The sequence below is a fragment of the Pseudomonas oligotrophica genome, from assembly GCF_021726475.1.
Classification (GTDB): Bacteria; Pseudomonadota; Gammaproteobacteria; order Pseudomonadales; family Pseudomonadaceae; genus Stutzerimonas; species Stutzerimonas oligotrophica.
The window spans coordinates 280,328-391,336 of the sequence record NZ_JAKJRU010000001.1; the positions used below are offsets into that span (position 1 = coordinate 280,328).

Genomic DNA, 111,009 nt, shown 5'->3' on the forward strand with positions numbered 1-111,009 from the left:
CGTACGCGGCGAGGTCAGCGTCGGCCGCGACGTCAGCATCGACATCAACGTGGTGCTCGAGGGCCGTGTGCTGATCGAGGATGGCGTACGCATCGGCCCGAACTGCGTGATCAAGGACAGCACCCTGCGCCGCGGCGCCGAGGTCAAGGCCAATTCGCACCTGGAAGGCGCCGAACTGGGCGAGGGCGCCGATTGCGGGCCGTTCGCCCGTCTGCGTCCGGGCAGCCGGCTGGGGGCCAAGGCGCACGTCGGCAACTTCGTCGAATTGAAGAACGCGACGCTGGGCGACGGCGCCAAGGCCGGGCACCTGAGCTACCTGGGCGACGCCGAGATCGGTGCGCGGAGCAACATCGGCGCCGGCACCATCACCTGCAACTACGATGGCGCGAACAAGCACCGCACGTCGATGGGCGAGGACGTGTTCATCGGCTCCAACAGCTCGCTGGTCGCCCCGCTGAGCCTCGGGGATGGCGCCACCACCGGCGCCGGTTCGACCATCACCGAGGATGTGCCAGCGCACAACCTGGCGCTCGGCCGCGGTCGCCAGCGCAACATCGAGGGCTGGCAGCGGCCGCTGAAGGACAAGCGCTGAGCAGGCGTTGCCCCGGTTGGGCAGGCACGCGGCCGCTTGCCTAGCCGGGACCGCTTATGTTTTGATTCGCGCCATTAAATTTCGAATCGAAACTTATACATGTCGAAGCGCAACACCCCACAGCGCCGCCACGCCATCCTCGCCTTGCTCGCCGAGCGGGGCGAGGTGGGTGTCGACCAGCTGGCCCGGCGCTTCGAGACTTCCGAAGTCACCATCCGCAAGGACCTCGCCGCGCTCGAGAAGAACGGCCTGTTGCTGCGCCGCTACGGTGGCGCCGTCCCCTTGCCGCAGGAGCTGATCGGCGACGGCAGCCAGCCCGTCTCGCCGTGGAAGCAGGCGATCGCCCGCGCGGCGGTCGGCTGCATCCGCGAGCATGCGCGCATCATCATCGATTCGGGCACCACCACCGCGGCGATGATCCCCGAGCTCGGCCACAAGCACGGGCTGGTGGTCATGACCAACTCGCTGAACGTGGCCAACGCCCTGCGCGAGCTGGAACACGAACCGGTGCTGTTGATGACCGGCGGGACCTGGGACCCGCATTCCGAGTCGTTCCAGGGCCAGGTCGCCGAGCAGGTGCTGCGCTCCTACGACTTCGACCAGCTGTTCATCGGCGCCGACGGCATCGATCTCGAGCGTGGCACCACCACCTTCAACGAGCTGCTCGGGCTGTCGCGGGTCATGGCCGACGTGGCGCGCGAGGTCATCGTGCTCGCCGAGTCGGACAAGATAGGCCGGCGCATTCCGAACCTGGAGCTGCCCTGGAGCAGCCTCCACACCCTCATCACCGACGAGCGCCTCAGCGACGAGGCGCGCGCAAGCATCCAGGCCCGTGGCGTCAGACTGATCTGCGCGGCCCCAGAGCATCAGCAGGAGAACTGACCATGTGTGGCATCGTGGGCGCCGTCGCCGAACGCAACATCACCGCCATCCTTCTCGAGGGCCTCAAGCGCCTGGAATACCGCGGCTACGACAGCGCCGGCATCGCCGTGCTGGACGCCGCCGGCCAGCTGCAGCGCCTGCGCCGCTCGGGCAAGGTCGCCGAGCTCGAGCAGGCCCAGCAGCAGGCGCTGCTGGTCGGCCGCCTGGGCATCGCCCACACCCGCTGGGCCACCCACGGGGCGCCGTGCGAGCGCAATGCGCACCCGCATGTCTCCGGCAGCGAGCTGGCGGTGGTGCACAACGGCATCATCGAGAACCACGAGGCGCTGCGCAGCCAGCTCAAGGCGCTCGGCTACCAGTTCGTCTCCGACACCGACACCGAGGTCATCGTCCACCTGCTCAACCACAAGCTGCAGGCCTGCGGCGACCTGGCCGCGGCGCTGAAGGACGCGGTCAAGGAACTGCATGGCGCCTACGGCCTGGCGGTGATCAACGCCGGCCAGCCCGACCGCCTGCTGGCCGCGCGCAGCGGCAGCCCGCTGGTGATCGGCCTGGGCCTGGGCGAGAACTTCCTCGCCTCCGACCAGCTGGCGCTGCGCCAGGTCACCGACCGCTTCATGTACCTGGAGGAGGGCGACATCGCCGAGATCCGCCGCGACAGCGTGCAGATCTGGGACGTCGACGGCCAGCCGGTGCAGCGCGAGGTGGTGCAGTACCACGAGGGTGCCGAAGCGGCCGACAAGGGCGAGTACCGCCACTTCATGCTCAAGGAGATCCACGAGCAGCCGAAGGTCGTGCAGCGCACCCTGGAAGGCCGCCTCGGCGATCGCCAGGTGCTGGTGCAGGCGTTCGGCCCGCAGGCCGCCGAGCTGTTCGCCAAGGTGCGCAACGTGCAGATCGTCGCCTGCGGCACCAGCTACCACGCCGGCATGGTGGCGCGTTACTGGCTGGAGGAGTTCGCCGGGATCCCCTGCCAGGTCGAGGTCGCCAGCGAGTTCCGCTACCGCAAGGTGGTGGTGCAACCGGACAGCCTGTTCGTCACCATCTCGCAGTCCGGCGAGACCGCCGACACCCTGGCCGCCCTGCGCAATGCCAAGGCGGCCGGCTACCTGGCCAGCCTGGCGATCTGCAACGTCGGCATCAGCTCGCTGGTGCGCGAGTCGGACCTGACCCTGTTGACCCAGGCCGGCCCGGAAATCGGCGTGGCCTCGACCAAGGCCTTCACCACCCAGCTGGTCGGGCTGCTGCTGCTGACCCTGGCGCTCGGCCAGGTGCAGGGCCGCCTGGCCGCCGATGTCGAGGCGCAGCTGGTCGAGGAACTGCGTCGCCTGCCGACCCGCCTGGGCGAGGCACTGGCGATGGACGCGGCGGTGGAGAAGATCGCCGAGCACTTCGTCGAGAAGCACCACACCCTGTTCCTCGGCCGTGGCACCCAGTACCCGGTGGCGATGGAAGGCGCGCTCAAGCTCAAGGAGATCTCCTACATCCACGCCGAGGCCTATCCGGCCGGCGAGCTCAAGCACGGCCCGCTGGCGCTGGTCGACGCCGACATGCCGGTGGTCACCGTGGCGCCGAGCAACGAGCTGCTGGAGAAGCTCAAGTCCAACCTGCAGGAAGTGCGCGCCCGCGGTGGCGAGCTGATCGTGTTCGCCGACGGCGGGGCCGGCTTCGACAACGGCGAGGGCACCTTCCTGGTGAAGATGCCGCATATCCACGACGCCCTGGCGCCGATCCTCTACACCGTGCCGCTGCAGCTGCTGTCGTACTACGTCGCGGTGCTGCGCGGCACCGACGTCGACCAGCCGCGCAACCTGGCCAAGTCGGTGACCGTGGAATAAGCGGGGCGGCCGACCACGCGGCAGCAGCAGCAGCGCCGCATCGGGCATCACCGGCCCGGCCGGCGCGTTGCGCTGGTCTATGCTGAGGAGGCTCCCGCGTCGGCCGGGCCTTGGCGCAGCGGAGCATCCACGCCTGCCGGCCGGATGGCTGGCGGGCCGAGTCCGATCGTGAGGGCTGCCCCATGCGCTACGCACTGTTCGAGAACCAGAAGAGCGGCATCATCCTGCTGGCGCGGGTGCTGCTGATGCTGCTGTTCGTCGTCTCCGGCTGGAGCAAGCTGGTCGGTTTCTCCGGGACCAGCGCCTACCTGGCCTCGCTGGGCGTGCCGGCGCCGATGCTGGCTGCGGCGGTGGCGGTGATCATGGAGTTCTTCGTCGCCATCCTGCTGCTGCTGGGCTTCTACACCCGGCCGCTGGCGTTTCTCTTCGCCCTGTTCACCCTCGGCACCGCGCTGATCGGCCATGACTTCTGGAACATGGTCGACGCCGAGCGCGCGGCCAACATGACCCAGTTCATGAAGAACCTCAGCATCGTCGGCGGCCTGCTGCTGCTCGGCGTGACCGGCCCGGGGCGCTTCTCGCTGGACGGCCGCTGAGCGCGCTTCAGCGCAGGCTGCGTTCCAGCCGGGCGGCGGCGGCGAAGCGGCTGAAGACGGCGCCGGCAGCGGCCTGCAGCGCGGCCTCGTCGCAGTACGACGCGCGCGCCTCCAGGCGCTGCAGGAAGCGCGGCCACAGCGTCTCGCCAGCCGCATGGCCGAGGTAGCGCTGCGGCCGCTCGGCCGCACCCTGGCGGACCCGCTGCAGCAGTAATTGCGCACCCAGCCGCGAACCTTCGAGCACGTAGGCGGCGCCCCAGAACGCCCCCTCGTCGTCGCCCAGCGCAACGAAGGGGGCGGGCGGCGGCGCTTCGTCCAGTTCGGCGAGGTCGGCGAGCAGGGCATTGCTGCGGCAACGCTGTGGCCAGTCCGGCAGGTGCGCGGTGGCGGCACTGGCGCCCAACGCCTGCTCCAGGGCCGGAATCACCCGGGCATGGGCGCGCAGGAAGCGGCGGTAGTCGTCGGCCTGCTCCAGGCGGAACGCGCTGAAGGCCGCGTCGACCTGCCGATGCAGCGCGGCGGTGGCGTTGCGCAAGCGCGTGCGGCAGTTCATCGACGCGGATTGCCGTCGTTCAGCGCGTGCAGCAGCTTGCTGGCCAGCTGTTCCTCGCGGAACGGCTTCTGCACGATGACGGCGCCGTCCAGGCCCAGCTCGCCGAGTTCGGCGTAACCGGAGATGTACACCACCGGCAGCCCGGCGTGGCGCGCCCGTACGGTGCGCGCCAGCTCGCCGCCGTTCATCCCGGGCATGGCGAAATCGGCCAGCAGCAGGTCGACGCGGGTGCCGTTGGCGAGAATCTCCAGGGCGCGCACGCCGCGGTCGGCCTCGATCACCCGGAAGCCCAGGCGGTCGAGCATCTGCGCCGTCACCTCGCGCACGCTGTGGTCATCGTCCACCAGCAGGATGGTGTGGCACGCACGCGGTGCCGGCGGCGAGGCTTCGCCGCTGGCGGCGCGCGCTGCAACCGGTGCCGTCGCGGCGCGTGGGAGAAACACCCGTACCGTGGTACCGGCGCCCGGTGCGCTCTCGATGCTGGCGCCGCCGCCGGACTGCTTGGCGAAGCCGAACACCTGGGCCAGGCCGAGCCCTGAGCCCTTGCCCACCTCCTTGGTGGTGAAGAACGGCTCGAATGCCTTGCGCATCACGTCCTCGCTCATGCCCGTGCCGTTGTCGCTGACGGCCAGCACCACGTAGTCGCCCGGCGGCGGGTCTTCCGGCCGTGCCGGCGGCTCCACGAGGCTGCGGTTGCCGGTGCCGAGGACCAACTGGCCGCCGCTGCCCATGGCGTCGCGGGCGTTGATCGCCAGGTTGAGGATGATCATCTCGATCTGCGTCGGGTCGACCATCGCCGGCCAGAGCTCGGGTTCGGTGTCGGTGATGATGCTGACGCTGCCGCCCAGCGAGCTCTGCAGCAGGTTGAGCATGCCGACGATGGTGTCGTTGAGGTTGACCGCCTTCGGTGCCAGCTGCTGGCGCCGGGAGAAGGCCAGCAGCTGACTGGTCAGGGTCGCGCCGCGCTCGCCGGCCTCGCGGATGTAGTCCAGCCGTGCCAGCAGCTTGGTCGTCGGCGCCCCGCCCTGCAGGTCGTGGCGCAGGAAGCTGGCGCTGGTGAGGATCACCGTCAGCAGGTTGTTGAAATCGTGGGCCACGCCGGCGGTGAGCTGGCCGACGGCCTCCAGGCGCTGCATCTGCTGCAGGGTGGCCTCGACGCGCTCGCGCTCGCCGATCTGCTCGAGCAGCTGGCGGTTGGATTCGGCGAGCTTGTCGATGGTGGAGATCTCGCGGGTGATGTCGCGCGCCGCCGAGTAGATGCGCCCGGCATCCGGCACCGCGTTCCACGACAGCCAGTGGTAGCTGCCATCGGCGTGGCGCATGCGATTGACGAAGCGGTTGCTGACCTGGCCGGCGGCGATGCGCGCGGTTTCCTCCAGCGTCGCGTCGAGGTCGTCCGGGTGCACCAGGTCGATGGTCCGCCCCTGCATCAGCTGCTCGCGCGGCCAGCCCAGGGTGCTTTCCCAGGCCGGGTTCAATGCCACTGGCGTGCTGTCGAAGCGGCTGACCACCAGCAGGTCGCGGGACAGCTCCCAGGTGCGGTCGCGCTCGCGGGTACGCTGCTCGACGCGCTCGCCGAGCGCTTCGTTCATCTGCTGCAACGCCTCGGTGGCGAGCTTCTGCTCGGTGATGTCCATCACCACGCCGATGAAGCGCACGCAGCGGCCCTGCTCGAAGAACGCCTGGCCGCGGGTCTCCAGCCAGCGCAGGCTGCCGTCCGGATGCAGCACCCGGTAGGTCTCGGCAAAATCGCCGTCCTTTTCCCCGGCGATCGCCGCCTGCACGCTGCGGTGCAGGCGTGGCGCATCATCCGGGTGACACAGACGCTCGAAGGCCGGCATGCTGATCGGCGCGTCCGGTGCGAGGCGGAACATCGCCCGGCAGCGCTGATCCCAGAGCAGCGTGTCGCTCTGCGGCTCGTAGTCCCACATGCCCATGCGCGCGGCATCGATGGCCAGGCGCGCGCGGACCTCCACCTCGCGCAGGGCCTGCTCGGCGAGCAGCCGGCGGCGTCGCTCGTTGATCTCGCCCAGGGCCCGCTCGACTGCCTTGGGCAGGAAGCCGAGGTTCTGCTTGAGCACGTAGTCGACGGCGCCCGAGCGCATCATCTCCACCGCATGCTCCTCGCCGTAGACACCGGAGAGGAAGATGAACGGCGTCTGCGGCGCCAGGCGGCGGGCCAGCTCGAGCGCCTGGGCGCCGGAGAAGCCCGGCAGGATGTAGTCGGCCAGCACCAGGTCGAATTCGCGGGTCTGCAGCGCGCGGAGCACGCTGTCGTGGTCATAGGCCAGTTCGGCGTCGAGGACGAAGCCGCTGCGCTCGAGGGTGATCTGCGCCAGTTCGGCGTCGTGCGCGCTGTCCTCGATGAACAGGATCCGGATGTTTTTGGTTGCAGGCATTCGCCGTCCTGTATGCGGAGCTTGCACGCTGTTGGTTGGGTTGGGCTCAGTCGAAATCCGGGCCGTTGCGCTTGTAGCGCGTGGAGCCGGGCGGCGGCTCGTTGAGTACAGCCCAGAAAATCCCCAGTTCGGAGATGGCGGCGACGAAATCCTTGAATTCGACCGGTTTGACCACGTAGGCGTTCACGCCCAGTTCGTAGGCACGGGCCAGGTCCGGCTCTTCGCGCGAGGAGGTCAGCATCACCACCGGGATGCTGCGCAGCGAGTCCGAGGCGCGCACGGTCTGCAGCACCTCCAGGCCATCGACCTTGGGCAGCTTCAGGTCCAGCAGCAGCACCGCCGGATTGCCCTCGGTGCGCCCGGCATGCTTGCCAGTGCGCTGCAGGTAGTCCAGGGCCTCGGCGCCGTCGCGCATGACGACCACCTCGTTGGCCAGCTGGCTGCGCTCCAGGGCGATCAGGGTCAGCTCGAGATCGTGGGGATTGTCTTCGATCAGCAGAATGGGTTTGAGCATGGCGTCTATTCGTCAGGCGTTGGGGGAGTAGTCGAGCTTGGGTAGGGCGAAATAGAAGGTCGCGCCGCGATCGGGTTCGCCCTCGGCCCAGACGCGGCCGTCGTGGCGTTCGACGATGCGCCGCACGCTGGCCAGGCCGATGCCGGTGCCTTCGAACTCTTCCATGCGGTGCAGGCGCTGGAACACGCCGAACAGCTTGTTGGCGTACTGCATGTTGAAGCCCACGCCGTTGTCGCGTACGTGGACCACCACCTCGCCGGCGCGTTCCTCGGCGCCGACTTCGATCAGCGCACGCGCGCGGGTGCGGCTGTACTTCACAGCGTTGGCGATCAGGTTGCGCAGCGCCATGTGGATGAAGGCCGCGTCGGCGACCACCACCGGCATCGGCGCGATCTGCCAGTCGATCTCGCGTTGCTGGATGTCCGGGGCCATTTCGCGGCGGATGGCTTCCACCAGCGCGCCGAGGTTGACGTCCGACAGGCGCAGCGCCGAGCGGCCCATCTGCGAGAAGCTCAGCAGGTCGTCCACCAGGGTGCCGGCGAAGCGCGCCGATTCGGCGATGTTGTCGAGGAAGCGCACGCCGCGCTCGCTGAGCTTGCCGCCTTCCAGCTCGCCGAGCAGCTCGGCGTAGCCGGCGATGTGCCGCAGCGGTGCGCGCAGGTCATGGGACACGCTGTAGGAGAAGGCTTCCAGCTCCTTGTTGCTCTTGCGCAGCTCGCCGGCCAGCTGGGCCAGCTCCTCGGCCTTGCGCAGCACGATGCCGAGCACCGCGTTGCGCAGCTCCAGCGCGCCCTCGAGCTCCACCGCATCCCAGGGCTCGGCGAAGCCGCGCAGGATTTCCTGCCAGCGGGCGAAGCTGTGTCGCGGCGACAGCGCGCCGGTGGCGGCGTCGATGCGCTTCTCCGGCTGCCCGGCCCAGTCGATGGCCATCACCTGCTCGCGGCGGAACCACACCAGGTAGTGCGCGTGCAGGCGGGAGATGGCGATGGCCAGCAGGCCGGCGCTGTGCTCGGCCAGCGCCGGCAGCTGCGGCAGGTCGCGGCCGAGGTTGTCGCTGTGGAACATCACCTGCTCGCTGTTTTCCGCCAGCCATTGCGCCAGTTCCTGCAGTTGCTCGGTCGGCGGCGCCTCGCCGAAGGCTTCGCAGCTCGTCCCGGCGATCACCGCGGCGCCATGCGCGCGGGTGAACTCGAGCACCACGTCGGGCACGCTGCGCAGACCGTCGATCACGCTGTCGCAGTCGGCCATGGCCGCCAGCAGCTGGACCACCTGGCGGCGCAGCTCGAGCTTGCGCTGCGCCAGGCTGGCGGTTTCCTTGGCCTCGATCTGCAGGGCGAGGATGCGGCCGAGCAGCTCGCAGGCGGTGCGCGTCTGGTAGCTGACCTGGCGCGGTTGGGTGTTGTGGCAGGAAATCAGCCCCCACAGCTGCCCGCCGATGATGATGGAGATCGACATCGAGGCCAGCGTGCCCATGTTGCGCATGTACTGCAGGTGCACCGGCGAGACGCTGCGCAGTGCGGCGAAGCTCAGGTCCAGCGGGGCGCCGGTCTCCGGGTTCAGCGCCGGCACCAGGCGCGCCGGCTGGTAGTTGGCGTCCTGGATCACGCGGATCAGGTTGCTGCAGTACAGCCGGCGCGCCTGCGGCGGGATGTCCGCGGCGGGGAAGCGCAGGCCCAGGTAGCTGGGATAGCCGGCATCGGCCTGCTCGGCCAGCACCAGGCCGTTGCCCTCGGCATCGAAGCGGTAGATCTTCACCCGGCCGAAACCGCAGATGCGCTTGACCTCGCGCACCGCCAGCGCACAGATGTCGTCCAGCTCGCGGGTGCTCTCCAGCTCGGCGACGAAGGTGCGCATCAGCGGGTAGAGGTTGTCGTAGGCGTCGCTGGCGCTGCTGGCGCAGACGAACTCGACGATCAGCCGCCCGGCGTAGCGGTGCGCCATCAGGGCGAAGCGCTGCAGGCCCGCGCCGGGGACTTCGAAATCGAAATCGCGCAGATGGAAGGGGTTGTTGTCGCCGGCGCTCAGTGCCTGCAGCCGCGTTGCCAGTTGCAGCTCCGGCAGCAACTCGTCGAGGCGCCGGCCCAGCAGATGCTCGGCCGGGCGGCCGAGCCAGCGTTCGACGTTCTCGCTGGCCTGCAGGATGCAGAGCTGCGGCTCGCCGAGCACCAGCAGGAAGCCGTGGGACTGGATGCTGCCGGGAATCTCGATCGGCTCGTCGGCGCACTGGGCGATGGCCTGGGCGAGGTCCGGGGCTGGGCTGGTGGCCATGGGGTCTCCTGTCGGCCGGCGGGCGCCTCGCCGCCTCGGCGTTCCGGCCGCGGGTGCCGCGGCCGGGCTGAAAAGACGGTCACTTTAACCCGATGAGACTGGCTGGCCAATCGAAGGCGGCGTATAAACGGGCGCCTGGACAGGCGGTCGCCACGGCGCGGCCTGCCGGCGTGTATGGACGAACTATCGAATCACCCGAGGCGAGCGAGGCGCACGTGGAAGAAGTCATCGAACAGCTGCGAGAACTGAACGAGCCGGTGCCGGTACCGCTGGAGCTGCCCGACGACGACCTGCTGGTGGAGATCGAGGAACAGCTGCTGATCAACCTGCCGTTCGGCCTGCGCGAGTTCCTGCTGCAGGTCAGCGATGTGGTCTATGGCCGGCTGGAGCCGGTCACCGCCTGCGATCCGCAGTCGCACACCTTCCTCCCGGAGGTCGCCGCCAACGCCTGGGACGCCGGCGTGCCGCGCGACCTGGTGCCGCTGTGCCAGGACGGCCTGGACTACTACGTGGTCGACCTGGACGGCGAGGTGACGCTGTGGAGCGGCGCCACTGGCGAGCTCACCGAGCAGACCTGGGAAAGCGTCTGGCACTGGGCGCGCGACGTCTGGCTGCAGAGCTGAACGGGGCAACGGCATGCTGAGCCTGGGCAATCTCGCGCTGTTCCTGCTGCTGGCGGCGGGCGGCGCCTGGCTGTGGCATTCCCACGGTATCCGCGAGCGGGCGCTGGCGGCGGTGCGCCGGCATTGCGAGCGCGAGGATGTCGAGCTGCTCGACGGCAACGTCGCCTTCCGCCGCCTGGCCATCGTCCGCGACGCCCGCGGTCAGCGCCGGCTGGCGCGGCTGTACGGCTTCGAATTCACCGTCACCGGCGAACAGCGCCACCAGGGCTCGGTGACCATGTACGGTGCCAAGGTCGGGCGTATCGAGCTGCAGGCCCATCCGGTGCGCCAGCCGGAGGCCCGCCAGCCGGGCCGGGTGATCCAGCTCGACGAATGGCGCCGGCGTAACGACTAGCGCGCGTCGTCCAGCCGGCAGGCCGCCAGCTCTTCGCGCAGACGGGTTTCGTCCTGCGCCGCGGCGAAGATCAGTTCCAGCCGCGAATCCTTGCGCCATTCGCTGGCGCGCCAGTCCAGGGCCGCGCCCGGCAGCGCGTTGGCCGACACCCAGCCCTGCGCGCCATGCACCACCAGCTTGGCGCGCCGCCAGGGCCAGCCTTGCAGCCAGTGCTGCAGGCGCGCCAGGTCGAAGCGCTGCGACGGGTGCCAGCGCCAGCCGATGCTCCAGCCCTGCGCGTCGGCATGGCTGGCGCACAGTGGCTGCGCCGGATCGAGCCAGAGCTGGCCGGGCGCGGGTGCCGCCGCCGGTGGCAGCGCCGCCTCGGCCAGCGAGCCCTGCTGGTTGGCGCCCGGCAGCAGCGCCAGCGGCAGGTGCCCCTGGCAGGTCCAGTACAGCGGGCGGCCGGCGAATACCGTCGCCAGCGCGGCGCGGGCCGGGGCACCGAGGCTTTCGCTCTTGTTCAGCACCAGCAGCCCGGCTTCGGCCAGGGCGGCCTGCTGGCTGTCCGGCAGCGGCGAACCGGCGGCCAGCGCCGCCGCATCGAGCACCATCACCGGTGGCTGCACGCTGAGCACCGCCTGCCAGGGCGGCTCGCGCAGCTGGCGCAGCAGCGTGCCGGGATGGCCCAGGCCGGACGGTTCGATGAACAGGCGCTGCGGCCGCGCGCGGCGCAACAGGCGGCCGAGGCCGACCTGGAAGGGCAGGCCGTTGACGCAGCACAGGCAGCCGCCGGCGACCTCGTGCAGGGTCGCACCATCGCCGCCGCTGCCTTCGAGCAGCGCGGCGTCGAGGCCGATCTGGCCGAACTCGTTGATCAGCACGGCCCAGCGCTCGTGCGCCGGGCGTTGCGCCAGCAGGTCGCGCAGCAGGCTGGTCTTGCCGGCGCCCAGCGGGCCGGCGATCAGGTGGGTGGGGATCTGTTCGAGCATCGCGCCATGGTGCCCGCTCGGCCGCTGCGGCGAAAGGCTTTGTGCGCCCGCCGCCAGCTCGCGGCAACGCGGCTCGACAAGCGCCGACGCAGGACCTAGAGTCGCGCCGTCCTGCGGGGAGTCGATGATGCGTGCGCTGCTGCTGTCCTTGTTGTTCATGAGCGGTATGGCCCTGGCCGATGCCTGCGTCGTCACCAGCCGTGCCGGCGAGGTGGCGGTGCAGGTCTGCCAGCAGAACCGCAGCATTCCCCGCGAGCTGTTTCGCAGCGGCTTCTGCAAGCCGGAGCTGGCCGGCCAGGACGTCGAGGTGGAGTATCTCGCCAGCTGCCCGCAGGGGGCCTTCGGCATCTGCCGCAACGCCCAGGCCTCGAACCTCGATTACCGCCAGGACGTGCACTACTACGGCGTCGCCGGCGATGCGCGCTTCCTCCAGCCGGCCTGCGAGGCGCAAGACGGCGCGCACTGGGAAAAGCCCTAGGTTTCACGTGGAACCCCGCCGGCAGCCGGGCTAGCGTGCCGGCCGCAGGCTGCCGCAGTCCTCGCCGAGCCAGCGCGCGCGGGATTCGAGCTGCGTGTTGCGCGGCATGCCCTCGGCGCGCTGCTCGGTCTCCAGGCGGGTGACGAACTCGCGTTCGCTGACGAAGCGCGTCTCGCCCTGGCCGCGGGCGTCGGGGCATTCGAAGCTGAAGGTCCAGCGCGTGTCGCTGCGTTCGGTGATCCGCTGGGTGCAGGCCGGGTCGTCGCTGAACGGCAGCTTCTCGGCGGCCACCTGCGCCTGGCTCAGGCAGATACGCATGCCCTGGCCACCCAGCTGCATGCCCTGCTGGGCGAGCATGCCCTCCATCATCTGCCGCTGCTCCGGCGGCAGGTTCTGTAGCTGCTCGAGCATCGCCTGCATGCCGGGCATCTGCTGGCCATCGACCTGCAGGTCCTGGCTGGTGAATTCCCACAACCCGGGCAGGATCGGTGCCGCCTGGGCGGCGGCGGTGAACAGCAGGGCACTGGCCAGGCAGAGTGAAGCACGCATCGTCGGCTCTCCATGGAAGGGATCCGTGCAGCCTAGCCGAGCGCCACCCGGCGCGCCGAGGATCCGACCCATGGCTTTCCATTGTTGAGAAGCGTTAGCATTCGCGCCACAGCATTCGGGGAAGGCACATGGCAAGCGAAGGTATCCTCCGCCAGCAGGCGCTGCATCGGCTCTATGCCGAGAACAGCGGCTGGCTGAACGGCTGGCTGCGGCGCCAGCTCGGTTGCAGCCAGCGAGCGGCCGACCTGGCGCAGGACACCTTCGTCCGGGTCCTGGCCAAGGAGTCGGACCCGAACGGCATCCGCGAGCCGCGCGCCTACCTGCACACCATCGCCAAGGGCCTGCTGCTCAACCACTGGCGGCGCCGACAGCTGGAGCAGGCCTACCTCGAGGCCCTGGCGCTGCAACCCGAGCCGCTGGCACCGTCGCCCGAGACCCAGGCGCTGGTGGTCGAAACCCTGCTGCAGGTCGAGGCCATGCTCGCGCGGCTGCCGGAGCGGGTGCGCCGGGCCTTCCTGCTGTCGCAGCTGCAGGGCCTGACCTACGCGGCGATCGCCGCCGAGCTGGGGGTCTCCGAGCGCATGGTGAAGAAGTACATGGCCCAGGCGATGCTGCATTGCCTCCAGCTGGCGGATGACGCATGAGCGGCGAGCGCCAGGTCCTCGAGCAGGCCGCGCACTGGTTCGCCGTGCTGCAGGACGAAGCCGCGGGCGAGGCCGAACGGCGCGCCTGGCAACGCTGGGTCAGCGAGCCGGCCCATGCGCAGGCCTGGGCGCGGGTCGAAGCCATCAGCGGACGGGTGCTGGCGCTGGCCGTCGACCCGGCCAGCCGCCGTGCCGGACGGTTGTTGCAGCAGCCCGATCGCGGCCGCCGCCAGGCGCTCAAGCTGCTCTCGCTGGCCGCCTGCGGTGGCCTGCTGGGCCTTGCCGGCACGCGCGCGCCCTGGCCGCAGTGGCTCGCCGGGCAGAGCACGGCGGTCGGCGAGGTGCGCGAACTGGCGCTGGCCGATGGCTCGCGGCTGTGGCTCAACACCCGCAGTGCAGCGGATATCGCGTTCGATGCGCGCGTGCGCATGGTGCGCCTGCACCAGGGCGAGGCGCTGCTGGAGACCGCCGGCGACCCGCGGCCCTTTGTCTTGCGCAGCCCGGCCGGCCTGGTCAGTGCCGGCCAGCCGGCCCGGTTCGCGCTGACCCTGGCCGGCGCACGCAGCCAGCTCAATGTCTATGCCGGCGAGGTGCGCCTGCAGGCCGGGCGCGGGATGCAGCAGCGCCTGGCCGCCGGCCAGGGCCTTGCCTTCGACGCCACCGGCATCGGCGCGCTACGCGCCGCGGACAGCGGCCGCCAGGCCTGGAGCCGCGGCGTACTGCTGGCCGACGACCTGCCGCTGGCGCGCTTCGTCGCCGAACTGGCCCGCTATCGCCGCGGCCACCTGGGCTGCGACCCGCGAGTCGCCGGGCTGCGCGTGGTCGGCGCCTTCCCGCTGGACGATCCCGAGCGCGTCCTCGATGCGCTGGCGGCCACCCTGCCGGTCCGCATCGAGCGCCGGTTGCCGTGGTGGGTGGAGATCCGGCCGGCCTGAGACTGGATGAAAAATATTCGCAAACGCGGTTCCCTTTTATCGGCGCGACGGGGCAACAGCTGCACACACCCAGTCACCTACCCGCCGAGGGTCCGTCGCATGCAGTCATCCACACCGTCCCGTCGTTATCCGCAACCGCTGGCCCGTGCCATCCGTGCCGCGTTGTTGTGCCTGCCGCTGGCCGGCAGTCCGCTCGTCGTCCTGGCCGCGCAAACGCCGCAGCACTATGCGATTCCCGCCGGCAGCCTGTCGGCAGCGCTGAGTCGCTTTGCCGGCGAGGCGGGCGTGCTGCTGTCGGTGGACGGCAGCCTGTTGCAGGGCCGCCAGTCGGCCGGGCTCGAGGGGCGCTACGGGGTCGACGAAGGCTTCGCCCGGTTGCTGGCCGGCAGCGGCCTGCAGGCAGTGCGCGACAGCCAGGGCAGCTATTCGCTGGTCCGCCGCGCCAGCGAAACCGGCGCGGTCGAGCTGCAATCGATGACGGTGCAGGGCTTCGCCCTGGGCAACGCGCTGGGCGAGATGGACGGCTACAGCGCCACCCACAGCAGCGTGGCGACCAAGACCAGCATGCCGCTGGTGGAAACCTCGCAAACCGTCTCGGTGGTCACCCGCCAGCAGATCGAGGACCAGGGTTCGCGCTCCATCGCCCAGGCGGTGCGCTACACGCCGGGCCTGATGAGCACGCCCTATGGCGCCACCACCCGCTACGACTATGTCGCCATGCGCGGCATCACCGATGGATCGGTGGACAACCTCTACCTCGACGGGCAGAAGCTGCTCGGTGACAGCGGCACCTACAGCAGCCTGCAGGTCGATCCGTACTTCATCGAGCGCATCGACATCCTCAAGGGCCCATCCTCGGTGCTCTATGGCCGCAGCCTGCCGGGTGGCCTGGTGGCGATGACCAGCAAGAAGCCGCAGAAGGAAGCCAGCCGCCAGCTGCAGTTCGCCTACGGCAGCCACGACTACAAGCAGGCTGCGTTCGACTTCACCGGCCCGCTGGACGACGAGCGCATCGCCTATCGCCTCGCGGGCGTGGCCAAGGATGCCGACAACCAGGTCGATGGCATCGAGGAGCAGCGCTATGCGGTGATGCCCTCGGTGAGCATCGACTTCACCGAGGACACCCGCCTGACCCTGCTGGCGATGCTGCAGCGCGATCCGGAAAGTGGCTACCACGGCGGCCTGCCGGCCGATGGCACGGTGACCTCGCACAATGGCCAGCGCATCTCGCGCAGCTTCTTCGAGGGCGACGAGGACTACGAGAAGTTCGAGCGCGACCAGCAGATGATCGGCTATCAGCTGGAGCATCGCTTCAACGACGTGGTTTCGGCGCGGCAGAATTTCCAGTACCTCGACTCGACCGTGGACTCCGGCCAGGTCTACCAGTACGGCTACGCGACGGCCGACGAGCTGGTGCGCTACTACACCGGGGCCGACGAGGCGCTGCACGCCTGGACCATCGACAACCAGCTGCAGTTTCTCTTCGATACCGGCGCGCTCAGCCACACCCTGGTGACCGGCCTCGACTATCAGCGGCGCAAGGCCAAGGTCGCCTACGACGCCGGCTACGGCCTGGCGCCGATCAACCCCTACAGCGGCGCAGTCGGCGTCGGCAGCCCGCTGTTCTACCACCAGTACGACGAGACCCGCGAGCTGGAGCAGACCGGCTTCTATGTGCAGGACCTGATCAGCCTCGACAACTGGCGCTTCTCGCTGGGCATGCGTCAGGACTGGGTGGATGTGTCGTTCGACCATACCGAGGACGCGAGCTACGGCGAGCAGGCCGATAACGCCAAGCTCGAGCAGTTCACCGGTCGCGTCGGCGTGCTCTATGCCTTCGACAACGGCCTGTCGCCCTACGCCAGCTACTCCGAGTCGTTCAACCCCAACGCCACCGCGGCGTACAACGCCAACGGCAGCGGCGGCTTCGACATCACGCTGCTCGATCCCACCGAAGGCGAGCAGGTCGAGGTGGGCCTGAAGTACCAGCCGCTGGGCACCGATGATCTGTACACCCTCTCCTGGTTCGACCTGAAGCAGTCCAACCTGGCGAACAAGGATTCCAACGAGAACTTCTACCGCGCAGTGGGTGAGCTCACCTCGAAGGGCGTGGAAGTCGAAGCGCGCCTGCGGCCCATCGAGCAGGTCAACCTGATCGCCAGCTACACCTACATGGATGTCGAGTATTCCAAGGACTTCACCGGCGCCGCCGGGGTCAACAACCGCGGCAACACCCCGAATGCGGTGGCGCGCAACATGGCTTCGCTGTGGACCGACTACACCTTCGATCAGGGGCCGCTGGCCGGTCTTCAGGTGGGCGGTGGGGCGCGCTACTTCGGCAAGAGCTGGGCGGACGCGGAGAACACCCTGCGCATCCCGTCCTACACCTTGTATGACGCGATGCTCGGCTACGACCTGTCGCGCGTGGGGCTGCAGGGGGTTGGCGTGCGCCTGAACCTGAACAACCTCACCGACGAAAAATACGTCGCTGCGTGCAACAGCCTGAGCCAGTGCTATTACGGCGAGTCGCGCAATGTCATGGCTACCGTGACCTACGACTTCTGATAACGCTGAGCCGCCGCCGGTCCCCAAAGGCCGGCGGCTTTGTGCTTTCTGAAAGGCGGACAACCGACGATGCGTTCGATTCTTGTGCTCCTGCACCGCTATATCGGCCTGGCCACGGCGATCTTCCTGTTTCTCGCCGGCATTACCGGCAGCATCCTGGCCTTCCATCACGAGCTGGATGAATGGCTCAACCCGGAGTTCTACCACACCACCAGTGAGGGCCCGGTGCTGGCGCCGGGGACGCTGGTGGAGCGCGTCGAGCAGGCCAACCCGCGCATGCAGGTCTGGTACATGGAGTTTCCCAGCGAACCCGGCCACGCCGCGCTGATGGCGCTGGTGCCGCGCGACGATCCGGCGACCGGCAAGCCCTATGACGAACGACCCGTGGTGCATTACCTCGATGCGGTGACTGGCGAGCCGGTGGGTACGCGCTATTGGGGCGAGTGCTGCTTCTCGCGCAAGAACTTCGTGCCCTTCATTCTCGAGTTCCATTACAACCTGTCGCTGCCGGGCAACTGGGGGCTGTGGTTGATGGGCATCGTGGCAATCGCCTGGGTAATCGATTGCCTGGTCTCGCTGCTGCTGACCTTTCCCCGTGGCCGGCCGTTCTTCGGCAAGTGGTGGACGTCCTGGAAGATCAAGCGCCAGCGCATGAATCACGACGTACACCGCGCAGGCGGCCTGTGGCTGTGGCTGCTGCTCACGCCAGTGGCGGTCAGCAGCGTGGCGATGAACCTGCCGGAGCAGGTGTTCAAGCCGGTGGTTTCACTGTTCTCGCCCGTGGAGCCGAGCGTCTACGAGGCCCGCGGGCGGATGCCGGCCGAGCAGTTGGGCACTACCGCCTACGACTTCCACCAGGCGTACGACTACGCCATGCAGCACGCCGCCGAGCTCGGCCTGAGCGAAGCGATCACCGAGCTGTACTACAGCTTCGAGTACAACTTCTATGGCGCCGGTTTCGGCGAGCACGACAGCAATCAGGGCAATGCCTGGCTGTTCTTCCACGGCACCGACGGGCGTCTGCTCGGCCAGGAGATTCCTGGCCAGGGCACGCTGGGGCAGCAGTTCCACCTGCTGCAACCGGCGATCCACGGCGGGCGCATTCTCGGCTTGCCGGGTCGCATCCTGATCGCCGTGCTGGGCGTGGCGATCGCGGTGCTGTCGGTGACCGGCGGGGTGATCTGGTGGCGCAAGCGGTCGGCGCGGCGGCAGATGGCGCTGCGCCGTGGGGCCGAAGGGGAGGCGGCGGCCAGCTAGCCTGGCGCACGGCCCGGGATGCAAGTGCCTGCCGATCCGGCGGGCGAGGATGCCCGCCGGTGGATCAGGACGCTCCGGGCGCGGCGAGTTCGCAGCCCCAGAGTTCCAGCGCGGGCCGGTCCGCTTGTGGCGGGCCGAGCCATTCGCTCATCGCGTGGCAACGCTGGTCGAAACACAGTTGGTAGTCGCCTGCCTCGGGGGTTCGCCCCAGGCGCAGGCGTGGCAACGGCGGCAGCTGGCGCTGGTAGTGCCAGGCGCCGTCGCGCAGTTCGGCGCCGTCGGGGATTTCCATCCCGGCGCCCGAACCCCTGACCCGCGCCTCGCCGAGCAGCAGCCCGTCCGGCGTGACGCGGTAGTCCTCTTCCCAGCGGATCTTCTCGATGGTGTGGTTCCACGCCAGGGTGAAGTCCGGCGTGGGCACTTGCGCCCACACCGCACCTGCCAGGCCGAGGCAGAGACCGATCATGCCAGTACCGGGCCGGCGCGGCGGGCGCGCACCACATGTTGCGCCAGCAGCAGGATGCCGATGCCGAAGCCGATCTCGTCGGTGATCGGCAGCGCCATGATCAGCGTGGCTCCGGCGGCGAAGCCGAGCAGCCGCTCCCACCAGGCCAGCGGCCGTTGCAGGTAGCCGATCGAGGCGATGCCCCAGAGGCCGATGGCGAAGGTGGCCTTGACGATCATGTACAGCGTCATCCCCAGGCTGTCGCCCTGCAGCATCAGCGAGGGGTTATAGACCGCCATGAAGGGCACGACGAAGCCGGCAATGGCGATGCGCACCGCCCAGAAGCTGATCTTCAGCCCGCGCTCCTTGGCGATCGGCGCCGCGGCGAAGCAGGCCAGCGCGACCGGCGGGGTGAGGTCGGCGAGGATGCCGAAGTAGAAGACGAACATGTGCGAGACGATCAGCGGCACGCCGAGGTCCAGCAGCGCCGGTGCGGCGATCGAGCTGGTGATGATGTAGTTGGGAATGGTCGGGATGCCCATGCCCAGCACCAGGCAGGTCAGCATGGTCAGGATCAGCGAGAGGAACAGGTTGTTCTCGCCGACCGCCAGGATGTAGCCGGCGAAGGTCGAGGCGACGCCGGTCAGCGACACCACGCCGATGATCACGCCGACCAGGGTACAGGCGATACCCACCGGCACCGCGTGGCGCGCGCCTTCGACCAGTGCATGCAGGCAGATCACCAGGGTGTCGCGGCCGCCCTTGATGAACCAGCAGGCCACCACCAGCGCCGCGATGACGGCGAAGATCACCCCGATGCCGAGCTGGAAGAAGCCGGCGCAGAGTACGCCCAGGGCGATCCAGAACGCCATGCGCAGGGCGAACGAGGACACCTTGAGGATGATCGCCGAGCCGAGGATGACGATGGCCGTCAGCGACAGGCCGATCATCCCCGAGAACAGCGGCGTGCGGCCGGAGAACAGCAGGTAGACCAGCACTAGCAGCGGGATCAGCAGGAACCAGCGCTCCTTCACCGCCGCCCAGGCGCTCGGGCACTCGCTCTTGGGCAGGCCCTTGAGGTCGGCGCGCTTGGCTTCCAGGTGGACCATCCAGAACACCGAGCCGAAATACAGCAGGGCGGGGATCAGCGCCGCCTTGGCGACTTCGAAGAACGGCACGTTGATGGTCTCGGCCATGATGAAGGCCACCGCGCCCATCACCGGCGGCATCATCTGGCTGCCCATCGAGGAGGTCGCCTCGACGCCGCCGGCGAAGGCCGGGCGGTAGCCGAAGCGCTTCATCAGCGGGATGGTGAACTGCCCGGTGGTCACCACGTTGGCCACGCCGGAACCGGTGATGGTGCCCATCAGCGCCGAGGACACCACCGACACCTTCGCCGGGCCGCCGAGCTTGTGGCCGAACAGGCCCATGGCGAAGTCGGTGAACAGCTTGATCATGCCGGCCTGCTCGAGGAAGGCACCGAACAGGATGAACAGGAAGATGTAGGTGGCCGAGACGTAGGTCGGCGTGCCGTAGAGACCCTCGGTGCCGTAGGCCAGCTGGTTGACCAGCTGGTCGATGTCATAGCCGCGGTGCGCCAGGTCGCCGGGCAGGTACTGGCCGAACAGGCCATAGGCCAGGAACAGTGCGCAGATGATCGGCAGTGCGATACCCATGACCCGGCGCGCGGCCTCGAACACCAGCACGATCAGGGCGATGCCGACGTAGAAATCCAGCGTCGTCAGGTCGCCGGAACGCTGGATCAGCTCGCCCTCGAAATACCACTGGTACAACGCGGTGCCCATGCCGGCCAACGCCAGGACCCAGGCCAGCGGCTGCCAGGGCTTGCCGTTGCCGCGCGCCGGGAAGCTGAGGAATACCAGCATCAGCAGGAAGCCGACGTGGCCCGCACGCAACACCTGGCTGGATACCGGATGGAACGCGGCCATGACGATCTGGTAGATGGAGAACAGCAGCGCGACATAGAACAGCGTCTTCGGCCAATCGGCCGTGCTGCCCGCCAAACCTTGTTCTTGTTGTAACTCGCTCATGAAGTGCCTCGAGCTGTAAAGCGTGGTGGCCTAGAGCCGCTAACAAAACCTGCCGTGCAGGCACGCTGGTTTTACTAGCGCCTCTTCAAGTCGGATCGATCGAGTCGCGGGCGCCCGTCCGGGCACCCGCGCAAGGGGCGGCGATAGCGCCGCCCGGGCCGGGATCAAAGTGCCCCGGCTTCCTTGTAGAAACGCTCGGCGCCCGGATGCAGCGGGATCGGCAGATCCTTGGCCGCGGCTTCCAGCTTGATGTCCTTGGCCGCCGAATGCGCCTTGCCCAGCTGCTCGAGGTTGTCGAACAGCAGCTTGGTCATCTGGTAGGCGACGTCGTCGGAGACACCCTCGTGGGTCACCAGGATGTTGGTAATGGCCACGGTCGGTACGTCCGCCTGCTGGCCGTCATAGGTGCCCGCCGGGATCTTCGCGGCCTGGTAGGCCGGGTTGTTGATCTTGGCGACCACATCCTCGGGGATTTCCACGTAGTTCAGCGGCATGGTCGAGGCCAGGTCGCGGATCGCGGCCATGCCCAGGCCCGCGGACTGCAGGGTGGCATCCAGCTGGCGGTTCTTGATCAGCTCGACCGACTCGGCGAACGGCAGGTACTCGACCTTGCCCATGTCCTCGTAGCTCAGGCCGGCGGCCTTGAGGATGGCGCGGGCGTTGAGCTCGGTGCCGGATTTCGGCGCGCCGACGGAGATCGACTTGCCCTTCAGATCCGCCAGGGTCTTGATGCCCGATTCCTGGCTGGCGACGATCTGGATGTAGTTCGGGTAGGCCCCGCCGATGGCGCGCAGCTTCTTCAGCGGTGCCTTGAAGCCGGCGTCCTCCACGCCGTTCCAGCCGTCGGCGACCGAGTCACCGAGGGCGAAGCCCAGCTCGCCACGGCCGGCCTGCAGGAGGTTGAGGTTCTCGACGGATGCCTTGGTCGCCTGGACGGAGGTCTTCGAGCCGTCGATGCCCTTGCTGTACAGCTGGGAGATCGCCACCCCGATCGGGTAATACACGCCGCTGGTGCCGCCGGTGAGGATGTTGATGAAGGTCGGCGCAGCCACCGCTGCGGTGCTGGCGGTGAAGGCCGCTGCAGCAGCGAGCAGGCCGAGTTTCTTGGTCAGTCTCATGGTGTTTCTCCGTTTCGTTGTTATTGGTTTTCGCAGAACTGACGATAGCCGATCAGTCACAGCCGATAGCTGTGGCGGACAAGAACAGGCGGAGACACACGGAGGGCTTTCGCAGGCGAAAGCAGGAGGTGCGCTGTGCGGCTTTTCTTGTCGTTGATCGCATCGGGCAAGGAAAGAGGGGCAGGAACTGTGCCATTCGCACGCAAAGGCTCTAGAAAGCCACTTTTGTTGGGCCACTGGCTGGATTTCGGCAGAAATCCGCTTACAGGGAAGACCCGGTAAGCGGTTTCTTGCCTATGTGGTGCGGCGTAGCCGTAGCGTGTGCTTGGCGCAGCATAAGGGTGGTGGCCGGTGCGCTGTACGCACCCCGCGCAGCCGATGCGCATGGTGCAGCCAATACCGTAGGGTGCGTCCTGCGCACCCTTGCGTAGGTTCCGATGCGCACGGCGCACCTTAGGCAGTTGATGCGGGCGCGGTGGCCGCCGGGCGGTGCTTGCGCCGGCGGGCTGTCCCGCTAAAGTGGGCCCGTCCTGTGCCTCGAGGCCCGTCATGCGCATCCTGCCGCTGTTCGTTCTGCTCTGCTGCATGCAGCCGGCGCTCGCCGGCCCGGCGCCGTATTACCAGTGGCAGAGCAAGCTCGATGGCACCGTGATCTGCCGCCAGACTTCGCCGGGCGATGGCTGGCAGCGCCTCGACGAGCGCGCCTATCGCGACCTCCATTGCACCCTGCCGGCAGCGCGCATCGAGCGGCCGGGCAGCGTGCCGGGATTCCGTCCGCAGCCGGGGCGCTAGCCGACGCCAGCCCGGAATCCGCTCCATGCTTCATGGCCGTAGGGTGGAAAACCGCGAAGCGTTTTCCACGCGTCGGAGGCCCTGCCCGACGTTTCGCCATGCAACGGACCCATGGTGGATAAGCTTCGCGTTATCCACCCTACGCTCCCATCGCCATCGCCATCGCCATCGCCATCGCCATCGGGTCTCGGCATCGTAGGGTGGAAAGCCGCGCAGCGTTTTCCACGCGTTGCGAGCAGGCGGCTCGGTGTTTATCCCGCCTCTGGACGATGGAAACGCCTATCGCGAAGCGCTACAGCTTCATCCCGTCCTGCGCCAGGCGCACGTTGCCCGGCAAGTCCCGGATCGCCTGCATGAACCAGGCATCCAGCTCATGGCCGATATGGGTCAGCACGGCTTGCGCCGGTTGCAGCGCCTCGACGGTTTGCAGCGCGCGGCTCAGGTCGTTGTGGTTGCGCGGTGGCATGTCGCGCGGCGGTGTCGAGCAGTCCAGCACCAGCACGTCCAGCGCGATGTCCTGCAGAAACTCCCGCGTACGGTCCGGCAGGCCGAGGGTATCGGTGAGATAGGCGATGCGCCGGCCGTCGCCTTCGAGCAGGTAGCCGAAGGTGGGTTTCGAATGCACCAGCGGCAGCGCGGTGACCGTCAGCGCGCCGAGCGGGCGGCGTTCGAAGGCGGCGAAGGGTTCGCTGAAATCGAGGATGCCGGGGTGCTTGTAGAGATCGGCGAAACCCTCGGGATCGTCCGGGCCGTGCACCGGGATGCGCAGCCCCAGGCCCCAGCGCAGGTGCAGCAGGCCCTGGCAGTGATCGGCGTGGTAGTGCGTCTGCAGGATGCCGGCGAGGCTGCCCGGGGTGAAGCGTTCGGCCAGGTCGGTCAGGCCGCTGTCCAGCAGCCAGCGCTGGCCATCGCATTCCACCAGCGCCGAGCAGGGGCCGCGGCGATAGGCCGGTTCGCGCCGCGCGCGCGTGCAGGCCGGGCAGGCGCAGTTGTACACGGGCACCTGTGAGGCGCCACCGGTGCCGAGCAGGGTCAGCTGCATCGCACGTGCTCGTCGAGCAGCGCCAGCAGCCGCGCGACGCTCTCGTCCAGCGGCGTCGAGTTGTCCAGGCGGATGTAGTCGTCCAGCTCGCCGGCGAACAGTGCATTGCGCGCCAGCCGCGCCTCGATCTGCTCGGGGCTTTCCCGTCCGCGCGCCAGCAGGCGCTCGCGCAGCACGTCCTGCTCGACGCTCAGCAGCACCGCCAGCAGGTCCGGGTAGCGCCGGCGCGCCTCGGGCAGATAGCCGCGCGAACCGTTGACCAGCACGTGCTCGCCGGCCGCCAGCCAGGCGTCGATCTCGGCAGGAATGCCGTAGGCCAGTTCGTTGGCGCGCCAGGCGAGGGCGAAGGCCTGCCCGGCCTCCAGGCGTTCGAACTCCTCGGCGCTCACCGAGTGCGCGGCTTCGCCGACCGCCTCGGCCGAACGGGTGATGACCCGCCGGGCGATGCGCACGCCGCGCTCGGCGAGGGCTGCGCGAGCGGCCTCGAGCAGGCTGTCCTTGCCGGCGCCGGAAGGGCCGGTCAGGTAGATCAGGCGGCCTTGCATCAGATCACCTCCATCAGCGGAAAAACGCGAACGTGCCGGCATCGTAGCGGCAACCGGCCCGGCATGGGCCAGCATTGCGCGACGCGACAGCATCAGAACACCCTCCGGCCCTGGCGCCAGACCTGGCCGATCACCGGCTGGCCCTTGTGCACCTGCGCCTGGACCAGGTCGGCGCGCAGGCCGACGGCGATCTCGCCGCGATCATCCAGCCCGGCCGCGCGGGCCGGCGCCAGGCTGATGGTGGCGATGGCACGCGGCAGGTCGTAGCCGTTGTCCTGCTCGGCCAGGCCCAGCGCGGCCTGCAGCAGGCTGGCCGGGTAGTAGTCGCTGGAGAGGATGTCCAGCACGCCGCGCCGGGCCAGGTCGGCAGCGGCGATATTGCCCGAGTGCGAGCCGCCACGGACGATGTTCGGCGCGCCCATCAGTACCTTCAGCCCACGTGCGTGGCTGGCCTCGGCGGCCTCGAAGGTGGTCGGGAATTCGGCGATGGCCATGCCGTAGTCCGCCGACTCGGTTACGTGTTCCAGGGTCGCGTCGTCGTGGCTGGCCAGCGCCAGGTCGCGGCCCTGGCAGATATCGACGATGGCGGCGCGCTGCTGGTCGCTGTGCCGCGCCGAGTTGGCCAGCTGCTCGCTGACGAAGGCATCCATCTCCGCCGGGCTCAGGTGGTACTTGCCCATGTAGTACTCGCGGTACTTCTCCATGCGCGCGAACTGGCGCTGGCCGGGCGCGTGGTCCATCACCGAGACCAGCTGCACCAGCGGCTGCTCGACCAGCTCGCGGAACAGCTCCAGGCATAGCGGGTGGCTGACTTCGCAGCGCAGGTGCAGGCGGTGTTCGGCGCGGGTCTGCCCGGCCGCTTCGGCCTCGGCGATGGCCTCGAGCATCACGCCGAGCTGCTGCATGCGCTTGCCCTTGGGGTTGATGTCGCCGATCGACAGCGCATCGAACACCGTGGTGATGCCGGCGGCGACGATCTGCGCGTCATGGGTCAGTACTGCCGAGGCGGACGGCCAGTCCACGCCGGGGCGCGGGCTCATGTGCTTTTCCAGGTTGTCGGTGTGCAGTTCCACCAGCCCCGGCAGCAGCAGGTCGCCGCCCAGGTCCTGGGCCTGCGGCAGGCTGCTGGCGCCCTCGCTGATATCGGCGATCAGGCCGTCGCGGATCAGCAGGCTGCCGTGGATCACCTGATCGGCCAGCACCAGGCGGGCGTTGCTGAGTATCTGTTCAGCTGGCATGGGCCAGGTCCTCCTGCGTCATGTCCAGGTAACGGTCGGCGACGGCCTCGCGGATCGCGCGGTCATGGAAAATGCCGATCAGCGCGCTGCCGGCGGCCTTGGCCTCGTCGATCAGTTCCAGCACCACGCCGGCGTTGGCTTCGTCCAGCGAGGCGGTGGGCTCGTCGAGCAGCATCACCGGCCAGCTGACCATGAAGCCGCGCGCCAGGTTGACGCGCTGCTGCTCGCCGCCGGAAAAGGTGCCGGGGGCGAGCTGCCAGAGCCGCTCGGGAATGTTCAGCCGGGTCAGCAGCGCCTCCGCCCGCACCTCGGCATCGACACGGCTCCAGCCGCGCGCCAGCGCCGGTTCCATCACCACCTCGAGCGCCGGCACTCGCGGGATCACCCGCAGGAACTGGCTGACATAGCCCAGCGTCTGCCGGCGCACGGCGAGGACCTGGCGCGGCTCGGCACCGACCAGCTCCAGCCAGTCACCGGCATGGCGGATACGGATGCTGCCGCCGGCCGGCAGGTAGTTGCCGTACAGCGTGCGCAGCAGGGTCGACTTGCCGGCGCCGGACTGGCCGTGCAGCACCAGGCACTCGCCGGCGGCGACGGTGAAGTTCAGCCCGCGCAGCACCTGCAGGCTGACGCCGTGCTGCTGGTGCAGGGTGAAGGTCTTGGCGAGGTCGCGGACCTCGATCAGGTTCGTCATGACGGATTCCTTCATGGCTGCAGCACCGAGGACACCAGGAGCTGCGTATAGGGGTGCTGCGGGTCGTCGAGGATCTGGTCGGTCAGGCCCGACTCCACCACCCGCGAGCGACGCATCACCATCAGCCGGTCGGCCAGCAGTCGTGCCACGGCGAGGTCGTGGGTGACGATCACCACCGCGAGATCCAGCTCGCGCACCAGCCCGCGCAAGAGGTCGAGCAGACGTGCCTGCACCGACACGTCGAGGCCGCCGGTGGGTTCGTCCATGAACACCAGCTTCGGGCTGGAGACCAGGTTGCGGGCGATCTGCAGGCGCTGCTGCATGCCGCCGGAGAAGGTCCGCGGCAGGTCGTCGATGCGCGCCGGGTCGATCTCCACCTGTCTGAGCCAGTCCAGCCCGGCGGCGCGCAGCTGGCCGTAATGCCTGACGCCCTGGGCCATCAGCCGCTCGCCGATGTTGGCGCCGGCAGAAACGCCCATGCGCAGGCCGTCGCGCGGGTTCTGCTCGACGAAGCCCCACTCCGTGCGCAGCAGCGTGCGCCGCTCGGCCTCGCTGGCGGCGTAGAGGTCGAGCCAGTCGCCGGCAGCGTCGCGGTAGAGCACCGTGCCGCGATCCGGCGGGCAGCGGCCGCAGAGCAGCGAGAGCAGGGTGGACTTGCCCGAGCCGGACTCGCCGACGATGCCCAGCACTTCGCCGGGGTAGAGGTCGAAGGACACGCCCTGGCAGCCCTTGTCCGGGCCGTACAGGCGGGTCAGGTCGCGCACCGCGAACAGCGGCTCGGTGCCGGTGCTCGCGGCGGGCAGCAGTTGTTCGGCGGCGCTCATGGGCGGCTCTCCTGGGGCTGGGCGCGCTGCGCGCAATAGTCGGTATCCGAGCAGACGAACTGCTTGGTCCCGGCGTCGTCGACGATCAGCTCGTCGAGGTAGGAATCGCCGCTGCCACAGATGGCGCAGCACTGTTCCCATTGCTGGATCTGGAAGGGGTGATCCTCGAAGTCCAGGCTGATCACGCGGGTGTACGGCGGCACGGCGTAGAGGCGCTTCTCGCGGCCGGCGCCGAACAGCATCAGCGCCGGGCTGCGGTCCAGCTTGGGGTTGTCGAATTTGGGAATCGGCGAGGGGTCCATCACGTAGCGCCCATCCACCGTCACCGGGTAGGCGTAGCTGGTGGCGATGTGGCCGAAGGTGGCGATGTCCTCGTAGAGCTTCACGTGCATCACGCCGTAGTCGCCCAGCGCGTGCATGGTGCGCGTCTCGGTTTCCGACGGCTCGATGAAGCGCAGCGGCTCGGGGATCGGCACCTGGTAGACCATGATCTGCCCGGCGGCGAGCGGGGTTTCCGGGATGCGGTGGCGGGTCTGGATCACCGTCGCTTCCGGGGTGCGTTCGGTGGTGGCGACCCCGGCGGTGCGGGCGAAGAAGCGGCGGATCGACACCGCGTTGGTGGTGTCGTCGGCGCCCTGGTCGATCACCTTGAGCACGTCGTCGGCGCCGAGAATGGCCGCGGTCAGCTGCATGCCGCCGGTGCCCCAGCCATAGGGCAGCGGCATCTCGCGACCGCCGAAGGGCACCTGATAGCCGGGAATGGCGACTGCCTTGAGCAGCGCGCGGCGGATCATGCGCTTGGTCTGCTCGTCGAGGTAGGCGAAGTTGTAGCCCGCCTCGCGGGCGGGAATGGCCTGTGCATTCATGCGCGTTTCTCCTTAGCTGGCGTCTCGGCGTCGGCTTCGGTCTGCTCGGCTTGCGGCTGGCGCAGCTTGCGGATCAGCTCCAGTTCGGACTGGAAGTCGACGTAGTGCGGCAACTTCAGGTGCGAGACGAAACCGGCGGCCTCGACGTTGTCGCAGTGCATCAGGACGAATTCCTCCTGCTGCGCCGGGCCCTGCACTTCCTCGCCGTACTCGCCGGCACGCAGCGCGCGGTCGACCAGCGCCATGCCCATCGCCTTGCGCTCGGCATAACCGAAGGCCAGGCCGTAGCCGCGGGTGAACTGCGCCTGCTCGGCGCTCTCGCCGACGAACTGGTTGACCATCTCGCACTCGGTCAGCTCGATCTCGCCGAGGCAGACCGGAAAGCCCAGCTCCTGCGGCTCGATCCAGACCTCGGCGGTACCGATGCGAATCTCGCCGGCGAACGGGTGGTTGCGGCCGTAGCCGCGCTGGGTCGAGTAGCCCAGCGCTAGGAGAAAGCCCTCGTCGCCGCGCGCCAGTGCCTGCAGGCGTTCGGCGCGACTCGCCGGCAGCTCCAGCGGCTCGCGGGTGAGGTCCGGCACCGGCTCGCCGCGGTCGATTTCCGGGGTCATCAGGCCCTCCTCGCCGAGCAGGCCGAGTACCCGCGGGCAGTTGCTCAGCGTGGTGTTTTCATCCACCGGCGGGCCGGGGCGTTCGCCTTCGGCGAGCAGGGCGAAATCCAGCAGGCGGTGGGTGTAGTCGAAGGTCGGGCCGAGCAGCTGGTCGCCGGGCACGTCCTTGAAGGTCGCCGAGATGCGCCGGCTGAGCTGCATGGCGCCGGTGTTCAGCGGCAGGCTTTCGGCCAGGCGCGGCAGCGTGGTGCGGTAGGCGCGCAAGAGGAAGATCGCCTCGACCAGATCGCCTGCGGCCTGCTTGATCGCCAGCGCGGCGAGTTCCTCGTCATACAGCGAGCCTTCGCTCATCACTCGCGCCACGGCGAGCGGCAGCTGCTGGCGAATCTGTTCGACGCCGAGTTCGGCGATGCCGGTATCGCCACGGCGCTTCTTCGCCAGCAGCGCGTGGGCGTTGTCGATGGCCTGTTCGCCACCCTTGACCGCGACGTACATCAGGCCACCTCCTGCAGCGAATCGCCGATGCGCGTGCTACGCGGCAGGCCGAGCACTTCGCCTTCAGCGCAGAACAGGGCATCGAGCCCGCGCGGGAAGTCATTGCGTGCGGCGCGCTGCTGCCAGAACGCCGGTTTCAGCGGCAGGCCGACCAGGCGGCTGCCGTCGATGCCTGGGCCCTGCCAGCTCAGCGCCGGGCCGCGGTCGAGACGGTCGAGCTGGATCAGCAGCGTGCAGGACTGGTCCGGGTAGCGCTCGCTGCCGTTGTAGAAGCCGGAGAGGTCGTCCAGCGCGGCGGCGTCGAGCAGGGCGAACATGGCCTCCTCACGCGCCTCGACGATCGGGCAGCCGCAGTGGAAGGCCAGGTTGGCGCGAATCGCCGGGGTGTCGAAGGCCGGCGCCAGCCACAGTGGTGTGTCGTTATCCAGCAGGCTCAGGCACAGCGCGTAGCTGGCGGCCTGCAGATGGTCGATGGCGGCGACGTTGACCAGCGGCTGGCACGTGCCCGGCTCGGCCAGGGACTTGAGCGCGGCGCGAAAGCTCTTCTGTGCATCCAGCACCGGGTCGGCGAAGGCGGCCTGCAACAGGTCGGATGGGGCGCTATTCATCAGTCTTCTCCTCGCAGCAGCGTGAAGAACTCCACGCGGGTAGTGGCGGTTTCGGCAGCCTTTTGCGCGGCACGGCGGGCCTGCGCGACGGCCAGCGGTTCGATCAGCTCGGCGAGCCAGCGGCTCTGTTGCGGGCCTTGCAGATGGGCATCGGCGAGCGCGGCGAGCTCGGCCTGGCGCTTGTCGCGGCCGGCGCGGTAGCTGTAGCCGGTGCTGCCATCGGCCAGGCGCACCACGCAGCGGGTGACGCTCATCTCGCCGAGGTTGAACGGCGCGCCGGTGCCGCCCATGCGGCCGCGCACCAGGGTCATGCCGATTTCCGCGGGGCGGATCAGCTGGTAGGCGCAGTCGCGCAGGTCACTCTCGAAAGGCGCCAGGTCGGCGGCGCTGGCGCGGGCCAGCACGGCCATCCAGCGCTGGCGCGGGGATTGTTCGCGGGTGTGCATGGGGTTCTCCATCAGGTGGCGACCTGGTACTGGAAGCGGTCGGAACGGCTGGCCGAGAGGGCGATCTCCACCGGTCGCCCGCTGGCATCGCAGGACAGGGTGAACACCGACAGCAGCGGCATGCGCAGGGGCATCAGCAGCTGTGCGGCCTCGTCGCGATCGGCCAGGCGTGCGCCGATCAGGCTGAAACGGCGCGTCAGCGGCAGGCCGCGTTCGCCGAGGTAGCGGCGCAGCGAGCCGCCCTGGTAGTCGGCGAGCCGTTCGGCGTGGCTGGCGCAGTAGCGGTGGCGGATCAGGCTGACCGGCTCGCCGTCGAGCAGGCGCAGGGTGCTCAGCTCGATCAGCGCGGCGCCTTCGGCCAGTTGCAGGTGGCGCGCTTCCTCGGCGCTGGCGCTGAGCTGGCGACACGCGAGCAGGCGCGCCTCGGTGCGCACGCCGAGGGCAGCGAGCGCATCGCTGTAGGCACTATCGGCCTGCAGCGGATAGACCAGCGGGCGCTGCAGCACCTGGGTGCCCTTGCCCTGGCGGCGCAGCAGGCGGCCTTCGTGCACCAGCTCGTCGATGGCGCGGCGCAGGGTGTGGCGGTTGACCGAAAAACGCCGCGCCAGCTGCATCTCGCTGGGCAGGAAGTCGCCGCTGCGGTAGTCGCGCAGCTCGCGGCGCAGCACGCCGGCCAGTTCGAGGTAGAGCGGTTCGCTGGGTTGTCTAGACAACTGCATGGCTGAAAAAGGGCGCAGCGGCGCCCACTCCTTAGATGAAGCGCTTGCGCAGGCGCTGGGAGACGAGGTCGATCAGGCTGACCACGGCGACGATGATCAGCAGCAGGGCGGCGGTCTGGCCGAACTGGAAGCCGCGGATGGCCTCCCACAGCAGTACGCCGATGCCGCCGGCGCCGACCATGCCGACCACCGTGGCCGAGCGCACGTTGGATTCGAAGCGGTACAACGAGTAGGAAATCCACAGCGGCAGCACCTGCGGAATCACCCCGAAGATGACTTCCTGCAGCGCACTGGCGCCGGTGGCACGCACGCCTTCCACCGGGCCCGGCTCGATGGCTTCCACCGCTTCGGCGAACAGCTTGGCGAGCACGCCGGTGGTGCTGATCCACAGCGCCAGCACGCCGGCGAAGGGGCCGAGGCCGACGGCGACGACGAAGAGCATGGCGAAGACCATCTCGTTGATCGAACGGCAGGCGTCCATCAGCCGGCGCACCGGCTGGTAGACCCACCATGGCACGATGTTCTCGGAGCTGAGAATGCCCAGCGGGATGGCGCAGACGATCGCCAGCAGGGTGCCCCAGAGGGCGATGTGCACCGTGGTGATCATCTCCCTGAGGTACAGCTGCCAGTTGCTGAAGTCCGGCGGGAAGAAGTCGGCGGCAAAGGTCGCCATGTTGGCGCTGTCGCGGATCAGCAGCAGCGGATTCATCTCCGCGCCCTGCCAGGACCAGGCCAGCACGGCCAGGCACAGGGTCCAGCCGGCCAGGCGCGGCCAGCTGCGCTTCTCGGGGTTCGCCAGGGGCGGCGTGGTGCTCAGGGTGGTCATCCGGGGTTCTCGCAAGCGGCGCGGACGTGGCGCCAGGCGCCACGTCCGGCGTGGGTCAGCTGGCCTTGGCGGCCTTGTTTTGCTCGAGCTCGGCCATGCGCTGCTCCAGCTTGGCCAGTTCCTGGTCGAGCGCCTGCAGCTGCGCCTCGCGCTCGCTGTCGGCGAGCTTGGCGTCGGCGGCGACTTCGCTGCGCTTCTTGAACAGTTCGAGCTGGCGGATCGGCAGCAGCTGGTCGTTGTCCGAGGCGCGGAACGGCGCCCACTGCAGCGCGGCGAGGATTTCCTTCTCGGCCGGCTTGGCGCCGTAGGTCATGAAGAACTCGCGGACGCGCTGCTTCTGTTCGTCGGTCAGGCTCTTGCGCCAGACCAGCGGGTCGGAGGGGATCAGCGGCGAGGTCCAGATCACCTTCAGCTGCGCGGCCTTGTCTGGCGCGGTGATCATCAGGCGCTCCATGCTCTCGCTGTTGAAGGTGCCGACGTCGACCTGCTTGTTGGCCACCGAGAGGGCGTTGACCTCGTGGCTGCCGTTGAGGGTGCGCTTGAAGATGCGGCTGGCGTCGGCCTTGTTGCGGGCGAACACGTAGTAGCCGGGTACCAGGTAGCCGGAGGTGGAGTTCGGATCGCCGTTGGCGAAGGTCAGCTCCTTGGCCTTGGCCAGCACGTCCTCGACCGAGTTCAGGGCGCTGTCCTGATGCACGATCAGGTGGCTGTAGTAGCCCTCGCTGCCGTTGGCGGCGACGGTCTGGGCGAAGATCTCGCCGCCGGCGCGATCCACCGCTTCCATCGCCGACTTGTTGCCGTACCAGGCCAGGTCGACCTTGTCGAAGCGCATGCCCTGGATCACCCCGGCATAGTCGGGGGCGAAGAAGGCCTTCACCTGGTAGCCGGTCTGCTCGCTCATGTCGGCGAGGAAGGGCTCCCAGATGCTGCGCAGGTTCTGCGACGACTCGGTGGAAATGATGCCGAAGGTCAGGGTCTCGGCGGCCTGGGCGGTGCCGAACATCGCACCAGCGAGCAGGGTGGAGGCGGCGAGCGCACGGCTGAAGCGTTTCAACATGGAGGTCACTCCTGGTGTGGCGTTGGTTGTCGGGGTGCGGTTCAGCCGTTGACCAGCTGCAGCGTGCGCGGCTCGGCGCCGCGCGTGCGGTCGGAGAACAGCAGGCTGGCGTCCAGGTCGGCGCCGTAGAGGTCGTTGAGCAGGCGGTCGCCGAGCGCCGCCGACGGGCCGTCGTAGTGGATGCGCCCGTGCTTGAGCGCCACCGCGCGGGAGCAGTAGCGCAGCGCGTAGTCGACCTGATGCAGGGTCACCACCACGGTCTTGCCGTCCTCGCGGTTGATGTCGGCGAGGATTTCCATGACCTTGCGCGCCGACTCCGGGTCGAGCGAGGCGATGGGTTCGTCGGCGAGGATCACCTCGGCCTGCTGGGTCAGCGCACGGGCGATCGCCACCCGCTGCTGCTGGCCGCCGGAAAGGGTCGAGGCGCGCTGGTCGGCGCGCTCGGCCAGGCCGACGCGTTCCAGCGCGGTCATGGCCTGGCGCTTCTGCGCGTCGCTGAACAGGCCCAGCGAGCCGCGCCAGCGCGGCATGCGGCCGAGAAAGCCGAGCAGGACGTTGTCCAGCACGCTGAGGCGGCCGACCAGGTTGAACTGCTGGAAGATGTAGCCGATCTCGGCGCGCAGGCGGCGCACCTCGCCGTGCAGGCGGCCGGTGGCCTGCACCTCGCGGCCGAGCACCTCGATGCGCCCGCCGCGCTCGCGGTCGCAGCAGGCCAGGCCGGCCAGGTGGCGCAGCAGGGTCGACTTGCCCGAGCCGGAGGCGCCGATCAGAGCCACCATCTCGCCCGGTTGCACCGACAGCTTCAGGTCGAACAGCGCCTGCTTGCCGGCAAAGCTCTTGTTCAGTCGCTCGACGGAAATTGCGTTCATCGTCTTGCCTCTCGTCTGTGGGTGGCCGGGCAGGCGGCCAACTTGTCTAGACGAGAAGGTAGGGGGCGGCTGTTTCAGTCCGGCGAAGGCTGCATGAAGCTGCGATGACCTTTCGGTGACGCTCGATGACAGCAGGCCGTGCGATCAGCGCACGCGAGGCTTTGCCTGCCCGGCGATCGCCCCTAAGCTGGTGCGGTTTTCATCGCGGCGCCGTCTACCCGGCCCGCCAGTCAGAGAGGACGACCCATGACCCAGAAGATCGTGTTCATCACCGGCGCCACCTCCGGCTTCGGCCGCGCCACCGCCCGGCGCTTCGCCGAGGCCGGCTGGGCGCTGGTGCTCACCGGGCGGCGCAGCGAGCGTCTGGAGGCGTTGCAGCAGGAGCTGGCGGCCAAGGTGCCGGTGCACATCGCCACCCTCGACGTGCGCCACGCCGGCGCGGTGCGCGACGTAGTCGAGCAGTTGCCCGAGGCGTTCCGCCAGGTGCACTGCCTGGTCAACAACGCCGGCCTGGCGCTGGCGCCGCAACCGGCGCAGCAGGTCGACCTGGCCGACTGGCACACCATGATCGATACCAACGTCACCGGCCTGGTCAACGTCACCCATGCGCTGCTGCCGACGCTGATCGCCACCGGTGCCGGCGCCAGCATCGTCAACATCGGCTCGGTGGCCGGGCACTGGCCGTACCCGGGCGGCCACGTCTACGGCGCGACCAAGGCCTTCGTCGAGCAGTTCGGCTACAACCTGCGCTGCGACCTCCTGGGCACCGGCGTGCGCGTCACCGACATCGCCCCGGGCATGGCCGAGACCGAGTTCACCCTGGTCCGCACCAAGGGCGACCAGGCCGCCAGCGACCGCCTCTACCGCGGCACCACGCCGCTGACCGCCGAGGACATCGCCGAGCAGATCTTCTACGTCGCCAGCCTGCCGGAGCACATCAACATCAACCGCCTGGAAGTGATGCCGACCCGCCAGGCCTGGTCGCCGTTCAACATCGACCGCGACCAGTAAGCGGCGCGTCAGCGGCCGAGCAGCACCTCCAGTTCGTTGCTGCTCGGCACCTTGCCCTCGACCAGGATCTCGTCGTCTGCCGCCAGCGCCGGGGTGCGCAGCACGCCGGCATCGATGATGGCGTTGACGTCGGTGACCTTCTCCACCGCGACCTCGAGGCCCAGGCGCCGCGCCGCGGCCTCGGCATTCAGGGCCAGCTGCTGGCACTTGGCGCAGCCGGAGCCATAGACGGTCAGTTTCATCGCGTTCTCCTCAGAACAATTGGCCGTAGAGATAGCCCGTGAGCGTGGCCATCGCCACCACCAGCAGGCAGTACACCAGCGTCTTCTGCGTGCCCAGCACGGTGCGGATCACCAGCATGTTGGGGATCGACAGCGCCGGGCCGGCCAGCAGCAGCGCCAGCGCCGGGCCCTTGCCCATGCCGGCGCCGAGTAGGCCCTCGACGATCGGCACCTCGGTCAGCGTCGAGAAGTACATGAAGGCGCCGAGCACCGCGGCGATCAGCGTCGAGCCGAGGCTGTTGTCGCCCACCGCCCAGGCCACCCAGTGCGAGGGGATCAGCCCCTCGTGCCCCGGGCGCCCGAGCAGCAGGCCGGCGAGCAGCACGCCGCCAAGCAGCAGCGGCACGATCTGCCGGGTGAAGTCCCAGCTCTGCGCGACCCACTCCTGGCCGGCGGCATTCTCGCGGCTGGCCAGCAGCATCAGCCCGCCGATGCCGATCAGCATCGCCAGCTCCGGCCACTGCGGGCGCAGCAGCGCGACCAGCCCGAGCAGCACGGCGAGCACCAGCAGCGGCCCGGGCGCCCACTGCCAGCGGCGCACCAGCAGCAGGCCGAGCAGGGCGGCCAGCAGCGCGGTGATCGGCCACTTCCAGGCATGCACGGCCATCCAGGCGGCGCTGTCGGCTTGCGCCCAGTTGGCGAACACCAGGATGCCGATCATCAGGCCGAACAGCGCCACCACGTCGCCCAGCGGATGGCCGTCGTCATCGGCGGCGAAGCCGCGTGCGCCCTTGGCAGCGCGGGCGCTTTCCTCGCGCCGGTAGAGCAGCTGCATCAGCACGCCGATCAGAACCGAGAAGAGGATCGCGCCCAGCGCGCGGGCGATGCCCAGCTCGGCGCCGAGCACCTTGGCGGTGACCACGATGGCCATCAGGTTGATCGCCGGCCCGGCATAGAGAAAGGTGATCGCCGGCCCGAGCCCGGCGCCGCGGCGATAGATGCCGCCGAACAGCGGCAGCACGGTGCACGAGCAGACCGCCAGCAGGGTCCCGGACAGCGAGGCGACGCCGAAGGCCACCGGCTTCGGCGCGCGCGGCCCGAGGTGGCGCATCACCGCGCCCTGGCTGATGTACACCGCCAGCGCCCCGGCGATGACGAAGGCCGGCAGCAGGCAGAGGATCACATGCTCGCGGGCGTACCAGCGGGTCAGGTGCAGCCCCTCGAGCACGGCGTTCTCGAAGCGCGGCTGTCCCATCGGCAGGAAGAAGATCAGCGCGAACAGCGCGCCCATGCCCAGCAGCAGGCGCGCCTCGCCGGGGCGCCCGCGCCAGAAGCCGAGCAGGTGCTGGAACAGGGAAGGCCGGCTGGCGGGGGTGGTTTCGAGCTCGGGCATCGATGGCGCTCCCGGGATGACGGCCCGCCGCGGGCCATCGCTTGCCACAGGCTACGCCGCCCGTGCGGCCGATTCGTTGATCTGGACCGGTGTCGGCTTACCGGCACCGGTCCAGGACCGTTGACGAACCGCATCGGCGATAAGCCATGTGGGATATTGAATACATATGGATAGTCGAATATTTATTATCTAGAAAAAAAGAGTTCTATGGAAATAAGGGCTTTACCGAATATTCGAATATGCATATGTTTGCAGGCCTACCTGCGCCGAGCCTCCGATGACCGAACACCTGACCCCGCCGCTGCTCTGCAAGGCCCTGGCCGACGAGACCCGCACGCGCATCGCCCTGCTGGTCGCCCGCGAGGGCGAGCTGTGCGTCTGCGAGCTGGTCGGCGCGCTCGGCGAGAGCCAGCCAAAGGTCTCGCGCCATCTGGCCCAGCTGCGCAGCAGCGGCCTGCTCGCCGACCGTCGCCAGGGCCAGTGGGTCTACTACCGGCTGCACCCGGACCTGCCGGACTGGGTGCACGAACTGCTCAAGCTGATGCTCGATTCCAACCGCCACTGGCTCGACCCGCAGGCACGCCGGCTGGCCGGGATGAGCGAACGCCCCGGCCGCGCCTCGCTGTGCGGCTGAAACCACCGGAGCCGCCATGCACGATCTACCCAACCTCGTCGCCGATCTGCTGCAGCAGCCCGATCCCGAGCGGCTCGGCGCCGCCGGCGCACCGGCACATCCGCCGCGCATCCTGCTGCTCTACGGTTCCTGCCGCGAGCGCTCCTACAGCCGCCTGCTGAGCGAAGAGGCTGCGCGCCTGCTGCAGGCCTTCGGCTGCGAGACGCGGATCTTCGACCCGTCCGGCCTGCCGCTGCCGGACGATGCGCCCGATACGCACCCGAAGGTGCAGGAGCTGCGCGAGCTGGTGCTCTGGTCGGAAGGCCAGGTGTGGTGCTCGCCGGAGCGCCACGGCGCGATGAGCGCGGTGTTCAAGGCGCAGATCGACTGGATCCCGCTGACGCTCGGCGCGCTGCGCCCGACCCAGGGCAAGACCCTGGCGCTGATGCAGGTCTGCGGCGGTTCGCAGTCGTTCAACGCGGTCAACCAGATGCGCGTGCTCGGCCGCTGGATGCGCATGTTCACCATCCCCAACCAGTCCTCGGTGGCCAAGGCCTACCTGGAGTTCGACGAGGCCGGGCGCATGCAGCCCTCGGCCTACTACGACCGGCTGGTCGACGTGATGGAGGAACTGGTCAAGTTCACCCTCTTGCTGCGCGGGCGTGCCGACTACCTGGTCGAGCGCTACTCCGAGCGCAAGGAATCGGCCGAGGCGCTGTCGGCGCGGGTCAACCAGCGCACCCTCTGAACGCCCAAGGAAATCCAACGTGTCCCATCCCTACGACATCCTCGACGTCCCCGGCTGTTCCGGTCGGCTGATCTTCACCCCCTGCCCGGGGAGCAGGGAAACCGGCGTGGCCGAGGCCCTCGACACCCTGCGGGCGGCCGGCGCCGAGGCGCTGGTCACCCTGATGCCGGCCGCCGAGCTGGAGCAGAACCAGGCCGGCGAACTGCCGGCGCTGTGCGCCGCACGCGACCTGCAATGGTTCCACCTGCCGGTGGCCGATGAGCAGGTGCCGCTGGATGACTTCGACGCCGCCTGGCGCCAGGCCCGCGAACGCATCCAGGCGCTGCTCGACGAGGGCCGCGGCGTCGCCATCCACTGCAAGGGTGGTTCCGGGCGCACCGGGCTGATCGCCGCGCGCATCCTCATCGACCGTGGCCTGCCGCGCGCCGAGGCGGTGACCCGGGTCCAGGCCCTGCGGCCCAAGGCCATCCAGCATCCGGCACATGTCGCCTGGCTCGGGCAGTTCGGCCAGTAGGCGGCCTGCATGCTGAAGACCTTCGCGCTGTTCGCCGTGACCGCCGTGGCCGAGATCGTCGGCTGCTACCTGCCGTACCTCTGGCTGCGCCAGGGCAAGAGCGCCTGGCTGCTGCTGCCGGCGGCGGCCTCGCTGGCGCTGTTCGCCTGGCTGTTGTCGCTGCACCCGACCGCGGCCGGGCGGGTGTATGCGGCCTACGGCGGCGTCTACATCGGCGCGGCGATCCTCTGGCTGTGGATCGTCGACGGCATAAGGCCCACGGGTTGGGACCTGCTGGGTTCGGCAGTGGCCCTCGCCGGCATGGCCATCATCATGTTCGCGCCGCGTGGCGCCTGATTCGAGGACTGCTTCATGACCATCAAGGTAGGCATCAACGGCTTCGGCCGCATCGGACGGCTGGCGCTGCGCGCGGCCTGGGGCTGGCCGGAGCTGCAGTTCGTGCAGATCAACGACCCGGCCGGCGATGCGGCGGCCCACGCCCACCTGCTCAACTTCGACTCGGTGCACGGCCGCTGGCAGCACGAGGCGGGCAGCGACGGTGACGGCCTGCTGATCGACGGCCAACGCATCCGGGTCACGGCGAACAAGGCCATCGCCGACACCGACTGGTCCGGCTGCGACCTGGTGATCGAGGCCAGCGGCAAGATGAAGAGCGTCGCCGTGCTCGAGGCCTACCTGGCACAGGGCGTCAGGCACGTGGTGGTCAGCGCGCCGGTCAAGGAGCCGGGCGCGCTGAACGTGGTCATGGGCGTCAACGACGGGCTGTTCGACCCGGCCCAGCACCGCATCGTCACCGCTGCGTCCTGCACCACCAACTGCCTGGCGCCGGTGGTCAAGGTGATCCACGAGAACCTCGGCATCCGCCACGGCTCGATCACCACCATCCACGACCTGACCAACACCCAGAGCATCCTCGACCAGCCGCACAAGGACCTGCGCCGCGCCCGCGCCTCGGGGATGAGCCTGATCCCCACCACCACCGGCTCGGCCACCGCCATCGCCGAGATATTCCCCGAACTGCGCGGGCGGTTGAACGGCCACGCCGTGCGCGTGCCGCTGGCCAATGCCTCGCTCACCGACTGCGTGTTCGAAGTGGAACGCGCCACCACCGCCGAGGAGGTGAACCAGCTGCTCAAGGCCGCGGCCGAGGGCGAACTCAGGGGCATCCTCGGCTACGAGGAGCGCCCGCTGGTATCGATCGACTACCGCACCGACCCGCGCTCGTCGATCATCGACGCGCTGTCGACCCTGGTGGTCAACGGCACCCAGGTGAAGCTCTACGCCTGGTACGACAACGAGTGGGGCTACGCCAACCGCACCGTGGAGCTGGCCCGCAAGGTCGGCCTGGCCGAGTGAGGCGCAGGGTGGGAAGCGGCCTCCGGCCTTTTTCACCCAAGACCTTGGCGGTGGGAAATCGCTGCGCGAGTTTCCCACCCTACGCTGGCTTTCGGGATCGGTGCGCAGCCGATCGCGGGCAAGTCCACTCCCACACGGCGCCTGCCCTCACGGACTCGTAGGGTGGAAAACGGCCCTAGGCCTTTTCCACCTGTCCCACCCCAGGCCAGGCCGGACATACTTATGCACGCTCTCACCCGCCTCTCTCCGGAAATCCGCCAGTACCTCGTGGTCACCGGCAACTACTGGGCCTTCACCCTCACCGACGGCGCGCTGCGCATGCTGGTGGTGCTGCATTTCCACGGCCTGGGCTACAGCCCGCTGGCGATCGCCGCGCTGTTCCTGTTCTACGAGATCTTCGGGGTGGTCACCAACCTGGTCGGCGGCTGGCTCGGTGCGCGGCTCGGGCTGAACCGCACGATGAACATCGGCCTCGGCCTGCAGGTGGTGGCGCTGCTGATGCTGACGCTGCCGGCGGCGCTGCTCACGGTGCCCTGGGTGATGGCGGCGCAGGCGCTGTCCGGCATCGCCAAGGACCTCAACAAGATGAGCGCCAAGAGCTCGATCAAGCTGCTGGTGCCGGAGGGCCGGCAGGGCACGCTGTTCAAGTGGGTGGCGCTCTTGACCGGCTCGAAGAACGCGCTCAAGGGCGTCGGCTTCTTCCTCGGCGGCGCGCTGCTGGCGCTGCTCGGCTTCGCCGGGGCGGTGCTGGCGATGGCCGCGGTGCTGGCGCTGGTCTGGCTGGCCAGCCTGCTGCTGCTGAAACGGGACATGGGCAAGGCCAGGCACAAGCCCAAGTTCAGCGAGCTGCTGTCCAAGAGCCGGGCGATCAACATCCTTTCCGCCGCCCGCCTGTTCCTGTTCGGCGCCCGCGACGTCTGGTTCGTGGTGGCGCTGCCGGTGTACCTGTCCGCGACCTTTGGCTGGGACTTCTGGCAGGTCGGCGGCTTTCTTGCCGCCTGGGTGATCGGCTACGGCATCGTGCAGTCATTCGCCCCCCATCTGACCGGCAAGCGCCGCGGCCGGGTACCGGACGGCCGTGCCGCCTTTGTCTGGGCCGCGCTGCTGGGGGCGTTGCCGGCGCTGATCGCCCTCGGCCTGGGCAGCACGCTGCCGGCGCAGCCGCTGCTGATCGGCGGGCTGCTGCTGTTCGGCGTGCTGTTCGCGGTCAACTCCTCGCTGCACAGCTACCTGATCGTCAGCTACGCCCGCGAGGACGGCGTCTCGCTCGACGTCGGCTTCTACTACATGTCCAACGCCCTCGGCCGGCTGCTCGGCACGCTGCTCTCGGGCTGGGTGTTCCAGGCCCATGGCCTGGCGGCCTGCCTCTGGGTGTCGACCGCCTTCGTGTTGCTGGCCGCGCTGATTTCCCTCGGCCTGCCGCGCCACGCCGAGGCTGGCGGCGCCTGAGCCGCTCGCCTCAGCGCGGCGCCAGGCGGGCGCGGGCCTGTTGCAGCAGCGCCCGGGCCTGGCGCGAGCCGGGGTCGACCTGCAGCAGCCGCTCGGCATGCGCGGCCGCGGCCGCCGGCTCGCCCCGCGCCAAGCTGTAGGCAGCCGCCAGCCAGAGCAGGTTGGCGTCGTTGGGGTGCTGCGCCAGGCTGCGCTGCACCAGGGCCAGCGCCTTGCCCGGCGCCTGCGATTGCAGTGCCAGGGCCAGGGCGAAGGCATAGCGCGCCTCGTTCGGCGCCAGTTGCTGCGCCTGTTCGAGCTGGCCGCGGGCTTCGTCCCGGCGTTGCTGGCGCACCAGGCTCAGGCCCAGCGCATAGTGCAGCGCCGCGGTTGCCGGGCGCTGCGCCAGGCCTTCGCGCAGCAACGCCTCGGCGGCGCGTTCGTCGCCGGCGCCGCGGCGCAGTTCGGCCAGCTCCAGATAGGCCGGCACATACAGCGGATCGAGGCGCAGCGCCTGTTGCAAGGCCGCGACGGCCTCGCCCGGGCGGCCCTGGCGCTGGCGCAGGCGGGCCAGCTCGCTGCGTGCCTCGGCGCGATCGGCATGCAGCGCCAGCTGCGCTTCGTATTCGCCCAGGGCGCGGGTGAACGCCGCCTGCCGCGCGACCGGCAGCGGCACGTCGGCCAGCACCCGCGCGGCCTCGCTGCGCACGCTGCGCAGCGGATCGTCGAGCAGCGGCGCCAGCCAGTCGGCGCGTTGCCCGGCCGGCAGGGCCTCGAGTGCACCCAGCGCGGCACGGCGTACCTGCCCATCGGGTTCTTCGAGGGCGGCGCGCAGCGCTGGCCCGTGCGGTGTTGCGCCGGCCTGGCCCAGGCGCGCCGCCGAGCTGGCCCGTACCAGCGGCGGTTGCGCCGGGTCGGCGAGCAGCTCGGCCAGCGCGGCGGCGGCACCCGGCTCGCCACGCCCGGCTGCCGACCAGGTTTCGGCGAAGCGCTGGTAGCCGGGCACGGGCGCCGGGTGGTGGCGACGGATGGCCTGTGCGGCCCAGTCGGCGGAGCGGTCCTGGTGGCAGCCAGTGCAGACGTTGGGCGTGCCGAGTGCGGCGCTCAGGTCCGGGCGCGGGATGCGCAGGCTGTGGTCGCGCCGCGGGTCGATGACCATGTAGGTGGTCTCCGGCATGTGGCAGCTGGTGCACTGCGCGCCGGCCGAGCCGGCCGGGTGGAAGTGATGCCTGGGCGTGTCGAAGGCGGCGGGCGCATGGCACTGGCTGCATAGCGCGTTGCCCTCGGCGCGCAGCTGCTGGCCGTGCGGCTCGTGGCAGTCGCTGCAGGTGACGCCCGCGGCGTGCATGCGGCTCTGCTCGAAGGAGCCGGAGATGAACACCTCCTCGCGCTGCTGGCCGTCGGCGTGGTACAGCCCGGGTTCGAGCAGGGCGGGGCTGTAGTGGTCGAGCAGCGGCTTGCCCGGCTGATAGCCCTCGGCGATCTGGCTGCGCCGTGCGTGGCACTGCGCGCAGATCGGCTGTTCCTTGTGCGCGGCCAGCGGGGTGTCGCGCCGGGCGGTGAGCTGCTCCAGCGTGCGCCGCCAGCTGACCCCGCGGCGCTCGTCGAGCAGCAGCGCCAGGCCCTTGTGCGGCGCCTGGCCACCGTCGCGCGCCCAGCGCAGGTGCGCCGAGCCCGGGCCGTGGCAGGCCTCGCAGCCGACGCTGATCTCCGCCCAGCGCGAGGCGAAGGTGTCGCTGCCGGCGTCGTAGCCCTTGTGCAGGCCGGTCGAATGGCAGTCGGCGCACATGTGGTTCCAGTTCTGCGAAGGCCGCGTCCAGTGCAGCTCGTCGCGGTGGTCGACCGCCTCGTCCGGATAGAGGTGGAACCAGCGCTGGCCGCCGGCAGCGGCCGGGCGGCTGTCCCAGGCGATCGACAGCGCCTGCAGGCGGCCGTCCGGAAATTCCACCAGGTACTGCTGCAGCGGCTCGACGCCGAAGGTGTAGCGGATCTCGAACTCGCCCAACTGGCCGTCGGCGCCGTCGGTCTCGACGAAGAAGCGCCCGTCGCGGCGATAGAAGCGCGAGGCGACGCCGGCGTAGACGAAGCGCGCGTCGGCGAAGTCGCCCAGTACCGTCTCCGGCGTCGCGTGCTGCATCGCGCGGGCGTGCTGCGAGCCGCGCCAGGCCCGGAACTGCTCGGCATGGCAGTCGGCGCAGGCCTGGCTGCCGACATGGCTGGCCGTTTCCTCGGCCCGGCCCTCGCGGCTGCAGGCCAACAGCGCGAACAGCAGCGACAGCAGCAGGGCGCAGGCGGCGCGCAGGGAAGCGGGGCGGCGAAGGGCAGTCGGCATGGCAGGTTCCGCGCGGCTAGGGGGTCGGTGTCAACGGCATGCTGCCCGCGCCCGCCGGCCGGCGGCCAGCCCTCGGCAGACGATAGCTGCGCTTTGACATCAGCGCCTGCGCGCAGCGGATAACGGTCGCCGGCCGGCTTGGAAATACTGGGCACGCAAACAACAACAAGAACCTTGCGGAGACCCACCCATGGCAGCGACAGCCACGCACCCCATCGCCAGGCCGCCCCTGGCGCCTTCACGCAGCAGCGCCCTGACCCGCGCCAGCCTGCTGCTCCTGCTCTGCCCGCTGGCGGCCCAGGCGGACCTGATCGGCGACAGCCAGCTGAACCTCGGCTTGCGCAACTTCTATATCGACCGCGACTTTCGCGGCGACGACCCGGCGCGCTCGCGGGTCGGCAGCTGGACCCAGGGCTTCGACCTGCGCCTGCAGTCCGGCTACACCGAGGGCCCGCTGCAGTTCGGCCTGGATGCCTCGGCGCAGTACGCCTACCGGCTCGATGGCGGCGGCGGGCGCGGCCCGGACACCATCATTCCCTACGATGCCAGCCGGGGCGAGCAGGTCCGCGACTACGGCCGCGCCGCGCTGACCGCCAAGGTGCGCTATTCCAAGACCGAGCTGACCGTTGGCGAACATCGTCCGCGCCTGCCGGTGGCCTTCTTCGATGACAGCCGCCAGCTGGCCAGCACCTACCACGGCGTGCAGATCACCTCGCAGGAGATCGACGGCCTGAGCCTGACCGCCGGACGCTTCAGCGAGATCGCCACGCGCGAGTCGTCCAACCACGAGAAGCTCTACCTGTTCACCCGCCCCGGCGGCCCGCGGCGGCCCAGCGACGGGCTCAACTTCGCCGGCGGCAGCTACGCCTTCGGCCCCAGCCTGTCGGCCACCTACTTCTACGGCCAGCTGGAGGACATCTACCAGCAGCACTACCTGGGCCTTGCGCACAACACTGCGCTGGGCGGCGGCTACAGCCTGAAGACCGACCTGCGCTACTACCACAACCGCGAGGACGGCGAGGCGCTCTACGGCGAGATCGACAACCGCAGCTACGGCCTGCTCAGCGCGCTGAAGAAGGGCGGCCACAGCTTCAGCCTCGGCTACCAGCGCATGCTCGGCGACAGCAACTTCCCGCTGCTCAACGGCTACACCCCGCAGCCGCACCTGGTGAACTGGTCGGCGCTGGCCTTCTACCGCGCCAACGAGAGCTCCTGGCAGGTGCGCTACGACTACGACTTCGCCGCCCAGGGCATCCCCGGCCTGCAGCTGATGACCCGCTACATCCGCGGCAGCGGCATCGACCGCGGCCCGGGCCTGAGCTCCACCGGCGAGAGCGAGCGCGACTTCGTGCTCGGCTACGTGGTGCAGGACGGCCCGCTCAAGGGCCTGGGCTTCAACTGGATGAACATCGACGCCAAGTTCCGCCACGGCAACGACTTCAACGAGAACCGCCTGGCCGCCACCTACACCTGGAAGATCTGGTAAGCCGCCCGGCGGCTGCCATTGCCCGCGTGCTCCCGCCGGGTGCACCGGGTGCAAGGGAAAGGGCCCTGGAGCCCGACCACAACAAGAAGAGGAACCATCCCATGAAACTGAGGCACCTGAGCCTAGCGCTCTGCATCACCGGACTGGCCAGCCTGGCCTGCCAGGCCGCCGAGAAACCGAACTTCCTGATCATCGTCGCCGACGACCTGGGCTACAGCGACCTGGGCAGCTTCGGCGGCGAGATCGAGACGCCCAACCTGGATGCGCTGGCCCAGCAAGGCGTGCGCCTGACCAACTTCCAGGCCGCGCCGACCTGCTCGCCGACCCGCTCGATGCTGCTCAGCGGCACCGACAGCCACCAGGCGGGCCTGGGCAACATGGGCGAGCTGACCCAGGACTTCCAGAAGGGCCAGCCGGGCTACGAGGGCTACCTCAACCAGCGCGTGGCCAACCTCGCCGAGGTCATGCAGGACGCCGGCTACAACACCTACACCACCGGCAAGTGGCACCTGGGGCGCACCGAGGAACTCAGCCCCAAGGCGCGCGGCTTCGACCGCTCGTTCGTGCTGATCCAGGGCGGCGCCAGCCACTTCGATGACCAGAAGGCGATCATCAGCGTCGATCCCAAGGCCATCTACCGCGAGGACGGCAAGCAGGTCGAGGTGCCCAAGGGCTTCTTCTCCAGCGAGTTCTACACCGATCGCCTGATCGACTACATCGAGCAGGACAAGGCCGCAGGCAAGCCGTTCCTGGCGGTGCTCTCCTACACCGCGCCGCACTGGCCGCTGCATGCGCCGGACCAGTGGCTCGACAAGTACCAGGGCCGCTACGCCGAAGGCTACGAGGCGCTGCGCCAGCAACGCCTGGCGCGGATGAAGCAGCTCGGCCTGGTGCCGGCCGACGTCGAGGCCAACACGCCGATGGCCGGCGGCCTGCCCAGCTGGGAGCAGCTCAGCGAGGAGGAGCGCCAGCGCGAGGCGCGCAGCATGGAGATCTACGCGGCGATGGTCGACAACATGGACCATCACATCGGCCGCCTGCTCGAGCACCTGCGCCAGAGCGGCGAACTGGACAACACCTTCGTGCTGTTCATGTCCGACAACGGCGCCGACGGCAACAGCCCGATCGACCTGCCGGGCAACCGCGAGTGGATGGCCAGCGACTTCGACAACAGCCTGCAGAACATGGGCCGCAAGGGTTCCTACATCGACTACGGCGCGCAGTGGGCGCAGGTCGGCGCCACGCCGTTCCCGTTCTTCAAGGGCTTTACCAGCCAGGGTGGCACCTCGGTGCCGGTGATCATCCGCCACCCCAGCCTGAACGCGCAGGCCGGCAGCCTGAACAAGCAGTTCTTCCACGTGATGGACGTGATGCCGACCATCCTCGAGCTGGCCGGTGTCAAGCACCCCGGCACGCAGTTCCGCGGCCGCGAGGTGCAGCCCATGCAGGGCGTGTCGATGCTCGCCGGGCTGCAGGGCCAGGCGGTGGCCGAGCGCGCGGTGGGCTGGGAGCTGTTCGGCCGCCGCGCCCTGCGCAAGGGTGACTGGAAGATGACCTGGATGACCGCGCCCTACGGCAGCGCCGAGTGGCAGCTCTACAACCTGGCCAAGGACCCGGTCGAGGCGCATGACCTGGCCAAGGCCGAGCCGGCCAAGCTGGCCGAGCTCAAGCAGGAGTGGGACGCCTACGTGCAGCGCAACAACGTGCTGCTCGGCCCGGTGAAGATCAAGTACGGCTTCGAGACCTGCCTGTACGAGCACTGCTTCAAGTAACCCGCCTGACACGCACTGCCTGAAACCCCGCGAGGATCGCCTCGCGGGGTTTTCTGTTTTCGCGAGGCGCGCGCCGCCGGCGTCAGGGCCGGCGGTTGAGGGTCTGCGAGGGCAGCTCGCCGAAGGCCTGCTTGTACAGGGTGGTGAAGTGGCTGGGCTGGGCGAAGCCCCAGCGGAAGGCCAGCTCGCACAACTGCAGCTCGCCGGGCTGGTGGCGCAGCAGCATCTCGCGGATCACGTTCAGCTTGCAGCGCTGGATATAGCGCTGCGGGCTGGTGCCCAGGTAGCGGCGAAAGGCCTGTTCCAGGCTGCGCCGGCTGGCACCGCTGACGGTCACCAGTTGGCTGATGCACAGCGGCTGGTCGAGGTTGGCGTGCACGTAGTCGACCACCCGCTTGACCGTGCCCGGCAGCAGGCTGCGCTGCGGCAGCGCGCTGAGCGAGGGGATCAGGTACAGCAGGTTCTCGCAGAACAGGTGCTGCAGGTGCTGCTGGCCGACCGCGGTGGCGAGCAGGCCCGACGAACTGCCGGCCTCGCCGTCGACCAGGCGTACCAGGTTGCCGAGGCTCGCCAGCGCCGGGTTGCGCCGGCAGATCAGCTGCGCCTGGGGCGGCACGCGCGTCGCCTCGCTCTGGTGGTGGCGCAGCATGTGGTCGTTCAGGCAGGCGCCGTCCAGCGCGATGACCAGCGCCCGGGTGCCTTCGTGCCAGACCACCTCGACCTGGTGGCCGGGGGTGAACATCAGCAGGTCGCCGGGGCCGGCCTGCTGGCCGTCCGGGTGGCTGGTCACCGCGCCGTGCAGCGGCAGGATGCCGTGCCAGCTGGCCAGCGGCCGCGAGCTGACCTTCAGTTCCGCGCCCCATTGCGCGCCGAACAGCTTGAGCTGCGGCATCGCCTGCAGGGTGAAGAGGATGTCGGCGGCGCCGCGCCGGCGCGGCTGCACGCGGCGCTCCTCGACCTGGGTGTTGAGCACCGCCGCCGCCTCGTCCATGTCGTGCGAGCGCAGCCAGGGCCGCATGGCGAAGGGCAGGCCGCGCTGGCCCGGACTCGGGGAAGGGTGGGCAAGGCTGACCGGAGCGGTCATGGGATCGCCTCCTCGGGCCTGCCTCGTGCCGCCGTCCGGCAGCGCGGGGGCCTCGGTGTTGTCGTTAGGGAGGATGGGTAGACGCCTGCCGATAGCGTCGCCGCAGCATGGCAGCTTCAGCCGGCCGCCGGATAGCCCGCCGCGCCGATGGCCTGCAGCGCCGCCGCGGCGCAGGCTTCGTCCTGCTCCTCCGCGGCGCCGGACACGCCGATGCCGCCGACGCATTCGCCGTCCAGCAGGATCGGCAGGCCGCCGCCGACCACCACCAGCCGCTCGCGCCTGGGCAGGCCGATCTGCAGGCGCGGGTTGTCGCCGAGCACCTCGAGCCAGTCGCGGGTGGCGAAGCCGAAGCTCGCCGCGGTGTAGGCCTTGTCCACGGCGATGCCTTCGGAATGCAGGAAGGCGCCGTTCATGCGCAGGTAGGCCAGCGGCAGGCCGGCACGGTCGACCACGCTGACGTGGATGCGCACGCCCAGCTGCTCGGCGTGGGCCACGGCGGCACGGGCAGCGGTCGCGGCCGCTTCCCAGTGCAGCGAAGGCTCGCGGAGGGTCTTCATGGCAACTCCGGGGCCGCGCTCAACGGCCGAGCGCCTTGGCGCTCTCGCCGCCGATGCCGAAGTGGACCTTGGGCATCTCGGTGATGATCACCCGCACGCTGGCCAGCGGCGCGTCCAGCGAGCGCGAGATGGCCTGGCTGACCTCGCGGATCAGCGCCTCCTTCTGCTCGTCGCTGCGGCCTTCGAGGATATGGATCTGGGCAATGGGCATGGGTCGCTCCTCGCAAAAAAGGGGGCCGCCCGGGAGGGGCGGCCGGTTGGCTCAGACGAAGCGTGCGGACACGCTGCCCAGCCCCTGGTAGCGCACGGTGATGTTGTCGCCCGGCGCCACCGCCACCGCGGCGGTGATGCCGCCGGTCATGATGAAGGTGCCGGCCGGGATGTGCTCGCCGCGCTCGGCCAAGAGGTTGGCCAGCATCGCCACGCTGGACAGCGGGTGGCCGAGCACCGCGGCGCCGGCACCGACCTCCACCACCTCGCCGTTCTTCTCCATCACCACGCCGAGGGTGCGCAGGTCGACGTCCTCCAGGCTGGCCATCTGCCCGCCGGTGATGAAGCGCGTCGAGGAGGCGTTGTCGGCGACCACGCTGATCAGGTCGAACTTGAAGTTCTCGTAGCGCGAGTCGATCACCTCGACGGTGGGGATCACGTAGTCGATCGCCGCGATCACGTCGCCGATGTGGCAGCCCGGGCCCTTGAGCGGTGCCTTGGTGACCACCGAGATCTCCGCCTCGATCTTCGGGTGGATCAGCTCGGCGCAGTTCACCGTGCCGCCGTCCGGCACGCTGAAGTAGTCGGCGAGGAAGCCGTAGATCGGCGTCTCGACGCCCATCTGCGCCATCTTTGCCCAGGAGGTCAGGCCCATCTTCAGGCCGACGATCTTGTTGCCGCGCGCCTCCTTGCGCCGGCGGATCTCCCACTGGATGTCGTAGGCGTCGGCGAAGGTCATCTCGGGGTAGTCGTTGGTGACCTTGTGGATGTCGTGGGCCTGGAGTTCGGCGTTTTCCACGTGCTCGGCCAGGGCCAGCACCTGCTCGTGGGTCAGGGTACGGTTCATGCGCTCACCTTCTGGGTCTGGCGGGCCCGGGACATGTCCAGGGCAAGGTCTTCGATCATGTCTTCCTGGCCACCGACGGTGCCGCGGCGGCCGAGCTCGACGAGGATGTCGCGCGCCGGCACGCCGTATTTCTTCTCGGCGCGCTGGGCGAACAGCAAAAACGAGCTGTACACGCCGGCGTAGCCCAGGGTCAGCGCGTCGCGGTCGACGCGGATCGGCTGGTCCATCATCGGCACGACGATATCCTCGGCGACGTCCATGATCTTGTACAGGTCGATGCCGGTCTCCACGCCCATGCGCTTGCACACGGCGACGAACACCTCCAGCGGGGTGTTGCCGGCACCGGCGCCGAGGCCCGCCACCGAGCCGTCGATACGGCTGGCGCCGGCCTCGATGGCGGCCAGCGAGTTGGCGATGGCCATGCCCATGTTGTGGTGGCCGTGGAAGCCGATCTCGGTGGCCGGGTTCAGCTCGGCGCGCAGCAGGCCGATCTTCTCGCTGACCTCGTCGGGCAGCATGTAGCCGGCCGAGTCGGTGCAGTAGATGCAGTTGGCGCCGTAGCTCTCCATCAGCCGGGCCTGCTCGAGCACTTTTTCCGCGCTGATCATGTGCGCCATCATCAGGAAGCCCACGGTGTCGGCGCCGAGCTTGCGCGCCATGCCGATGTGCTGCTCGGAGACGTCGGCCTCGGTGCAGTGGGTCGCCACGCGAATGGTCGAGACGCCACAGTCGAGCGCCATCTTCAGGTGGTCGACCGTGCCGATGCCCGGCAGCAGCAGGGCGGAGACCTTGGCCTGCTTGAGACGCGGGATCACCGCACGCAGGTATTCCTCGTCGCTGTGCGCGGGGAAGCCGTAGTTGATCGAGCGGCCGCCCAGGCCGTCACCGTGGGTGATCTCGATCAGCGGCATGCCGGCGGCATCGAGGCCGGTGGCCACCGCGACCATCTGCTCGAGGCTGATCTGGTGGCGCTTGGCGTGCATGCCGTCGCGCAGGCTCATGTCGTGCAGGGTGACGTTCTTGCCGGTGAGATTCATGGTGCTACTCCTCAGGCCAGGGCCGCTTCACGACGTGGCAGTTGAATGGTGCCGGTGGCGATTTCCTCGGCGAACAGCTCGCCGGTGCGCAGCGCGGCGGCGGTCATGATGTCCAGGTTGCCGGCGTACTTGGGCAGGTAGTCGCCCAGGCCCTCGACCTCCATGAAGATCGACACGCGGTTGCCGTCGAACACCGGGCCGTTCTTCAGCCGGTAGCCGGGCACGTACTTCTGCACCTCGGCGATCATGGCGTGGACCGACGCGGTGATGGCGTCCTGGTCCGGCTCGGTTTCGGTCAGGCAGTGGATGGTGTCGCGCATCATCAGTGGCGGCTCGGCCGGGTTGACGACGATGATCGCCTTGCCTTCCTTCGCCCCGCCGACCTGCTCGATGGCGCCGGCGGTGGTGCGGGTGAATTCGTCGATGTTCTTGCGGGTGCCCGGGCCGATGGAGCGCGAGGACACGGTGGCGACGATCTCGCCGTAGGCCACCGGCTGCACGCGCGACACCGCGGCGACCATCGGGATGGTCGCCTGGCCACCGCAGGTGACCATGTTGACGTTCATTTCCAGGGTGCCGACGTGCTGCTTGAGGTTCACCGGCGGCACGCAGTAGGGGCCGATGGCGGCCGGGGTCAGGTCGACCATCAGCACGCCCAGTTCGTTGAGCTTGCGGCTGTTCTCGGCGTGCACGTAGGCGCTGGTGGCATCGAAGGCGATGCGGATGTCGTCGTCGAGCACGTGCGGCAGCAGGCCGTCGACGCCTTCTGCGGTGGTCTTCAGGCCGAACTCGCGGGCGCGCTTCAAGCCGTCGGACTCGGGGTCGATGCCGACCATCCACACCGGCTCGATCCACTCGGAACGCAGCATCTTCATCACCAGGTCGGTGCCGATGTTGCCCGGGCCGATGATCGCGGCTTTCAGTTTCTTGCTCATGGGTGTTTCCCCTGTTCTTGTTCTAATCAGGTGAAGCGCACGCTGGCGCTGCCGATGCCGCCGATCTCGACGCGCATGAAGTCGCCGGCCTTGGCCGGCTCCAGCGGTACCAGCGAGCCGGAGAGGATCACTTCGCCGGCCTTGAGGCCGATGCCGAAGCGGCCGAGGGTGTTGGCCAGCCAGGCCACGCAGTTGACCGGCGAGCCCAGCGCCGCGGCGCCGGCGCCGGTGGACAGCAGCTGGCCGTTCTTCTCCACCAGCATGCCGCAGGTGACCAGGTCGACCTGGCGCGGCGACACGGCCTGGTCGCCGAGCACGAACAGCCCGCAGGAGGCGTTGTCCGCGACGGTGTCCTGGATCTTGATCTTCCAGTCCTGGATGCGCGAATCGACCACTTCGAAGCAGGGGATCACGCACTCGGTGGCGGCCAGCACGTCGGCGTTGGTCACGCCCGGGCCCATCAGGTCCTTCTTCAGGATGAAGGCGATCTCGCCCTCGGCGCGCGGCTGGATCAGCTTCTCGCTGATCGGCATGGCCTCGCCGCTGTTGTAGACCATCGCGTCGGTGAGGTAGCCGAAGTCCGGCTGGTGCACGCCGAGCATGTTCTGCACGGCCTTGCTGGTGACGCCGATCTTCTTGCCGATCACCCGCTCGCCGGCGGCCAGGCGCCGTTCGAGCATGCGCAGGGAGATGTGGTAGGCATCCTCGACGCTGATGTCGAAGCCGCGGCTGGTCAGCGGGGTGACGGTCTCGCGCTGGACCATCGCCTGGTAGAGCTCGTCGCCGAGCTGGTCGATCAATGTCTTGTCCATGATGGTTCTCTCAGGATGGGGTACGGTCCGCCTCGGCGAGGAAGTCCTCGACCAGGCGGGCGAAACGGTTGGCGTGTTCGATCTGCGTCCAGTGGCCGCAATGGCCGAACACGTGCAGCTGGCTGTTGGGGATCAGCCCGGCCAGGCGCAGCGAAGCCTCCAGCGGGATGATCCGGTCCTCGCGGCCGTGGATGACCAGGGTTTCGTGGGGCAGGGCGCGGATGTCGGCCTCGCGGCTGGCCAGATCCTCGATGCCGTTCTGCCGCGGTGGCGGGAACATCGCGGCGAACGACTCCTGGAAGCCCGGGCGGATGCTGGCCTGGTAGCGCAGCTCGGCGAGCTCGTCGTTGACCAGGTTGCGGTCCCAGGCGAACAGGTCGAGCAGCCGGCGCATGTTGGCCAGCGACGGCGTGTAGCCCCAGGCCGCGTCGAGCCCCGCGGTGAGCGGGAAGCTGACGCCGACGCTGCCCATCAGCACCAGCCGGCGCACCCGCTCGGGGTGGCGGATGGCCAGGGCCAGCGCCAGGCCACCGCCGAACGAGTTGCCGACGATGTCGGCGTGCTCGATGCCCAGGGCATCGAGCACGCCGATGGCATGCGCGACCCAGCGTTGCTGGCTGTACTGCGCATCGGCCGGCCGTTCGCTGTAGCCGAAGCCAAGCATGTCCGGGGCGATCACCCGGCGCGTCTGCGCCAGCTGCGGGATGATCCCGCGCCAGTTGGCCCAGGCGGTGACGCCGGGGCCGGAGCCGTGGATCAGCAGCAGCGGGAAGCCCTGGCCCTGGTCATGCAGGTTGGTGCGGTAGCCGGCGGCGAGGATCTCGCGGCCGATTTCCGGACTCTGCTGGGGTGCGTTCATGGCCTGGGTCCTCAGAGCTTCACGCAGATGTTCTTCAGCTCGGTGTAGAACTCCAGCGAGTGCACCCCGCCTTCGCGGCCGATGCCCGACTGCTTGGCGCCGCCGAAGGCGGTGCGCAGGTCGCGCAGGAACCAGCTGTTGACCCAGACGATGCCGGCCTCGATCTGCCCGGCGACGCGGTGCGCGCGCGAGGCGTTCTCGGTCCAGATCGCCGAGGCCAGGCCGTAGGGCAGGCTGTTGGCCAGCTCGATGGCTTCCTCCTCGCTGTCGAACGGGCGGATGTGGCAGCACGGGCCGAAGATTTCCTCGGTGACCACCGCCGAGTCGTCCGGCAGGCCGGTCCAGATGGTCGGTTGCACCCAGGCGCCGCCGGCCAGGTGCGCCGGCATCTCCGGCACGCCGCCGCCGGTGACGATGGTGGCGCCCTCGTCCCTGGCCTTCTGGTAGTAGGAGAGCACCTTCTCGCGGTGCTTGTGGCTAACCAGGGAGCCGAAGTTGGCCTCCGGGTCGTTCGGCTCGCCGATCTTCAGCGCCTCGGCGCCGGCCTTCAGGCGGGCGACGAATTCGTCGAAGATCGGCCGCTCGACGTAGACCCGCTCGGTGCCCAGGCAGACCTGGCCGCAGTTGGCGAAGGCCGAGCGCAGGGTGCCCTCGATGGCCTTGTCCAGGTCGCAGTCGGCGAACACGATGCCGGCGTTCTTGCCGCCCAGCTCCAGGGAGACCTGGCGCACGCCCTTGGCGGCGGCGCGCATGATGGTCTCGCCGGTGCCGGTCTCGCCGGTGAAGGTGATCGCGTCGACGTCCGGGTGGGCGGTGAGGAAGGCGCCGGCCGAGTTGCCGCCGAAGCCGTGCACCACGTTGTAGACGCCGGCCGGCACGCCGGCGGCGTTCATCACCTCGCCGAGCAGCGCGGTGGTGGTGGGGGTTTCCTCGGACGGCTTGACCACCACGGTGTTGCCGCAGGCCAGCGCCGGGCCGACCTTCCAGGTCATCAGCAGCAGCGGCAGGTTCCACGGGCTGATCACGCCGATCACCCCCTTGGGCCGGCGCACCGCGTAGTTCAGCGCGCCGGCGCCGTCCGGGGTGGCCATCTCGAAGGCTTCGGTGGCGACGTTCTTGATCAGGTCGGCGAACACCTTGAAGTTGGCCGCGCCGCGCGGGATGTCGATGTGGCTGGCCAGCGATTTCGGCTTGCCGGTGTCCAGGCACTCGGCCTCGAGGAACTCGTCGAAGCGCGCGGTGATGCCGTCGGCGACGCGATGCAGGATCTCGGTGCGCTCGGCCACGGTCATCTTGCCCCACGGGCCCTTCAGCGCGGCGCGCGCGGCCTTGACCGCGGCGTCGACCTCGGCCTCGCCGGCCTCGTGGATCTTGGCGATCACCTGGCCGTTGGCCGGGTTGACGTTGTCGAACAGCTTGCCGCCGGCCGAGCCGACGTACTGTCCGTTGATGAAATGCTTGATCTCTTTCATGTGCACGCTCGTGTTCCAGGCGATTCGGGTCAGGTCAGCGCGGTGAGGAAGCGCTCGTTGAGCTGGCGGTCGTGGTAGAAGATCGCCTTGCCCAGCTGGTCGGTGGTCCAGGTCACGGTGGGCTGATCGGGGTAGTGGTAGTCGCCGCCGCAGAACACCTCGTTGCGGTTGCCCGAGGGGTCGAAGAAGTAGATGGTCTTGCCGTGGGTCAGGCCGTGGCGGGTCGGGCCGATGTCGATCGAGGTGTTGGTCATCGAGATCAGGTCGGCGGCGCGCAGCACGTCGTCCCAGGTGTCGAGGAAGAACGACACGTGGTGCAGCTTGCCCTTCTCCGGGTGATGGATGAACGCCACGTCGTGGGCCTTCATGCTCAGGGTGAGGAACTGCGCGATGCGGTTGCCCTCCGGGTCGAGCACCTGCTCGGCGAGGCTGAAGCCGAGCACCTCGGTGAACAGGCGCAGGGTGGCCGGCAGCTCGTCGCCGTACAGCAGCGCGTGGTCCATGCGCGTGGCGCGCATGCCCTTGAGGCCGCGCGGCCAGGCTTCCGGGTTGACCTCGGCCAGGCCCCACTTGCCGGTGACCTTCTTCTCGGCATACAGCTCGAAGCGGTGCCCGGACGGCGCCTGGAAGCGGATGCGCCGGCCGCAGTCCTTCAGCTCGCCGGCGGGAATGCTTTCCACCGCGCAGCCGAAGGCCACCAGGTCCTCGGTGAGGCGGCCGAGGGTGGCGTCGTCGATGACCTTGAAGGCCATGAAGTCCAGCCCCGGCTCGTCGGCCTCGCGCAGCACCACGGAGAACTTGTCGGTCTCGGTCCAGCCCTTGAGGTAGACGCGGCCCTTGTCGTCGCGGTCCATCTCGATCAGGCCGAGCAGGTCGACGTAGTGCTCCAGGGCCCTGGTCATGTCCAGCACGCGCAGCTGCACGTGGCCCGGACGCAGTACACCTTTTTTCATTTCGACACCTCTTGTCTTTGTTGTTGGGTCATGACGGGGGAAACAGGCGCCGGGGCCGGCTCCTGGGAATCGGCCAGGCCGAGGAACTCGATGGCCAGGTCGCTGTGCGGCAGCAGCCGGCAGGCCAGCGCCTGGCCCAGCTCGCGGGCCTGGGCATTGATGTGGCGGATGCTCATGCGCCCGCATTCGTAGCGGCCGCTGTGCACCTGCACCCGGCACAGGCCGCAGCCGCCGCCGCGGCAGCCGACCTTGACGCAGCCCAGGTGCTGGCTCTCCATGGCCTGCAGCACGCTCTGGCCTTCCTCGCAGAAGAAGCTCGCGCCGCTGGCGGTTTCGGTGATGCGATAACGCTGGCCCATGGCAGGCACCCTCAGATCTTCTTGAACAGGGCCGAGCGGGTGCCCTCGCCGGCGCCATCGGCGGCGGTGAGGAAGCGCTCCATGAAGATGTCGCGCTCGAACAGCCGGCCCTGCATCAGGGTGGTGATGGCCGCGTCGATCATTGGCGGCGGGCCGCACAGGTAGGCCTTGTGGTCGCTGAAGCGGCCGCCGAAATACTCCTTGGCCGCCTCGTGGACGAAGCCGCGGAAGCCGTCCCAGGCCTCGTCGTCGGCGACCTGGTTGAGCGCCGGGACGTAGCGGAAGTTGGCGTGCCTGGCGGCCAGGTCCTCGAACAGCGCGCGGTTGTACAGCTCGGCGACGTTGCGCGCGCCCTGGAACAGGGTGATCTGCCGCGAGTCGCCGCGCGCCAGCAGGTCGAGGATCATCGACTGCGGGCTGGACAGCCCCGAGCCGCCGGCGATGAAGATCAGGTCGCCGGCCTGCGAATCGCGCACGAAGAACTGGCCGTAGGGGCCGGACAGCTTGAGCGCATCGCCCACCTTCAGCTCGCGGTGGATGTAGCCGGTCGCCGCGCCGCCCTCGACCAGGCGCACGTGCAGTTCCACCTCGTCGGCCTTGCCCGGTGGGTTGGCCAGGGAGAAGGCGCGGCTGCCCTCGATGCCCGGCAGCTCGAGGTTGATGTACTGGCCGGCCTGGAAGCGCATCGGCCGGTCGAGCTTGAGGTGCAGGCCCTTGATGGTCGGCGAGAGGTCCTCGATGGCGGTCACGCTGGCGCGGAAGTCCTCCACCGGATGGCCGGCGAAATCCGGGTCCACCTCGATGTCGGCCTCGATCACCACGTCGCTCTGCGGCAGCGCGCAGCAGGCCAGCACCTTGCCTTCCTCGCGCTCCATGTCCATCAGCGCGAAGGGCGAGGCAGCGCCGACGTCGACGTCGCCTTCGAGCACCTGCACCTTGCAGGTCGCGCAGGTGCCGTGGCCGCAGGCGAATGGCAGCCAGACGCCCTGGCGCAGGGCAGCCTGGAGGATGGTCTGGCCGTCCTCGACCTCGATCACGTCGCCGGTCGGCTCGATGGTGACTTGATAGCTCATGGCAACCTCCTCAGCTGCAGCTGCCTTCGAGGCCGTTCAGGCCGGGGGTGTCCATGCGCAGCATGTCCTTGTGGCGCAGGCCGTTGGCCTCCAGGCTGGCGTCGAAGTCGGGGCTGAACGGCGCGTCGTTCAGGTACCAGGTGGCCTGGCGCAGGTCGGCGCGGGCGCTGTCCGGGTGCGCGGCGATGGCCGGCATGACGACCTGCTCGAGCAGCTCGGCGAAGGTCATCTGCGGCTTGACCAGGAAGGCGAACGGCGAGCAGAACATCAGGTGGCGGTCCCAGCCGAGGTACAGCAGGCGCTGGCCGTGGAAGTTGGCTTCGAGATCGCGCGGGGCGAAGCGGTATTCGCCGATGGCGTTGACGGTCATGGGGTGTCCCTCTTGTTCTTGGAGTTGGGACGGGGCGGCGTTCACCGCCCCGTGGCGCGGCTCGGTCAGCTCGCCTGCTTCAGCGGTGCCAGGGGTTTTTCGCCCTTCCACAGCTGCCAGCGCTGGTGGTCCGGCGAGCCGAGGTACTCGAAGTTGTCCACCCCGAGCTCGATGTTGTAGTAGTCGCGCACCACCGACTCGACGTCGGCGCCGCCGCAGTTGCCCTGGTAGATCTGGTGCACCGGCAGCCAGGCCTGGACGTACTTCTCGGGCTGGTTCTTGAAGATGTCGCGGCAGCCGTCGGAGCAGAAGTGGTAGCGCTCGCCCTCGTGCACGTGGCTGCGGTGGCTGAGCTTGGTGGGGTCGCCCGGCTCGGTGAAGATCGCCGGGATCTGGCACACCTGGCACAGCTGCGGCAGGGTGTTGTTGTAGAAGCGCTGGCCCTTCTCCTGCTGTTCGCGCCAGAAGGTGAAGCGCGCGCGGTAGTACTGGTCGAAGGTGTTCGGGTACTTGGCCGAGAGCCAGTCCATCTCTTCTTCGCTGGGCATCCAGGTGTGGAAGTTGGTCGCCTGGCTGTACTGGTAGAAGGTCGCCCAGGCCTGGTGGCTGACGTGCTGCTTGGCTTCCATGCACTGCTCGACGTACTTCGGCGGGCGGATGCCGTAGCGCTCCAGGTCCTTGAACAGTGCGCCGCCGGCCTGCTCGAAGTAGACCTCCCAGGCCTCGGCCCAGGACATCACCTTATTGGGCAGCATGTAGTCCATCATCATGCCGACCAGACAGAGCAGGCGGTTGCCGCGCCAGAACCACTTGTCGATCCAGCCCTGGATGATCGGCACGTTGTCCTCGTGCTGCTCGAGCATGAACTTGATCACTTCCAGGCCCAGGGTCATGTGCCGCGCCTCGTCGGACTGCGCCGAGAAGCCGAAGGTGACGGTGGCCATGTCGCCGTTGTAGGCGGCGCCGGACATGAAGGGCACGAACAACAGGTTGGTCAGCACGTACTCGAAGGAGAACGAGATCGCGGTGAGGAACTCGAACGGCCCGGCGCTGCGCGCATCGTCGAAGAACGACTTGGGCACCGAGAGGAACCACACCCGGTCGTGCATGTGGGTGAAGTCGTGCAGGCCGTTGAAGTGCTTGTTGTAGTGGCTCATCGCGTGGACCTGGGTCTGCACGTGACGCAGCTCGTCGATCGCCTGCATCTGGCAGGCGACCCGTGCACCGGCGCCGCCGAAGTGCCGGCCGACCCGGGCGAAGCCCTGGAACGCCTGGTACTCGCAGGGGCTGATGCCGGTCAGGAACAGCTTCAGCGCGTTGACGTAGCGCGCATCGGAGATGCTCTGCTGGCCGTTGTTCTGGGCGAAGGCGTCGAGGATCGCGTAGAGCTTCTTCTCCTTCTCGGCCTGGTACTTCCAGTAGGCGTCCATGGTCAGGCGGAAGGGGTCCTCCCACTTGTCCCAGTCGGTGATCTTGATGCCCTCGAAGCGCTCGTGGGGGAAGATGTCTTCCTTCTTCTGGTAGCTCGGCTCCCAGTCGAGGTCGCGGGTGAGGTAGCGGTACTTGTCCTTCAGGCCGAGTTTTTTCTTGTTGTCGGTCATGACGCGGGCTCCGAAATCAGTTTTTCCACTCGAGGACGAAACGGTCGTCGTCCTCGTCGACGTTGCCACCGATGGTGATCACGTCCAGGTGCATTTCCTGGATGTCCCAGGGGCGGCCGAACTTCTCTTCCATGGTGTCGCGGCGAATCTCCAGGCGGCCTTCGGCCTCGATGCGGATCATCGCCGGCTGGTGCTGCACCACCGCGTGGGGGTTGTCCTGGGTGATGCCGTCCACCAGGTAGCGGGCGTTGTCGTTGTCTTGCAGGGCGATATAGACGAGGGACATGACAGCGCTCCTTACTGGTTGAACAGGCCGAGCTTGGCCAGGCGGGTGGCGAATTCCTGCTGCACCGCGGTCAGCGCGTCCTGCCCCGGGCCCTTCTCGGCCAGCGGTGCCAGCGCCTCGACCACGCGACCGCGCCAGTGCTCGATCCAGGCTTCGATCTGTGCGCGGTTCTCCGGGCTCTCGGCGGCCACCGTCTTGACCATGGCGTCGACCCAGCGCGAGCTTTCGGCGAACCAGGTGCGCATGAACTCGGTGAGCATGCCGACGTCGCCGGCGCCCTCGGCCGAGAGGGTTTCGTCGAACTTCTGGTAGAGCAGCGGGTAGAGCAGGCCGTCGAGCACCAGGTTCTGCAGCAGCGACAGCTCGAACCAGTCCTTGACCACCAGGCTGTCCTCGACCAGGCGGCGCAGCGGCTGCCACTCGGCGGCGTCCAGCCACTGGCGCTTGGCGGCGTCCAGCGCGGTGCCGGTGCTGCCGTCGAGCATCAGGCCGATGCGCGAGAGGTACTGGGCGATGCCCAGGCGATCCATGGCGTGGTAGATGTGCGCCTGGGTGATGGTGGTCGCCCAGCAGTCGGCGGAGATGCCGCTGTTGCTCATGTTGGCGGCCAGCTCGGCGTGGCGCAGCGGCACCAGCAGCTCGACCAGGCGCTGGCGCTGGGCCTCGGGCAGGCGGGTCAGCAGGTCGCGCTTCTCGCAGAAGGCGTAGTCGTGCTCGGCGGTTTCCTGCATGCGGGCGCGGGCCTGCACATAGGTGCCGTAGTAGTACTGGCGCGGGTCGGAAACGGCGTACCAGTCGCGCATCTGCAGGCAGGTGCGGGTCGGGTCGTTGAGTGCCTTGTCCGGCTGCCACTGCGGGCGGTAGTGGAAGTTGATCTTCGCTTCGATGTCGTAGCTGGCCTCCTGGTAGCGGGTGGCCGGCTTGTCGCCGAAGCGGCGGCGGGTGTGGCTGAAGGTCTGGCGGATCGGTTCCGCCGTATTGGTTTTGATCTCTATGCTCATGTCACCGTACCGTTTTGTTTTTGTTTGTCCGGTTGTCAGGCAGAGCGCGCCTCAGTCGTCGGTCGGCATTCGCCGGCCGGCCTTGCCGAAGCGCCACTTGAACATGTCCTCGTCCACCGCGGCGGCCATCGCCTCGTCCATCAGTTCCACCCGGTTGTGACGGCAGAACTCGGCGAAGGCCTGGCGCGGCAGGACCAACTCGACGAACAGGTCCGGATAGCCGATGGCGAAGTCGAACTCGACGAACTCCGCCTCCGGCTTGCTGCGCAGGCGCACATAGCGCTTGAGCTGATCAAAGGGGATGTTGGCGTCGTTCATGGCGGCCTCTTGCGGTTGCACTGCTTGCCGACAGGGCTTGAGCAACGGCTATGCCAAGGCCTGCGCAGGGGGCCGAAATTTTCTTGCAAGTGCTTGTTCGAAAAGGCCTTTTAGGAAGGAGGCAAGGTGTTCGTGCGAGCTTGGGGGGAGGCCCCGGGCGAGCCGCCAGGCGGGGCGAATTGATCATTTGCTCAATCGCCCACGGGCTTTTTGCGCAAATGCTCCAGCGGCCGCTGGCCGCCGGCGCGCCTGATCATTTGGTGCGATAGCCGCGCCGCGCCCTTCCCTTGCCCGACAGCCGGGCTATACAGTCGCGGCACGATGGAGGGGGGCAGTTGTCGCCGCCCAGGGACCGGAACCCCGCACACAACAAAAACAGGGGAGGCCTGATGGCTATCACGTACAAACCCCAGCTGCAGTACTCGGATTTCCACGATCTGAGCAACCAGATCCGCTTCCAGACCACCGAGGGCAAGATCTGGTTCGGCGAGCAGCGCATGCTGCTGATGCAGCTTTCGGCGCTGGCCAATTTCCGCCGCGAGCTGATCGAGCTGATCGGCATCGAGCGGGCCAAGGGCTTCTTCCTGCGCCTGGGTTACCAGTCCGGGCTCAAGGATGCCGAGCTGGCGCGCAAGCTGCGCCCCGACTGCAGCGAGCTGGAGATCTTCCTCGCCGGCCCGCAGCTGCACTCGCTCAAGGGCCTGGTCAAGGCGCGGCCGATCGAGGTGGACATCGACATCCAGAGCGGGCGCTTCCATGTCGAGGTCGAGTGGATCGATTCCTTCGAGGTGGAGATCTGCCAGGCCGAGCTGGGCCTGATGGACGAGCCGGCCTGCTGGACTCTGCTCGGCTACGCCTGCAGCTACAGCTCGGCGTTCATGGGCCGCGAGGTGATCTTCAAGGAAGTCACCTGCCGCGGGCGCGGCGACGACCGCTGCCGGATCGTCGGCAAGCTGGCCGAGGAGTGGGGCGACACCAGCGACTTCAAGGCCTACTTCAAGAGCGACCCGGTGATGGAGGAGCTCTACGACCTGCAGTCGCAGGTCAGCAACCTGCGCAACCGGCTGTGCCAGCAGGACGGCCAGTACTACGGCATCGGCCAGTCGCCGGCCTACAAGCGCATCTGCGAGACCATCGACAAGGCTGCGCGCGGCAAGGTCTCGGTGCTGATCCAGGGCGAGACCGGGGTCGGCAAGGAGGTGATCGCGCGCAGCGTGCACCTGCGCAGCGAGCGCGCCAAGGAGTCCTTCGTCGCGGTCAACTGCGCGGCAATCCCGCCGGACCTGATCGAGGCCGAGCTGTTCGGCGTCGACAAGGGCGCCTACACCGGCGCCACCCAGTCGCGCATCGGCCGCTTCGAGCGCGCCAACGGCGGCACCATCTTCCTCGACGAGGTGGTCGAGCTGACCCCGCGCGCCCAGGCCACGCTGCTGCGCGTGCTGCAGGAGGGCGAGCTGGAGCGGGTCGGTGGCGACCACACGCGGCAGATCGACGTGCGGGTGATCGCCGCCACCAACGAGGACCTGGGCGAGGCGGTCAAGGCCGGCAAGTTCCGCGCCGACCTGTTCTACCGGCTCAACGTGTTCCCGGTGCAGATCCCGCCGCTGCGCGCGCGGCGCGAGGACATCCCGCTACTGGCCGAGCACTTCCTGCGCAAGTTCCACAGCGAGTACGGCAAGAAGACCCTGGGCCTGTCCGACCGCGCGCTGGAGGCCTGCGTGCGCTACCAGTGGCCGGGCAACATCCGCGAGCTGGAAAACGTCATGGAGCGCGGGGTGATCCTCACCGAGAGCAACGAGAGCATCAGCGTCGAGGCGCTGTTCCCCGGGGTCGCCTTCGACGGCGGCGCCAGCGAGGGGCTGTCCAGCGCCGGCGCGCTGATCCAGCGCGCCGGCGACGGCCAGGGCGGCTGGCTCGAGCAGATCTTCGCCAGCGGCGTGAGCCTCGACGAGGTGGAGGCCAGCCTGATGCGCGAGGCGATGCAGCGCGCGCAGAACAACATTTCCGCCGCCGCGCGCCTGCTCGGCCTGACCCGCCCGGCGCTGGCCTACCGGCTAAAGAAGATCGGCTACGAAGAAAACGACTGAGGCCCTCGGGCCTGGGCCACGGGGCAGGCGCCGAGCCGCCCCGCCCGACGACGGCAGCACGGCATCCGCCGGCGCTGCCGTTTCTGTTTATGGATGCCGCCCGCCAGCGTCAGCAGCGCCCGCCCGGTATTTGATCAATTGAGCGAACGCCGTGGCCGACTTCACGATTTGCTCAAGCGCCTCGAGCGCCGGCGCGCCTGGCGGGCGCCGGGCGCGTCCGATCTTCGCCAATAAAGTCCTTTATTTTCATTAACTTGCATAATGGTGCCGAGCCTGCATGGCGCCATGGCACAGCCGTTGCTAATTCCGTCCCAGCCGCTTTTTCAACAAAAACAAGATAGTGGTGGTGACCGTGAAGCTCTCACTCCTTGCGCCTGTGCGTCGCCTCGCCGACGTCCCGTCGCCTGCTCTACCCCTGCGTCTGGCCCTGTTGTCGCTGCCGCTGCTGCTCGCCGGCTGCGAGGCCGCGCTGGACCTGTCCGCCGTCGACCAGCAGCAACAACAAGCGACCCGCCGTACCGACTTCTACCAGGCCATGGCCGCCAACCAGCGCCTGCTGCTGGTCGCCGGCAACGACGGCGTGCTGCTCGCCAGTCGCGACGGCGGCGACAGCTGGAGCCGCCAGCAGCTGGCCGCCGGCGCCGCGATCATCGACCTGGACGCCTGCCCCGACGGCAGCCTCATCGCCCTGGGCTTCGACAACCGCCTGTGGCACGCCGATGCCGACGGCCAGCGCTGGAGCGCCGTCGAGCTGCCCAGCGAGGAACAGATGATGACCGCCGCCTGCGCGCCGGACGGTGCCTGGTGGGCGGCCGGCAGCTTCAGCACGCTGCTGTCGAGCCGCGACCAGGGCGCCAACTGGACCGACAGCACCCTCGACGAGGATGCCGTGCTCACCGGCCTGCAGTTCCTCGACGGCGGGCGCGCGGTGCTCACCGGCGAGTTCGGCAAGGTCTTCAGCAGCGCCGACAACGGCGCCAGCTGGGAGCCGGCCGGCGAGCTGCCCGACGAGTTCTACCCGCACGCCGCGCATTTTCGCAGCCTCGAGGAAGGCTGGGTCGGCGGGCTGAACGGCTTCATCTACCACACCGTCGACGGCGGCCAGAACTGGGAGCGCCAGGACACGCCGAGCGCCGCGCCGGTCTTCGGCTTCGTCGAGGGCCCGCAGGGCCTGTTCGCCGTCGGTGACCACAGCCGCGTGCTGCGCCTGGCCGGCACGCGCTGGGAAGCGCTGCCGACCCCCGACGCGCCGGTCTACCTGCGCGCCGCCGCGCTGTCCGGCGAGCGCCTGGTCGTCGCCGGCGGCCGCGGCCAACTGCTCGCCCTCGATGCCCGCCAGGCGCCTGCCGCCGCCCAACCCCAGTGAGGCCCCCGATCATGCCCATGCACCACTTCACGCATGTCTTCTACGTGGCCAAGGTCTGGCTGTTCCGCCACCCGCGCACGGTCCTGGCGGTGATCGCCGCGCTGACCCTGCTGTTCGCCCTGCGCATCCCCGGGCTGAAGGTCTACACCGACTTCGCCGACCTGCTGCCCCAGGAGCACCCCTACATCCAGCTGCACAACAGCATCAAGGACACCTTCGGCGGCGCCAACGTGCTGGCCGTGGCGGTGGAGTTCGAGGACGGCGACCTGTTCAGCAACGACAACCTGGCGCTGGTCGACCGCCTGACCCAGGCGGTGGACAGCCTGCCGGGGGTCAACCACAACCTGGTCAGCAGCCTGACCCACCGCAACTCGCGCAAGATCTGGCTCACCGAGGTCGGCTCGATCAACTCCGAGCCGTACTACCAGAGCGAGTTCGGCCCGCTGGACGAGGCGCAGCTGGCGGCGATGAAGGCCGACGTGCTGGCCAACCCGCGGGTCTACGGGCCCCTGGTCTCGCCGGACCTGAAGGTCGCGCTGGTCAAGGCGCAGCTGATCGAGGGCCAGCTCGACTACGAGGCGACCTTCGCCCAGCTGCAGGCGCTGCGCCAGGCCGAGGCGCGCGACGGGGTGAAGATCTACGCCACCGGCCAGCCGGTACTGGTGGGCTGGGCCTACACCTACATGGAGCAGATCCTGCAGATCTTCCTCTGCACGGTGCTGGCGATGCTGGCGCTGCTGGTGTTCCACTTCCGCAAGGCCTACGGCGTGCTGATCCCGCTCGGCGGGGTGATGATCTCGACCATCTGGGGCCTGGGCATCATCAGCATCCTGGGCTACAACCTCGACCCGCTGGGCCTGGTGATTCCCTTCCTGATCGCCGCCCGCGCCATGAGCCACGGCGTGCAGCTGGTCGAGCGCTACTACGCCGAGGTCAAGCTGCTCGGCAACGGCCCGGACGCCGCGCGCGCGACCTTCGACAGCCTGTTCCGCCCCGGCACCCTGGGCATCGCCTCGGACGCCATCGGCCTGTCGCTGATCGCCATCGGCTCGATCGCGCTGAACACCAAGCTGGGCATCTACGCCTCGCTGTGGGCGACCACGGTGATCTTCTCGGTGCTGATCGGCGTGCCGCTGCTGCTGTCGATCCTGCCGACGCCGAAGAACCCGGAGATCAAGGAGACCTTCCTGCGCCACATCGGCGGCAGCTGCGCGGCCACCGTGGCGCGCCCGGGGGCGGCCGGCAAGCTGCTGCTGCTGGCCGCGGCGGCCATCGGCATCGGCCTGTGGATGTCCTCGCGGGTGACCATCGGCGACTCCGAGCCCGGCTCGCCGATCCTCTACCCGGAGCACGACTACAACGTCTCGTCCAAGGTCATCAACGAGCGCTTCCCCGGCTCCGAGGAGCTGTACATCGTCGCCGAACACGCGGAGAAAGGCGGCATCAAGCGCCCCGAGGTGCTCAAGGCGCTGCAGTCGCTGCAGGCGCACATGCTTGGCGACCCCTCGGTGGGCGGCGCCAAGGGGCTGCCGGACCTGATCCGCCAGGTCAACCGGCTGATGCACAACGACGACCCGCGCTGGTTCCAGATCCCGCATGACGCCGACTACGTGGGCGGGCTGATGTTCACCTACATGGCCTCGAGCCCGATCCCCGGCGCGCTGGACGAGTTCAACGACACCGACGACCGCATCGCCAACCTGGTCTTCTACTACAAGGACCGCCAGGGCGAGACCATCCGCCGTGCCATCCACATGGCCAAGGCCTGGATCGCCGAGCACGGCAACGAGGTGCCAGGGCTGTCCATCCGCCTGGCCGGCGGCACCCTGGGCGTCGCCGCGGCTATGAACGAGTCGGCCTTCGAGACCAACCTGATCGTGCTGCCGGCGGTGTTCGGGCTGATCTTCGTCTTCGTCATGCTGTTCTACGGCAGCTGGCACGCCGGCCTGATGATGCTGATGGCGATGCTCTTCGCCACCGTGCTGACCTACGCCTACATGGGCCTCTCGGGGATGAGCATCGACATCAACACGGTGCCGGTGATCGCGGTGGGGATCGGCGTCGGCATCGACTACTCGATCTACATGATGGACCGCATCCGCGAGGAGATGGTCAAGAGCGGCAACCTGGCCAGCGCGGTGCACCGCGCCATCGCCACCACCGGCATGGCGATCAGCTTCACCGCGGTGACGCTGATGGCCGGCATCGTCATGTGGGTGATCCTCTCGGACCTGCGCTTCCAGGCCGATGCGGCGATGCTGCTGTGCGTGATGATCGTCATCAACGGCGCCGCCGCCATGCTGCTGGTGCCCTCCTGGGTGCTGGTGTTCAAGCCGCGCTTCATCACCGCCGCCTACTCCGACGAGGACGGCATCATCCACGCCGACCACGGCGAACCCGCTCACGCCACTCCAGGCGAACACGCCGAATCCCTGCCTGCGTCTCCTGTGCAAGACGAGGGTGGGCTGCCGCAAGGGGCCGCGCGCTGGGCGTAGGCCCGCGCGTTGCCCTTCCCTGAACGCAAGAGGAACTGTCATGCAGAGAACAAGAAGAAAACAGCTGCAAAAAAGCCTGGGGCTGACGCTGGTCGGTGGTGCGCTGGGCCTGGCGCCCGTCGTCGCGGCGCTGGCCGAGGAAGAGACCCGCGTCACCGGCTTCTACGAGAACGCCACCTACGTGCGCGACTCGGTGGGCCTGTCGAAATTCCGCAACACCCTGCAGGTCAACGCCGACCGTGCGCTGGAGGACCGCGGGCTGTTTCGCAACATCAAGTTCCACGGCACCTTCCGCGGCACCTACGACGGCGTCTACGACCTCAACTCCAGCGAGTACGGCAGCGGCGCCGGCGGGCCGATCATGCTGGAGAACAGCGCCATGGGTAACAGCGTGCCGCACGGCGGCGGGCTGACGGTGCCGGGCACGCTGCTCGGCTTCGACCCGGCGCAGAACCCCAACGAGGGGATGATCGTGCTCGGCGAAAACCTGCACAGGACGCGCGGCGGCGTCGGCTTCGGCGTGCCGGTGCGGCCCTGCGACAAGGACAGCCGCGGCTGCATCGACGACTACCTGGACGCCGACAGCAACGACCTGCGCTTCCCCGAGTTCAACGAGCGGCTGGACTTCATCCGCGAGCTGTACATGGACTTCGACCACGACCTGCCCAACGGCGACATGGTCAGCTGGCGGCTCGGCAAGCAGCAGGTGGTCTGGGGCCGCACCGACCTGTTCCGCGTGCTCGACGTGATCAACCCGGTGGACTACTCGCGCAACAACATCTACGACGAGCTGGAAGACATCCGCATCCCCATGTGGATCGCCAAGGCCGACTGGCGGATGGGCGCCGGCGAGGTGTTCGACGACCTCAACCTGTCGTTCGTCTGGAACTTCGACAAGTTCCGCCCGCATAACCTCGGCCAGTGCGGCACGCCCAACGCGATCCTCGATGCGGCCTGCTTCTTCCGCGGCATGAACAACCTGTGGGAGAACGGCGGCACGGTGGCCAACTTCGCCGGCGCCAGCCCCGACGGCGGCATCGCCACCGACTTCGGCCCCGGGCAGATCGGCATCCGCAAGGCGCACATGCCGTCCTGGAGCCTGTCCAACACCCAGTTCGGGGTGAAGCTCGAAGGCGTCTACGGCGACCTCGGCTTCAGCCTCAACGCGCTGACCTACCGCTCGCAGCTGCCCTCGCTGCGCGGCGGGGTACCGGGCGTCAACGCCTTCACCGGCGAGGTCGCGCCCTGGCCGAGCCTGATCGCCTTCGACATCCACTTCCCGCGGGTCAACCTGGTCGGCGGCTCGCTGGACTATTACTCGCAGGCGATCGACACGGTGTTCCGCGTGGAAGTGGCGCACACCTCCGGCGAGGAGTTCGCCAACACGCTGCAGACGCGGCTGTTCTCCGAGTCGGACGTGACCCGCTACGTGATCGGCGCCGACAAGAACGTGTTCATCCCCTTCCTCAACCCGGGCCGCGCCTTCCTCATCTCCGGCCAGCTGTTCGGCCAGCACATCCACGAGCACCAGGAAGAGACGCGCGCCTGGGGCAAGGCCGGCATGCCGGACTGGGAGCAGAACTGGATCGCCACGCTGCTGTTCAAGGGCTGGTGGATGAACGACCGCCTCAGCCCGCAGCTGCTCGCCGCGCATGACTTCAAGGCGCAGGCCACCGCCATCGCGCCGAGCGTCGAGTACCTGTTCAGCGACAACCTCAGGATCATCGCCGGCGCCAACGTCAAGGTCGGCCGTGGCGCCCGCGAGTTCGACGACTGCCGCAGCTGCAACCCCTGGGACCCCTTCACCAGCGCCGGCCAGCCCGAGGGCTACACCCTGGGCCTGGGTGGCTACGAGCCGCTTGGCCGCTTCCGCGCCGGCCCCATCGGCATGGCGCAGAAGGAAGACGAACTGCAGCTGACCCTGCGCTACAGCTTCTGATCACACGAGGAACGGACAACATGCACAACAACAATCGATTCCGCCTGACTGCCCTGACCCTGGCGCTGGCCGCCGGCACCGCCATGGCCGCCGAGAACGACCCGGTGATCCAGAACTCCTTCTATCCCTACGCCAAGGACACGCCCAGCCACGCTGGGCTGTCGGCCGGCACGGTGATCAACAAGGGCAACGTCGCGCAGTTCAAGGACATCGTCGACCCGGCCTTCTACGGCTTCATCGAGAAGGGCTGGGTGGAGCTGAAGGTCGGCGAGACCACCTCCTTCGACCTGCACCCCAACTACGTCAAGGCCACCCAGGACGGCGCCGGCCAGGTCAAGCTGGGCGCCAAGCCCGGCGAGATCCAGGGCTGGGTCGCCGGCCGGCCGTTCCCGCAGGAGCCGGACGCCAGCGACCCGCGCGCCGGCGAGAAGCTCGCCTGGAACTACAAGTACGGCTACAACTGGGGCGACAGCGCGGCGATCTACCCGTTCTACTGGAAGTACCGCGACATGGACTCGGGCAAGGTCGAGCGCACCATCAAGTTCAACTTCCACTTCCTCAACTTCACCGGGCGGGTCAACCAAGAGCCCAAGCCGGCCATCACGCCGAACCCCTCGGACCTGTTCCGCGGCATCTACGTCAACGTGCTGGAGCCGCACGACGTGCGCAACACCCAGCTGTTGATCCACCGCGCGCAGGATGACCTCAAGCGCGACAACTCCTGGCTGTACCTCGGCTTCCAGCGCCGCGTGCGCCGCCTGGCCACCGGCCAGGTGACCGACGCCTTCCTCGGCTCGGACCTGATGATTGAGGACTTCGAAGGCTACAACGGGCGCATCTCCGACATGGAGTGGAGCTACAAGGGCACCCGCTACATGCTGATGCCGTTCTACAACCACAACGAGCTCAAGCTCGACGCCGAGACGCACAAGGACAGCGACGGCTACCAGGTGGTGGCCTTCGGCGGCCAGGGCGGCTGCTTCCCGGAGATCACCTGGCAGCTTCGCAAGGTCTACGAGGTCGAGGCCGCGCCGGTGGACGGCAGCCACCCGCTGTCCAAGCGCGTGCACTACATGGACGCGCAGACCTTCACCGTGCCGCGCACCATCTCCTACGACCGCAAGGGCGCGCTGTGGAAGACCTTCACCATCGGCCAGGCCCACCCGGACCACCACCTGCCGGCGAACAAGGGCTCGGGCGTGTCGATCGACGACAGCTTCAGCATGATCGACGTGCAGGCCATGCACTGCACCTCCGGCCAGTTCAAGGGCATGGTCGATCCCAAGCTGAGCCCGCCGGAGATGTTCAGCGTGCAGCACATGCGCGCCACCGGTAACTGAGCCTTCGCCGTCCGGCGTCCTGCCGGGCGGCCGCTTCCCATTCTCCCCGGCCCACCGGCGTTCACGCGCCGGCGGGCCGCCCTTGGTTCAAGAACTTGGTTCAGGAAAAAGCCATGCACAACGACCGCAACGGTGCCCACGCGCCCGGCGAACAGCTGGTGCTGCTGACCGACAGCCAGGCCAACATCCTCTACGCCAGCCCGGTGCTGTGCCGCCAGCTGGGCCATCCCGAGGCCGCCCTCGAGGGCAGGCCGGCTTCGCTGCTGCGCCATCCGGACATGCCCGGCGGGCCGATCAAGGACCTCTGGGCCACCCTCGGCCGCGGCCAGAGCTGGATGGGCATGATGAAGAACCGTCGCGCCGATGGTCGCGAGTTCTGGGTCGATGCCTTCATCAGCCCGGTGCTCGATGACGGCGTGGTCAGCGAATACCAGGCGATCTACCGCCTGCCGGATGCCGCGACCATCGCGCGCGCCGAGGCCATCTACCGCCTGCGCAGCCAGGGCCGGCAGCCGGCGGCGTTGCGCTGGCGCTGGCTGGGCCGCAGCCGCCAGCAGGTCCTGCTCGCCAGCCTGGCCTTCACGCCACTCGGCGTGCTCGCCTCGAGCCAGGCGCCGGCGCTCGGGCTGGCGCTGCTGCTCGGCGGTATCGCCGCCTGCGCGCTGCTGCTCGGCCTGCATGCGCGACCCTTTGCGCAACTGGTGGCGCAGAGCCGCCAGCGGGTCGAGCACCCGATCAAGCAGCTGATCTACACCGGGCGGATCGACGAGATCGGCCAGCTGCAACTGGGCAACCGCCTGCTCGAAGCGCAACTGGCCTCGATGCTGGCGCGGGTCGGCGACAGCAGCGGCCGGGTCGCCGGCCTCGCCGAGCGCACCCGCGAACTGCTCGGCACCGGCAATCGCGCGGCCGAACAGCAGCAACAGGCGCTGGATGCCATCAGCGCCGCGGTGGAGGAACTCAGCGCCACCATCCGCGAGGTGGCCGGCAACACCGCCAGCGCCGCAGCGCTGACCCGCCAGGCGCTGGCGCTCGGCAGCCAGGGCCAGCAGCGGGTCGAGGTGGCCGGGCAGCGCATCGGCAGCCTGGCCGGCACCCTCGACCAGTCCGCCGAGGCGGTGGCCGTGCTGAGCCGCCACAGCCAGGCCATCGGCGGCATCCTCGAGGTGATCCGCAGCATCGCCGAGCAGACCAACCTGCTGGCGCTGAATGCCGCCATCGAGGCGGCGAGGGCCGGCGACAACGGCCGCGGCTTCGCCGTGGTGGCCGACGAGGTGCGCTCGCTGGCGCAGCGCACCCAGGCCTCCACCGACGAGATCCAGCAGATGATCGAAGCGCTGCGCCAGGGCACCGGGCAGGTGGTCGGCAGCATGCAGCAGGGCCTGCAGCAGTCGCGCGCCAGCGTCGAGCAGGTCGCCGCCACCGCGCAGGCGCTGGCCGAGATCACCGGCCTGGTGGGCGAGATCGCCGAGGCCGGCGGGCAGATCGCCGAGGCGGGCACCCAGCAGAGCGCCGCCGCCGAGGAGATCAACCAGAAGCTCTGCGCGCTGCAGGAACTGGCCCGGCACAGCCTGCAGCTGCAGCACGAAAGCTTCGAGGTGGCCGACGAAGTCAGTCGCCAGGCGGGCCGCCAGCGCGCCCTGCTGGCGCAGATGGGCTGATCGCCGCGCCGATCGTTACGATCAACGTAACGATCGGTCTCCGAGCTTGATTGATGACCCTTCGGTCACCTCCCTACTGTGCGCTCCACAAAGCGGAAAACCTGTGGAGTCGCCATGACAACAACAATCTCCCCACCGCCGCAGTGGTCGCGTCGTCGCGCTGAAAAAGCCCGTCGTCTCGATCAGGTGCAGAGCCTCGCCGATGGCGTGGTACTGCCCAGCGAGCGGATCGTCGAGGCCCTGGAACTCTTGATCGCCCCTGGCGACCGGGTGGTGCTCGAGGGTAACAACCAGAAGCAGGCGGACTTCCTCTCCCGCTCCCTGGCCAAGGCCGACCCCGGCAAGCTGCACGACCTGCACATGATCATGCCGAGCGTCAGCCGCGCCGAGCACCTGGATCTGTTCGAGCGGCAGATCGCGCGCAAGCTCGACTTCTCCTTTGCCGGCCCGCAGAGCCTGCGCATCAGCCAGCTGCTCGAGGACGGCCTGCTGGAAGTCGGCGCCATCCACACCTACATCGAACTCTACTCGCGCCTCTTGGTGGACCTGATCCCCAACGTCGCGCTGGTCGCCGGCTTCCAAGCCGACCGCCACGGCAACATCTACACCGGCCCCAGCACCGAAGACACCCCGGCGCTGGTCGAGCCGACCGCCTTCAGCGACGGCATCGTCATCGTCCAGGTCAACGAGATCGTCGACGATCTGCCGCGCGTGGACATCCCGGCGAGCTGGGTCGATTTCGTCGTGGTGGCGGACAAGCCCTTCTACATCGAGCCGCTGTTCACCCGCGACCCGCGCCACATCAAGCCGGTGCACGTGCTGATGGCGATGATGGCGATCCGCGGCATCTACGAAAAACACAACGTGCAGTCGCTCAACCACGGCATCGGTTTCAACACCGCGGCCATCGAGCTGATCCTGCCGACCTACGGCGAATCCCTCGGCCTGAAGGGCAAGATCTGCCGCAACTGGACGCTCAACCCGCACCCGACGCTGATCCCGGCGATCGAGACCGGCTGGGTCCAGAGCGTGCATTGCTTCGGCACCGAGCTGGGCATGGAGAACTACATCGCCCAGCGCCCGGACGTGTTCTTCACCGGCCGCGACGGCTCGATGCGCTCCAACCGCATGATGTGCCAGCTGGCCGGGCAGTACGCGGTGGACCTGTTCATCGGTGCAACGCTGCAGGTCGATGGCGACGGGCATTCCTCCACTGTCACCCGTGGCCGCCTGGCCGGTTTCGGCGGTGCGCCGAACATGGGCCACGATCCGCGCGGCCGTCGCCATCCGACGCCCGCCTGGTTGGACATGGCCATGCCCGGCGGCGAAGCCCCGGTGACCATGCTCGAGCGCGGCAAGAAGCTCGTGGTGCAGATGGTCGAGACCTTCCAGGAAGGCGGCAAACCCACCTTCGTCGAGCAGCTCGACGCGGTGGAGGTGGCGAAGAAGAGCGGCATGCCGCTGGCGCCGATCATGATCTACGGCGACGACGTCACCCACCTGCTCACCGAGGAAGGCATCGCCTACCTGTACAAGGCCCGCTCGCTGGAGGAGCGCCAGGCGATGATCGCCGCGGTGGCCGGCGTCACCAGCATCGGCCTGCGGCACAACCCGAAGGACACCGAGCGCATGCGCCGCGAAGGGTTGATCGCCTTGCCGGAAGACCTCGGCATCCGCCGCAACGACGCCAGCCGCGAGCTGCTGGCGGCCAAGAGCATCGCCGAGCTGGTCGACTGGTCCGGCGGCCTCTACAACCCGCCTGCCAAGTTCAGGAGCTGGTGATGAGCGCACTCATTGCACGACAGGCGCCGTCCGCGGCCGAGCGCCTGGCCGATCTGGCGGTGCAGGCGCTGGTCGACGAGGCCGATCTGTCGCCCAAGCCGGGGCTGGTCGACCGGCGCGGCAGTGGCGCGCACAGCGATCTGCATCTGGGGCTGATGCACGCCTCGGCCCATGCGCTGTGGCCGGCGTTCAAGGCGATGGCCGAAGCGGCGCAGGAAATTGGCGAAGTTGGCCAGCCCTTGCGCGAAACCCTCGGCCAGCTGGGCCGCGACGGCGAAGCCGACATGCTCCGCGTGACGGGTGGCGTAAATACCCATCGAGGGGCGATCTGGGCGCTGGGGCTGCTCAGTGCGGCGGCGGCGCTGGAAACCGACGCGCCTGACGCCCGAGGCGTTGCGGCAACGGCCGCGGCTCTGGCCCGTTTGAGCGACCCGGCCGTACCGGTCACTTCCGACAGCCACGGCGCGCGAGTCTGCCGTGCCTATGGTGTGCTCGGTGCGCGGGAGCAGGCGCAGCATGGCTTTCCTGCCGTCATCGAACAGGGCCTGCCGCAGCTGCTGGTAAGTCGCCGCGGCGGGGCCGGCGAGCAGAACGCCCGGCTCGATGCGTTGCTGGCGATCATGACCGAGCTCAGCGACACCTGCGTGCTGCACCGCGCCGGCCTCGACGGCCTGACCCGGATGCAGCAGGGCGCCCGTGCCGTACTGGCTGCCGGCGGTTGTGCCAGCCTCGTCGGGCGCCGCCAGCTGCGCGCACTGGAAGGCGAGATGTTGTCGCTGCGTGCCTCGCCGGGCGGCGCCGCCGACCTGCTGGCCGCCACCTTATTCCTCGACCGTCTGGCGCCCGCCGCGTCGGCGCCGACTGGGAGCTACTGAACATGGAAACCCTGTCTTTCGAATTCGCCGCCGGGCAACCCGCCCGCGGCAAGGCTCTGGTCGGCGTGGTCGGCTCGGGCGATCTGGAAGTGCTGCTGGAACCCGGCCAGGCCGGCAAGCTGGCGATCCAGGTGGTCACCTCGGTCAATGGTGCCGAGCAGCGCTGGAAGAGCCTGTTCGAGCGGATGTTCCGCGAGCAGAACCTGCCGGCACTGAACATCGATATTCACGATTTTGGGGCCACGCCCGGCGTAGTGCGTCTGCGCCTGGAGCAGGGACTGGAGGAGGTCGGCCATGACTGATGTGTCCGCTAACACCGTGGCCCGTTTACTTGAGTCGCGCAGCTTCGTCGAGCTCGGTGCCCGCCAGCGTGCCCGCGCACTGCTGGACGAAGGCAGCTTCCGCGAACTGCTCGATCCGTTCGATCGCGTCACCTCACCTTGGCTGCCGAAGCAGGGCATCGTCACCCAGGCCGACGACGGCGTGGTGGTCGCCAAGGGCACCATTGACGGCCAGCCGGCGGTGATCGCCGCCATCGAAGGCGCCTTCCAGGGCGGCAGCATGGGCGAAGTCGGCGGCGCGAAGATCGCAGGCTTGCTGGAACTGGCTGCTGAAGACAACCGCAACGGCATCCCGACCCGCGCCGTGCTCCTGCTGGAAACCGGCGGCGTGCGTCTGCAGGAGGCCAACCTGGGCCTGGCCGCCATCGCCGAGATCCAGGCGGCCATCGTCGAGCTGCGCGACTACCAGCCGGTGATCGGTGTGGTCGCCGGTTCCGTCGGCTGCTTTGGCGGCATGTCCATCGCCGCCGGGCTGTGCAGCTACCTGGTCGTCACCCGCGAAGCCCGCGTCGGCCTCAATGGCCCGCAGGTGATCGAGCAGGAAGCCGGGCTCGACGAGTACGACTCCCGGGATCGCCCGTTCATCTGGAGCCTGACCGGTGGCGAGCAGCGCTATGCCTCGGGTCTGGTGGACGCCTACGTGGCCGACGACACCGACGCCATCCGCGCACAGCTGCACGAACTGTTCGCCCTCGGCAAGCCGCTGCAGCCGCGCAGCCGCCGCCACGCCTGGTACCTCCAGCGCCTGGCCGATGTCGACACCCGCACGCAGCTTGATGCCGCCGCCGTGCGCGCCATCTACAGAGGAGATGCCCAATGAGCCGTGGACTGAACTGGTTGCAAGCCCTGGCCGGCGGCCAGGCACTGGCGGGCTATCCGGCCTCGGTGAAGGTGGTCGACGGCACGCTCGGTGAGCGCGCCGCCCGCTATATCGCCGTGGTGCCGGACGCCGAGAATCCCTTTCCGCGCGCGCGCAACGGCGAGGTCGGTCTGCTCGAAGGCTGGGCCCTGGGCCAGGGGCTGGACGAGGTGATCGCCGCCGATCGCGACAAGGCGGACAAGCGTGTGCTGGTCGCCGTGGTCGACGTGCCGAGCCAGGCCTACGGCCGTCGCGAAGAGGCGCTGGGCATTCATCAGGCGCTGGCCGGTGCGGTGGACGGCTATGCCCGTGCGCGGCTGGCCGGGCACCCGGTGATCGCGCTGCTGGTGGGCAAGGCCATGTCCGGCGCCTTTCTCGCTCACGGCTATCAGGCCCAGCGGATCATCGCCCTGCGCGATCCGGGCGTGATGGTGCATGCCATGGGCAAGGCCGCCGCGGCGCGCATCACCCTGCGCAGCGTCGAGGAGCTGGAAGCCCTGGCCGAATCGGTGCCGCCGATGGCCTACGACATCGACAACTACGCGACCCTCGGCCTGCTCTGGGAAACCCTCTCGGTGGACAGCATCGAGCAGCCTTCGGCGGACGACCTGCAGCGTGTGCGCGACTGCCTGAGCAAGGCTGTGGCGGACATTGGCGACAGCAGCGACCTGCGCGGTCGTCTCGGCGCGCCGAACCGCGAGGCGTCGTCGCGGGTGCGCGAGCTGCTGCGCGCGCAGTGGTAGAGCCGGGCGTCGGTGCCATTCGCGGTCAAGACCGCTCCCACGGACGCGCCTGAACCGGACCTGTGGGAGCGACCGCGAAGACAGGCCTGGCCCCGGTCGCGGCTGCAGTTGTAGGCGCGGTCTGGACCGCGAAAACCGGCCGCACCGAGGCTCTGAAATCAACCCAGGCGGGGCAACGCCCAGCCATGAGGAGGTTGCAGATGTACGACACTCCACGCCCCCACGACCTGCTCTGGGGTATGCGTCCCGAGCAGTTGCCGGCCGCTGCCCCGGCCTGGGCGGTGGCCGTGCTCGCCGCCGGACAGCCGGTGGTGGTGCGTCGTGCGCGTGTGGCTGCCGGCCTGGTCGCGGTCGGGTTGCGCGGGGCGACGCGTGATCAACGCCTGGCCGCGCTGATGCCGATCGAGGCGATCGCCCATCGGTTGGCACCGGAAGATCTGCTCGCTCGTCGGGCCAGTGAGGATCTGCCGGTGTTTCGCGTGCTGGCCGAGCTACGCCCCTTGCTCGATGCGCTGGGCCACGCCTGGGGCGTTACCGGCTCGGCGGGTTTTCAGCTCGCCACCGGGCTGCCGACGGCGCACCCGGACAGCGATCTGGATCTGCTGCTCAGGGCCGAGCGCCCGCTGCCGCGCAGCGAGGCGCGCCCGTTGCTGCAGCTGCTGGAAGGTCGCGCCTGCCGCGTCGACCTGCAACTGGAAACCCCGCTGGGCGGTGTGGCGCTCGGCGAATGGGCCGGTGGCGCCGCACGGGTGCTGGTCAAGACCGCCGAAGGACCGCGTCTGGTGAGCGATCCCTGGGCTGCGGAGCGGGCCGCATGAGCAGCCTGTTCGCCTTTCCCGGCCAGGGCGCGCAAAAGCCCGGCATGCTCCAGCGTCTGCCGCAGGAGCCTGAAGTCCTCGAATGCCTGGCGCAGGCCAGTGCGGTGCTCGGCGAGGATGCGCTGCTGCTCGATTCGGCCGAAGCGTTGCAATCGACCCGTGCCGTGCAGCTCTGCCTGCTGATCGCCGGGGTCGCCGGAGCGCGGCTGCTGATGCGCGATGGCCAGCGTCCGGACTATGTCGCCGGGCTGTCCATCGGTGCCTATGCCGCGGCGGTGGTCGCTGGGGCGCTGGACTATCGCGATGCGGTGCGGCTGGTCTCGCTGCGTGGCGAGCTGATGCAGCGGGCCTACCCGCACGGCTACGGCATGACCGCCATCCTCGGTCTGTCGCTGAGCACGGTCGAAGGCCTGTTGGCGGAGGCCAAGGCGCCCGCCTACCTGGCCAATATCAACGCCGACAACCAGCTCGTCATCGCCGGCAGCGATGCCGCCATGGCCGCGGTCGCCGCCCGCGCCAAGGCCCTCGGTGCCTCCTGTGCGCGGCGCCTGGCGATGAGCGTGCCCTCGCACTGCGCGTTGCTCGAGCAGCCGGCGCGTGAGCTGGCCGAAGCCTTCGCCGGCGTCAGCCTGCGCGCTCCGCAAATTCGCTATCTGAGCAGCTCGTCCGCACGCCCGATATTCGATAGCGAGCGTCTGCGCGACGACCTGGCCTTCAACATGTGCCGCGTCGTCGACTGGCACGGCACCCTGCGCACCGCCTATGAGCGTGGGGTGCGCCTGCAGATCGAACTTCCCCCGGGCCAGGTGCTCACCGGCCTGGCGCGGCGGGTTTTCGAACAGGGTACGCTGGCCGCCTTCGACGGCGCCCGGCTCGACACACTGGACGCCTTGCTGCGTCAGGAGGGCAGCCAGAGCCGATAGACCGCGTGCACATTCAGCGCGAGCAAGCCTTACTCGCGGCTGATCGATGGATAAAAACAACTACCTCGACAACACGCGCCAAGCCCTCTGCAGGCGGCGCAACCAAAAAGGACAAGAACAATGATCATCTTTGGTGTGGCCTTCCTGGCCTTGTGTACCCTCACCGGCATCTTCGTCGGCGAGCTGCTCGGCAAGCTGATCGGCGTACCGGCCAACGTCGGTGGCGTCGGCATCGCCATGGTGCTGCTCATCCTCGTCGGCAGTTACCTGAAGAACCGCGGCCTGTTCAAGCCGGAAACCGAACAGGGCGTGAAGTTCTGGAGCGCCGTCTACATCCCGATCGTGGTCGCCATGGCCGCGCAGCAGAACGTCTACGGCGCGCTGTCCGGCGGCCCGATGGCGATTCTCGCCGGCATCGCCGCGGTGGTATTGGCCTTCGCCCTGGTCCCGGTGCTGGACCGCATCGGCCGAAAAAAGTCTGAGGCCGAGCCGGTTGCCACCGCCAAGCCCACCACCAGCAGCGCACGGGGGTAATGGCCATGTACGAATCGCTCATGAAAGTGATCTCCGGCTACGGCCTGATCAGCGGCTTCGCCCTTATCGGCGCCACCATGTGGCTGTCCTACTGGCTGTCGGACAAGCTCACCAAGGGCCGCCTGCACGGCTCGGCGGTGGCCATCCTCATCGGCCTGTTGCTCTCCTACATCGGCGGGGTGATGACCGGCGGGCAGAAGGGCCTGGTCGATATCGCGCTGTTCTCCGGCATCGGCCTGCTCGGCGGCGCCATGCTGCGTGACTTCGCCATCGTCGCCACCGGTTTCGGCGTCAGCGTCGAGGAGCTCAAGCGCGCCGGGATGGTGGGCGTGCTGGCGCTGTTCGTCGGCGTGTTCGCCTCGTTCATCGCCGGTGTCGCAGTGGCCATGGCCTTCGGCTACACCGACGCGGTCAGCCTGACCACCATCGGCACCGGTGCGGTGACCTACATCGTCGGCCCGGTCACCGGCGCGGCGATCGGCGCCAGCTCCGAGGTGATGGCGCTGTCGATCGCCGCCGGCCTGGTCAAGGCGATCCTGGTGATGATCGCCACGCCCTTCGTCGCCCCGCTGATCGGCCTGAACAACCCGCGCTCGGCGGTGATCTTCGGCGGCCTGATCGGCACCTCCAGCGGCGTGGCCGGCGGCCTGGCGGCCACCGATCCGAAGCTGGTGCCCTACGGTTGCCTGACCGCCGCGTTCTACACCGCGCTGGGCTGCCTGCTCGGGCCGTCGCTGCTGTTCTTCGTCATGCGCGGGCTGTTGGGCTGAGACGCAGCAGCAAAGGTGGAAAAGGCTGCGCCGTTTTCCACCCTACGAATGCGTAGGGTGGAAAACTCGCGCAGCGATTTTCCACGCGTAACCCTCACCGCGTGGATGGCTGCGGCCATCCACCCTACGGCGGCTACACGCCCTGGCACAGGCCCGCCAGACCGCCGGCTGGCTCCTGACCAAAGTCGGGGGGTTACAGCGGCGGTTTTTTCTGGCAGGGTAACCCTCGATTCGCGACCGATTGCCGCAGGCAGCGGGCGCGGGTCGATGTGCTAGCGGGAGAGACTGCCGCCAGGCAGCGCCGAAGGAGCAACCGCCCCGGAAACTCTCAGGCAAAAGGACCGCTACCACCGCAGACACTCTGAAGAGCCGCCCGGTTTTCGTCGCCGGGCGCACCGAAGGAGCAAGCGGGCCGCCCTGGCTCGTGAATCTCTCAGGTCCAGAACAGAGGGGGCGCCCGCCGCGCGTTGGGCGCACGGGCTATGACCCCCTGACGTCCTGGAGCGCAACAATGAAAACAATCGCAGTCATCGGTGGCGGCATCACCGGCGTCACCACCGCCTATGCCCTGGCCAAGCGCGGCTTCGCCGTCACCCTGCTGGAAAAGCACCGCTACGCGGCGATGGAAACCTCGTTCGCCAACGGCGGCCAGCTGTCGGCCTCCAATGCCGAGGTCTGGAACCACTGGTCGACCATCGTCAAGGGCCTCAAGTGGATGCTCAAGAGCGACGCGCCGCTGCTGGTCAATCCCAAGCCCAGCTGGCACAAGCTCTCCTGGTTCGCCGAGTTCATCGGCTCGATCCCCAACTACCGCAAGAACACCGTCGAGACCGCACGCCTGGCGATCGCCGCGCGCGAGCATCTGTTCGCCTGGGCCGAGGCCGAGGGCGTCGATTTCGACTTGAAGAAGAAGGGCATCCTGCACATCTACCGCGACAAGGCCGGCTTCGAGCATGCCGGCGAAGTCTCGCGCCTGCTCGCTGCCGGCGGCCTGCCGCGGCGCAGCGTGACGCCGAAGGAGATGCGCGCCATCGAGCCGACCCTGGCCGGCCGCTACTACGGCGGCTATTACACCGAGTGCGATTCGACCGGCGACATCCACAAGTTCACCAATGGCCTGGCCGCGGCCATCGAGCGGTTGGGCGTGCGCTGCCGCTACGGCGTCGAGGTCAAGGCGGTGGCCAGCGATGGCAAGGGCGCCAGCGTGACGCTGGCCGGCAGCCACGGCGACGAGTGCCTGCAGTTCGACGGCCTGGTGGTCTGTGCCGGCACCGCCAGCCGCGCCCTGGCCGCGCAGCTCGGCGACCGGGTGAACATCTACCCGGTCAAGGGCTACTCGATCACCGTCAACCTGAACGACGAAACCAGCCGCGCCTCGGCACCGACCGTCAGCCTGCTCGACGACGAGACCAAGCTGGTCACCAGCCGCCTGGGCGACGACCGCTTCCGCGTCGCCGGCACCGCCGAGTTCAATGGCTACAACCGCGACATCCGCGCCGACCGCATCCGCCCGCTGGTGGACTGGGTCAATCAGTGTTTCCCGGGCGTCAACACCCGCAGCGTGGTGCCCTGGGCCGGCCTGCGGCCGATGCTGCCGAACATGATGCCCAAGGTCGGCCGCGGCCGCGCGCCGTGCGTGTTCTACAACACCGGCCACGGTCACCTCGGCTGGACGCTGAGCGCGATCACCGCGGACATGATCGGCGACGTGGTGGCGCAGAACCTGGGCCGGCCCGCTCCGGTCGCGTCCGGGCAGACAGCCGTCGCCTAGCCATGCCGTCGTAGGGTGGAAGACGGCGAAGCCTCTTCCACCGTGGCGTTGAGCATCCACACGAGGCATCGGCATCATCGTGATCCTGCGGCGTTGCGAAAGGCTGCGTGGATAAGCTTCGCGTTATCCACCCTACGTTGCCCAACACAGCGGACGTAGGGTGGAAGACGGCGAAGCCTCTTCCACCGCCCGGCAACGATCCCCCCGATCCGGCTGGCCTTATGGCGACGCGTGGAAAACCGCTGCGCGGTTTTTCCACCCTACGGTGTGCCGTGGCCGTTGTGCTCCAGCGCACGCCGCGCATACATCCTGCATTCGGCGAGCAGTGCCAGCAGGTTGGGGTCGCGCTCCTTGGCCTTGAGGAACACCACGCCGATGTGCTGTTGCAGGTGGTAGCGCGCCTGCAGCGGGATCAGTCGCACGCGCGATTCGTAGACCATGCCCACGCGCCCCGGCAGCAGCGCGTAGCCGACCCCGGAATTGACCATGCTCAGCAGGGTGAAGATGTCGTTCACCTGCATCGCCACCTTGGGTTCGAAGCCGGCCAGCTCGAACACCCGCCGGCCGTCCTGGTGGGTGGCGAAGCCCTGCGACAGGGTGATGAAGGTTGCCTCGCGCAGGTCGCTGAGGTCGACCTCGGCCTGTTCGGCAAACGGCGAGTCGGCCGGTGCGGCGAGAAAGATGTCGTCGGAGAACAGCTCGACCTGCTCGCAGTCGGGGTCGGCGACGCTCTCGTTGAGCGACACCAGGATGGCGTCCAGCTCCATGTTCTTCAGCTTGTAGAGCAGGTCGACGTTGGAGCCGAGGATCAGGTCGATGTTGAGTTCGCTGCGGCGCAGCTTCAGGCCCATGATCAGCTGCGGCACGGTCTTGACCGTCAGCGAATAGAGCGCGCCGAGCTTGAAGCGCTCGGCGGAGAATCCGGCCGCCTCGCGGGTGCGGCGCACCGTCTCGAGCACGTCCTTGACCAGCTGCTGGGCGCGTTCCTCGAGGACGAAGGCGCTTTCCAGCGGGATCAGGTTGCGCCCCTCGCGCTTGAACAGCGGGCAGCGCAGCGCGCTTTCCAGCGAGTGGATGGCGCGGTGCACGCTGACGTTGCTGGTGTTGAGCTCGGCCGCGGCCTTGCCCATGTTGCCGCTGCGCATGAAGGCGAGGAAGACTTCCAGCTTCCTCAGGGTCAGTTCTTCGTCGATCTGCATGCTCGGCACTCCGCGGTGGGTAGCCGATTATGCCCAACACGCGGCCGCCCGCAGCGGCCGTGTGCTGTGCTGATGGCGCGGCGGTCCGGGCAACCGTCGCACGGCGGCTTCAGAAGCGGTAGTTGGCGCTGAGTTCCAGGGTCCGCGGCGCGCCGGGGGTGATCAGGTCGACCGAGCCATGGGCCGAGGCGTAGTACTCCTTGTCGAACAGGTTGAACAGGCGCAGGGCCGCGTCCCACTTGGGCTGCTGGTAGAACAGGGCGGCATCGACCGTGGTGTAGCCGGGCATCTGCGTGACGTTGTCCAGCGAGGTGTAGCGCCGGCCGACATAGTTGGCGCCCATGCCGACCCGCCATTCCGGGCTGAGGCTGCGCACCGCCCAGAGGTTGGCGCTGTGCCGCGGGGTAAGGGTGGGCACCTGGCCTTCGTTCGGCACGCCCCCGGTATTGCTGTTGGACTTGGTGATCTCGGCATCCAGGTAGGCATAGCCGCCGTACAGCTGCCATTGGTCGGTGACCTGGCCGGTGAAGGTCAGCTCGAAGCCGTCGGTACGCTGCTCGCCGGCGAGGACCAGCTTGCTCGGGTCCACCGGGTCGGCGGTCTTGATCTGGGTGCGCTCCAGGCGGAACAGCGCGGCGGTCAGCAGCAGGCGGTCATCGAGCAGGTTCCACTTGGCGCCGATTTCGTAGTTGGTGGTTTCCTCCGGATCGAGTTCGGCGTTGGCCGCGCTGATCTGGAACATCTCGCCGGAGGGCTGGTAGGAGCGGCTGACCGACAGGTAGTAGGCCTGCACGTCGTCCGGCTGCCAGACCAGGCCGGCGCGCGGGCTCAGGGTGTAGTCGGTGCGCTCCAGTTCGGCGTCCTTCAGGTCGTCGCGGTAGCGCTGCTCGAACTCGTCGTAGCGCAGGCCGAGCAGCGCCTTCCAGTGCGGGCTCAGCTCGATCAGGTCCTGCACGTAGAAGCCGAGGGTCTGCTGGGTGTTGAGGCCATCGCCGGTCTTGCCTGGCGCCTGGGACGGCACCCGCACCAGGCCATCGCCGTAGACCGGTACCCGCGCGACATCGTTGAGGTTGTAGAACAGCTGGTCCTTCTCCTGGCGGCCGATTTCAACGCCGTAGAGCAGCTGGTGGTTTATCCCGGCCAGCTGGGCGGTCTGCTTGAGCTCGGTCTGGTTGAACCAGCCGTCTTCCTTGCGCTGCACGTTGCCGCGCTTGAGCTTGACCAGCAGGCTGCCGTCCGCCGCGGTGACGAAGCGATTGGCATCGGTGTGGGCCAGGGTGTTGTTGCGGTCCAGGTCGTAGTGGTAGTAGCGCGTGGTGTTGCTCAGGGTGAAGGCGTCGTTGATGCGGTAGTCGAGACCGGCGGTCAGCGAGAAGACTTCGCTGCGGGTGTAGTCCTGGTCCGGGTCGGCCGAGCCGAAGCGCTTGTCCGGGTCGACCTTGACCGGCCGGCCATCGAGCGCGGGGATGCCGAAGTCGATCAGGCGCTTGTCGTAGAGGTAGCTGGCGCCGAGGTTCAGCTCCAGGTCGTCGGACAGCCGAAAGTAAGCGGACGGGGCGAGCGCCTTGCGCTCGAGGAAGCCGCCGTCGCGGAAGGTGTCGCTGTCTTCCAGCGCGCCGGTGACGCGAAACGCCTTGTCCTGCTGTTGCTCGTCGGCCCAGCCGGCGTCGAATTGGGTGCGGCGCTTGCCCTCGCTGTCGAAGCTGACGCCGATTTCCTGCTCGGGCGCGAAGGTGGGCTTCTTGCTGACGCTGTTGATCAGACCGCCCGAGGAACCGCGGCCATAGAGCACGGCGGCAGGGCCCTTGATCACCTCGACCCGCTCGATGTTGGACATGTCGCGGTAGTAGAGGGCGTCGTCGCGGATGCCGTCGATGTACATGTCGCCGATAGCGCTGAAGCCGCGGATCGTCACCTGGTCGCGTTGCCCGTCGCCGTTGCTCAGGCCGATGCCCGGCACGTTCTTCAGCGCATCCTCCAGCGAGTCGGCGCCCTGGTCCTCGAGCAGCGCCTGCGGCACCACGCTGATCGACTGCGGGATGTCGCGCAGCGCGGCATCGATCTTCAGCGCGCTCTTGCTCTGCTCGGGCTTGTAGCTGCTTTCTTCGCGCAGGCCGGTGACGTCGGTTGCGGGCAGTTCGAGTTGCGCGGTCTGGGCGAGCGCGACGGGCGCCGCCAGCGCCGTCAGCAAGGGTACCCACACACCGGATTTCACTGATGCCATTTTGGTCGCTCCTTGGAGAAAGGTGGCGACGATAGCGATGTGTAAGCTAAGAGTAAATAATAATGACTCGCATTCTTGATCGGGATTAGTTTGCCCCGCCAAACTGCGCCCCGGTGCGGTGCGCGGGCAAACAAAAAGGGCCCAGGTTTTCACCTGGGCCCTTCTGCGAGCTGGCGCATCCGGCGGGATTCGAACCCACGACCCCTGCCTTCGGAGGGCAGTACTCTATCCAGCTGAGCTACGGATGCGTTGCGGGGCGCAATCATACGCATGTCGCCGGCAGGCGTCCATGCTGGCGGACGCCTGCCGGGCGTGGCGGTAACACCCGGCAATCCTTGCCCGGGGTGCCCGGCAGGGCCCGGCCTGCTAGGCTCGACGCCGCATAACAGAGCGCTCGCGCGGGAGGAGTCCGGACATGGGCGGAAGCATCAGGCTGTGGGACCTGCCCCTGCGGCTGTTTCACTGGTCGTTCGCCGCGACGGTGACGGCGGCGCTTGTCACCGGCTGGCTGGGGGGTGGGCTGATGGTCTGGCACGGCCGGCTCGGGCTGCTGCTGCTGGCACTCTTGGTGTTCCGCCTGGCCTGGGGCTTCGTCGGTTCGACCTATGCGCGCTGGTCGCGGATCGTCGTGGCGACCCTCGGTGTGCGGGCCTACCTGCAGGGCAGCTGGCAGGCGGCGGGGCACAATCCGCTGGGGGCCGTCTCGGTGCTGGCGATGTTGCTGCTGGTGGCCTTCCAGGTCGGCAGCGGGCTGCTGGCCAGCGACGATATCGCCTTCCGCGGGCCGCTGAACGTCCTCGTCGAGGGTGCCACCGCGGATCTGTTCAGTGGGCTGCATCGCCAGGCCAAGTGGTGGCTGCTGGCGCTGATCGGCCTGCATCTGGCGGCGATCCTCTACTACACAGGGGTGCGCCGGCTGCCGCTGGTGCGCGCCATGCTCAGCGGGCGGGGGCAGCGGGCCCATGCGGCGCAGCGCGATGCCGAGGGTGGTTCCTGGCGTGCAGCGCTCGCCGCGCTGGTGCTGGCGCTGGCCGTGGTATGGACGGTGCAATCGCTGGCCGGCTGGCTGGCGCCGCCACCGGCCGCGACGGCACCGGTCCTGGACTGGTAGGCGAGGCGTGGCTCAGTCGGCGCGGAACTTGTCGTGGCACGACTTGCAGGTCGCGCCGACGTCGCCGAAGGCCTTCTTGATGGCGGCCTGATCGCCGCCCTGGGCGACGCTGGCCAGCTGGTTGGCGGCGGTATTGAATTCCTTGCCCAGACGCCCGGCTTCGGCGAGGTTGTCGAAGAACTCGGGCTTCAGGCGCGTCTGCTCGCCGAGCTGCGCGGTGGTGGTGTCCGGGCTGAACAGCGCGCCCATGCCGGAGTTGGCGATGGCAGCGATGACGTTGGCGGCCGCGGCGACCTTGGCCTGGTCGAACGGCTCGTTGCCATCGACCACCTGGGCCTTGATCTTGCCCATGTTCCAGGACATGAACTGGTAGCCGGCCTGGCGGGCCTCGACCATCTCTTCGGGCTTCAGCTGGGCCTGGGCGGCGGTGCTGGCCAGCAGCGCTGCGACAGCGCCGATCATCAGTGCTTTCACGGTCACTCCTTCGGTTCCGGTGAATGGGCGGCGTCGGCCGCGGGAGCCCGACTATACCGCTGCAAGGCCCGTGGCAGAGGCGTTTGTGACATGCCGTAACAGAGCCGCGACGATCAACCTGGGCTATGGCGCAAGCACCGCGCGCCCGATGCGCTTGCCGCTCGCTCGGCAGCGGTCCTAGCATGGTCGACCCGTAGTTGGCTGGAACCGGGTTCGCCCCGGACGGCTCAGATGAACGCCGCGCAAGCCGAGGCGCACATTCACAGGGGCCGCCGCCGGCCCGGAAGGAGACTGCCATGCAACTCAAAGACACCGCGCTGTTCCGCCAGCAGGCCTACATCGATGGCACCTGGCTGGATGCCGACAGCGGCCAGACCATCAGCGTGAACAACCCGGCCACCGGCGAGGCCCTCGGTACCGTGCCGAAGATGGGCGCGGCCGAGACGCGCCGCGCCATCGAGGCCGCCGAGCGGGCACTGCCGGCCTGGCGCGAGCTGACCGCCAAGCAGCGATCGCAGGCACTGCGCCGCTGGTTCGAGCTGATCATGCAGCACCAGGACGACCTCGGCCGATTGATGACCCTGGAACAGGGCAAGCCGCTGGCCGAGGCCAAGGGCGAGATCGCCTACGCAGCGTCGTTCATCGAGTGGTTCGCCGAGGAGGCCAAGCGGGTCTATGGCGACACCATCCCCGGGCACCAGGCGGACAAGCGCATCCTCGTCATCAAGCAGCCGATCGGTGTCACCGCGGCGATCACGCCGTGGAACTTCCCGGCGGCGATGATCACCCGCAAGGCCGGCCCGGCCCTGGCCGCCGGCTGCACCATGGTGGTCAAGCCGGCAAGCCAGACGCCGTTCTCCGCGCTGGCGCTGGCCGAGCTGGCCGAGCGCGCCGGCATCCCGCAAGGCGTGTTCAGCGTGGTCACCGGCTCGGCCAGCGAGATCGGCGACGAGCTGACCGCCAACCCGACGGTGCGCAAGATCAGCTTCACCGGCTCCACCGAGGTCGGCGCCAGGCTGATGGCGCAGTGTGCGCCGGGGATCAAGAAAGTCTCGCTGGAACTGGGCGGCAACGCGCCGTTCCTGGTGTTCGACGACGCCGACCTCGATGCGGCGGTCAAGGGCGCGCTGCAGTCCAAGTACCGCAACGCCGGGCAGACCTGCGTCTGCGTCAACCGCATTTACGTGCAGGACGGCGTCTACGAGGCCTTCGCCGAGAAATTCCAGGCGGCGGTCGCGCAGCTAAAGGTCGGCAACGGCCTGGAAGAGGGCACCGACATCGGCCCGCTGATCGACGACAAGGCCGCGGCCAAGGTCCGCGAGCATATCGAGGATGCCCTTTCCCGCGGCGCCAGGGTGGTCGCCGGCGGCCAGGCGCACACACTGGGCGGCAGCTATTTCGAGCCGACCCTGATGGTCGACGTGCCGCACGATGCCAAGGTCGCCAAGGAGGAAACCTTCGGCCCGCTGGCGCCGCTGTTCCGCTTCAAGGATGAGGCCGAGGCGATCGCCCTGGCCAACGACACCGAGTTCGGCCTGGCCGCCTACTTCTATGCGCGCGACCTCGGCCGGGTGTTCCGCGTCGCCGAGGCGCTGGAGTCGGGCATGGTCGGCGTCAACACCGGGCTGATCTCCACCGAGGTCGCGCCGTTCGGCGGGGTGAAGTCCTCGGGCCTCGGCCGCGAGGGCTCGAAGTACGGCATCGAGGACTTCCTCGAGATCAAGTACCTCTGCCTCGGCCTCTGAGACCCAGCGTCGCAGCCAGCGCCTCCCGTCCGGGCGGGGCTGGCTATTTGCCATTCCCTTCTCCAGAATCCGTCGCCGGTGCTCGCGGCCGGCGTGGTCCTTCGTCCGGCCTGCACAGCCCATTCCCGGTCGCGCAACGCCGAGCAGGTCCGTGTCGCTCTCGCCCCAGCTTTCCTCCGTGCTTATCGCCTACAGCGAACCCTGGCGCCTCGACCAGCTGTGCCAGCTGGTCGCCGGGCTGCGCCCGGGCATGCTGGTGGCCGCCTTCAGCGATGGTCGTTCCGCGCTGGCCGCCTGCCGCCGCCAGCTGCCGAGCCTGCTGATCCTCGACGGCGAGCTGGAAGGCCTGGACGGCTTCGGCCTGCTGCGCGAGCTGCGCCGCCACGGGCCCAGCCAGCGCCTGCCCTGCGTGCTGATCAGCGAGCGGACCGACGCACCGAGCGTGCGCGCGGCGCTGCCGCTGGCGCCGGCCGCCTATCTCGGCAAGCCCTATGACCTGGATGACCTGCGCAGCCGCATCGACCGGCTGCTGCCGCGCTCGGCTGGCGGCCTTGCCCGCGGCCCGCTCGGCGACGACAGCCTGGACAGCTTTCTCGAGCGGATGCGCGAGCACTGCCGCGGTGCGCCGCTGGGTGAGGCCGCCTACGCCGCGATCGGCAGCCTGCTGGCCGGGCAGACCGAGCTGGCCGAGGAGCACGCCGTGCTGCTTGGCGATCCGCAGGTCACCGCGCGGGCCATCAGCTTCGCCAACAGCCATGGGCCGCAGCAGGCGCAGCCCAGCCAGACGCTGGCACAGGCCTTCGAACGGCTGGGGCGCACGCGCAGCGGCGAGTTGCTCGCCCAGCTGGCCAGCCAGCACAACGCGCGCCTGAGCGATCCGCAACTGGCCGGGCTGGCCGGCCGCCTCGCCGACCAGGCGCTGCTGGCCGCACAGCTGGCCGCCTGGCTGGCGCGGCGCCTGCAGCTCGACGCGGCGGCCTGCCATACCGCCGCGCTGCTGCACAACATCGGCGAGCTGGCGCTGCTGCGCACGCTGCAGGACTGGCTCGACAGTGGCGGCGCCCTGCAGCCTGACGACCTGCCCCGCCAGCTGGCGCTACGCGCCGCCGGCTACGGTTCGGCGCTGCGTGCGCGCTGGCGCCTGCCGCTTGGCCTGCGCCAGTTGATCAGCGCCTACTACGCCCTGGGCAGTGGCGTCCTCGGCCGCGAGGCGCTGGTGCTGAACCTGGCCCGACAGCTGCTGGAACTGCCCGCCGACAGGCCGGCGACGGCCCTGGCGGGCTGCCGCGCCGCGCGCCTGCTGCGCCTGGACGCCGCCGTGCTCGAACAGGCGCCGCGCGCGCTGCGCGACTGACACCGGCGCCGCCGGGCGCCATCACCTGCGCCGATGACCCACCATCGATAGGAACGGCTCGACAGGCATTTTGCTGCGCGTTATTTTGCAGTGCGAAACATGATTCCGTAATTACAACAGCAAGCGGAGGATGGCATGGCAGAGTTCGTGCGCCTGCAACGACACGGCGCGATCGCCCTGATCGTCATCGATAACCCACCCGTGAATGCGCTCAGCCAGCCGGTGCGTCAGGGCCTGTGCCAGGCCTTCCAGGCCGCCGAGGCCGACCCGGAGGTTAGGGCGGTGACGCTGGTCTGCGCCGGCAACACCTTCATCGCCGGCGCCGACATCAAGGAATTCGGCCAGCCGCCGCAGGCGCCGAGCCTGCCGGAGGTGGTCTCGCTCATCGAGAACAGCCAGACGCCGAGCGTCGCGGTGATCCATGGCACGGCCCTGGGCGGCGGGCTGGAGGTCGCGCTGGGCTGCCATTACCGCATCGCCCGCGCGGATGCCAGGGTCGGCCTGCCGGAGGTGAAGCTCGGCCTGTTGCCCGGCGCCGGCGGTACCCAGCGCCTGCCACGCCTGGCCGGTGTCGAGCAGGCGCTGGAGATGATCGTCGGCGGCCAGCCGATCGGCGCGGCCGAGGCGCTCGAGCAGCATATCGTCGACCAATTGTTCGAGGGTGATCCGGTCGAGGCGGGCCTGGCCTATGCCCAGCGGCTGCTCGACGAGGGCCGCGGCCCGCGCCGCACCGGTGAGCTGAGCGTTCCCGGCACCGACAGCGCCGAGCTGATCGCCGCCCGGCACGCCGAGGTGGCCAGGCGCACGCCCGGCCTGTTCGCACCGCTGCGCTGCATCGCCGCGGTCGAGGCGGCGACCCGGCTGCCGCTGGCCGAGGGCCTGGCGCGCGAGCGCGAGCTGTTCGCCGAATGCCTGGATTCGCCGCAGCGCGGCGCGCTGGTGCATGCCTTCTTCGCCGAGCGCCAGGCGGGCAAGATCGACGACCTGGCCCCCGGCGTCGAACCGCGCCCGATCCGCACGGCGGCGGTGATCGGCGGTGGCACCATGGGCGTCGGCATCGCCCTGTGTTTCGCCAATGCCGGCGTGCCGGTGAAGCTGCTGGAAATAAATGAAGAAGCGCTGCAACGGGCGCTGCAGCGCGCCCGCGAGACCTACGCGGCGAGCGTCAGGCGCGGCAGCCTGAGCGAGCAGGCGATGGAGCAGCGCCTGGCGCTGGTCAAGGGTGTCACCGATTACGCCGCGCTGGCCGATGCCGACCTGGTGATCGAGGCGGTGTTCGAGGACATGGCCGTCAAGCAGCAGGTGTTCGAGCGGCTGGATGCCGTGTGCAAGCCTGGTGCGATCCTCGCCTCGAATACCTCGTCGCTCGATCTAAACCAGATCGCCGCCTTTACCCGGCGCCCCGAGGATGTGGTCGGCCTGCACTTCTTCAGCCCGGCCAACGTGATGCGCCTGCTGGAAGTGGTGCGTGGCGAAAAGACCAGCCAGGAGGTCTTGGCCACCGCCATGGCCATTGGCAAGCGGCTGAAGAAGGTCGCGGTGGTGGTCGGCGTCTGCGACGGTTTCGTCGGCAATCGCATGCTCTTCCAGTACGGCCGCGAGGCGGAATTCCTGCTGGAAGAGGGCGCCACGCCGCAGCAGGTCGACGGCGCGCTGCGCACCTTCGGCATGGCCATGGGGCCGTTCGCCGTGCGCGACCTGTCGGGCCTGGACATCGGCCAGGCGATCCGCAAGCGCCAGCGCGCGATCCTGCCGGCGCAGCTGGAATTCCCGACGGTGGCCGACCGCCTCTGCGCCGCCGGCATGCTCGGGCAGAAGACCGGCGTCGGCTACTACCGCTACGAGCCGGGCAACCGCACACCGCTGGACAACCCGGCGCTGGCACCGATGCTGGAGGCCGCCTCGCGGGAGAAGGGCCTCGAGCGCAAGACGCTGGACGAGCGCTACATCGTCGAGCGCTGCCTCTTCGCGCTGGTCAACGAGGGCGCGAAGATCCTCGAGGAGGGCATCGCCCAGCGCGCCAGCGATATCGACGTCATCTACCTCAACGGCTACGGCTTCCCGGCCTTCCGCGGCGGGCCGATGTACTACGCCGACAGCCTCGGCCTGGACAAGGTGCTGGCGCGGGTCAGGGAATTGCACGCACGTTGCGGTGACTGGTGGCAGCCGGCGCCGCTGCTGGAACGACTGGCCGCCGAGGGCCGCACCTTCAGCCAATGGCAGGCTGCCCGCCTGCAATCCGAACGCAGCACGAGGAGCGCTCCATGAACGTCAACTACACGGCCGAAGAGCTCGCCTTCCGCGATGAAGTGCGCGCCTTCCTGAAAAGCGAGCTGCCGGCGGACATCGCCGCCAAGGTCAAGCTCGGCAAGCACATGTCCAAGGAAGACCACCAGCGCTGGCAGCAGATCCTGGTCAAGCGTGGCTGGTATGCGCCGGGCTGGCCGGTGGAGCTGGGCGGCACCACCTGGGGCCCGGTGGAAAAGCACATCTTCGACGAGGAGTGCTCCGCCTTCGGCGCACCGCGCAGCGTGCCCTTCGGCGTCAACATGGTCGCCCCGGTGATCATCAAGTTCGGCACCCAGCAGCAGATCGACCATTACCTGCCGCGCATCCTCTCCGGTGAGGACTGGTGGTGCCAGGGCTATTCCGAGCCCGGTGCCGGTTCCGACCTCGCGAGCCTGAAGACCCGCGCCGTGCGTGACGGCGACCACTACGTGGTCAATGGCCAGAAGACCTGGACCACCCTCGGCCAGCACGCCAACATGATCTTCTGCCTGGTGCGCACCGACCCCGAGGCCCAGCAGCAGCGCGGCATCAGCTTCCTGCTGATCGACATGCAGAGCCCGGGCATCAGCGTGCGGCCGATCATCACCCTGGACGGCGACCACGAGGTCAACGAGGTCTTCTGCGACAATGTCCGCGTGCCGGTGGAAAACCTTGTCGGTGAGGAAAACCAGGGTTGGACCTGCGCCAAGTACCTCTTGACCCACGAGCGCACGGGCCTGGCCGGCATCGGCTCGTCCAAGGCGGTGCTGGCGCACCTCAAGCGCATCGCCATGAAGGAAGTCTGCGACGGCAAGCCGATGCTCGAAGACCCGCTGTTCCGCGCCCAGGTCGCCGAGGTCGAGATGCAGCTGATGGCCATCGAGATGAGCACCCTGCGCATCCTCGCCGCGGCGAAGGAGGGCGGCGTGCCCGGCGCGGAGTCCTCGATCCTCAAGGTCAAGGGCACCGAGATCCGTCAGGCGATCACTCACCTCTTGCGCAAGGTCATCGGCCCCTACGCGTTGCCGTTCCTCGAAGAGGAGCTGCAGCTGGACTACGAAGGCGAGCTCTTGCATGCCGACTACAGCGCATCGCTGGCCGGCGATTACTTCAACATGCGCAAGCTGTCGATCTTCGGCGGCTCCAACGAAATCCAGAAGAACATCGTCTCGAAGATGATTCTCGAGCTGTAAGGGGGCACGCCATGGACTTCAAACTGACTGAAGAGCAGCAGATGCTGCAAGACACCGCGGCGCGCCTGGTGCGTGACGCCTACCCATTCGAGCAGCGCGAGCAATTCAGCGCGTCCGAGCTGGGCTTTTCCGCCGAATTCTGGGCGCAGCTGGGCGAGCTGGGCCTGACTGCGGTGCCATTCTCCGAGGACATCGGCGGCTTTGGTGGTAGCGGCGTGGAAACCATGCTGGTCATGACCGAACTGGGTCGCGGCCTGACGCTGGAGCCCTATCTGCAATCGGTAATCTTTGGCGGCGGCCTGCTCAATCAACTGGGCAGCGACGCGCAGAAAGAAGATCTGCTGCCGCAGGTCGCGGCCGGTTCGCTGCAACTGGCGGTCGCGTTCGACGAGCCGCAGAGCCACTACAACCTGAACGATGTACAGACCCGCGCCGAAGCGGTCGACGGCGGCTATCGGCTCTCCGGACGCAAGGCCGTGGTCATCGGCGGGCACAGTGCCGGGCAGATCATCGTTTCCGCGCGCAGTTCCGGCGACAGCCGCGACGAGGCCGGCATCAGCCTGTTCCTCATCGACCCGAACGCCCAGGGCGTCAGCCGTCGCGTCTACCCGACCATCGACGGGCGCAAGGGCTGCGACCTGTTCCTCGACAACGTACAGCTGGGTGCCGAGGCGCTGCTTGGCGAGCTGGGCAATGCCTTGCCCGCGCTGCGCTACCAGCAGGGCCGCGCCATCGCCGCGCAGTGCGCCGATGCGCTGGGCAGCATGGATGAGGCCTGCAAGCTGACCCTCGATTACCTGAAGACGCGCAAGCAGTTCGGCGTGCCGATCGGCAAGTTCCAGGTTCTGCAACACCGCATGGTGGACATGCAGACCGAGCTGGAACAGGCCACCAGCATGGCGATCCTCGCCGCGACCTTTGCCGATGGCGAAGACACCGACGAGCGCAGCCGCATCATCGCCGCCGCCAAGTACATCTGCGCCCGCGCCGCGCGCAAGGTGGCCGAGGAAGCGATCCAGCTGCATGGCGGCATCGGCATGACCTGGGAATACAACCTCGCCCACCACGCCAAGCGGCTGGTGATGATCGCCCACCAGTTCGGTGACGACGATCATCACCTGAAGGCCTATGCGAAGTTGCTGCAGGTAGCCTGAAAGCGGCGGCCGGCCGTAGGGTGGAAAACGCCGAAGGCTTTTCCACCGATCTACACCGAGCCGGTGGAAAATCGCGGTGCGAGTTTTCCTCCGGATGCCCGGCGGATCAGGCCTGCTGCAGCGCCGGCAGCAGGTGCGGTTCCCACAGCGCGTCGCGCAGCGCCGGACGGAAGAAACCGAAGTGGCCGATGCGCGCGACGCCGACATCGGCTGGGGCGATGCGGTGCATGGTCTTCGGCGCCGAGCGGTAGAAGCCGTGCAGCGCGGCGGTGCTCTGCGCCGACATCATCTCGTCGTCGCTGAACGAGAGCGATACCAGCGGCGTGGTCACCGCGTCGAAGGCGCGCTGCATCGGTTCGCCCTCGGCGCCGACCAGATACTCCGGGTGCAGGCACCAGCGCCGCCACTGGCGGATCACCCCGGCCGGCAGGTCGCCGACCGCGCCGATGCGCTTGCCGGGGAAGTAGCCGAACAGCGGCGTCAACAGCGGCGCCAGGCCGTGCCACAGCAGCCAGGCCTGCCGGCGGATCTGCGGGCTGTTGTCGCGCCAGTAGCCGCTGCCGGCGGCGATGGTGATGATCCGCGCGATGCGCTGGTGCCCCTCCACCAGCGGGACGATCTGTGCGCCCAGGCTATGGCCCAGCCAGAACAGCGGCAGGTCGCCGGCCGCCGCGCTGAGCGCATCGAGCACCGCGCTGCCGTCGTCGCGGGCCCAGCCGAGGACGTCCACTTCCAGCTCGCGCAGCGGGCCGCGGGCCGACTCGCCGATGCCCTGGTAGTCGAAGGTCACCACCAGGTAGCCGCGCTCGGCGAGCCAGCTGGCGAAGTCGCGATAGAAGCGCTGCGGCACGCCGATGGCCGGCGCCAGCAGCACTGCGCCCAATGGCTCGCCCGGCGGGTGGTACCAATGGCTGGCCAGCGGCTGGTCGCGGCGGTTCTGCAGGAGGCGGGCGTGGGAAACGGGGGCGCGCATGTTGTGGTTCTCCGCTGCGGGCAGGGTAGATGCGTGGCAGTATAGGGCGGCTGGAAAATTGTTCTAGAAGATTATTCTAGTGAATGGAGCGCCCATGCCCGGCCGTGACCGCAAGCACCAGATTCTCCAGGCCGCCCTGGCCTGCTTCACCGAACAGGGCGTCGACGCCACCACCATCGAGATGATCCGCGACCGCTCCGGCGCCAGCATCGGCAGCCTCTATCATCATTTCGGCAACCGCGAGCGGATCATCGCTGCGCTCTACCTCGAAGGCATCGGCCAGTACGCCGCGCTGCTGGAGGCGGGACTGGGCGATTCGCCCGACGCCGAGGCCTGCATCCGGCTGTTCGTCACCGGCTACATCGACTGGGTGGTGGCCAACCCGGACTGGGCACGCTTCATCCTGCACAACCGCGGGCGGGTCGAGGCTGGCGAGCGCGGCGACCAGCTGCGCGAGGCGAACCGCGTCCACGGCGAGCGGATCGCCGCGATCCTGCGCCGGCACCGCGAGGCCGGGGCGTTCAAGGCGATCCCGGGCGAGTGCTTTGTCTCGGTGGTCATCGGCCCGGCGCAGGACATGGCGCGCAACTGGCTGGCCGGGCGCAGCAAGCGGGCGCTGGCCGAGTACCGCGACTTGCTGGCGCAGATCGCCTGGGACAGCGTGCGGGCGTCGTGAGTGTGGCTGGGGTCAGACGCCGAGGCTCTCGATATCGCGGGCGAGCATCTCCAGCTGCTGCGCCAGCGAACCCCGGAGGGTTTCCTCGCTGAGCTGGAACGAGGGTGCGCCGCAGGTCAGCGCCATGATGCTGCCGTCGGCCAGGCGCAGCGGCACGCCGGCGGCGCGTACGTTGCGGTCCCAGTCGCCGAGCGACAGGCAGAAGCCGTCGCGCTGGTAGTCCTCGAACGAGGCATGCAGCGCGGCTTCGATCGCCGGCCAGTCGGCGCCGTGCTTGGCCGCCAGGGCGGCCAGCAGGTGTTCGCGCTCCTTTTCCGGGGTGGCGGCGAGAAAGGCGCGGCCGGCGGCGGTAGTCGCCAGCGGCAGGCGTACGCCGGCGTCCATGCGCAGGGTGGTGACCTCGGCCGGGCGGCAGTTCTCCACGTAGATCATCGACAGCCGGTCGCGGCAGGTCAGGCCGACGGTGGTCTGGGTACGGCGGGCGAACTCGTCCATGTACGGCTTGGCCAGCTGGCGTACGCGCAGGTTGGAGACGTAGGCGTAGCCCAGCGCCAGCACGCCGGAATCGAGCTGGTACTTCTCCAGCTGCGGCGAGTAGCTGAGGTAGCCGAGCCGGGTGAGGGTGTAGGTCAGGCGCGAGATGGTCGGCTTGGGCAGGCCGGTGATGCGCGCGATGTCCTGGTTGCCGAGCACCACGGAGCCGTGGGTGAAGGCGCGCAGCACGTCCAGCCCACGGCCCAGGGCCTCGACGAACTTGCGGTCCTTCGGCGGGCTGCTGTCTTCGGTGTCGCTCATAGGTATCGTGCTTTGCGGCTGTGTCGGCGGTGGCGAACGATAGCAGATCGCCGGGCGCGCGGCAGTGCGCGACGGCCGTCGCGCCCGTGGCGACCATTCGGTTGGAAAAACCAATCCGCGCTTGTTGCACCAGGGCCTTTCTGATATAAAGCAGCGCTCTTTTCTAGGGGCACGCTTTGTTGACCTGCAGCGTAGCCGGTAAGACCCCATGAAACGTGGCGCCAGGCGCCAGATGACAATTGAATTCAAGCGGCCAACCCATGCCGGGTTGGGCATGTGGTTTAGAGGGCTGAGGCATGTCGAGAGTCTGTCAAGTTACCGGTAAGGGTCCGGTAACCGGGAACAACATTTCCCACGCGAACAACAAAACCCGTCGTCGTTTCCTGCCGAACCTGCAGCACCATCGCTTCTGGGTCGAGTCCGAGAAGCGCTTCGTGCGTCTGCGCGTTTCCGCCAAGGGCATGCGCATCATCGACAAGCGTGGCATCGACGTCGTTCTGGCCGAGCTGCGCGCCCGCGGCGAAAAGGTTTAAGGAGAGCAATCATGCGTGACCTGATCCGTTTGGTGTCCAGCGCCGGTACCGGCCACTTCTACACCACCGACAAGAACAAGCGCACCACCCCCGACAAGATCGAAATCAAGAAATTCGATCCGGTCGTTCGCAAGCACGTGATCTACAAGGAAGCCAAGATCAAGTAATTGATCGGCCCTTGAACGAAGAACCCGCCAATCGGCGGGTTTTTTCGTTTCCGGGACTGCTCCTGCTGGCGCCGGCTCAGGCGCTGGTGCGGATGGCATCGGCGAAGCGTTCGACGATCGCGTCGATATGCGGCCTGTCGATGATCAGCGCCGGCGACAGCGCGATGATGTCGCCGCTGGCGCGTACCAGCAGGCCCTTCTCGAAGGCCTGGCGGAACACCTCGTAGCCGCGCTTGCCGACGCCGTCCTGGTGGGCGGCGAACTGCACGCCGGCGACCAGCCCGACGCAGCGGATGTCGATCACGTGCGGCAGCTCGCGCAGGCTGGACAGCGCATCCTGCCAGTAGTCCTCCAGCTCGATGGCCTTTTCGAACAGGCCCTCGCGTTGGTAGATCTCCTGGGTCGCCAGGGCGGCGGCGCAGGCCACCGGATGGCCGGAGTAGGTGTAGCCGTGGAACAGCTCGATGGCGCTCTCCGGCCCGCCCATGAAGGCCTCGAACAGGTGGTCGGCGACGAACACCGCGCCCATGGGCACCGCACCGTTGGTCAGGCCCTTGGCACAGGTGATGATGTCCGGCAGCACGCCCCAGCGCTGCGCGGCGAAGGCCTTGCCGACCCGGCCGAAGCCGGTGATGACCTCGTCGAAAATCAGCAGGATGCCGTGCTTGGCGGTGATCTCGCGCAGGCGCTGCAGGTAGCCGACCGGCGGCAGGATGACCCCGGCCGAGCCGGACATCGGCTCGACGATCACCGCGGCGATGTTTTCCGCGCCATGCAGCGTCACCAGCCGCTCCAGCTCGTCGGCCTTCTCCACCCCATACTGCGGCAAGCCGCGGCTGAAGGCGTTGCGCGCCAGGTCGAGGGTATGCGGCAGGTGGTCGACGCCCGGCAGCAGGGCGCCGAAGGCGCGGCGGTTGTTCGGCATGCCGCCGACCGAAATACCGCCGAAGCCGACGCCGTGATAGGCCAGCTCGCGGCCGATCAGGCGGGTGCGGGTACCCTGGCCGATGGCCCGCTGGTAGGCCAGCGCGATCTTCAGCGCGGTGTCCACCGACTCGGAGCCGGAGTTGGTGAAGAACACCCGGTTCAGCCCCGGCGGGGTGATGCCGCTGAGCTTCTCGGCCAGTTCGAACGGCAGCGGGTGGCCCATCTGGAAGGTCGGTGCGAAGTCCATCTGCGCGACCTGGCGGCTGACCGCCTCGCTGACTTCGCGGCGGCCGTGGCCGGCGTTGCAGCACCATAGCCCGGCGGTGCCGTCGAGGATCTGCCGGCCGTCGCTGGCGGTGTAGTAGAGCCCCTCGGCCTTGACCAGCAGCCGCGGGCTCGCCTTGAACTGGCGGTTGGCGGTGAAGGGCATCCAGAAGTGATCGGGCGAGGCGCTGGGATGGAAATCGTTGGCCATGGCTAGCTCCGGCGGCAAGGCGGGGATCGGCGGCTATGCTGTTGCGCACCGGCAGGCGCCTGCGGCAACGGCGATGCCCGAGTCTATGTTTAATAAAACGAACAAAACAAGGCGATCCGGCGGCTTCCGTAAAAAATATTGATAGCCTCGGGCCGCTGGTTTAGGGTGCCTGAACCCCGGGCCGGCCAGTCGCGCCGAGCCCTCGCGCGGCCCGTTGCGCGGCCGGCACCATCGACCATCCGAACAAGAGGACGCTCCATGACCACCCTGACCCTCGCCGACTGGCAACAGCGTGCCCGCGACCTGCACATCGAAGGCCGCGCCTTCATCCAGGGGCAATACCGGCCGGCGGCCGCTGGCGAGGTGTTCGATTGCATCAGCCCGGTGGACGGCCGGCAGCTGGCGCAGGTCGCCAGTTGCGACGCGGCCGATGCCGAGCAGGCGGTGGCCAGTGCACGGGCGGCGTTCGACAGCGGCGTCTGGTCGCGCCTGGCGCCGGCGCGGCGCAAGGCAGTGCTGGTGCGTTTCGCCGCGCTCATCGAGGCCCATCGCGAGGAGCTGGCGCTGCTGGAGACCCTCGACATGGGCAAGCCGATCAGCGATGCGCTGGCGGTGGACATTCCCGCCGCGGCGCGGGCGATCCGCTGGAGCGGCGAGGCGATCGACAAGGTCTACGACGAGGTCGCCGCGACCCCCGAGGACCAGCTCGGGCTGGTCACCCGCGAGCCGGTGGGGGTGGTCGCCGCCATCGTGCCGTGGAACTTCCCCCTGCTGATGGCCTGCTGGAAGCTCGGCCCGGCGCTGGCCACCGGCAACTCGGTGATCCTCAAGCCGTCGGAGAAGTCGCCGCTGACCGCCATCCGCGTCGCCCAGCTGGCGCTCGAGGCCGGCATCCCGGCCGGCGTGCTCAACGTGCTGCCGGGCTACGGCCACAGCGTCGGCAAGGCGCTGGCCCTGCACATGGACGTCGACACCCTGGTCTTCACCGGCTCGACCCGCGTGGCCAAGCAACTGATGGTCTACGCCGGCGAGTCGAACATGAAGCGCGTCTGGCTGGAGGCCGGCGGCAAGAGCCCGAACATCGTCTTCGCCGACGCCCCGGACCTGGCCGCGGCGGCCGAGGCGGCGGCCAGCGCCATCGCCTACAACCAGGGCGAGGTGTGCACCGCCGGTTCGCGCCTGCTGGTCGAGCGCTCGATCCGGGAGCGCTTCCTGCCGATGGTGGTCGAGGCGCTCGGGCGCTGGAAGCCGGGCAACCCGCTGGACCCGGCGACCAACGTCGGCGCGCTGGTCGACAACGGCCAGCTGGAAACCGTGCTCGGCTACATCAAGGCCGGGACCGATGCCGGCGCCAAGGTGCTGCTGGGCGGCCGGCGGGCCTTGCAGGAAACCGGCGGCATCTTCGTCGAGCCGACGATCTTCGACGGGGTGGACAACGCCATGAAGATCGCCCGCGAGGAAATCTTCGGCCCGGTGCTCTCGGTGATCACCTTCGACAGCGCGGAGGAGGCCGTGGCCATTGCCAACGACACGCCCTACGGCCTGGCTGCCGCCGTGTGGACCGCCGACCTGTCCCGCGCGCACCGCACCGCCCGGGCCCTGCGCGCCGGCAGCGTGTGGGTCAACCAGTACGATGGCGGCGACATGACCGCGCCCTTCGGTGGCTTCAAGCAGTCGGGCAACGGCCGCGACAAGTCGCTGCACGCCTTCGACAAGTACACCGAGCTCAAGGCCACCTGGATCAAGCTGTAGCCGCGACGGCTACTGCCGGGCTCGCTAGCCGCCGGTGCCGGCGACCACCCGGTTGCGCCCGGCGTGCTTGGCCCGGTACAGCGCCCGGTCGGCGCGCTCGAGCAGCTCGCTGGCGCTGCTGCGGCCGTCGGTTTCGCTGATGCCGGCGCTGAAAGTGACCTGGAAGACCGCTCCGGCGCTGGTGCTGAAGGTCAGTTCGGCGAAGCGCTGGCGAATCTCGTCGATGATCCGCGCGGCCTCGCTGGCCGGGCACTCGGGCAGCACCACGACGAATTCCTCGCCGCCATAGCGGCCCAGGCTGTCGATGCGCCGCAGGCGCTGGCGCAGCAGGTTGGCCAGCGCGCGGATGACGCTGTCGCCGGCGGCGTGGCCATGGCCGTCGTTGATGCCCTTGAAATGGTCGAGGTCGAGCATCACCACGCTGGTCGGCTTGTCGCTGCGCGCGGCGCGGTGCACCTCCAGCGCCAGTTGCTCCTTGATGTCGGCGTGCTTGAGCAGGCCGGTGAGGCCATCGCGGGCCAGCGCGGTGCTCAGCGAGCGGGCGCGCTGGGCATGCGAATAGACCGAGGCGATCAGCTGGCTGTCGCTGATCGGCTTGGTGATGAAGTCATCGCCGGCCTTCAGCAGCGCGGCCATCTGCCGGCCGATATCGGTCTCGGCCGAGAGGTATATGATCGGTACCCGCAGCCACTCGTCGCGCAGGCGGATGATCTGCGCCAGTTCCGGGCCGCTGCAGCCGGGCATGTTGACGTCGAGCAGCAGCACCTCGGGGTTGAACGCCTGCATCACGTCCAGCGCCTGGGCCGGCTCGCTGACCACCCGCGTGTGCATCTGCGAGTTCTGCAGGACCAGGCTGTAGCGCTCGGCCAGGTCGGCGTCGTCGTCGACGATCATGACACGGTAGGGGTCGTGCTGCGGGCGGTTCAGGCAGCGTTCCAGGCCGGTCTCCAGCAGGGTGACGTCCAGCGGGCGGACGAAGTAGCCCTGGGCGCCGGCGCGCACCGCGGCGAGCTGGCTGGCGAAGTCGAAGCGGTCATGGATCACCAGCAGCGGCAGCGGTGTCTCCAGGCGCTGCTGCAGCGCGGCGATGGCGGCCAGGTCCTCGGCCTCGCGCACGCTGACCACCAGCGCATCCGGCGGCTGGCGGTCGATGGCCGCGAGCAGCGCCTGCCGGTCGGCGCTGTGGCAGACCTCGTAGCCGAAGTTGCGCAGTGCCTGGGCACTGGCCTGGGCGGCGTCCGGCTGGCTCTCGAGGAAGAAGACGCGGCAGCGCGAGGAGAGCTCCTCGTCCGGCTCGGTTGCGGCGGGTTGCGACAGCTCGCTGTCGGGCTCCGGCAACTGGCTGGCGAACTGGCGGATGCTGCGGGCCAGCGCGGCGAGCGCCTGGCCGCTGGGTTTCTGGCTGTCCAGCCAGCGGTCGATGCGTTGTTCCAGCGCGCGGGCACGGTTGCCCAGATGGCCGAAGCCGAAGGTGCCGGCGGCGCCGGCGATGCGATGCAGGCGCTCACGCAGGGCCTGCACGCGCTGGCGCCCCGAGGCCAGCCCGGCCTGCTGCTCCAGGCGTGCGGCCAGGCCGGCCAGCTCCGGGAGCTCCTGGCCCAGCCGTTCGGCGTATTGCTCGCGCTGTGCCTGCAGCTGGCGCTGCAGTTCGAGCCGCACCTGTTCACCCATGCTCGGCTGCCCAGATTTCGCGCAGACGGCTGGCCAGCTGCAGCGGGTCGAAGGGTTTGCGGATCACGGCGCGCAGGCCGTGGCGTTGCAGTTCGGCGAAATCGTCCAGCTCGGCCTGGCCGGTGAGGAACACCACCGGCACCCGGGCCAGGTCGAGGTGCTCGCCCAGCGCGTGCAGCAGCTCGATGCCGCCCATCTGCGGCAGCATCACATCGAGCAGGATCAGGTCCGGGGCGAAGGCTTCGGCCTGTGCCAGCGCCTGCTGCGCGCTGGCGCAGGTGAGCACCTCGAAGCCGCCGAGCTTCTCCAGGGCGACGCGGGTGATGACCTGGATCGAGGGCACGTCCTCGACGTGCAGGATGCGCTTGAGCTGGCTCATCGGTCGCTGCCCCCGGCCACCGGCGCCTCCGCCAGCGGCAGCTCGAACCAGAAGCAGGCACCCTCGCCGGGCGTGGAGTGGAAGCCGATGCGCCCGCCCATGCGCTCGACCAGCTCCTTGCTGATGGCCAGGCCCAGGCCGGTGCCGCCCTGGCGGCGGCTGTCGGAGGAGTCGGCCTGGGCGAACTTCTGGAAGACCCGTTCGCGAAAGTTCTCGGCGATGCCCGGGCCGTGGTCCTCGACGCTGACCCGCACGCCATCGGCCTGGCGCGCGGCGCGGATCTCGACGCAGGCGCCGGCCGGGGAGAACTTGGCCGCGTTCGACAGCAGGTTGCTCAGCACCTGTTGCAGGCGCATGCCGTCGACCTCCACCCAGGCCGGGTCGCAATGCAGCAGGCGGAACTGCACGGCGCAGCGCTCGGCATAGCTGCCATTGGCGCGCAGCGCCTGCTCGAGCAGCGGCAGCAGCGGCTGGCGACGCATGTCGAAGCGCATCTTGCCGGCGTGCAGCTTGTCCATGTCCAGCAGATCGTCGATCAGCGCGCTCAGGCGCTGGCTGTTCTGCTGGGCGATGTCCAGCAGTTCGCGCAGCGCCTCGGGCACCTGGCCGATGACGTTGGCGCAGATCAGCGTCAGCGCGCCGTTGATCGAGGTCAGCGGGGTGCGCAGCTCGTGGCTGACGGTGGAGATGAACTCGCGCTGCAGCTGCTCGATGCGCTTGCGCTCGGTGATGTCGTAGAGCACGGTCACCGCGCCCATCGGCTGGCCGTCCGAGCCGTGCAGCGGGTTGGCGTTGCAGATCACGTGGCGTGGCGTGCCGTCGCAGAGGATCGCCATCTCCAGGTCGCCGACATGCTCGCCGGCCAGCGCGCGGCGCAGCGGCACCTGCTCGGCGGGCATCGGCGTGACGCCGTCGGCCAGGTACAGGTGATAGTGGCGGGCCCACTCGCTGGGCGGCATCGGCGCGATGTCGCCGCCGTGCCACTGCTTGGCCTTCTCGTTGAACACCGTCAGGTTGCCTGCCGCGTCGCAGGCGATCACCGCCTCGGAGAGTGCCTCGAGCAGGCGCCGGTTCATCTCCTGCTGCTTCTCCAGCTCCAACTGCTCGGCCTTGCGCTCGGTGATGTCGGTGATCAGGCCGTTCCACAGCACCGAACCGTCGGCCTGCGGCAGCGGCGTGGCGCGCGCCTCGACCCAGCGCAGGCCGCGCTGCGGATGGTTGACACGGTACTCGGCCTGCCAGGGCGCCAGTAGCCGGGCGGCATGGCGCAGGCTGCGCTGCACCTCGGGCAGGTCCTGCGGGTGCACGCGCTTGTAGACCGAGCGCATGTCGTGGCCGATCTGCGCCGGGCTCAGCCCATAGATGTCCTGCACGCCCTCGCTGATGTAGGGAAAGCGGCCGCCGCCACGCGGGCGCCAGTGGAATTGGTAGAGCATGCCCGGCACCTGCGCGGCGATCTGCTGCAGGCGCAGCTGCAGCTGCTCCTGGTCGGCCAGGTCGAAGGCGCTGAGCAGGTAGCCGTGCAGCCGTTCGTTCTCGTCGCGCACCGCCATCACGTGCAGCAGCACCGGCACTTCGTTGCCGTTGCGCTGGCGCAGCCGCCACTGCGCCATCTCCGGCAGGCCGCGCTCGAGCGGCAGGGTGAGCACCTCGAAGCCCGGCTGCACCGGCTGGCCGAATTCCTCGGTGAGCATGTGCGCACGGCGTGCGAGCGTCGCCGGGTCGAACAGCAGCTCGCAGACCGGCCGGCCGGCGACGCTCGCGCTGCCGTGGCCGAGCAGCCGCTCGGCGGTGGGGTTGAGGCTGCGCAGCCGGCCTTCGACGTCGGTGGTGATCACCGCGGTGGCGGCGCTGCTGAGGATGGCCTGCTGCAGGGCGGCCTGCTCGGCGTGCCGGCGGGTCAACAGGCGCTCCTCGAACAGCCGCATCACCTGGCGGCCGAGGCGGGCGAGGGTGTCGCGCTGCTCGGCGCTCAGCCGGCGTGGCTTGCGGTCGATGACGCAGAGCGTGCCGAGGTTGTAGCCGTCCGGGGTGCGCAGCGGGGTGCTGGCATAGAAGCGGATGTGCGGCTCGCCAAGCACCAGCGGGTTGTCGCGAAAGCGCGGGTCGGCGAGGGCGTCCTCCACCTCGAAGATCGCGTCGTCGCGGATCGCATGGCTACAGAAGGAGATGTCGCGCGGGGTCTCGCTGACCTCCAGCCCCACCCGGCTCTTGAACCACTGGCGGCGCTGGTCGACCAGCGAGATCAGCGCGATCGGCGTGTCGCACAGGCGCGAGGCGAGCTGGGTGAAATCGTCGAAGGCCGCGTCCTCGGCCGAATCGAGGATTTCGTAGCGCAACAGCGCGGCAAGCCGCGACAGCTCCCGGTGTTGCGCGTCGGCGTCAGCCTCTGGTCTGGATGGTTGCATCAAGCGCCTGCAGGGATCGGTTGGAAAAGCTCGGCCGGCCAATGGCCGGTGCGGTCGGTCGCCTGGCGGCAGGTCCGGGTGCACATGGTAGCGGCAGTGCACGCGGCAACGGTGCATCGACAGCGCAATTGCCCCAGCGCACCGACGGACAGGTCACTAGTATCGGTCGGCGTTCCAGATCGAGCGAATCTGATCGGCCAGGCGCATCGGGTCGAACGGCTTGATGATCACGTCGCGCGCGCCGAGCTTGCGCAGGTGTTCGATCTCGCTGCTCTGCACCTTGGCGGTCATGAAGGCGACCGGGATTCGCTCCAGGTCCAGGCATTCGCGCAGCCGGGCGAGGGTTTCCGGGCCGTCCATGCCGGGCATCATCACATCCAGCAGGACGAAATCCGGGGCGAAGCCGGGGGCCTCGCGCAGCGCCTCGGCCCCGGACGAACAGCTCAGCACCTCGAACCCGCCGACGGCCTCGAGGGCCAGCTTGGTCACCGACTGGATGGATGGGTCATCCTCGATGTGCAGGATTCGTCTCAGTTCGCTCATCGATGTTTCTCCGCTGCTTGTAGGGTGTCGCAGGGGCGCTGCGGCCCTGGTGTCGTGCGTTCTTGACCGGCCCTGGCAGGTGGCTGCACGTGGTCCGGGTTGGCTGCCGTCCGGCTGGATTTTGACCGCGCCGCGGCGAAAATGCGCCAGCGATTCCCATGGCGCAGGCACCCATGCGCGCCGCACGCGGTGGGGCCGAGGCGAAGAAGTGGGGCGGGCGATCGGGCTCATGGATGGGGTCGGGCGCCGCGGCGCGAATGCCGGAGCGATCGCGGATGGGCGTCCAGCCGGGCTCTGGATGGTGGCTTGCTGATATCAGGCGCCTGGAATTGTAGAACATCCGCCCCATTTGTCGCAGGGTCTTTCAGCCGCCGGACGCGGTGGTCCGCGCCGTCGACAGAAAAATCCAGCCTGGGCCGGCAGTTACGTCGGCCGTGCAGTTTTTCGGCGAAATCCTGCCGATGGCTGCGGCGCAAGGCGACGAACTGCAGGCTGGTTTCGCCGGGACATGGCGACATAATGCCTCGGGCCCGGTTTTCGCCGGGCGTCGTTTTTCCTGCTTTCGCGAGGCACCTGCTGCATATGTGGTACACCGGTTTTCTCGATCTGTCGGCCTGGCAGCTCATCGTCGCCACGCTGGCGCTGACCCACGTCACCATCGTCAGCGTGACCGTCTACCTGCACCGCTACTCGGCGCATCGTGCGCTGGAGCTGCATCCGGCGCTCAAGCACTTCTTTCGCTTCTGGCTGTGGCTGACCACGGCGATGAACACCCGCGAGTGGACCGCCATCCACCGCAAGCACCACGCCAAGTGCGAGACCCCGGACGACCCGCACAGCCCGGTGCACAAGGGCTTGGGCACGGTGCTGCGCAAGGGCGCCGAGCTGTACATGGCCGAGGCGAAGAACGAGGAGACCTTGCGCATCTATGGCAAGAACTGCCCCGACGACTGGCTCGAGCGCAACCTCTACAGTCGCTTCCCGAACCTCGGCATCGTGCTGATGCTGGCCCTGGATCTCGCGCTGTTCGGCGTCATCGGCCTGACCGTGTGGGCGGTGCAGATGATCTGGATCCCGTTCTGGGCCGCCGGCGTGGTCAACGGCCTCGGCCATGCGCTCGGCTATCGCAACTTCGAATGCCGCGACGCGGCGACCAACCTGGTGCCCTGGGGCATCCTCATCGGCGGCGAGGAGCTGCACAACAACCACCACACCTACCCCAACTCGGCCAAGCTCTCGGTGAAGAAGTGGGAGTTCGACATGGGCTGGGCGTGGATCCGCCTGTTCAGCCTGCTCGGCCTGGCCAGCGTCAACCGCGTCGCGCCGATCGCCCATCGCATCGAAGGCAAGGGCCACCTGGACATGGACAGCGCCATGGCGATCCTCAACAACCGCTTCCAGATCATGGCGCAGTACCGCCGGCTGGTGATCGTGCCGCTGGTCGGCCAGGAACTCGGCCGGGTGGATGCCTCGGTGCGCCACCATTTCCGCCGCGCCAAGCGCCTGCTGGCACGCGAGCCGAGCCTGCTGCACGACGAGCAGCAGGCGCGCATCAGCGCGTTGCTCGAGCAGAGCCAGCCGCTGCAGGTGATCTACGAGAAGCGCCTGGCGCTGCAGCAGATCTGGACGCGCACCAGCAGCAACGGCCACGAGATGCTGGCAGCGATCCGCCAGTGGGTGCAGGAGGCCGAGGCCAGTGGCATCCAGTCGCTGCGCGAATTCGCCGAGCACCTGAAGACCTATTCGCTGCGCCCGGCCCAGGCCACCGCCTGAGCCGTTCGCCGGTTTGTGACCGAGCTATCGGAATTTCCCCGCCACGGCCGGAACTTTGCTTTTTGGCGATCCTCTGAGAGGGCATCTCAAACCTGCCAGGCGCCGTCACAGAGCGCCTGGGGTTCTTCGGAATGCACCCTATGCAGCTGGTTGGCAATCGAAACGGCCAGGTCCACCCCATGTCCGGCACGGATCCGCAGACGCTCGTCGCCCTGATGCACGCCCGTGCCGAGGTGGCGCGGCTGCGCGAACGCGATCATCTCTTCAGCACCCTGCTCGGTGGCGTCAATGCCGTGCTCTGGGCCTTCGACTGGCAGGCCCAGCGGATGGTCTATGTCAGCCCGGCCTACGAGCAGATCTTCGGCCGCTCGGCCGCGCTGCTGCTCGCCGATTACAGCGAGTGGCGCAACAGCATCTACCCGGACGACCTGGAATACGCGCAGAAGAGCATGCTCGACGTGCTCGACGAAGGCGCCGTGGAAACCCGCGAATACCGCATTATCCGCGGCGATGGCCAGTTGCGCTGGCTGAACGACAAGTGCTTCCTCGGCCGCCCGGCGCAGAACGGCCAGGGCCCGATCATCGTCGGCATCGCCGAGGACATCACCGAGAAGAAGCAGCTCGAGGGCGAGCTGCAGCGCCTGGCCACCACCGACGTGCTGACCCAGAGCAGCAACCGCCGGCATTTCTTCGACTGCGCCGACCGCGAATTCGAGCGTTCGCGGCAGTTCGCCACGCCGATGGCCTTCCTGCTGCTGGATATCGACGACTTCAAGCGCATCAACGACTGCCATGGCCACCAGATCGGCGACCAGGTGCTGCAGCGCGTGGCCCAGTGCGGCGCGCGGGTGCTGCGTCGTGGCGACCTGTTCGGCCGCATCGGCGGCGAGGAGTTCGCCGCGCTGCTGCCCGGCTGCCAGCCGGACCTGGCCGAGCAGATCGCCAAGCGGCTGCAGGCGGAGATCGAGCGGCTGAGCTTCATCACCCCCACCGGCGAGCACTTCGGGGTCACCGCAAGCTTCGGCCTGACCTACCTCAAGGCCAGCGATTCCGGGCCCTCGGCGATGTTCGCCCGCGCCGACGCGGCGATGTACAGCGCCAAGCGCCTGGGCAAGAACCAGGTGGTGGTCGGCTAGCGACCGCCGCCGCCCCGGCATCTCGATACCACCCTCGACGGCGGTAGGCGCGGCGCTCAGCCCAGGGTGGATGCCGCTGCTAGGGCAGCGGCTGCTGCTGGGTGATGCAGTGGATATTGCCGCCACCGAGCAGGATCTCCCGGCCGGGAACCATCACCACCTCGTGCGCCGGGAAGGCCTGGCGCAGGATCGCCTCGGCTTCGCCGTCGCGCGGGTCGCCGAAGGCCGGGGCGATGATGCCGCCGTTGACGATGAGGAAGTTCACGTAGCTGCCGGCCAGGCGAATCGACGGCTCGCGCGGCTGGCTGCCGTCCAGTGCGACGACGCCGGCGCATTCCTCGGCCGTCGCGTGCAGCGGGCCGGGGATCGGCATGCGCAGCACCTTGAGCGGGCGCCCGCGGGCGTCGCGCGCCGCGTCCAGCCGGCGCAGCGCCTCGTGGCAGCGCTCGTAGTTGGGGTCTTCCGGGTCGTCGGTCCAGGCCAGCAGCACCTCGCCGGGGCGCACGAAGCAGCAGAAGTTGTCGACGTGGCCGTCGGTCTCGTCGTTGTACAGGCCCCACGGCAGCCAGATCACCTTGTCGATGGCCAGGTGCTCGGCGAGCACCGCCTCGATCTCCTCGCGCGACAGCTGCGGGTTGCGGTTGCGGTTGAGCAGGCATTCCTCGGTGGTGATCAGCGTGCCTTCGCCGTCGACGTGGATCGAGCCGCCCTCGAGGACGAAACCCTCGGTGCGGTAGCGGTCGCAGCGCTCGAGCTCGAGGATCTTCGCCGCCACCTCGTCGTCGCGCTGCCAATCGGCGTAGAGCCCGCCATCCTCGCCGCCCCAGGCGTTGAAGGTCCAGTCGACGCCACGCAGGCCGCCCTGGTCGTCGATGACGAAGGTCGGCCCGGTGTCGCGCACCCAGGCATCATCGGTGCTCATCTCCACCACGCGGATGCGCGGGTCGTCCAGCGCCGCGCGCGCCGCCTGGAACTGCTCGGCACTGGCGCAGACGGTGACCGGCTCGAAGCGGGCGATCGCACGGGCCACGGCGGCGAAGGCGCACTGGGCCGGCGCCGCGTTGTCGCGCCAGTTGTCCGGACGCTGCGGCCAGACCATCCAGGTCTGGCTGTGCGGCGCCCATTCGGCGGGCATGAAGTAACCGTCCTGGCGGGGCGTGGAGCTGAGGGTGGTCATTACGGTCTCTCTGGTAGGGTGGAAAACCGCGTAGCGTTTTCCACCGAGGGTACAACCGGTGGAAAAGGCCGTTGGCCGTTTTCCACCCTACGTTCATTCCGACGGCGTCTGGCCGTCGAGTGTGCGGATGGGCCCGTACAGGTTCGGCCGGCGATCGCGGAACACGCCCCAGGCGCTGCGGATGTGCTCCAGCTGGTCGAGGTCGAAGCTGTGCACCAGCACGCCCTCGCTGGTCTCGTCCATTTCCTCGACCTTGGCGCCGAACTGGTCGGCAATGAACGAGGAGCCGTAGAAGGTGATGTCGTAGCCGTCCTGCTCCTCGCGGCCGACGCGGTTGCTGGCGATCAGTGGCATCAGGTTGGCGCCGGCGTGGCCCTGTTGCACGCGCTGCCAATGGTCGCGTGAGGTGATGTTCGGGTCATGCGGCTCGCTGCCGATGGCGGTCGGGTAGAACAACAGCTCGGCGCCCATCAGCGCCATGCTGCGGGCGGTCTCGGGGAACCACTGGTCCCAGCAGATCGCCACGCCGATCCTGGCGTAGCGGGTGTTCCACACCTTGAAGCCGCTGTCGCCGGGGTTGAAGTAGTACTTCTCGTGGTAGCCGGGGCCGTCCGGGATGTGGCTCTTGCGGTAGACGCCGAGCAGCTTGCCGTCGGCATCGATGATGGCGATGGAGTTGAAGCGCGCGCGCCCGGCCAGTTCGAAGAAGCTGATCGGCAATACCACCTGCAGCTCGGCGGCGACCTGCTGGAAATGCCGGATCGCCGGGTTGTCCTCCACCGCGGTGGCCAGCTGCAGGTATTCGGGCTTGGGCTTCTGGCAGAAGTAGGGCGTCTCGAACAGCTCTTGGATCAGGATGACCTGCGCGCCCTTGGCAGCGGCTTCGCGCACCAGCTTCTCGGCCCTGGCGATGTTGGCCTGGCGATCCCAGGAACAGGCCATCTGGGTGGCGGCGACGGTGACGACTCGGGACATGGGCTGGCCTCGCGGGAAAATGATGGTTCGGTCAGGAATGGGAGTGATTCTAGGCGAGATTGTTCGGTGCCGGGCAGGGGTGGCCGCTCACGGCGCCGCGCTGCACGCCCACCCGGGCGCGCGGGTAGGGTGGGCTGAAGCCCTGCAATTAAGGGTCATGACCGGGGCTCGGCGCCGGCCAGCAGCGGAGCAGCGTGCAGCTGCCCTTAGACGGTATGCAGGTACCAGTTGTATTCCAGGTCGGAGATCGAGTGCTCGAACTCGGCCAGTTCGCTTTCCTTGCAGGCGACGAAGATGTCGATGTACGCCGGGTTGATGTAGCGCGCCATCACTTCGCTGTCGTCGAGCTGGCGCAGCGCGTCGCGCAGGTTGGTCGGCAGGCTCTGCTCGACCTGCTCGTAGGAGTTGCCCTCCACCGGGTCGTCCGGCTCGATGCGGTTGGACAGGCCGTGGTGGATGCCGGCCAGCACCGCGGCGAGCATCAGGTAGGGGTTGGCATCGGCGCCGGCGACGCGGTGCTCGATGCGTACCGAGTCCGGGCTGTCGGTGGGCACGCGCAGCGCCACGGTGCGGTTGTCCAGGCCCCAGCAGGGCGCGTTGGGCACGTAGAACTGCGCGCCGAAGCGGCGGTAGGAATTGACGTTCGGGCAGAGGAAGGCCATCGACGCGGCCATGGTTTCCTGCAGCCCGCCGATGGCATGGCGCAGCGGCTGGCTTTCCCGCGGGTTGTCGCTGGCGAAGATATTGTTGCCGTGCTTGTCGAGCAGCGAGATGTGCACGTGCAGGCCGTTGCCGGCCTGGCCCGGATAGGGCTTGGCCATGAAGGTGGTGTCCATCTCGTGGTCGTAGGCGATGTTCTTGATCAGCCGCTTGAGCAGTACCGCGTAGTCGCAGGCCTTGATCGGGTCGGCGACGTGGTGGAGGTTGACCTCGAATTGCGCCGGCGCGCTTTCCTTGACGATGGCATCGGCGGGGATGCCCTGTTCCTTGGCGCCCTCGAGGATGTCCTGCAGGCAGTCGACGTATTCGTCGAGGTCGTCGATCAGGTAGACCTGGGTCGAATGCGGGCGCTTGCCGGAGATCGGCGAGCGCGGCGGCTGCGGCCGGCCATTCACGTTTTCCTGGTCGATCAGGTAGAACTCGATCTCGAACGCCGCGCAGATGGTCAGCTCCATCTCGGCGAAGCGCGCCACCACCTGGCGCAGCACCTCGCGCGGGTCGGCGAAGAACGGCTCGCCGTCGCGCTCGTGCATGCTCATCAGCAGCTGCGCGGTGGGGCGCTTCTGCCAGGGTTCCTTCGACAGGGTGTTGGGGATGGGGAAGCAGCAGCGGTCGGAATCGCCGATGTCCATGCCAAGGCCGGTGCTCTCCACGGTGATGCCATTGATGTCGAGGGCGAACAGCGAGGCGGGGAGGTTGATGCCCTTCTCGTAGACCTTGTGCAGGCTGCCGCGCTCGATGCGCTTGCCGCGCACGACCCCGTTCATGTCCGTGATCAGGAGGTCGACGTACAGCACCTCCGGATGTTCCTTGAGAAATGCGTTCGCCTCATTGAGCTGAACGGCACGTGGCGAGGGGAGCATGATGGCGTACCTTGTTGTTAAAAATTTCAATCACCGAGTGCTTGGCTAGGAGTCAATCGAAAAGCCCGTAGGCTGTCAATAGCACCCC

At 68.6% G+C, this 111,009-nt stretch carries 105 protein-coding genes, 1 tRNA gene, 1 pseudogene and 1 riboswitch (1 of these 108 running past the window's edge); of the genes and pseudogenes, 51 read left to right on the forward strand and 56 right to left on the reverse strand.

Annotation, left to right across the window (positions count from 1 at the left end; genetic code table 11):
• The 4 genes from glmU to L3N39_RS01350 form a co-directional block, all read left to right on the forward strand.
• Positions 1-592: the 3' end of a bifunctional UDP-N-acetylglucosamine diphosphorylase/glucosamine-1-phosphate N-acetyltransferase GlmU gene (glmU, locus tag L3N39_RS01335; protein WP_237255415.1), read on the forward strand. Its footprint begins 773 nt before the window's first position; the window shows 592 of its 1,365 coding nt (coding positions 774-1,365); the start codon falls outside the window, past its left edge; its stop codon occupies positions 590-592.
• A 99-nt stretch (positions 593-691) separates the two neighbouring features.
• Positions 692-1,474, forward strand: a complete 783-nt coding sequence (locus L3N39_RS01340) for a DeoR/GlpR family DNA-binding transcription regulator (RefSeq protein WP_237255416.1) — start codon at positions 692-694, stop codon at positions 1,472-1,474.
• A 2-nt stretch (positions 1,475-1,476) separates the two neighbouring features.
• Positions 1,477-3,312: a glutamine--fructose-6-phosphate transaminase (isomerizing) gene (gene glmS / locus L3N39_RS01345; protein ID WP_237255417.1), complete on the forward strand. Its 1,836-nt coding sequence runs from the start codon at positions 1,477-1,479 to the stop codon at positions 3,310-3,312.
• 182 nt (positions 3,313-3,494) lie between these two features.
• On the forward strand, positions 3,495-3,908 hold the full coding sequence (locus L3N39_RS01350) for a DoxX family protein (RefSeq protein ID WP_237255418.1): 414 nt from the start codon (positions 3,495-3,497) through the stop codon (positions 3,906-3,908).
• A 7-nt stretch (positions 3,909-3,915) separates the two neighbouring features.
• On the opposite strand, the gene L3N39_RS01355 is transcribed toward L3N39_RS01350, so the two are convergent.
• The 4 genes from L3N39_RS01355 to L3N39_RS01370 are packed head-to-tail and all read right to left on the reverse strand — an operon-like array spanning position 3,916 to position 9,642.
• Positions 3,916-4,461, reverse strand: a complete 546-nt coding sequence (locus tag L3N39_RS01355; protein ID WP_237255419.1) for a biliverdin-producing heme oxygenase — start codon at positions 4,459-4,461, stop codon at positions 3,916-3,918.
• Complete coding sequence (locus L3N39_RS01360; protein ID WP_237255420.1) at positions 4,458-6,860, reverse strand: response regulator; 2,403 nt, start codon at positions 6,858-6,860, stop codon at positions 4,458-4,460. The genes L3N39_RS01355 and L3N39_RS01360 overlap by 4 nt, the downstream gene beginning before the upstream one ends.
• A 46-nt stretch (positions 6,861-6,906) precedes the next feature.
• Positions 6,907-7,374, reverse strand: coding sequence for a response regulator (locus tag L3N39_RS01365; RefSeq protein ID WP_237255421.1), 468 nt, complete (start codon positions 7,372-7,374; stop codon positions 6,907-6,909).
• 12 nt (positions 7,375-7,386) lie between these two features.
• A complete protein-coding gene (locus tag L3N39_RS01370; protein ID WP_237255422.1) occupies positions 7,387-9,642 on the reverse strand; it encodes an ATP-binding protein in 2,256 nt (751 codons plus the stop codon).
• Between the two features lie 215 nt (positions 9,643-9,857).
• On the opposite strand from L3N39_RS01370, the gene L3N39_RS01375 reads away from it, so the two are divergent.
• Both L3N39_RS01375 and L3N39_RS01380 read left to right on the forward strand, forming a co-directional pair.
• The gene (locus L3N39_RS01375; RefSeq protein ID WP_237255423.1) at positions 9,858-10,265 is read left to right on the forward strand and encodes an SMI1/KNR4 family protein; all 408 of its coding nucleotides are present in this window, start codon (positions 9,858-9,860) and stop codon (positions 10,263-10,265) included.
• A gap of 13 nt (positions 10,266-10,278) precedes the next feature.
• Entirely contained in the window at positions 10,279-10,659 is a 381-nt protein-coding gene (locus L3N39_RS01380; RefSeq protein WP_237255424.1) for a DUF3301 domain-containing protein, read from the forward strand.
• On the opposite strand, the gene L3N39_RS01385 is transcribed toward L3N39_RS01380, so the two are convergent.
• Positions 10,656-11,630 carry a CobW family GTP-binding protein gene (locus L3N39_RS01385; RefSeq protein WP_237255425.1) on the reverse strand — a complete coding sequence of 325 codons (975 nt, stop codon included), beginning with the start codon at positions 11,628-11,630 and terminating at the stop codon, positions 10,656-10,658. The two genes, L3N39_RS01380 and L3N39_RS01385, sit on opposite strands and share 4 nt — an antisense overlap.
• A 127-nt stretch (positions 11,631-11,757) precedes the next feature.
• Between L3N39_RS01385 and L3N39_RS01390 the strand changes: the two genes are divergently transcribed.
• Positions 11,758-12,108: an NADH:ubiquinone oxidoreductase gene (locus tag L3N39_RS01390; protein WP_237255426.1), complete on the forward strand. Its 351-nt coding sequence runs from the start codon at positions 11,758-11,760 to the stop codon at positions 12,106-12,108.
• 30 nt (positions 12,109-12,138) lie between these two features.
• Here L3N39_RS01390 and L3N39_RS01395 read toward each other — a convergent pair whose 3' ends face one another.
• Positions 12,139-12,657 (reverse strand): DUF3617 domain-containing protein, encoded by a 519-nt coding sequence (locus L3N39_RS01395; protein WP_237255427.1) that lies wholly within the window; start codon positions 12,655-12,657, stop codon positions 12,139-12,141.
• A 128-nt stretch (positions 12,658-12,785) separates the two neighbouring features.
• Between L3N39_RS01395 and L3N39_RS01400 the strand changes: the two genes are divergently transcribed.
• The 4 genes from L3N39_RS01400 (at position 12,786) to L3N39_RS01415 (ending at position 18,058) form a co-directional block, all read left to right on the forward strand.
• Entirely contained in the window at positions 12,786-13,301 is a 516-nt protein-coding gene (locus tag L3N39_RS01400; protein ID WP_237255428.1) for a sigma-70 family RNA polymerase sigma factor, read from the forward strand.
• Positions 13,298-14,236, forward strand: coding sequence for a FecR domain-containing protein (locus L3N39_RS01405; protein ID WP_237255429.1), 939 nt, complete (start codon positions 13,298-13,300; stop codon positions 14,234-14,236). Before L3N39_RS01400 ends, L3N39_RS01405 begins: the two co-directional genes overlap by 4 nt.
• 99 nt (positions 14,237-14,335) lie before the next feature.
• Positions 14,336-16,801, forward strand: a complete 2,466-nt coding sequence (locus L3N39_RS01410) for a TonB-dependent siderophore receptor (RefSeq protein WP_237255430.1) — start codon at positions 14,336-14,338, stop codon at positions 16,799-16,801.
• Between the two features lie 69 nt (positions 16,802-16,870).
• Positions 16,871-18,058: a PepSY-associated TM helix domain-containing protein gene (locus L3N39_RS01415; RefSeq protein ID WP_237255431.1), complete on the forward strand. Its 1,188-nt coding sequence runs from the start codon at positions 16,871-16,873 to the stop codon at positions 18,056-18,058.
• 64 nt (positions 18,059-18,122) lie between these two features.
• Here L3N39_RS01415 and L3N39_RS01420 read toward each other — a convergent pair whose 3' ends face one another.
• The 3 genes from L3N39_RS01420 to L3N39_RS01430 form a co-directional block, all read right to left on the reverse strand.
• On the reverse strand, positions 18,123-18,524 hold the full coding sequence (locus L3N39_RS01420; RefSeq protein ID WP_237255432.1) for a DUF1850 domain-containing protein: 402 nt from the start codon (positions 18,522-18,524) through the stop codon (positions 18,123-18,125).
• Positions 18,521-20,554, reverse strand: a complete 2,034-nt coding sequence (locus L3N39_RS01425; RefSeq protein WP_237255433.1) for a TRAP transporter permease — start codon at positions 20,552-20,554, stop codon at positions 18,521-18,523. The genes L3N39_RS01420 and L3N39_RS01425 overlap by 4 nt, the downstream gene beginning before the upstream one ends.
• A 164-nt stretch (positions 20,555-20,718) precedes the next feature.
• The gene (locus tag L3N39_RS01430) at positions 20,719-21,672 is read right to left on the reverse strand and encodes a TAXI family TRAP transporter solute-binding subunit (RefSeq protein WP_237255434.1); all 954 of its coding nucleotides are present in this window, start codon (positions 21,670-21,672) and stop codon (positions 20,719-20,721) included.
• 549 nt (positions 21,673-22,221) lie between these two features.
• Here L3N39_RS01430 and L3N39_RS01435 point away from each other — a divergent pair.
• Positions 22,222-22,464: a hypothetical protein gene (locus L3N39_RS01435; RefSeq protein WP_237255435.1), complete on the forward strand. Its 243-nt coding sequence runs from the start codon at positions 22,222-22,224 to the stop codon at positions 22,462-22,464.
• Between the two features lie 292 nt (positions 22,465-22,756).
• Here the strand turns inward: L3N39_RS01435 and phnP are convergent, their stop codons facing one another.
• From phnP to phnC, 13 genes are all read right to left on the reverse strand, one after another.
• The gene (phnP, locus tag L3N39_RS01440; RefSeq protein ID WP_237255436.1) at positions 22,757-23,506 is read right to left on the reverse strand and encodes a phosphonate metabolism protein PhnP; all 750 of its coding nucleotides are present in this window, start codon (positions 23,504-23,506) and stop codon (positions 22,757-22,759) included.
• Positions 23,497-24,051, reverse strand: coding sequence for a phosphonate metabolism protein/1,5-bisphosphokinase (PRPP-forming) PhnN (phnN, locus tag L3N39_RS01445; protein ID WP_237255437.1), 555 nt, complete (start codon positions 24,049-24,051; stop codon positions 23,497-23,499). The genes phnP and phnN overlap by 10 nt, the downstream gene beginning before the upstream one ends.
• Before the next feature lie 92 nt (positions 24,052-24,143).
• A complete protein-coding gene (locus tag L3N39_RS01450) occupies positions 24,144-25,289 on the reverse strand; it encodes an alpha-D-ribose 1-methylphosphonate 5-triphosphate diphosphatase (RefSeq protein ID WP_237255438.1) in 1,146 nt (381 codons plus the stop codon).
• Positions 25,279-25,983, reverse strand: coding sequence for a phosphonate C-P lyase system protein PhnL (gene phnL / locus L3N39_RS01455; RefSeq protein WP_237255439.1), 705 nt, complete (start codon positions 25,981-25,983; stop codon positions 25,279-25,281). The genes L3N39_RS01450 and phnL overlap by 11 nt, the downstream gene beginning before the upstream one ends.
• An 11-nt stretch (positions 25,984-25,994) precedes the next feature.
• Positions 25,995-26,807: a phosphonate C-P lyase system protein PhnK gene (gene phnK, locus L3N39_RS01460; RefSeq protein WP_200597128.1), complete on the reverse strand. Its 813-nt coding sequence runs from the start codon at positions 26,805-26,807 to the stop codon at positions 25,995-25,997.
• On the reverse strand, positions 26,804-27,673 hold the full coding sequence (locus L3N39_RS01465; protein ID WP_237255440.1) for an alpha-D-ribose 1-methylphosphonate 5-phosphate C-P-lyase PhnJ: 870 nt from the start codon (positions 27,671-27,673) through the stop codon (positions 26,804-26,806). The genes phnK and L3N39_RS01465 overlap by 4 nt, the downstream gene beginning before the upstream one ends.
• The gene (locus L3N39_RS01470; RefSeq protein ID WP_237255441.1) at positions 27,670-28,779 is read right to left on the reverse strand and encodes a carbon-phosphorus lyase complex subunit; all 1,110 of its coding nucleotides are present in this window, start codon (positions 28,777-28,779) and stop codon (positions 27,670-27,672) included. Before L3N39_RS01470 ends, L3N39_RS01465 begins: the two co-directional genes overlap by 4 nt.
• The gene (gene phnH / locus L3N39_RS01475) at positions 28,779-29,387 is read right to left on the reverse strand and encodes a phosphonate C-P lyase system protein PhnH (RefSeq protein WP_237255442.1); all 609 of its coding nucleotides are present in this window, start codon (positions 29,385-29,387) and stop codon (positions 28,779-28,781) included. The genes L3N39_RS01470 and phnH overlap by 1 nt, the downstream gene beginning before the upstream one ends.
• A complete protein-coding gene (phnG, locus tag L3N39_RS01480; RefSeq protein ID WP_054094298.1) occupies positions 29,387-29,833 on the reverse strand; it encodes a phosphonate C-P lyase system protein PhnG in 447 nt (148 codons plus the stop codon). The genes phnH and phnG overlap by 1 nt, the downstream gene beginning before the upstream one ends.
• Positions 29,834-29,844: 11 nt before the next feature.
• On the reverse strand, positions 29,845-30,552 hold the full coding sequence (gene phnF, locus L3N39_RS01485; protein WP_237255443.1) for a phosphonate metabolism transcriptional regulator PhnF: 708 nt from the start codon (positions 30,550-30,552) through the stop codon (positions 29,845-29,847).
• Positions 30,553-30,583: 31 nt separating this feature from the next.
• A complete protein-coding gene (gene phnE, locus L3N39_RS01490; RefSeq protein WP_237255444.1) occupies positions 30,584-31,378 on the reverse strand; it encodes a phosphonate ABC transporter, permease protein PhnE in 795 nt (264 codons plus the stop codon).
• Positions 31,379-31,433: 55 nt separating this feature from the next.
• Positions 31,434-32,435 carry a phosphonate ABC transporter substrate-binding protein gene (gene phnD, locus L3N39_RS01495; RefSeq protein WP_237255445.1) on the reverse strand — a complete coding sequence of 334 codons (1,002 nt, stop codon included), beginning with the start codon at positions 32,433-32,435 and terminating at the stop codon, positions 31,434-31,436.
• A 41-nt stretch (positions 32,436-32,476) separates the two neighbouring features.
• A complete protein-coding gene (gene phnC, locus L3N39_RS01500) occupies positions 32,477-33,304 on the reverse strand; it encodes a phosphonate ABC transporter ATP-binding protein (RefSeq protein ID WP_138300688.1) in 828 nt (275 codons plus the stop codon).
• Positions 33,305-33,550: 246 nt separating this feature from the next.
• Here phnC and L3N39_RS01505 point away from each other — a divergent pair, with 246 nt between their 5' ends.
• A complete protein-coding gene (locus tag L3N39_RS01505; RefSeq protein WP_237255446.1) occupies positions 33,551-34,315 on the forward strand; it encodes an SDR family NAD(P)-dependent oxidoreductase in 765 nt (254 codons plus the stop codon).
• Positions 34,316-34,323: 8 nt separating this feature from the next.
• Here the strand turns inward: L3N39_RS01505 and L3N39_RS01510 are convergent, their stop codons facing one another.
• Both L3N39_RS01510 and L3N39_RS01515 read right to left on the reverse strand, forming a co-directional pair.
• Positions 34,324-34,557 (reverse strand): MTH895/ArsE family thioredoxin-like protein, encoded by a 234-nt coding sequence (locus L3N39_RS01510; protein ID WP_237255447.1) that lies wholly within the window; start codon positions 34,555-34,557, stop codon positions 34,324-34,326.
• A gap of 10 nt (positions 34,558-34,567) precedes the next feature.
• Complete coding sequence (locus tag L3N39_RS01515; protein WP_237255448.1) at positions 34,568-35,929, reverse strand: permease; 1,362 nt, start codon at positions 35,927-35,929, stop codon at positions 34,568-34,570.
• A 277-nt stretch (positions 35,930-36,206) separates the two neighbouring features.
• Here L3N39_RS01515 and L3N39_RS01520 point away from each other — a divergent pair, with 277 nt between their 5' ends.
• The 6 genes from L3N39_RS01520 (at position 36,207) to arsJ (ending at position 40,609) form a co-directional block, all read left to right on the forward strand.
• Positions 36,207-36,563, forward strand: coding sequence for a metalloregulator ArsR/SmtB family transcription factor (locus tag L3N39_RS01520; protein WP_237255449.1), 357 nt, complete (start codon positions 36,207-36,209; stop codon positions 36,561-36,563).
• Positions 36,564-36,579: 16 nt separating this feature from the next.
• On the forward strand, positions 36,580-37,290 hold the full coding sequence (gene arsH, locus L3N39_RS01525) for an arsenical resistance protein ArsH (protein ID WP_237255450.1): 711 nt from the start codon (positions 36,580-36,582) through the stop codon (positions 37,288-37,290).
• Between the two features lie 19 nt (positions 37,291-37,309).
• Entirely contained in the window at positions 37,310-37,804 is a 495-nt protein-coding gene (locus L3N39_RS01530; protein ID WP_237255451.1) for a phosphatase domain-containing putative toxin, read from the forward strand.
• Positions 37,805-37,813: 9 nt separating this feature from the next.
• Positions 37,814-38,140 (forward strand): YnfA family protein, encoded by a 327-nt coding sequence (locus L3N39_RS01535; RefSeq protein WP_237255452.1) that lies wholly within the window; start codon positions 37,814-37,816, stop codon positions 38,138-38,140.
• A 15-nt stretch (positions 38,141-38,155) separates the two neighbouring features.
• Positions 38,156-39,160, forward strand: a complete 1,005-nt coding sequence (locus tag L3N39_RS01540; RefSeq protein ID WP_237255453.1) for an ArsJ-associated glyceraldehyde-3-phosphate dehydrogenase — start codon at positions 38,156-38,158, stop codon at positions 39,158-39,160.
• Positions 39,161-39,382: 222 nt separating this feature from the next.
• On the forward strand, positions 39,383-40,609 hold the full coding sequence (gene arsJ / locus L3N39_RS01545) for an organoarsenical effux MFS transporter ArsJ (RefSeq protein WP_237255454.1): 1,227 nt from the start codon (positions 39,383-39,385) through the stop codon (positions 40,607-40,609).
• Positions 40,610-40,619: 10 nt separating this feature from the next.
• Here the strand turns inward: arsJ and L3N39_RS01550 are convergent, their stop codons facing one another.
• The gene (locus tag L3N39_RS01550; protein WP_237255455.1) at positions 40,620-42,920 is read right to left on the reverse strand and encodes a multiheme c-type cytochrome; all 2,301 of its coding nucleotides are present in this window, start codon (positions 42,918-42,920) and stop codon (positions 40,620-40,622) included.
• A 190-nt stretch (positions 42,921-43,110) separates the two neighbouring features.
• Between L3N39_RS01550 and L3N39_RS01555 the strand changes: the two genes are divergently transcribed.
• Both L3N39_RS01555 and L3N39_RS01560 read left to right on the forward strand, forming a co-directional pair.
• On the forward strand, positions 43,111-44,406 hold the full coding sequence (locus L3N39_RS01555; protein ID WP_237255456.1) for an OprD family porin: 1,296 nt from the start codon (positions 43,111-43,113) through the stop codon (positions 44,404-44,406).
• A gap of 101 nt (positions 44,407-44,507) precedes the next feature.
• Positions 44,508-46,178: an arylsulfatase gene (locus tag L3N39_RS01560; protein ID WP_237255457.1), complete on the forward strand. Its 1,671-nt coding sequence runs from the start codon at positions 44,508-44,510 to the stop codon at positions 46,176-46,178.
• A gap of 82 nt (positions 46,179-46,260) precedes the next feature.
• Here the strand turns inward: L3N39_RS01560 and L3N39_RS01565 are convergent, their stop codons facing one another.
• The 17 genes from L3N39_RS01565 to L3N39_RS01645 form a co-directional block, all read right to left on the reverse strand.
• Complete coding sequence (locus L3N39_RS01565; RefSeq protein WP_237255458.1) at positions 46,261-47,262, reverse strand: AraC family transcriptional regulator; 1,002 nt, start codon at positions 47,260-47,262, stop codon at positions 46,261-46,263.
• Between the two features lie 116 nt (positions 47,263-47,378).
• Positions 47,379-47,819 carry a GlcG/HbpS family heme-binding protein gene (locus tag L3N39_RS01570; protein WP_165562434.1) on the reverse strand — a complete coding sequence of 147 codons (441 nt, stop codon included), beginning with the start codon at positions 47,817-47,819 and terminating at the stop codon, positions 47,379-47,381.
• 19 nt (positions 47,820-47,838) lie between these two features.
• Positions 47,839-48,030, reverse strand: coding sequence for a 2-hydroxymuconate tautomerase (locus L3N39_RS01575; RefSeq protein WP_126621860.1), 192 nt, complete (start codon positions 48,028-48,030; stop codon positions 47,839-47,841).
• Positions 48,031-48,081: 51 nt separating this feature from the next.
• Positions 48,082-48,876 carry a 2-oxo-3-hexenedioate decarboxylase gene (dmpH, locus tag L3N39_RS01580; protein WP_165562436.1) on the reverse strand — a complete coding sequence of 265 codons (795 nt, stop codon included), beginning with the start codon at positions 48,874-48,876 and terminating at the stop codon, positions 48,082-48,084.
• A complete protein-coding gene (dmpG, locus tag L3N39_RS01585; protein WP_237255459.1) occupies positions 48,873-49,913 on the reverse strand; it encodes a 4-hydroxy-2-oxovalerate aldolase in 1,041 nt (346 codons plus the stop codon). The genes dmpH and dmpG overlap by 4 nt, the downstream gene beginning before the upstream one ends.
• A gap of 11 nt (positions 49,914-49,924) precedes the next feature.
• Positions 49,925-50,848, reverse strand: coding sequence for an acetaldehyde dehydrogenase (acetylating) (locus tag L3N39_RS01590; RefSeq protein ID WP_237255460.1), 924 nt, complete (start codon positions 50,846-50,848; stop codon positions 49,925-49,927).
• 26 nt (positions 50,849-50,874) lie between these two features.
• The gene (gene dmpE / locus L3N39_RS01595) at positions 50,875-51,660 is read right to left on the reverse strand and encodes a 2-oxopent-4-enoate hydratase (protein WP_237255461.1); all 786 of its coding nucleotides are present in this window, start codon (positions 51,658-51,660) and stop codon (positions 50,875-50,877) included.
• A gap of 10 nt (positions 51,661-51,670) precedes the next feature.
• Positions 51,671-52,519 carry an alpha/beta fold hydrolase gene (locus tag L3N39_RS01600; protein WP_237255462.1) on the reverse strand — a complete coding sequence of 283 codons (849 nt, stop codon included), beginning with the start codon at positions 52,517-52,519 and terminating at the stop codon, positions 51,671-51,673.
• 11 nt (positions 52,520-52,530) lie between these two features.
• Positions 52,531-53,991 carry a 2-hydroxymuconic semialdehyde dehydrogenase gene (locus L3N39_RS01605; RefSeq protein ID WP_237255463.1) on the reverse strand — a complete coding sequence of 487 codons (1,461 nt, stop codon included), beginning with the start codon at positions 53,989-53,991 and terminating at the stop codon, positions 52,531-52,533.
• 29 nt (positions 53,992-54,020) lie between these two features.
• The gene (locus L3N39_RS01610) at positions 54,021-54,944 is read right to left on the reverse strand and encodes a catechol 2,3-dioxygenase (RefSeq protein ID WP_237255464.1); all 924 of its coding nucleotides are present in this window, start codon (positions 54,942-54,944) and stop codon (positions 54,021-54,023) included.
• The gene (locus tag L3N39_RS01615) at positions 54,941-55,303 is read right to left on the reverse strand and encodes a 2Fe-2S iron-sulfur cluster-binding protein (RefSeq protein ID WP_237255465.1); all 363 of its coding nucleotides are present in this window, start codon (positions 55,301-55,303) and stop codon (positions 54,941-54,943) included. The genes L3N39_RS01610 and L3N39_RS01615 overlap by 4 nt, the downstream gene beginning before the upstream one ends.
• Positions 55,304-55,314: 11 nt before the next feature.
• Positions 55,315-56,376, reverse strand: coding sequence for an NADH:ubiquinone reductase (Na(+)-transporting) subunit F (locus tag L3N39_RS01620; RefSeq protein WP_237255466.1), 1,062 nt, complete (start codon positions 56,374-56,376; stop codon positions 55,315-55,317).
• A gap of 10 nt (positions 56,377-56,386) precedes the next feature.
• Positions 56,387-56,746 (reverse strand): phenol hydroxylase subunit P4, encoded by a 360-nt coding sequence (locus L3N39_RS01625; RefSeq protein WP_237255467.1) that lies wholly within the window; start codon positions 56,744-56,746, stop codon positions 56,387-56,389.
• Between the two features lie 65 nt (positions 56,747-56,811).
• On the reverse strand, positions 56,812-58,347 hold the full coding sequence (locus L3N39_RS01630) for an aromatic/alkene/methane monooxygenase hydroxylase/oxygenase subunit alpha (RefSeq protein ID WP_237255468.1): 1,536 nt from the start codon (positions 58,345-58,347) through the stop codon (positions 56,812-56,814).
• Positions 58,348-58,363: 16 nt separating this feature from the next.
• Positions 58,364-58,633, reverse strand: coding sequence for an MmoB/DmpM family protein (locus tag L3N39_RS01635; RefSeq protein ID WP_165562447.1), 270 nt, complete (start codon positions 58,631-58,633; stop codon positions 58,364-58,366).
• 11 nt (positions 58,634-58,644) lie between these two features.
• Entirely contained in the window at positions 58,645-59,634 is a 990-nt protein-coding gene (locus L3N39_RS01640; RefSeq protein ID WP_237255469.1) for an aromatic/alkene monooxygenase hydroxylase subunit beta, read from the reverse strand.
• Between the two features lie 51 nt (positions 59,635-59,685).
• The gene (locus L3N39_RS01645) at positions 59,686-59,952 is read right to left on the reverse strand and encodes a phenol hydroxylase subunit (protein ID WP_237255470.1); all 267 of its coding nucleotides are present in this window, start codon (positions 59,950-59,952) and stop codon (positions 59,686-59,688) included.
• A gap of 389 nt (positions 59,953-60,341) precedes the next feature.
• On the opposite strand from L3N39_RS01645, the gene L3N39_RS01650 reads away from it, so the two are divergent.
• From L3N39_RS01650 to L3N39_RS01725, 17 genes and pseudogenes are all read left to right on the forward strand, one after another.
• A complete protein-coding gene (locus L3N39_RS01650) occupies positions 60,342-62,039 on the forward strand; it encodes a sigma-54-dependent Fis family transcriptional regulator (protein WP_237255471.1) in 1,698 nt (565 codons plus the stop codon).
• A gap of 352 nt (positions 62,040-62,391) precedes the next feature.
• Positions 62,392-63,405 carry a WD40/YVTN/BNR-like repeat-containing protein gene (locus tag L3N39_RS01655; protein ID WP_237255472.1) on the forward strand — a complete coding sequence of 338 codons (1,014 nt, stop codon included), beginning with the start codon at positions 62,392-62,394 and terminating at the stop codon, positions 63,403-63,405.
• Positions 63,406-63,422: 17 nt separating this feature from the next.
• Positions 63,423-65,900: an efflux RND transporter permease subunit gene (locus L3N39_RS01660; RefSeq protein WP_237255473.1), complete on the forward strand. Its 2,478-nt coding sequence runs from the start codon at positions 63,423-63,425 to the stop codon at positions 65,898-65,900.
• Positions 65,901-65,940: 40 nt separating this feature from the next.
• Positions 65,941-67,839, forward strand: a complete 1,899-nt coding sequence (locus L3N39_RS01665) for a DUF1302 domain-containing protein (protein ID WP_237255474.1) — start codon at positions 65,941-65,943, stop codon at positions 67,837-67,839.
• 20 nt (positions 67,840-67,859) lie between these two features.
• On the forward strand, positions 67,860-69,179 hold the full coding sequence (locus tag L3N39_RS01670) for a DUF1329 domain-containing protein (protein WP_237255475.1): 1,320 nt from the start codon (positions 67,860-67,862) through the stop codon (positions 69,177-69,179).
• A 113-nt stretch (positions 69,180-69,292) separates the two neighbouring features.
• A pseudogene (locus tag L3N39_RS18935) lies at positions 69,293-69,607 on the forward strand (PAS domain-containing protein); the annotation flags it as partial.
• 165 nt (positions 69,608-69,772) lie between these two features.
• Positions 69,773-70,840 carry a methyl-accepting chemotaxis protein gene (locus L3N39_RS01675; protein ID WP_431977993.1) on the forward strand — a complete coding sequence of 356 codons (1,068 nt, stop codon included), beginning with the start codon at positions 69,773-69,775 and terminating at the stop codon, positions 70,838-70,840.
• Positions 70,841-70,954: 114 nt separating this feature from the next.
• On the forward strand, positions 70,955-72,622 hold the full coding sequence (mdcA, locus tag L3N39_RS01680; RefSeq protein ID WP_237255477.1) for a malonate decarboxylase subunit alpha: 1,668 nt from the start codon (positions 70,955-70,957) through the stop codon (positions 72,620-72,622).
• Positions 72,622-73,497 (forward strand): triphosphoribosyl-dephospho-CoA synthase, encoded by an 876-nt coding sequence (locus tag L3N39_RS01685; protein ID WP_237255478.1) that lies wholly within the window; start codon positions 72,622-72,624, stop codon positions 73,495-73,497. The genes mdcA and L3N39_RS01685 overlap by 1 nt, the downstream gene beginning before the upstream one ends.
• Before the next feature lie 2 nt (positions 73,498-73,499).
• On the forward strand, positions 73,500-73,799 hold the full coding sequence (locus L3N39_RS01690) for a malonate decarboxylase subunit delta (RefSeq protein ID WP_003303871.1): 300 nt from the start codon (positions 73,500-73,502) through the stop codon (positions 73,797-73,799).
• Positions 73,792-74,658 carry a biotin-independent malonate decarboxylase subunit beta gene (locus L3N39_RS01695; protein ID WP_237255479.1) on the forward strand — a complete coding sequence of 289 codons (867 nt, stop codon included), beginning with the start codon at positions 73,792-73,794 and terminating at the stop codon, positions 74,656-74,658. The genes L3N39_RS01690 and L3N39_RS01695 overlap by 8 nt, the downstream gene beginning before the upstream one ends.
• Positions 74,655-75,440, forward strand: a complete 786-nt coding sequence (mdcE, locus tag L3N39_RS01700; RefSeq protein WP_237255480.1) for a biotin-independent malonate decarboxylase subunit gamma — start codon at positions 74,655-74,657, stop codon at positions 75,438-75,440. The genes L3N39_RS01695 and mdcE overlap by 4 nt, the downstream gene beginning before the upstream one ends.
• 200 nt (positions 75,441-75,640) lie before the next feature.
• Positions 75,641-76,258 carry a malonate decarboxylase holo-ACP synthase gene (locus L3N39_RS01705; RefSeq protein WP_237255481.1) on the forward strand — a complete coding sequence of 206 codons (618 nt, stop codon included), beginning with the start codon at positions 75,641-75,643 and terminating at the stop codon, positions 76,256-76,258.
• A complete protein-coding gene (mdcH, locus tag L3N39_RS01710) occupies positions 76,255-77,181 on the forward strand; it encodes a malonate decarboxylase subunit epsilon (RefSeq protein WP_237255482.1) in 927 nt (308 codons plus the stop codon). Before L3N39_RS01705 ends, mdcH begins: the two co-directional genes overlap by 4 nt.
• Positions 77,182-77,301: 120 nt before the next feature.
• Positions 77,302-77,715, forward strand: coding sequence for a malonate transporter subunit MadL (gene madL, locus L3N39_RS01715; protein WP_023444066.1), 414 nt, complete (start codon positions 77,302-77,304; stop codon positions 77,713-77,715).
• 5 nt (positions 77,716-77,720) lie between these two features.
• Positions 77,721-78,485, forward strand: coding sequence for a malonate transporter subunit MadM (madM, locus tag L3N39_RS01720; protein ID WP_237255483.1), 765 nt, complete (start codon positions 77,721-77,723; stop codon positions 78,483-78,485).
• A 266-nt stretch (positions 78,486-78,751) separates the two neighbouring features.
• Positions 78,752-78,839: riboswitch (glycine riboswitch) on the forward strand.
• A 157-nt stretch (positions 78,840-78,996) separates the two neighbouring features.
• Positions 78,997-80,256, forward strand: a complete 1,260-nt coding sequence (locus tag L3N39_RS01725) for a D-amino acid dehydrogenase (RefSeq protein WP_237255484.1) — start codon at positions 78,997-78,999, stop codon at positions 80,254-80,256.
• A 260-nt stretch (positions 80,257-80,516) separates the two neighbouring features.
• Here L3N39_RS01725 and L3N39_RS01730 read toward each other — a convergent pair whose 3' ends face one another.
• The 3 genes from L3N39_RS01730 to L3N39_RS01740 all read right to left on the reverse strand — a co-directional run bounded on the left by L3N39_RS01730 (position 80,517) and on the right by L3N39_RS01740 (position 83,927).
• Complete coding sequence (locus L3N39_RS01730; protein ID WP_237255485.1) at positions 80,517-81,455, reverse strand: LysR family transcriptional regulator; 939 nt, start codon at positions 81,453-81,455, stop codon at positions 80,517-80,519.
• A gap of 109 nt (positions 81,456-81,564) precedes the next feature.
• Positions 81,565-83,679: a TonB-dependent receptor gene (locus L3N39_RS01735; protein WP_237255486.1), complete on the reverse strand. Its 2,115-nt coding sequence runs from the start codon at positions 83,677-83,679 to the stop codon at positions 81,565-81,567.
• Between the two features lie 171 nt (positions 83,680-83,850).
• A tRNA-Arg gene (locus L3N39_RS01740) sits at positions 83,851-83,927 on the reverse strand.
• A gap of 167 nt (positions 83,928-84,094) precedes the next feature.
• Between L3N39_RS01740 and L3N39_RS01745 the strand changes: the two genes are divergently transcribed.
• Entirely contained in the window at positions 84,095-84,790 is a 696-nt protein-coding gene (locus tag L3N39_RS01745; RefSeq protein ID WP_237255487.1) for a cytochrome b/b6 domain-containing protein, read from the forward strand.
• 12 nt (positions 84,791-84,802) lie between these two features.
• Here L3N39_RS01745 and L3N39_RS01750 read toward each other — a convergent pair whose 3' ends face one another.
• Complete coding sequence (locus L3N39_RS01750) at positions 84,803-85,252, reverse strand: c-type cytochrome (RefSeq protein WP_237255925.1); 450 nt, start codon at positions 85,250-85,252, stop codon at positions 84,803-84,805.
• A gap of 308 nt (positions 85,253-85,560) precedes the next feature.
• On the opposite strand from L3N39_RS01750, the gene gabD reads away from it, so the two are divergent.
• From gabD to L3N39_RS01775, 5 genes are all read left to right on the forward strand, one after another.
• Positions 85,561-87,009: an NADP-dependent succinate-semialdehyde dehydrogenase gene (gene gabD / locus L3N39_RS01755; RefSeq protein ID WP_237255488.1), complete on the forward strand. Its 1,449-nt coding sequence runs from the start codon at positions 85,561-85,563 to the stop codon at positions 87,007-87,009.
• A 151-nt stretch (positions 87,010-87,160) separates the two neighbouring features.
• Positions 87,161-88,363, forward strand: a complete 1,203-nt coding sequence (locus L3N39_RS01760; RefSeq protein ID WP_237255489.1) for an HDOD domain-containing protein — start codon at positions 87,161-87,163, stop codon at positions 88,361-88,363.
• A 135-nt stretch (positions 88,364-88,498) separates the two neighbouring features.
• The gene (locus L3N39_RS01765) at positions 88,499-90,631 is read left to right on the forward strand and encodes a 3-hydroxyacyl-CoA dehydrogenase NAD-binding domain-containing protein (protein ID WP_237255490.1); all 2,133 of its coding nucleotides are present in this window, start codon (positions 88,499-88,501) and stop codon (positions 90,629-90,631) included.
• Positions 90,628-91,824, forward strand: a complete 1,197-nt coding sequence (locus L3N39_RS01770) for an acyl-CoA dehydrogenase family protein (protein ID WP_237255491.1) — start codon at positions 90,628-90,630, stop codon at positions 91,822-91,824. The genes L3N39_RS01765 and L3N39_RS01770 overlap by 4 nt, the downstream gene beginning before the upstream one ends.
• An 11-nt stretch (positions 91,825-91,835) precedes the next feature.
• Positions 91,836-92,978, forward strand: a complete 1,143-nt coding sequence (locus L3N39_RS01775) for an acyl-CoA dehydrogenase family protein (protein ID WP_237255492.1) — start codon at positions 91,836-91,838, stop codon at positions 92,976-92,978.
• Positions 92,979-93,084: 106 nt separating this feature from the next.
• Here L3N39_RS01775 and L3N39_RS01780 read toward each other — a convergent pair whose 3' ends face one another.
• On the reverse strand, positions 93,085-93,951 hold the full coding sequence (locus L3N39_RS01780; protein ID WP_237255493.1) for an alpha/beta hydrolase family protein: 867 nt from the start codon (positions 93,949-93,951) through the stop codon (positions 93,085-93,087).
• Between the two features lie 94 nt (positions 93,952-94,045).
• Here L3N39_RS01780 and L3N39_RS01785 point away from each other — a divergent pair, with 94 nt between their 5' ends.
• Positions 94,046-94,627, forward strand: a complete 582-nt coding sequence (locus tag L3N39_RS01785; RefSeq protein ID WP_237255494.1) for a TetR/AcrR family transcriptional regulator — start codon at positions 94,046-94,048, stop codon at positions 94,625-94,627.
• A 12-nt stretch (positions 94,628-94,639) separates the two neighbouring features.
• Here the strand turns inward: L3N39_RS01785 and L3N39_RS01790 are convergent, their stop codons facing one another.
• Positions 94,640-95,422: an IclR family transcriptional regulator gene (locus tag L3N39_RS01790; protein ID WP_237255495.1), complete on the reverse strand. Its 783-nt coding sequence runs from the start codon at positions 95,420-95,422 to the stop codon at positions 94,640-94,642.
• A gap of 296 nt (positions 95,423-95,718) precedes the next feature.
• Here L3N39_RS01790 and rpmB point away from each other — a divergent pair, with 296 nt between their 5' ends.
• Both rpmB and rpmG read left to right on the forward strand, forming a co-directional pair.
• Positions 95,719-95,955 (forward strand): 50S ribosomal protein L28, encoded by a 237-nt coding sequence (gene rpmB / locus L3N39_RS01795; protein WP_012703271.1) that lies wholly within the window; start codon positions 95,719-95,721, stop codon positions 95,953-95,955.
• Between the two features lie 11 nt (positions 95,956-95,966).
• Positions 95,967-96,122: a 50S ribosomal protein L33 gene (gene rpmG, locus L3N39_RS01800; RefSeq protein ID WP_003284185.1), complete on the forward strand. Its 156-nt coding sequence runs from the start codon at positions 95,967-95,969 to the stop codon at positions 96,120-96,122.
• Between the two features lie 76 nt (positions 96,123-96,198).
• Here rpmG and L3N39_RS01805 read toward each other — a convergent pair whose 3' ends face one another.
• Complete coding sequence (locus L3N39_RS01805) at positions 96,199-97,524, reverse strand: omega-aminotransferase AptA (RefSeq protein WP_237255496.1); 1,326 nt, start codon at positions 97,522-97,524, stop codon at positions 96,199-96,201.
• Here L3N39_RS01805 and L3N39_RS01810 point away from each other — a divergent pair.
• Positions 97,523-97,666, forward strand: coding sequence for a hypothetical protein (locus L3N39_RS01810; protein ID WP_237255497.1), 144 nt, complete (start codon positions 97,523-97,525; stop codon positions 97,664-97,666). The genes L3N39_RS01805 and L3N39_RS01810 overlap by 2 nt on opposite strands.
• Before the next feature lie 116 nt (positions 97,667-97,782).
• On the forward strand, positions 97,783-99,276 hold the full coding sequence (locus L3N39_RS01815; protein ID WP_237255498.1) for an aldehyde dehydrogenase: 1,494 nt from the start codon (positions 97,783-97,785) through the stop codon (positions 99,274-99,276).
• A 24-nt stretch (positions 99,277-99,300) separates the two neighbouring features.
• Here L3N39_RS01815 and L3N39_RS01820 read toward each other — a convergent pair whose 3' ends face one another.
• The 4 genes from L3N39_RS01820 to L3N39_RS01835 form a co-directional block, all read right to left on the reverse strand.
• The gene (locus tag L3N39_RS01820) at positions 99,301-100,947 is read right to left on the reverse strand and encodes a diguanylate cyclase (protein WP_237255499.1); all 1,647 of its coding nucleotides are present in this window, start codon (positions 100,945-100,947) and stop codon (positions 99,301-99,303) included.
• Complete coding sequence (locus L3N39_RS01825) at positions 100,940-101,326, reverse strand: response regulator (RefSeq protein WP_237255500.1); 387 nt, start codon at positions 101,324-101,326, stop codon at positions 100,940-100,942. The genes L3N39_RS01820 and L3N39_RS01825 overlap by 8 nt, the downstream gene beginning before the upstream one ends.
• A complete protein-coding gene (locus L3N39_RS01830) occupies positions 101,323-103,734 on the reverse strand; it encodes an ATP-binding protein (RefSeq protein WP_237255501.1) in 2,412 nt (803 codons plus the stop codon). The genes L3N39_RS01825 and L3N39_RS01830 overlap by 4 nt, the downstream gene beginning before the upstream one ends.
• A 156-nt stretch (positions 103,735-103,890) precedes the next feature.
• On the reverse strand, positions 103,891-104,277 hold the full coding sequence (locus L3N39_RS01835) for a response regulator (RefSeq protein WP_237255502.1): 387 nt from the start codon (positions 104,275-104,277) through the stop codon (positions 103,891-103,893).
• A gap of 582 nt (positions 104,278-104,859) precedes the next feature.
• On the opposite strand from L3N39_RS01835, the gene desA reads away from it, so the two are divergent.
• Positions 104,860-106,050 carry a delta-9 fatty acid desaturase DesA gene (gene desA, locus L3N39_RS01840; protein ID WP_237255503.1) on the forward strand — a complete coding sequence of 397 codons (1,191 nt, stop codon included), beginning with the start codon at positions 104,860-104,862 and terminating at the stop codon, positions 106,048-106,050.
• A 179-nt stretch (positions 106,051-106,229) separates the two neighbouring features.
• Positions 106,230-107,186, forward strand: coding sequence for a GGDEF domain-containing protein (locus L3N39_RS01845; RefSeq protein ID WP_237255504.1), 957 nt, complete (start codon positions 106,230-106,232; stop codon positions 107,184-107,186).
• Between the two features lie 79 nt (positions 107,187-107,265).
• Here the strand turns inward: L3N39_RS01845 and aguA are convergent, their stop codons facing one another.
• The 3 genes from aguA to L3N39_RS01860 all read right to left on the reverse strand — a co-directional run bounded on the left by aguA (position 107,266) and on the right by L3N39_RS01860 (position 110,921).
• Positions 107,266-108,363, reverse strand: coding sequence for an agmatine deiminase (aguA, locus tag L3N39_RS01850; protein WP_237255505.1), 1,098 nt, complete (start codon positions 108,361-108,363; stop codon positions 107,266-107,268).
• 93 nt (positions 108,364-108,456) lie between these two features.
• Entirely contained in the window at positions 108,457-109,338 is an 882-nt protein-coding gene (gene aguB, locus L3N39_RS01855) for an N-carbamoylputrescine amidase (RefSeq protein ID WP_237255506.1), read from the reverse strand.
• A gap of 206 nt (positions 109,339-109,544) precedes the next feature.
• On the reverse strand, positions 109,545-110,921 hold the full coding sequence (locus L3N39_RS01860; RefSeq protein WP_237255507.1) for a glutamine synthetase family protein: 1,377 nt from the start codon (positions 110,919-110,921) through the stop codon (positions 109,545-109,547).
• Between the last annotated feature and the right edge of the window lie 88 nt (positions 110,922-111,009).

Coding starts and splice junctions, on each gene's coding strand:
- L3N39_RS01340 (WP_237255416.1), top strand. CDS start 692: ATGTCGAAGCGCAACACCCCACAGCGCCGCCACGCCATCCTCGCCTTG.
- glmS (WP_237255417.1), top strand. CDS start 1,477: ATGTGTGGCATCGTGGGCGCCGTCGCCGAACGCAACATCACCGCCATC.
- L3N39_RS01350 (WP_237255418.1), top strand. CDS start 3,495: ATGCGCTACGCACTGTTCGAGAACCAGAAGAGCGGCATCATCCTGCTG.
- L3N39_RS01355 (WP_237255419.1), bottom strand. CDS start 4,461: ATGAACTGCCGCACGCGCTTGCGCAACGCCACCGCCGCGCTGCATCGG.
- L3N39_RS01360 (WP_237255420.1), bottom strand. CDS start 6,860: ATGCCTGCAACCAAAAACATCCGGATCCTGTTCATCGAGGACAGCGCG.
- L3N39_RS01365 (WP_237255421.1), bottom strand. CDS start 7,374: ATGCTCAAACCCATTCTGCTGATCGAAGACAATCCCCACGATCTCGAG.
- L3N39_RS01370 (WP_237255422.1), bottom strand. CDS start 9,642: ATGGCCACCAGCCCAGCCCCGGACCTCGCCCAGGCCATCGCCCAGTGC.
- L3N39_RS01380 (WP_237255424.1), top strand. CDS start 10,279: ATGCTGAGCCTGGGCAATCTCGCGCTGTTCCTGCTGCTGGCGGCGGGC.
- L3N39_RS01385 (WP_237255425.1), bottom strand. CDS start 11,630: ATGCTCGAACAGATCCCCACCCACCTGATCGCCGGCCCGCTGGGCGCC.
- L3N39_RS01390 (WP_237255426.1), top strand. CDS start 11,758: ATGCGTGCGCTGCTGCTGTCCTTGTTGTTCATGAGCGGTATGGCCCTG.
- L3N39_RS01395 (WP_237255427.1), bottom strand. CDS start 12,657: ATGCGTGCTTCACTCTGCCTGGCCAGTGCCCTGCTGTTCACCGCCGCC.
- L3N39_RS01400 (WP_237255428.1), top strand. CDS start 12,786: ATGGCAAGCGAAGGTATCCTCCGCCAGCAGGCGCTGCATCGGCTCTAT.
- L3N39_RS01405 (WP_237255429.1), top strand. CDS start 13,298: ATGAGCGGCGAGCGCCAGGTCCTCGAGCAGGCCGCGCACTGGTTCGCC.
- L3N39_RS01410 (WP_237255430.1), top strand. CDS start 14,336: ATGCAGTCATCCACACCGTCCCGTCGTTATCCGCAACCGCTGGCCCGT.
- L3N39_RS01415 (WP_237255431.1), top strand. CDS start 16,871: ATGCGTTCGATTCTTGTGCTCCTGCACCGCTATATCGGCCTGGCCACG.
- L3N39_RS01420 (WP_237255432.1), bottom strand. CDS start 18,524: ATGATCGGTCTCTGCCTCGGCCTGGCAGGTGCGGTGTGGGCGCAAGTG.
- L3N39_RS01425 (WP_237255433.1), bottom strand. CDS start 20,554: ATGAGCGAGTTACAACAAGAACAAGGTTTGGCGGGCAGCACGGCCGAT.
- L3N39_RS01430 (WP_237255434.1), bottom strand. CDS start 21,672: ATGAGACTGACCAAGAAACTCGGCCTGCTCGCTGCTGCAGCGGCCTTC.
- L3N39_RS01435 (WP_237255435.1), top strand. CDS start 22,222: ATGCGCATCCTGCCGCTGTTCGTTCTGCTCTGCTGCATGCAGCCGGCG.
- phnP (WP_237255436.1), bottom strand. CDS start 23,506: ATGCAGCTGACCCTGCTCGGCACCGGTGGCGCCTCACAGGTGCCCGTG.
- phnN (WP_237255437.1), bottom strand. CDS start 24,051: ATGCAAGGCCGCCTGATCTACCTGACCGGCCCTTCCGGCGCCGGCAAG.
- L3N39_RS01450 (WP_237255438.1), bottom strand. CDS start 25,289: ATGCCAGCTGAACAGATACTCAGCAACGCCCGCCTGGTGCTGGCCGAT.
- phnL (WP_237255439.1), bottom strand. CDS start 25,983: ATGACGAACCTGATCGAGGTCCGCGACCTCGCCAAGACCTTCACCCTG.
- phnK (WP_200597128.1), bottom strand. CDS start 26,807: ATGAGCGCCGCCGAACAACTGCTGCCCGCCGCGAGCACCGGCACCGAG.
- L3N39_RS01465 (WP_237255440.1), bottom strand. CDS start 27,673: ATGAATGCACAGGCCATTCCCGCCCGCGAGGCGGGCTACAACTTCGCC.
- L3N39_RS01470 (WP_237255441.1), bottom strand. CDS start 28,779: ATGTACGTCGCGGTCAAGGGTGGCGAACAGGCCATCGACAACGCCCAC.
- phnH (WP_237255442.1), bottom strand. CDS start 29,387: ATGAATAGCGCCCCATCCGACCTGTTGCAGGCCGCCTTCGCCGACCCG.
- phnG (WP_054094298.1), bottom strand. CDS start 29,833: ATGCACACCCGCGAACAATCCCCGCGCCAGCGCTGGATGGCCGTGCTG.
- phnF (WP_237255443.1), bottom strand. CDS start 30,552: ATGCAGTTGTCTAGACAACCCAGCGAACCGCTCTACCTCGAACTGGCC.
- phnE (WP_237255444.1), bottom strand. CDS start 31,378: ATGACCACCCTGAGCACCACGCCGCCCCTGGCGAACCCCGAGAAGCGC.
- phnD (WP_237255445.1), bottom strand. CDS start 32,435: ATGTTGAAACGCTTCAGCCGTGCGCTCGCCGCCTCCACCCTGCTCGCT.
- phnC (WP_138300688.1), bottom strand. CDS start 33,304: ATGAACGCAATTTCCGTCGAGCGACTGAACAAGAGCTTTGCCGGCAAG.
- L3N39_RS01505 (WP_237255446.1), top strand. CDS start 33,551: ATGACCCAGAAGATCGTGTTCATCACCGGCGCCACCTCCGGCTTCGGC.
- L3N39_RS01510 (WP_237255447.1), bottom strand. CDS start 34,557: ATGAAACTGACCGTCTATGGCTCCGGCTGCGCCAAGTGCCAGCAGCTG.
- L3N39_RS01515 (WP_237255448.1), bottom strand. CDS start 35,929: ATGCCCGAGCTCGAAACCACCCCCGCCAGCCGGCCTTCCCTGTTCCAG.
- L3N39_RS01520 (WP_237255449.1), top strand. CDS start 36,207: ATGACCGAACACCTGACCCCGCCGCTGCTCTGCAAGGCCCTGGCCGAC.
- arsH (WP_237255450.1), top strand. CDS start 36,580: ATGCACGATCTACCCAACCTCGTCGCCGATCTGCTGCAGCAGCCCGAT.
- L3N39_RS01535 (WP_237255452.1), top strand. CDS start 37,814: ATGCTGAAGACCTTCGCGCTGTTCGCCGTGACCGCCGTGGCCGAGATC.
- L3N39_RS01540 (WP_237255453.1), top strand. CDS start 38,156: ATGACCATCAAGGTAGGCATCAACGGCTTCGGCCGCATCGGACGGCTG.
- arsJ (WP_237255454.1), top strand. CDS start 39,383: ATGCACGCTCTCACCCGCCTCTCTCCGGAAATCCGCCAGTACCTCGTG.
- L3N39_RS01550 (WP_237255455.1), bottom strand. CDS start 42,920: ATGCCGACTGCCCTTCGCCGCCCCGCTTCCCTGCGCGCCGCCTGCGCC.
- L3N39_RS01555 (WP_237255456.1), top strand. CDS start 43,111: ATGGCAGCGACAGCCACGCACCCCATCGCCAGGCCGCCCCTGGCGCCT.
- L3N39_RS01560 (WP_237255457.1), top strand. CDS start 44,508: ATGAAACTGAGGCACCTGAGCCTAGCGCTCTGCATCACCGGACTGGCC.
- L3N39_RS01565 (WP_237255458.1), bottom strand. CDS start 47,262: ATGACCGCTCCGGTCAGCCTTGCCCACCCTTCCCCGAGTCCGGGCCAG.
- L3N39_RS01570 (WP_165562434.1), bottom strand. CDS start 47,819: ATGAAGACCCTCCGCGAGCCTTCGCTGCACTGGGAAGCGGCCGCGACC.
- L3N39_RS01575 (WP_126621860.1), bottom strand. CDS start 48,030: ATGCCCATTGCCCAGATCCATATCCTCGAAGGCCGCAGCGACGAGCAG.
- dmpH (WP_165562436.1), bottom strand. CDS start 48,876: ATGAACCGTACCCTGACCCACGAGCAGGTGCTGGCCCTGGCCGAGCAC.
- dmpG (WP_237255459.1), bottom strand. CDS start 49,913: ATGAATCTCACCGGCAAGAACGTCACCCTGCACGACATGAGCCTGCGC.
- L3N39_RS01590 (WP_237255460.1), bottom strand. CDS start 50,848: ATGAGCAAGAAACTGAAAGCCGCGATCATCGGCCCGGGCAACATCGGC.
- dmpE (WP_237255461.1), bottom strand. CDS start 51,660: ATGGACAAGACATTGATCGACCAGCTCGGCGACGAGCTCTACCAGGCG.
- L3N39_RS01600 (WP_237255462.1), bottom strand. CDS start 52,519: ATGAACGCACCCCAGCAGAGTCCGGAAATCGGCCGCGAGATCCTCGCC.
- L3N39_RS01605 (WP_237255463.1), bottom strand. CDS start 53,991: ATGAAAGAGATCAAGCATTTCATCAACGGACAGTACGTCGGCTCGGCC.
- L3N39_RS01610 (WP_237255464.1), bottom strand. CDS start 54,944: ATGAAAAAAGGTGTACTGCGTCCGGGCCACGTGCAGCTGCGCGTGCTG.
- L3N39_RS01615 (WP_237255465.1), bottom strand. CDS start 55,303: ATGGGCCAGCGTTATCGCATCACCGAAACCGCCAGCGGCGCGAGCTTC.
- L3N39_RS01620 (WP_237255466.1), bottom strand. CDS start 56,376: ATGAGCTATCAAGTCACCATCGAGCCGACCGGCGACGTGATCGAGGTC.
- L3N39_RS01625 (WP_237255467.1), bottom strand. CDS start 56,746: ATGACCGTCAACGCCATCGGCGAATACCGCTTCGCCCCGCGCGATCTC.
- L3N39_RS01630 (WP_237255468.1), bottom strand. CDS start 58,347: ATGACCGACAACAAGAAAAAACTCGGCCTGAAGGACAAGTACCGCTAC.
- L3N39_RS01635 (WP_165562447.1), bottom strand. CDS start 58,633: ATGTCCCTCGTCTATATCGCCCTGCAAGACAACGACAACGCCCGCTAC.
- L3N39_RS01640 (WP_237255469.1), bottom strand. CDS start 59,634: ATGAGCATAGAGATCAAAACCAATACGGCGGAACCGATCCGCCAGACC.
- L3N39_RS01645 (WP_237255470.1), bottom strand. CDS start 59,952: ATGAACGACGCCAACATCCCCTTTGATCAGCTCAAGCGCTATGTGCGC.
- L3N39_RS01650 (WP_237255471.1), top strand. CDS start 60,342: ATGGCTATCACGTACAAACCCCAGCTGCAGTACTCGGATTTCCACGAT.
- L3N39_RS01660 (WP_237255473.1), top strand. CDS start 63,423: ATGCACCACTTCACGCATGTCTTCTACGTGGCCAAGGTCTGGCTGTTC.
- L3N39_RS01665 (WP_237255474.1), top strand. CDS start 65,941: ATGCAGAGAACAAGAAGAAAACAGCTGCAAAAAAGCCTGGGGCTGACG.
- L3N39_RS01670 (WP_237255475.1), top strand. CDS start 67,860: ATGCACAACAACAATCGATTCCGCCTGACTGCCCTGACCCTGGCGCTG.
- mdcA (WP_237255477.1), top strand. CDS start 70,955: ATGACAACAACAATCTCCCCACCGCCGCAGTGGTCGCGTCGTCGCGCT.
- L3N39_RS01685 (WP_237255478.1), top strand. CDS start 72,622: ATGAGCGCACTCATTGCACGACAGGCGCCGTCCGCGGCCGAGCGCCTG.
- L3N39_RS01690 (WP_003303871.1), top strand. CDS start 73,500: ATGGAAACCCTGTCTTTCGAATTCGCCGCCGGGCAACCCGCCCGCGGC.
- L3N39_RS01695 (WP_237255479.1), top strand. CDS start 73,792: ATGACTGATGTGTCCGCTAACACCGTGGCCCGTTTACTTGAGTCGCGC.
- mdcE (WP_237255480.1), top strand. CDS start 74,655: ATGAGCCGTGGACTGAACTGGTTGCAAGCCCTGGCCGGCGGCCAGGCA.
- L3N39_RS01705 (WP_237255481.1), top strand. CDS start 75,641: ATGTACGACACTCCACGCCCCCACGACCTGCTCTGGGGTATGCGTCCC.
- mdcH (WP_237255482.1), top strand. CDS start 76,255: ATGAGCAGCCTGTTCGCCTTTCCCGGCCAGGGCGCGCAAAAGCCCGGC.
- madL (WP_023444066.1), top strand. CDS start 77,302: ATGATCATCTTTGGTGTGGCCTTCCTGGCCTTGTGTACCCTCACCGGC.
- madM (WP_237255483.1), top strand. CDS start 77,721: ATGTACGAATCGCTCATGAAAGTGATCTCCGGCTACGGCCTGATCAGC.
- L3N39_RS01725 (WP_237255484.1), top strand. CDS start 78,997: ATGAAAACAATCGCAGTCATCGGTGGCGGCATCACCGGCGTCACCACC.
- L3N39_RS01730 (WP_237255485.1), bottom strand. CDS start 81,455: ATGCAGATCGACGAAGAACTGACCCTGAGGAAGCTGGAAGTCTTCCTC.
- L3N39_RS01735 (WP_237255486.1), bottom strand. CDS start 83,679: ATGGCATCAGTGAAATCCGGTGTGTGGGTACCCTTGCTGACGGCGCTG.
- L3N39_RS01745 (WP_237255487.1), top strand. CDS start 84,095: ATGGGCGGAAGCATCAGGCTGTGGGACCTGCCCCTGCGGCTGTTTCAC.
- L3N39_RS01750 (WP_237255925.1), bottom strand. CDS start 85,252: ATGATCGGCGCTGTCGCAGCGCTGCTGGCCAGCACCGCCGCCCAGGCC.
- gabD (WP_237255488.1), top strand. CDS start 85,561: ATGCAACTCAAAGACACCGCGCTGTTCCGCCAGCAGGCCTACATCGAT.
- L3N39_RS01765 (WP_237255490.1), top strand. CDS start 88,499: ATGGCAGAGTTCGTGCGCCTGCAACGACACGGCGCGATCGCCCTGATC.
- L3N39_RS01770 (WP_237255491.1), top strand. CDS start 90,628: ATGAACGTCAACTACACGGCCGAAGAGCTCGCCTTCCGCGATGAAGTG.
- L3N39_RS01775 (WP_237255492.1), top strand. CDS start 91,836: ATGGACTTCAAACTGACTGAAGAGCAGCAGATGCTGCAAGACACCGCG.
- L3N39_RS01780 (WP_237255493.1), bottom strand. CDS start 93,951: ATGCGCGCCCCCGTTTCCCACGCCCGCCTCCTGCAGAACCGCCGCGAC.
- L3N39_RS01785 (WP_237255494.1), top strand. CDS start 94,046: ATGCCCGGCCGTGACCGCAAGCACCAGATTCTCCAGGCCGCCCTGGCC.
- L3N39_RS01790 (WP_237255495.1), bottom strand. CDS start 95,422: ATGAGCGACACCGAAGACAGCAGCCCGCCGAAGGACCGCAAGTTCGTC.
- rpmB (WP_012703271.1), top strand. CDS start 95,719: ATGTCGAGAGTCTGTCAAGTTACCGGTAAGGGTCCGGTAACCGGGAAC.
- rpmG (WP_003284185.1), top strand. CDS start 95,967: ATGCGTGACCTGATCCGTTTGGTGTCCAGCGCCGGTACCGGCCACTTC.
- L3N39_RS01810 (WP_237255497.1), top strand. CDS start 97,523: ATGGCTAGCTCCGGCGGCAAGGCGGGGATCGGCGGCTATGCTGTTGCG.
- L3N39_RS01805 (WP_237255496.1), bottom strand. CDS start 97,524: ATGGCCAACGATTTCCATCCCAGCGCCTCGCCCGATCACTTCTGGATG.
- L3N39_RS01815 (WP_237255498.1), top strand. CDS start 97,783: ATGACCACCCTGACCCTCGCCGACTGGCAACAGCGTGCCCGCGACCTG.
- L3N39_RS01820 (WP_237255499.1), bottom strand. CDS start 100,947: ATGGGTGAACAGGTGCGGCTCGAACTGCAGCGCCAGCTGCAGGCACAG.
- L3N39_RS01825 (WP_237255500.1), bottom strand. CDS start 101,326: ATGAGCCAGCTCAAGCGCATCCTGCACGTCGAGGACGTGCCCTCGATC.
- L3N39_RS01830 (WP_237255501.1), bottom strand. CDS start 103,734: ATGCAACCATCCAGACCAGAGGCTGACGCCGACGCGCAACACCGGGAG.
- L3N39_RS01835 (WP_237255502.1), bottom strand. CDS start 104,277: ATGAGCGAACTGAGACGAATCCTGCACATCGAGGATGACCCATCCATC.
- desA (WP_237255503.1), top strand. CDS start 104,860: ATGTGGTACACCGGTTTTCTCGATCTGTCGGCCTGGCAGCTCATCGTC.
- L3N39_RS01845 (WP_237255504.1), top strand. CDS start 106,230: ATGTCCGGCACGGATCCGCAGACGCTCGTCGCCCTGATGCACGCCCGT.
- aguA (WP_237255505.1), bottom strand. CDS start 108,363: ATGACCACCCTCAGCTCCACGCCCCGCCAGGACGGTTACTTCATGCCC.
- aguB (WP_237255506.1), bottom strand. CDS start 109,338: ATGTCCCGAGTCGTCACCGTCGCCGCCACCCAGATGGCCTGTTCCTGG.
- L3N39_RS01860 (WP_237255507.1), bottom strand. CDS start 110,921: ATGCTCCCCTCGCCACGTGCCGTTCAGCTCAATGAGGCGAACGCATTT.